The sequence below is a fragment of the Streptomyces sp. NPDC015139 genome, assembly GCF_043079785.1.
GTDB classification, from domain to species: domain Bacteria; phylum Actinomycetota; class Actinomycetes; order Streptomycetales; family Streptomycetaceae; genus Streptomyces; species Streptomyces albidocamelliae.
Genome location: NZ_JBIBUW010000010.1, coordinates 280,232 through 366,954 on the forward strand (window position 1 = coordinate 280,232; position 86,723 = coordinate 366,954).

Here is an 86,723-nt window from a genome sequence, read left to right on the forward strand (position 1 = left end):
CCTCATGGTCGCGCTGATGACCTTCACCCGGTGGATCACCGGCACCACCATCGGCCGCGAGGCCGCGATCGTGCCGCTCGCCATCGGCGCCATCCCGTTCTTCGCCCGCCTGGTGGAGATGTCCGTCCGGGAAGTGGACGGCGGACTCGTCGAGGCCGTGCAGTCCATGGGCGGCAGCACCTGGAAGGTCGTCCGCAGCGTCCTCGTGCCCGAGGCGCTCCCCTCGCTCATCTCGGGTGCCACGACCACGATCATCGCCCTCATCGGCTACTCGGCCATGGCGGGCACGGTCGGTGCCGGCGGCCTAGGCGACGTCGCCGTCCGCTACGGCTACCAGCGCTTCGAGACCGGCATGATGTGGATCACCGTGGCCATCCTCGCGGTCGTCATCTCCCTGCTCCAGGTCGTCGGCGACTTCGCGGCCCGCTCCCTGCACCGCCGCAGCGGCGGTTCCGGCGGCCTGCTCCTCTTCAGGCCCCTGCGCGGCGTCCTCGCCGGCCCGGCCGCCGCCGACGCGGTCGGCAAGAGCTGAGCACCGCTTTCTCCCCAGACTCCCCGTCCACCCGACACGGGGTCGCACCACCCATCAGGAAAGGCACTTTTCGTGCGTAACACCGCCAAGATCACCGCCGCCGTCCTCGCCACCGGAGCCCTCACCCTCGGGCTGACCGCCTGCGGCTCCGGCAAGGACTCCGCCTCCTCCGCCGACTACAGCGGCCCGCTGGTCGTCGCCGCGAGCCCGACCCCGCACGCCCAGATCCTCGACTTCGTCAAGAAGAACCTGGCGTCGAAGGCCGGCCTCGACCTCGAGGTCAAGGAGTTCACCGACTACATCACGCCGAACACGGCGACCGAGGACGGCTCCGTCGGTGCCAACTACTTCCAGAACCAGCCGTACCTCGACGACTTCAACAAGAAGCGCGGCACCCACATCGTGCCCGTCGTCACGGTGCACCTGGAGCCGCTCGGCCTCTACTCCCACAAGGTGAAGAAGACCGACGCCCTGAAGAGCGGTGCGACCGTCGCCGTCCCGAACGACGCCGTCAACGAGGCCCGCGCCCTGAAGCTGCTCGCCGCCAACGGCCTCATCACCCTCAAGGACGGCGTCGGCACCGAGGCCACCCCGGCGGACATCACCAAGAACCCGCGGAACCTGAAGTTCAAGGAGGTCGAGGCGGCCCAGACCGCGCGCTCCCTGGACGACGTGGACGCGGCCGTGATCAACGGCAACTACGCCATCTCCTCCGGCATCAAGCCCGCCGAGGACGCGCTGATCCTGGAGTCCGCGAAGAACAGCCCGTACGGCAACTTCCTCGCCGTGAAGAAGGGCGACGAGAAGGACCCGCGGGTGAAGAAGCTCGCGAAGCTCCTCACCTCGCCCGAGGTCAAGAAGTTCATCGAGGACAAGTACCAGGGCTCGGTCATCCCGTCCTTCTGATCCCTCCGGCCGTTCCGGCCCCCTGGAGCCGACACCAGGCGTGAACGGCGTTTCGCGACGCACGGGGTCCACTCCCTCACAAGGAGTGGACCCCGTCGTGCGGTTCAGGGGTTTCATGCTGCATGCTGGGCAGTTCAGCGGGGTCGCCCCCGACGGTCCTGATGGCCCATCAACGTTTTCCCGAAGGTTACGGAGCGGCGCATGACTAGCACCTTCCCCAACATCTCCATCAGCACGGAGCGGTTGGTGCTGCGTCCCCTCGACGAGGACGACGTGCCCGCACTGGCCGAGATGATGAACGACGAGCAGATCGCCGCCTGGACCGACGTCCCCCAGCCGTTCACCGAGGCCGGTGCCCGGCACTGGATCACCCAGTACGCCCCCGCCGAACGCACCTCCGGCCACGGCCTCGACCTCGCCGTCACCGAGTTCCTCACCCAGCGCCTGGTCGGCATCGTCCAGCTCACCAAGACCGACTGGCGGATCCGTGCCACCGAGCTGTCCTACATCGTCGCCCCCTGGGCCCGCGGCGAGGGGTACGCCTCCGAGGCCGCCCTCGCCACCGCGCAATGGCTCTTCGGCGACCAGAAGTTCGAGCGCATCGAGCTGCGCACCGCCGCGGACAACACCGCCTCCCAGCAGGTCGCCCAGAAGATCGGCTGCATCAGTGAGGGTGTCCTGCGCAACGCCTGCATAGTCCACGTGCGCACCGAGGACGGCACCTGGACCGACATGCGCACCGACTTCATCGTGTGGAGCCTCCTCCCGGAGGACCTCGAAGGCACCGACGAGCAGCTCGCCGACACCAGCGGCTTCACCTCCTACTCCGACTGGAACTGACGCCCGCTTCGCCCGCGGGCCCGGCCCGGCCGCGCGTCCGGCCGCCCCACCGGGTAGTCTCACGAAGCCCGACCGAGGGCCCCTGGCCCTGACGACCTGCGCACATCTGGAGACACACGACGATGGCCGACCGGGTCACGGTGATCGGCTGGGACGGCTCGCCGCTGACCGCCGCGGCACGCTTCGCCCTCGGCGCCGCCACGCTCGTGGCCGGCGCGGCCCACCACCTGGCGCTGCCCGAGGTCCCGCCCGCCGCCGAACGCATCCGCCTCGGCAGCCTCGCCCTCGGCGCCCGCCGCATCGCCGCGCACCGCGGCACCGCCGTCGTCCTCGCCGACGGCGACCCCGGTTTCTTCGGTGTCGTACGCACCCTGCGCGCCCCGGAGTTCGGCCTGGAGGTCGAGGTCGTCCCCGCCGTCTCCTCCGTCGCCACCGCCTTCGCCCGCGCCGGCATGCCCTGGGACGACGCCCAGGTGGTCGTCGCCCACCCGCGCACCCTGCGCCGGGCCGTGAACGTCTGCCGCGCCCACACCAAGGTCGCCGTCCTCACCGCGCCGGGCGCCGGCCCCGCCGAACTGGGCCTGCTGCTGGAGGGCGTCCACCGCACCTTCGTCATCTGCGAGGAGCTGGGCACCGAACGCGAACAGGTCAGCGTCGTCACCTCCGACAAGGCGGCCGACCACAGCTGGCGCGACCCCAACGTGGTCATCGTCATCGGCGGAACCGCCCCACCGGCCGGCCCGGCCGAGGGCGGCGGCTGGATCGCCGGCCGCGACCCCGCCACCGGCCCGCGCGGCTGGGTCCAGCCCGACGAGACGTACGGCGGCGGCCTCGGGGAGGGCGAGACGGAACTGCTGCGGGCCGCCCAACTCGCCCGTCTCGGACCCCGCGTCGGCGACCTTGTCTGGGACATCGGCTGCGGCTCCGGCGCGTTCGCCGTCGAGGCCGCCCGCGCCGGTGCCGCCGTCATCGCCGTCGACCGGCTGCCGCGGGCCTGCGAGCGGACCGACGCGGCCGCGCGTCACTTCGGCGTCCAGCTCCAGGTGATCCACGGCACCGCCCCGCACGTGCTCGAAAACCTGCCCGAGCCCGACGTCGTACGGGTCGGTGGCGGGGGAGCGGCCGTCGTCTCCGCGGTCGCCGACCGGCGCCCGCAGCGCATCGTCACGCACGCCGCGACCCGCGACGCGGCCGAACTCGTCGGCCGCGATCTGACCGAGCACGGATACCGCGTCGAGTGCGCCCTGCTGCAGTCCGTCGAACTCGACACCCGGGCCTGGACGGAGACCGAGCGGAACGTTGCGTTCCTGCTCAGCGGGGTACTGCCCGATCGCGCCCCGTGATCCTGTTGTCGTACCGGCGCGGTAGGCTGGCCGATCGTTGTACCGCACCGGGTGGCCCGGACTTCGTTCGCCAATGTCCGGATCGCGCGCCCGTTTTGGGGTGGGTGCGGTACTGCGCAACCGGAGGACGCGCAACGTGGCGCAGTCCACAGCGGGCTGTCGCGGATCATGCTGTCGCGACGGCCGAACGGCCGGGACAATGCCACTGAATGGCTTTGTCGCCTTTTTTGGGCGGGTCGTTCGTGCCGCTGGGCACGGACGCTCGTTCTTCACTACGGGGCGGTCGGTGCGCCGTTCCGGGTGAGCTGGTCGTAGGAGCACTAACCGATGGGCGAGGGGTACGCATGACGGACACCGGCCAGGTCCCGGGCGAGGGGCAGCCGGAGAGCGCAGGCATGGTGGAACAGCCGGGCGTTCCCGCGCACGGTGCGTACACCTACCTGTCCGAGGCGCCGGCCGAGGACGAAGACCTGCTGCTGCCGGGTGCCCAGGGCGCGTGGGGCAACGAAGTGCCGCCACCCGCTCCGGAACCGGTGGTCGAGGCCGTCCACCAGCCGGGCCCGCACGAGACGGCGGGCCGGGACAGCGGCTCGGTCGACCTCAGCGGTGTCCGCCTGCCCAGCCCGGCCCCGGCGTCCACGACGTCGTCGCCCATCCTCTCGACGCCGCACGACCCGGCGGCCGCCCAGCAGCAGGCCCGCCGCCCGCTGCACCTCGGCCCGCCGATCCCCGACGCCTCCGCGAGTCCGGTCCGCTCCCTCGCCGACCGCGGGCCCGCCGGAGCACCGGTACGGCAGCCCGGGCAGACCGCCGGTCCCGAGTACTTCGACGCGCAGCCCCTGCGCGACATGGCCCCGCAGAGCGCCGCCCCGTGGGGTGCCGCGCCCGCCGCCCACGCCCCGGCCGACGCGGGCCCGACGCCCGTGGCCGCGGTACAGGTCGGCGCGCAGGCACCGGCTGCCGAAACGGTTGACCCGGCCGCCGTCCCCGTGGCCGACGCCGCCGCCGAGCAGGCCGAGCAGACCGGCGCCGCGCAGGCCACCATCGCCCGTCTCGCCACCCAGGCCGCCGCCCAGGCACCGGCCCAGGTCGTGCACGGTCACGACGGCGTGCAGCCCGCCCACGGTCACGACGGTGTGTACACGGCTCCCCCGGAGCAGGGCCCCGAGGTCCCCGCCGCCGAGGCCGTGCCGGCAGCCGGCGCTCCCGGCGAAGTCGAGGTCGCCGCGGCGCCCGAGGCCGCGCAGGGCGGGCAGCCGGTCGAGGGTGCCGCAGCCGCACCGGAAGAAGACGTCACGCCCGTCGTCGCCGAGGCCGGGCAGACCGCCGACGCGACCGGTGCCGCCGAGGCGGCCGCGCCGGTCCAGGAGGCGGGTGCGGCCGAGCCGGGTCCCGTCGTCCAGGCGGTGGACGCCCGGGAGGCGGACGCCGAGGACGTGCCGGCCGAGGCGATCGTGCCCGCTCAGCAGCTGGATCTCGCTCAGCAGCCGGATCTCGCTCAGCAGCTGGATCTCGCTCAGCAGCCGGATCTCGCTCAGCAGGCGGATCCCGCTCAGCAGCCGGACGCCGCTCCGCAGACGGTCCAGCAGGTCGAGGCCCCCGAGCAGGGCGTGGGCGAGCAGGCCGCCGACGCGGCGCAGGCTCCGGTGCACGCCGAGGCCGTCGTCGTGGCCGAACCCGAGGCGGCCGGTTCCGGCCAGATTGCCGCCGAGGCCACCACCGAGGTCGCCGACGCCCGGCAGCCCGAGCCGCCCGCGGTCGCCGCCGAGGATGCCGCGCAGGCCGGGGAGCTGGAGGCCGACCCCGCCGCCGGGGTGGGAGAGTTCCCCGAGGCGCAGCCCGCGGCCGAGCAGCCGGTGCCCGAAGCCGTCGCCCTCCAGGTGACCGAGCCGGCGCCGGTACAGCCGACCGAGCCCGCCGAGCCGTCCGAGTACGTCACCCCCGTCGCCGTACCGGAGCAGACCGGAGCCGAGGAGACCGCGGCCGGGGCTCCCGTGCCGGCGGTTCCCGTGGCCGCCCCCGCCGAGGACGCCGTACCGGTCCCGGCCGTCGTCGAGGCGGAGGGCGCGCCGGAGCCGCACCCCCACGTCGCCCAGGATCCGCAGCCGGCCGGCCCCGCCGAGGCGCCGCCCACCGCGCCGCAGCCCCAGCCGCCGGTCGCCCCGGAGCCGCAGGCCCACCCCGACACCGTGGTCCAGGCCGCCCCCGAGCAGGCCGTCGAGCCCGTCGCCCCGGCCGGCCCCCAGACGTTGCCCGCCGAGCAGCAGCAGCCCGTGCCCGCCCCCGCCGAGGAGACGACCGCGCACCTCGGAACGGCCGCCGCCATCGCGGGCGCGCACCCGGAAGCCCCCGACCAGCCGGCCTCCGCCGACGCGCCGGCCGCGGAGGTTCCGCCGGCGCCGCAGCCGGAGCAGCCGCTCGGCCGGTTCGTGCCGGTGGAGGGCCAGGTGCCGACCACACCGCACCTCGCGCCGACCCCGCCGCAGCCCCTCGTCCTCCCCGCGGACAGGCTCCAGGACCTCCAGGGTCCGCAGGAGCAGCCGGAGCCGGTCGCCGCCACGGTGCCCGCGCCGCGCGAGGGCGAGCCGGCCGTCGTGCCGGCCGCGCCGGACGCCGAGCACCCCGATGTCGTACAGCACGCGGACGACCTGCGGACCAGGGCGGCCGACCAGGAAGAGAGCACGGCCGACGTGGCAGAGGCAGAGCGGTCCACCGGCCCGGCGGCGCCCGGCTACGACGACGCCGAACGCGAAGCCGTGCTCAAGGTCATGCGCGAGCGCCGCGACATCCGCAACGGCTTCCGCGGCGACCCGATCCCGCACGAGGTGCTGCTGCGCGTCCTGGAGGCGGCCCACACGGCGCCCTCCGTGGGCCACTCGCAGCCCTGGGACTTCGTCGTCATCCGGTCCGCCGAGACCCGGCGCACCATGCACGAACTGGCGATGCGGCAGCGCGAGGCGTACGCCAAGTCGCTGCCCAAGGGCCGGGCGAAGCAGTTCAAGGAACTGAAGATCGAGGCCATCCTCGACACCCCGGTCAACATCGTCGTCACCGCCGACCCCACCCGCGGCGGCCGGCACACCCTCGGCCGGCACACCCAGCCGCAGATGGCGCCCTACTCCTCGGCGCTCGCGGTGGAGAACCTCTGGCTCGCCGCCCGCGCCGAAGGCCTCGGCGTCGGCTGGGTCAGCTTCTTCGACGAGCGGGAGATGGTCCGCTCGCTCGGCCTGCCCGAGCACCTGGAGGTCGTCGCCTACCTGTGCGTCGGGTACGTCGACGAGTTCCCGGACGAGCCCGAGCTGATGCAGGCCGGCTGGTCCAAGCGGCGCCCCCTGTCCTGGGTGGTGCACGAGGAGACGTACGGCCGCCGCGCCCTGCCCGGAGAGGAACCCCACGACCTGCTCGCCGAGACCGTCGCACAGATCCGCCCGCTCGACGCCAAGGCGCTCGGCGAGGCGTGGGAGCGCCAGAAGCGCATGACCAAGCCGGCCGGCGCGCTCGGCATGCTGGAGATCATCTCCGCGCAGCTGTCCGGGCTGTCCCGGCAGTGCCCGCCGCCGATCCCGGAGCCCGCCGCCGTCGCGATCTTCGCGGGCGACCACGGCGTGCACGCCCAGGGCGTCACCCCGTGGCCGCAGGAGGTCACCGCCCAGATGGTGGCCAACTTCCTGGGCGGGGGAGCGGTCTGCAACGCCTTCGCCAACCAGGTCGGCGCCGAGGTGTGCGTCGTGGACGTCGGTGTCGTCGCCGACCTCCCCGCCACCCCGGGTCTGCTGCCCCGCAAGATTCGCGGCGGCACGTCCGACATGACCACCGGTCCCGCGATGACCCGTGAAGAGGCCAAGGCGGCCATCGAGGTGGGCATCGAGACCGCCCGCGACCTGGTGGCGGCCGGCAACAAGGCGCTGCTCACCGGAGAGATGGGCATCGCCAACACCACCGCGTCCGCGGCGCTGATCTCCGTCTTCACCGGCGCCGACCCGGCGGAGGTGACCGGACGCGGCACGGGCATCAACGACGAGACGCTCGCCCGCAAGACCGACGTCGTCCGCCGCGCCCTGGAGTTCCACCAGCCGGACCCGGCGGACCCCATCGGCGTCCTCGCGGCCATCGGCGGCTTCGAGCACGCGGCCATGGTCGGACTGCTCCTCGGTGGCGCCTCGCTGCGTACGCCGGTGATCCTGGACGGCGTCAGCGCCGGTGCCGCGGCCCTGGTCGCCCGTGCCATCGCCCCCGAGGTCCTCGCGGCCTGCATCGCGGGTCACCGCAGCGCGGAGCCCGGGCACGTGGCCGCGCTCAACAGGCTCGGCCTGCGCCCCCTGGTCGACCTCGACCTCCGTCTCGGCGAGGGCACGGGCGCCCTGCTCGCCCTGCCGTTGGTGCAGAGCACGGCACGGGCGATGCACGAGGTGGCCACCTTCGACTCGGCGGGCGTCACGGAGAAGTAGCCGTCGCGCGACGGGGCGGTCCGGTGTTCAGCTGCCGGACCGCCTTGGCCGTCCGCCGTGCCCACGGCATAAAATCCGCACGTCAGGGCCGCTCCGGAGTTGCAGCGCGCCCATCTCACCAGCGCGCCCGTCCCACAGCTGCACGAGGAGCCGTACCTCATGGCCGAACACCCCGCCTACCCCGTAGGCCTCCGCCTCTCCGGCCGTCGCGTGGTCGTCCTCGGCGGCGGTCAGGTGGCGCAGCGACGCCTGCCGGCGCTCATCGCCGCGGGCGCGGACATCGTGCTCGTCTCTCCCGAGGCGACTCCCTCCGTCGAGGCCATGGCGGACACCGGCGAGATCACCTGGGTGCGGCGGGGGTACGCGGACGGCGACCTCGCCGACGCCTGGTACGCCCTCATTGCCACCAGCGACCCGGACGCCAACACCGCGGCCTCCGCCGAGGCGGAACGGCACCGCGTCTGGTGCGTCCGCTCCGACGACGCCGACCGGGCGACCGCCTGGACCCCGGCGACCGGGCACAGCGAGGGCGTCACCGTCGCGGTGCTCACCACCGACGCGCGCGGCCGCGACCCCCGCCACACCGCCGCCATCCGGGACGCGGTCGTGGAGGGCCTGCGCGACGGCACGCTCGTCGCCCCGCACCACCGCACCCGCACGTCCGGCGTCGCCCTGGTCGGCGGCGGCCCCGGCGACCCCGATCTGATCACCGTCCGCGGCCGCCGGCTGCTCGCCGAGGCGGACGTCGTCATCGCCGACCGGCTCGGCCCGCGCGACCTGCTCGCCGAACTCCCCCCGCACGTCGAGGTGATCGACGCGGCGAAGATCCCGTACGGCCGCTACATGGCCCAGGAGGCCATCAACGACGCGCTGATCGAGCACGCCAAGCAGGGCAAGTCGGTCGTCCGTCTCAAGGGCGGCGACCCGTTCGTCTTCGGCCGGGGCATGGAGGAGGTCCAGGCGCTCGCCGAGGCCGGCATCCCCTGCACGGTGGTCCCCGGCATCTCCAGCTCGATCTCGGTACCGGGCGCCGCGGGCATCCCGGTCACCCACCGGGGCGTCGCCCACGAGTTCACCGTGGTCAGCGGGCACGTGGCCCCCGACGACGAGCGTTCGCTGGTCGACTGGCCGTCCCTGGCCAAGCTCACCGGCACGCTGGTGGTCCTGATGGGCGTGGACAAGATCGGGAAGATCGCCGAGACGCTCGTCGCGCACGGCAGGTCCCCCGGCACGCCGGTCGCCCTGGTCCAGGAGGGCACCACGGCCGCCCAGCGCCGGGTGGACGCCACCCTCGCCACCGTCGCCGAGACCGTTCGCACCGAGGACGTGAAGCCCCCGGCGGTCATCGTCATCGGCGAGGTCGTGCAGGTCGGCCCCGGCACTCCCGCCTGACACCCGGGCCGCGCGTGGCTCGATCACGCGTAACCCCGGGTAACCCACCCGCTCCCAGCCGTTGGCACCACACCCAGGACAAGGCAGTATCACCCTGTGGCCGATCTCATCACCGTCGACGACCCCGACGACCCCCGCCTCTCCGACTACACGGGCCTGACCGACGTCGAGCTGCGCCGCAAGCGCGAACCGGCCGAGGGCCTGTTCATCGCCGAGGGCGAGAAGGTCATCCGCAGGGCCAAGGAAGCGGGCTACGAGATGCGCTCCATGCTGCTCTCGGCCAAGTGGGTCGACGTCATGCGCGACGTCATCGACGAACTCCCGGCCCCGGTGTACGCCGTCAGCCCCGACCTGGCCGAACGCGTCACCGGCTACCACGTCCACCGCGGGGCCCTCGCGTCCATGCAGCGCAAGCCCCTGCCGACGGCCGCCGAGCTGCTCCGCTCCGCCCGCCGGGTGGTGATCATGGAGTCGGTCAACGACCACACCAACATCGGCGCGATCTTCCGTTCGGCCGCCGCCCTCGGCATGGACGCGGTCCTGCTCTCACCGGACTGCGCCGACCCGCTGTACCGCCGCAGCGTCAAGGTCTCCATGGGCGCGGTGTTCTCCGTGCCGTACGCGCGGCTGGAGACCTGGCCGAAGGGGCTGGAGTCGGTCCGCGAGGCGGGGTTCACCCTGCTCGCGCTCACCCCGGACGAGAAGGCCCGCAGCCTCGACGAGGCCGCCCCGCACCGGATGGACCGGGTGGCGCTCATGCTCGGCGCCGAGGGCGACGGGCTGTCCACCCAGGCCCTGGTCGCCGCCGACGAATGGGTCCGTATCCCCATGTCCCACGGCGTCGACTCCCTCAACGTGGGCGCCGCGGCAGCCGTGGCCTTCTACGCGGTGGCGACCGGCCGGCCGGAGGCCTGAGCCGCCCCTGCGGCGCTCACCTGCCGAGGTCCCGGCCCGGCGCCGACCCGGCACCGCCGGCCGTCGGCACACCGCCGTCGAGCGGCCCGGAGCTTTCGAGCGGCGTGGCGCCGTCGAGCGGCGCGTGGCTCGGCTGCGCCTGCCGTCGGCCGCCGTCACCGCCGAGCCCGCGCGCCGGACCCTGGCAGCCCTGCGCCACCGCGATGCCGAGCGCCACGAGCAGCGTCACCACCACGAACACGAACAACCGCTGCCGCAGCAGCCGCGGATTGGCCGGCCGCCGCCCGGTGCCCGTCGCGCGCTGCTGCCCCGGACGCCGCGCACCACCGCGCTGAGCGGGACGGCTACCGGTGTGGGAGCGCGCGCCGGCGCCGCGCGGCGCCGGGGTCGTACGGGCGCCACCCGGGCGGGAGGCCGGGCCTCCGCCCCGCGTGCCGCCGCCCCGGGAGGGCACCCCGCCGCGTGACGGAGCGCCGCCGCGGGACGGGACACCGCCACGCGGCACCGGAGTAGGGGGAGAGGCGCGCCGCTGCTGGTCCGGATAGGTGTCGACGAGCCGCCCGGTGGGCCGGTCCGCCTCCTCCGCGCGGGGCCCCGGCGGCCTCGCGTCGGCCAGTCCCTGCGCCTCCCGGGCGGCGATCTCCTTCAGCCGCAGCGACAGCTGCAGGGTGCTCGGCCGGTCCTCGGGGTTCTTCGCCAGGCAGGCCCGCACCAGCGGGGCGAGAGCGTCCGGCACGCCGTACAGCTGGGGCTCCTCGTGCACCACGCGGTACAGCATCACCTCGGAACTGCCGTGCCCGAAGGGGGAGTCACCGGTCGAGGCGTACGCCAGCGTCGCGCCCAGCGAGAAGACGTCCGTCGCCGGGGTCACCGCCGCGCCGCGCACCTGCTCCGGGGCGAGGAAGCCGGGGGAGCCGACCGCGGTGCCCACGTGGGTGAGCGTGGAGGCGCCGGTGGCCCAGGCGATGCCGAAGTCGATGATCCGCGGCCCCTTGGGGGACAGCAGGATGTTGGAGGGCTTGAGGTCGCGGTGGACGACACCGGCCTCGTGCACGGCGACCAGCCCCTCGGACAGGGCGGCGCCGATCGCCGCCGTGTCCGCGGCGCCGAGCGCCCCCGCGTCGGCGACCTTGTCGTGCAGGGAGGGGCCGGGCACGTACTGGGTGGCGAACCAGGGCCGCTCGGCGTCCAGGTCGGCGGCGACCAGCCGGGCCGTGCAGCCGCCCCGGATCCGCCGGGCCGCCGAGACCTCGCGCGCGAACCGGGACCGGAACTCCTGGTCCTCCGCGAGATCGGGCCGGATCACCTTGAGCGCGACCCGCTGGCCCTTCTTGTCGGACCCGAGGTAGACCACGCCCATTCCGCCCGCGCCGAGCCGTCGGTGAAGCCTGAACGAGCCGACGACGCGCGGGTCCTCGCGCCTCAGGCGCATCATCGCCATGTTCATCCCCGCTGCCCGGTCCCTGTGACGTGGCACAGCTTACGTTTCCGTGGCCGCCTGCGCGCAGAGGCCGCGCCCTCGGGGCCGAACGGATTGTGGCCGCCGCATGTGCCACGTGAAAGGCGGTCAGGAACCCGTCGTACACGCCGGTCTTGAGCAGGCCGAGTGAGCAACCGGGCGGCAGGAAGGGGAGGTTGGGATCACGGCGGCGGCGAGCCGGCGGGGCGGGGCGCCCGCCGCCGGACCGACGCGAAGGGTTCGGCGAACCGCGCCCGAAGTGGATCACCCACCTCCCGCGGACCCCCTACCGCCCCCGCTGCGAGTGATCGAAGTCACTCCGTCCGGCCCGCCGGACGGATCCGACATGACGGGACACCAAGGGCGCCCCCTCGGGGAAGACCCCGAGACGCGGGACCGCGTCTCCACCCTGGGGAGTACCTCGCGGGTCGTGGCTCATCCTCCGGGAGGCCCGCCAATCGGTACGAAGGCATGACGCCCCGGATCGGCCCCACGCCTAGATTTGAGGTCAAGCGGCGGGTGCAGCACTCGTCCCCCGAGGTCGGTCACCCGCCGCTTGCCGAGAACCACACAGACGGTCAGGAGAGGGACCATGGCCCACACGGCACCGCGACGCACGATGTTCGCCCCCCGCCGGACGGGCCGTCGCCACCCCTTGGTGGCGACACTCATGGCCCTTCCCCTGGCGGCCCTGCTCCTCCTCGTCTTCGACGGCTGGGAGACGGTGGCCACACAGGCGTCGTCCGTGGGTGCGATGCTGGGGCGCTGAGCGGCGACCCCAGGCCCGGAAGAGCGGTCCGGGCAGGGACATCCATCCATGAAACCCCGTGGGGACGGGGGTGCGACGGACGGCACGAATGCCGGCGCAGCTGGGGAGCTGCGCCGGCATTGCGCCGTTTCCGGCCCCGGCCGCGGGCAGCCGCGCGGCTGGGGCGGCACGGGAGGGCGCAGCGGCACCCCGCGAGCACGGGCGGCCCGAGCTCCGCCCGAGAGCGACGCCGGTCGCCGCGCGGCCTGCGTCGGATGTCGGGCCAGCGGCACCGGTCACCCTGCAGTCCACGTCAGCTGTCGGCACAGCGGCACCGGTCACCGCACAACCCGCGCCAGGTGTCCGCCCAGCGGTTCCGGTCACCGCGCAACCCGCGTCAGCGTTCGCGCAGCGGCACCGGTCGCCACGCGGCCGCGCGAGGTGTCCGCCCAGCCGCTCGGGGCACCGCGCAACCCGCCGCACCGGAGCCCGTGCGCCCCGCGCCCCCGCCCGCGTACGCTCACCCCGCACTCCCGCCCGACCCCGAGGGACCCGTGAGCCTCCTTCCCGCACTCACCGCGCAGGCCGAAGCCGCCGCCCACCGCCGCACCGGCGCGGCCGCCTGCGCGTGCGGCGCACCCGTCACCCTCGCCGACCGCCCCGACGCCACGGTCGTCCGGCACGCCGGCACCGTCGCCAAGGCGCATGCCCCCGACACCGAGCCCGCCGAGCTGGACCTCCGCCTGGCCGTGGCGGCGCGCCTCCCCGACGTCCTCCTCGCCCCGCTCACCCCGGCCCCGGTTCCCCTGCGCGACCGCCTGGTGACCTTCTGGCCGTACGGCGCCCCCGTCGACCCGGACGACCCCGACGCGGCCCCCTGGGAGGCCGCCGCCACGCTGCTGGCCCGCCTGCACGGCACCGATCCGCTCGCCCCGGGGGCCGGCGGTCCGAGCCCCGGCCGCCCGGTGGGCCCGGTCACCGCCCTGCCCCCCATGCGGGGCCCCGTGAAGGCCGCCCGTGCCGTCCGCCGGCTCCGCACCGCCCTGCGGGGCAGCCCCCACGAGGCCGCCGCCCGCGCGGCCGCCGCACCCGTGCTCCGGGCCTGGACCGGACTCCCCGCCTGGGCCAGGGCGGAGGTGCCCATGCCAGGACCGGCCGCCCTCTGCCACGGCGATCTCCATCTCGGCCAGCTCGTCCGGCATCCGGCCCCCGACGGGCCCTGGCGGCTCATCGACGTGGACGACCTGGGCGTCGGCGTCCCGGCCTGGGACCTCGCGCGCCCCGCCGCCTGGTACGCCTGCGGACTCCTCCCGCCCGACGAGTGGACCCGCTTCCTGACCGCCTACCGGCGGGCGGGCGGCCCGGCCGTGCCCCCGGACGGCGACCCGTGGGCCGCCCTGGACGTCCCGGCCCGCGCGCTCACCGTGCAGACGGCCGCCCTGACGATCACCAAGGCGCTCGCCGCGGACCGCCCGCTGGACGAGGTGGAGCAGGCCCTGGTCGACGCCTGCGAGCGAATGACGCCCGTCCCCCGCCAGTTGACCACCGGATTGTCGGACTAGGCTGCAACCGCCCGGGGCCGGACGGAGTCTGTCCTGGGGAAACACGAAGCACGACCGACCGGCGAGGAGTTGAGCCGACCATGCAGTGTCCGAAGTGCCATGCGCCGATGCACACCTACAACCGCAATGGCGTCCAGATCGAGCAGTGCAGCGGCTGCCGCGGCATCTTCCTCGACTACGGCGAGCTGGAGTCGCTGACCCGCCTGGAGTCCCAGTGGACCCAGCCCGCGCCGCCGCCCCCGCCGGCCCCGCAGGCGTACCCGGCCGCTCCCTCCGCGCCCGCCTGGGGAGCCCCGCACGGCGGCGGCCACCACGGCGGCGGCCACGGCACCTACGGGCACCACCGTCACAAGAGCTTCGGCCACATGCTCTTCTCCAGCTGAGCGCGCACGACGAAGCCCCCGGCCGTACGAGACGGCCGGGGGCTCCGGAGTGTGGACGATACTGGGATTGAACCAGTGACCTCTTCCGTGTCAGGGAAGCGCTCTCCCGCTGAGCTAATCGTCCGCGGGCTGTGACCCTGGAGTCACAGTCGGTGCGCGATACTGGGATTGAACCAGTGACCTCTTCCGTGTCAGGGAAGCGCTCTCCCGCTGAGCTAATCGCGCGGGGTGCGGATCTTCGAGAAGACCCTCGGACCTTCGAAGAAGATCCAGTGGACGATACTGGGATTGAACCAGTGACCTCTTCCGTGTCAGGGAAGCGCTCTCCCGCTGAGCTAATCGTCCTTGGAGGTGGAGACGGGATTTGAACCCGTGTAGACGGCTTTGCAGGCCGTTGCCTCGCCTCTCGGCCACTCCACCAGGAGTGTAGGGGATCGGGATGACCCCTTCTTCCTTCGAGCGGACGACGAGGCTCGAACTCGCGACCTCAACCTTGGCAAGGTTGCGCTCTACCAACTGAGCTACGTCCGCCTGTCGTTTCGGTCCGCTTCCGCGTCCCGGCGACGTGTTGAACTCTAGCGGATTCCCGGGCCAGTACAAAAACGCGTTTGCGCAGCGTGCTGCGGTGCATCCGGCGGACCCCGTGGTCAGGGCCCCCGCCGGGACATCCCCGGGCCACCTGTCCGACACCCGACCTAGACTCGACCATGTGCTCCACCACCTTTCCGGCCCCGCCTCCCGGCTCTCTGCGCTGGCCCGCTTCGGTGACCGCGTCGCCACCGGCCTCCTCGACGTCACCAGCGATCCGGCCGCGCTGGACTCCACCGGTTTCTGGGCCGTCTGCGCGGACTTCGAGGGCCGCCTCACCTGCGCCCGCTTCGCCGACGTACGGGAGGAGCCGGTGCCCGCGCCGGTGCCGGGCGGCTGGCGGGGACCGGCCGTGGGGGAGTGGACCACCTCCCTGGACCGCCCCGCGTACACGGCGGCCGTCCGCCGGATACGCGAGCACATCGCGGCCGGCGAGGTCTACCAGGCCAACCTCTGCCGGGTGCTCAGCGCGCCCGTCGCCCCCGACGCCGACGTGGACGCCCTGACCTCGCTGCTCGCCCGCGGCAACCCGGCGCCGTACGGGGGGACGATCCGTCTGCCGGAGCACGGCGTGGAGATCGCCACCGCCTCGCCCGAGCTGTTCCTGCGCCGGGACGGCAGGGTCGTGGAGTCCGGCCCCATCAAGGGCACCGGGCGCACCGAGGCGGATCTGCTGGAGAAGGACTACGCCGAGAACGTGATGATCGTGGACCTCGTCCGCAACGACATCGGACGCGTCTGCGCGACCGGCAGCGTCTCGGTGCCCGACCTGTGCGCGGTGGAGAAGCACCCCGGCCTGGTCCACCTGGTGTCCACGGTCCGGGGCGAGCTGGGGGAGGGCGCCGGATGGCCCGAGCTGCTCGCGGCGGCCTTCCCGCCCGGTTCGGTGACCGGTGCGCCGAAGTCGAGCGCGCTGCGGATCATCGAGGCCCTGGAGACGGCCCCGCGCGGTCCGTACTGCGGCGGCATCGGCTGGGTGGACGCCGACCGGGGCACCGGCGAGCTCGCGGTCGGCATCCGGACCTTCTGGATCGACCGCGCCGAGGGCGTCCTGCGCTTCGGCACCGGCGCCGGCATCACCTGGGGGTCGGACCCCGACGGCGAGTGGCGGGAGACCGAGCTGAAGGCGTCCCGGCTGCTGGCGGTAGCGTCGGGGACGTACGAGGAGAGCGGAAGGGCGTTCGCATGAAGATCTGGCTGGACGGCGAGCTGCGGGACCTGGAGTCCGCGCGTGTCTCCGTCTTCGACCACGGACTGACGGTCGGCGACGGCATCTTCGAGACGGTGAAGGCGGTCCACGGCAAACCCTTCGCCCTCACCCGGCACCTGGACCGGCTGACCCGGTCCGCCCGTGGCCTCGGGCTGCCCGACCCCGACCACGGCGAGGTGCGCGAGGCCTGCGCGGCCGTGCTGGAGGCCAACCCGATGCCGCTCGGCCGGCTGCGGATCACCTACACCGGAGGCCACGGCCCGCTCGGCTCCGACCGCGGCGAGCACGGCCCGACCCTGTTCGCCGCCGTCGGCGAGACCACCCGCCGGCCGGACGTCACGGCCGTGATCACGGTCCCGTGGACGCGCAACGAGCGGGGCGCGCTGACCGGCCTGAAGACCACCTCGTACGCCGAGAACGTGGTCGCCCTGGCCCGCGCCCACCAACACGGCGCCTCCGAGGCGCTGTTCGGCAACACGGTCGGGCAGCTCTGCGAGGGCACCGGCTCGAACGTCTTCGTCGTCCTGGACGGCGAGATCCACACCCCGCCGGTCGCCTCGGGCTGTCTGCCCGGCATCACCCGCGCCCTGGCGATCGAGTGGACGGGCGCCAGGGAGACCGACCTGCCGCTGGACGTGCTCGACCGGGCCGACGAGGTCTTCCTGACCTCCACCCTGCGGGACGTGCAGGCGGTGCACCGCGTGGACGACCAGGAGCTGGACGGCGCCCCGGGCCCGGTGACCGCCAAGGCCATGCGGATCTTCGACGAGCGGGCCGGGCAGGACCTCGACCCCTGATCCAGGCGGCCGCGGGAGGGGCGTCACCGGGCTCGTGAACCGGCAGTGGCGCGCGAACGCCCTTTCCCGAGGCGGAAAACGAGCTGACGGGACCGGCCGGTGCGGGTAGAACACCAGTGATGACCACGACCCTGCGGCCGAGCGAGCCGCTCCGGCACCACACCGACGGGACCCGTTCACGCCGTTTCCAGGTGTGTGTGAACAGCCGTCCCGTCGGCGAGATCCATCTCGGCACCTCACTCTCCCTCGGCGCCTCCGTGGCGCGCGTCCTGGAGCTGCGGGTCGAGGAACCTGACCGGCGGCGCGGCCGGGGCACGGTGGCCGCGCTGGCCGCGGAGGAGGTGGCGCGCGGCTGGGGCTGCCGGCAGATCGAGACGGTCGTCCCCGCCGCCGCGGAGGCCGCCCTGCGGCTGTTCGACACCCTGGGGTACACCGTGCGCAACCGGGGCATGGAGAAGCGCCTCGGCACCACCCCGCCCGAACTGCCGCCCGGCAGCCGGGCGCGGCCCATGACGGAGGCCGAGTTCGAGGCGTGGCGGGAGCACGAGGGCGAGAACTACGCCCGCCAGTGGATCGAGCGGGGCGTCCCCGAGGCCGTGGCCCGCGCCAAGGCGGCCGACGACCACGCGCGGCTGCTGCCGCGGGGCCTCGCCACCGACGGGGTGGTCTTCAGCGCTCTGGAGCACGACGGGACCCCTGTCGGCACGCTCTGGCTGGCCCTCCAGGAGGCCGCGGCCTTCGTGTACGACGTCCGGATCGACGCGGTGCACCGCGGCCGGGGCCACGGCCGTACGCTCATGCTGCTGGCCGAGCGCCAGGCGATCGAGGCAGGCCGCCCGGTCCTCGGCCTCAACGTCTTCGCGGGCAACACCCCGGCCGAGCGGCTGTACGCCTCACTCGGCTATGAAACGGTGACCCACTCCCTCGCCAAGCCTCTGCTGTAGGCCTTCGCCGCCGACGTCCCACGGCGCTGCGCGCGCCACGATGCCCGGAGCTCCGCCGGCTCAGGCCTCCCGCTCGCCCAGCAGTCGGTCGGCGATCTCCTCGATCCGTTCGCGCAGCCCCTCCTGGCTCTTGCCGCCGTCGAGGCGTTCGCCGCCGATGACGTACGTCGGGGTGCCGGTCACACCGATGGCCTTGCCCTCGGCCTGGTCGGCGTCGACGATCAGGATGTGCCGGCCGTCGATCAGCGCGGTGTCGAACTCCTCGGCGTCCAGACCGAGTTCACGGGCCACCTCGACCAGCAGCGACTCGCCCTGCCGGTCCAGCTCCGCCACCCGCTCCAGCACGGCCTCCACGTACGGCCAGCCCTTGCCCTGCTCCAGCGCCTCCTCGGCGGCCTGCGCGGCGGCGAAGGCGTGCTTGTGCTTCTCCAGCGGGAAGTGCCGCAGACGCAGCTCCAGCCGGTCGCCGTAGCGGGCGCGCAGGGCGCGGACGTCGTCCAGGGCGGTGCGGCAGTCGGGGCACTGCAGTTCGCACCAGACGTCGAGGACGAGGGCATCGGTGCGGGCCGGGGAGGAGTCGCTCATGCGCACCAGTGTTCCAGGCCGGGCGCGGCCGACCCAATCGGGACGCCGCAGGGCCCCGGGCCGGAGCGGGGGCCGGAGCGCGGGAGGGGGGGCGACCGGCACTCCAGTAGGAGTCGACCCGGAGATGTCCCTGATGTCCGCCGGGACCATGGCCTCACGGCGACCGGGCGGTGCAGGATGGAAGGGACGAAGCGCATCCGCGGACGCCGGTGTGCGCTTGGCCGCACCGCCACCGAACCGAGCCCGCCAGGAGGACCGGATGATTGCCGAGACCGTCTGTTCCGCCGTGTCCGCGGCGGGCCTGGGCATCGCGGTGGTCACGGCCTACCGCAGGCGCTTCCTGTCGGCGGCCCGCATCGCGGCCTACTCCCTCGTACCGGTCGGCCTGGTGATGACCGGAGTCGTCGGCTGGCTCGCCGACACCGCGTTCAGTCCCACGGCCTGGGCGGGCTTCGGGCTGCTGGGCGCCGCCTGGCTGCTGCTCGCCGGCACCCGCGCGGTGGAGCGCCGGCGCGGCGGCGCCGGCGCGGAGCGCAAGGCGGCCAAGAACGACCGGCGGGACGCGGTGGCACCCGCGGCCTCGGCGCCCTCCCTGGGGCAGGGCTCACGCCCCGCGTCACGACCGGCCGCCGCCCCCCGCGCCGCCGCCTCGGCCGACGACTTCAGCGACATCGAGGCCATCCTCAAGAAGCACGGCATATGACAGTCACACCATTCACGGAAACGACACAGTGAGTCCCGGGACGTCCGGAATCGTTCATGAGGCGAACGAGAGATCACGGTTTCGGTGAAGTCCCGCAAGATCCCCGAGTGCTGATCGCGTCCGGGGCGCCGAGTGGGTCATCATCGGCCGCGAGATGCTGGACACCACACAGAGCGAGGCCGCGCCGCCCAAGGACGAGCCGCGCGGATGCCTCTTCGCCCTTTCCCAGCCACCGCTGATGATCTTCCTTGCGGTGATCGGGTGTCTGCTGCTCATGGCTGCGCTGCACGACCTGCTGCTGCTGTGAGCCGTACGCGTCCGTCCCGGCGCCACCCGCCGGGACCGACGTCGCCACGGACCGGAAGGGGGCCGCCCCCGGCCCGGCCGGGTCAGCCCGCCGCTTCCTTGCGCCGGGCCCGGTAGGCGGCGACGTGCAGCCGGTTCCCGCAGGTCCGGCTGTCGCAGTAGCGGCGCGAGCGGTTGCGGGAGAGATCGACGAAGGCGCGCCGGCAGTCCGGTGCCTCGCAGCGCCGCAGCCGCTCCTGCTCCCCGGCGACCACGAAGAACGCGAGCGCCATTCCGCAGTCCGCGGCGAGGTGATCGGCCACGGACGCCCCGGGGGCGAAGTAGTGCACATGCCAGTCGTAGCCGTCGTGGTCCGTGAGGCGCGGAGTGGTGCCGGCCGCGGCCACCAGCTCGTTGATCATCCCCGCGGCGGCCCGGGCGTCCGGGGCCGCGAAGATCCCCGCGAACCGGCCGCGGATCTTGCGCACCGCCGAGAGGTCGAACTCGGACAGCACGCCGACATCGCTGATTTCGTGGTTTCGCACGAAGTCGGCGAGAGCCGCGACATCCTGCAGTCCGTCCGAGGCGGTGTCGTCCTCCGGCACGGAGTTCACCAGATCGACCACGGTGTCGAGTGCGCACCGGGTGTCGTGGGTGATCAGCACGTTTCGCTCCCTGGCCTGGTGGTCGGGCGGGCGCCCGCCGATGGTGGCCGATGGTAGCGACAACGCGCCCACCGCACCGGTCCCGGCCGACCTCGACTGCCGGTAGAACGCCTCCGTGCCGCAGGCGGTTCCCGGATGCAGGGCCGAGGGGCCGAGGAGCCGTCCAGGCGCGGCGGAGACGCACGGGCACAGGCCGACACCGTCCCGCGAACTCACGGTGACGGCGCCGGCCTGTGCCGTATGCGGTTGTCTTGGCCCGAGCCGTCTCCCCGAGTGGACGGCGCCGGGCTGCTTCGGAGGGCGGCGACCTAACTCTCCGCCAGGATGTGCGAGAGCTCCTGATCCAGATCGAAGTGCCGGTGCTCCGTGCCGGGCGGCACGGCGGCGTCGGTTCGCTTCAGGAAGGACTCCAGGGCCCGCGCCGGGGCCTCCAGCAGAGCCTCTCCCTCAGGCGAGCTGAGGGCGATGCAGACGACGCCCTGACCATGGCTGCGCGATGGCCAGACGCGGACGTCGCCGGTGCCGGTGGGCCGGTGCAGCCCCTCGGCGAGGAGGTCGCGGGCGAACACCCACTCGACGGTCTCCTCGGCTCCGGTGTGGAAGGTGGCGTGCACGGCGTAGGGGTCGGCCGTGTCGTACCGCAGGCCTGCGGGGACAGGCAGGGAGGACTCGCTCGACACAACGAGGCGCAGGTGCAGCTCGCAGCTGACCGTGGTGTTCATAAGCGCCAGGGCCTTTCGCTCAGTGTGCGCTCGGGGATTCGCACGTCGGCGAAATCGACATGCCACCTACGGTGCCGTTGTAAACCCCTCTGGGAGTTTTGCCTGGCTTTACGTAACTCTTCCGGCCGAGAACTCGTACCAGATCTACGACCATTCCGGTGACTGGATTCACTCCGGTAGGGTTTGTCTGTATGAATACGGGGAGTGACGAGCCGGGCGAGGTCGCAGTGGCCGGGGACGAGAGGAAGGCGGACGATCGAGTGAGCGACGCCGACGCCGAGCGGGGCCTCGGCTCCCGTGCGCCGGAATTCATCAAGGCCCGCCGGGCCCTGCACGTGAGCTGGCAGGTCGGTGTCTTCGTGATCGGCCTGGCGGTCGTTGCCCTGGGCATCGTGATGCTGCCGCTGCCGGGACCCGGCTGGGTGGTGATCTTCGGCGGCATGGCGATCTGGGCGACCGAGTTCGTCTGGGCCCAGCTGGTGCTCCGCTGGACGAAACGCAAAGTCACCGAGGCCGCCCAGCGGGCCCTCGATCCCAAGGTGCGCCGGCGCAACATCGCCCTCACCGTGATCGGTCTGGTGATCGTGGGCGTGCTGGTGGGGATCTACCTGTGGAAGTTCGGCGTCGTCATGCCGTGGAAGATCAAGGACCAGTGATCCGCCGCCCGGGGCCCGGCCGCCCACCGGTCCGGCCCCTGGTCGGGACCACCCCCTGACATCGGGTAATGTTCTTCCTGCGCCCGGGCGATTAGCTCAGTGGGAGAGCGCTTCGTTCACACCGAAGAGGTCACTGGTTCGAACCCAGTATCGCCCACCCGGACCGACGGCCCATCTGCTTCGAGCAGGTGGGCCGTCGTCGTGCCCGCCTCCCGCCTCCCGGCTCACGCGGTGGGCTGCTTCGGGCGTGGCAAAGCCTCCGGGAGAAGTTCCGGACGCGGGCGGCCGGCGGAAATACCGCAGACGTCTTCCGGAATGCTGTCGCATTTCTTCGCAAGTACGACAAGCGCGGAATTCCCGCGCGCCTCAAGTCCCGAGTGCCGACACAAATCTGAGCGGCAGTCACTTCGGTCGGCTCGCACGCCGTGTCGCTCCTCGGCGTATTCCGCTTCGGCGCGTCGAACCCGAACCCGGCGCTGCCCGGCGGAGAGACGCCCGCCCGGCGGCCCTCCCCCCGAAGGGTGGCCCGTGTCGCGGCGGGGCGCACGAGTACCCGTACGCGGATCGCCGAGCCCGGCCGGGCAGACTCGGACCATGGACTGGAACCACTACCGCTTCCGGACCCTGTGGTCCCTGCCCGCCCCGTCCGCCGCGGTGTACGCGGCGCTGGAGCGTCCCGAGGACTACCCCCGATGGTGGCCACAGGTGCGGACGGTGACCCGCCTCGACGACGAGACCGGCGTGATCACCATCCGCTCCCTGCTGCCGTACGCCATGACCTTCACCGCCCGAACCGCCGGCCGTGACCCGGCCGCGGGCATCCTGGCGGTGCACATGACCGGGGACATCGAGGGCTGGGCGCGCTGGACGGTCACCACCGCCGGTCCCGGCACGCTCGTCCGGTACGACCAGGAGGTCGACGTGTGCAAGCCGCTGCTCAGACGGCTGGCCGTACCAGGACGGCCCGTCTTCCGCGCCAATCACCGGCTGATGATGCGGGCCGGACGGCGCGGACTGCTGCGGCACCTGCGAGCGGTTTGAACGAACGGCGCCCGGACCTGTATTGTTCAGTGCGTTCCCGGGCGATTAGCTCAGTGGGAGAGCGCTTCGTTCACACCGAAGAGGTCACTGGTTCGAACCCAGTATCGCCCACCGGGAAAGAGCCGGTCCGCAGCAGCGGACCGGCTCTTTTGACGTGAGCAACCGCTGCCGGCGCTACGCCGCCGCCGGCAGCTCCGGCCGCAGCGGCCACTCCGTGTTGACGATCTCCTCCGAACCGCTGCGCGCGAACCAGGCCTGGAGCCCACGGGCCTGCGCCGCGTGCCAGTTGGCCTGGAGAGTGTGCAGGTCCGCCGGGGACAGTCGCTCCAGCCGGGTCGCGAACCGCCGGCCCAGTGCCCGTACGACGTCCAGCGCGGCCAGTGCGTCCGCCGCCGCGTCGTGTGCGTCCTGCAGTGTCACGCCGTAGTGCCCGCACAGGTCGGTCAGCGTGCGGCGGCCCTTGCGGTAGCGGTCCAGATGCTTGTCCAGCACCCTCGGGTCCAGCACCCGCAACGGCACCGACTCCAGCCAGCGGTCCAGCCCGGCCGCCCGGTGCCGGCGCAACTCCCGGTCCAGCAGCGTCAGATCGAACGGCGCGTTCATCACCACCACCGGCCGCCGCATCGCCGCCTGCTCCGCCAGCTGCTCGGCTATCTCGTACATCACCGGCGCCGGCCAGCGGCCGTTGCGCTGAAGGTGCTCCTGCGTCAGCCCGTGCACCGCCGTCGCCGCCTCGGGCACCGCGACCCCCGGATTCACCAGCCAGCGAGTGATCCGGGGCCGGGTGCCCGGCGCATCCTGGACGACGACGGCGGCCGACACGATCCGGTCGGTCTCGACGTCCACGCCCGTCGTCTCCGTGTCGAAGGCCGCCAGCGGCCCCTCGTACCAGGTCGTCATCCGCACACAACTCCTTGTTCACCCATGGCAGGTGACGTTCCGTCTTCTGCCTGTTTGGTGATACCCGGGCCGTTTGCGACGTACGCCGGAAGGAGACAACAGGAATACGGGTCTTTGCAGTTCAGCGGCCCGCAGCGGGAAGACTCATTGCTGGGAAGGCTGTTGGTCATGGCCATTGCGCAGCCCGAGCGGGGCGGGCTGCTGCCCGACCGCCCGGGCACCCTCCGCGGCACGCTCGCCACCACCGCCTGCATGGAGACGCTGCAGGTCGGCTATCTGCACGCGGTCGCCGCCGCGGCCGGCTGCTCGCTGTCCCAGCCCTTCCCGGACAACGGCATCGACTGGCACGTCAGCCACAGCGCACCCGGACACACCGTCGACGACGAGGTCACCATCAAGGTGCAGCTGAAGTGCACCTACCAGGTCCCGCCCAACCCGCCGGGCCGCTTCTTCTCCTTCACCCTCGACAACGACCACCTGCGCAAGCTGGCCCGCACACCCGTCTCGGTGCACAAGATCCTGGTCGTCATGCTGGTGCCGCGCGCGCAGGACGACTGGCTGCGCGCCGGCCACGACCGGCTCGACCTACGGCACTGCTGCTACTGGGTCAACCTGGCCGGCCGGCCGGTCACCGGCCGGCACCGGACCACCGTGCGGATACCGACCGCGCGCATCTTCGACGACCGGGCGCTGTGCGAGATCATGACGCGGGTCGGGACGGGAGGCAGGCCATGAGGAGCCGTCCGTACGAGGAGCCGGCCCGGCAGGTCCGGCAGCACCCCGACGACCTCCCCTGGAACCGCCCCCCGGAGCCCGCCGAGGTCGACCCGGCCGTGCTCGGCGCCCTGCTGCGCCGGCACGGCTGGCAGCGGCGCGGGGGAGCCGCCGGCCGGTACGGCCGCTGGACCCCGCCCGGCCCGGGCGCCGGCGGCACCAGCCTGCTCGTGCCGGAGAGCCGCGGCTTCCCGGACAGCGACGACCTGCTCGGCGAGGCCCTCGACGCCCTGGCCCGCAGCGACACCCCCTCCGCCCGCGAGGTCCTCATATCCCTGGCCGTACCGAGCGACGAGATCCGCTGGTGGCGGGACACCCCCAGGGGCCCGGTGGGCGCCGCGCACTGGACGGCCGACATGCAACTACGCGGCGCCGCACGGCAGATGCTGCTCGCCGCCGCGCTCGCCACCCGGGCGCGTGCCGGGTACCACGGCGCCCGCCACCGCAGACCGGCCGCCGCCCTCATGGAGGACGTCCTCGTCGGACCCGCCGGCGAGGGCCGCACCCTCACCGCCTTCGTGCCCGCGGCCACCGGCCGGCACCTCGCCGTACGGCTGCACCAGGCCCTGTACGCCACCCGGGAGGCCATCGACTACCGGCGGGCCACCGGCGGGATGGACGCCTTCGACGGCGCCGTCGAGGCCGGCGTCAGCCGCGAGCTCACCGAGGCGCTCGGCGCGCTCGTGCGGGGCACCGAGGGCGCCCGCGTCGCCGTCGCCTGGGCCCCCGGGGCCGGTGTGCCCGAGGGCTGTGCCGCCTCCGCCGAACCCGTCGAGTTCTCACCGGGCGACCTGCCCGTGCTCCGCGAGGCCGCGGCCCGCTACCTGCGCGAGGAACCCTCCGTGCCGGTCCGCGTCACGGGTGCCGTCGTCCGCATGCGCCGCTCCGGCCCCACCGGCGAGGGCACCGTCCGGCTGCGCGTCCTCGCCGGCGTCGAGGTCCCGCACCTCCGCGTCACCCTCGACGAGGAGGACTACCGCATCGCCGGCCACGCCCACCTCGTCGGACTGCCCGTCCGGGTGCACGGCCGGCTGGAGCGGCGGGGCGGCTTCCGCCGGCTCACCGGCGCCTCCGGCGTCGTACCCGTACAGGTGGACGACGCCGAGCGGGACCGGCTGATGAAGGCCCTCCAGGAGAACCTCGACTTCTTCGAGGAGGCGTGCGGAGAGGGGGAGGCGGGAGCGTACGGGGACGAGGACTGACGGTGACCGTTTCGCGGTCGGTGCCGTCGGGTCGGTACGATCGCCTGTGCGCGCGCTCCTGGTATGGCGCCGCATCCCACCTTCAGTCAGGAGAGACCGGTGTCAGACGTCCGTGTGATCATCCAACGCGATTCCGAGCGGGAAGAACGCGTGGTGACGACGGGCACTACGGCCGCCGACCTCTTCGCGGGCGAGCGCTCGATCATCGCCGCGCGCGTGGCCGGCGAGCTGCGGGACCTCAGCCACGAGCTGTCCGACGGTGACGAGGTCGAGGGCGTCGAGATCTCCTCCGAGGACGGCCTGAACATCCTGCGCCACTCCACCGCGCACGTCATGGCGCAGGCCGTGCAGGAGCTGTTCCCCGAGGCCAAGCTGGGCATCGGCCCGCCCGTCAAGGACGGCTTCTACTACGACTTCGACGTCGAGAAGCCCTTCCACCCCGATGACCTCAAGGCCATCGAGAAGAAGATGCAGGAGATCCAGAAGCGCGGGCAGCGCTTCTCCCGTCGTGTCGTCACCGACGAGGCCGCCCGCGAGGAGCTGGCCGACGAGCCGTACAAGCTGGAGCTGATCGGCCTCAAGGGCTCCGCGTCCCACGACGACGGCGCGGACGTCGAGGTCGGCGCCGGCGAGCTGACGATCTACGACAATCTGGACGCCAAGACCGGCGAGCTGTGCTGGAAGGACCTCTGCCGCGGTCCCCACCTGCCGACGACCCGGCTGATCCCGGCGTTCAAGCTGATGCGCAACGCGGCCGCCTACTGGCGCGGCAGCGAGAAGAACCCGATGCTCCAGCGCATCTACGGCACCGCCTGGCCGTCCAAGGACGAGCTGAAGGCGCACCTGGACTTCCTCGCCGAGGCCGAGAAGCGCGACCACCGCAAGCTCGGCAGCGAGCTGGACCTGTTCTCCATCCCGGAGCAGATCGGCTCCGGCCTCGCCGTCTTCCATCCCAAGGGCGGCATCGTCCGCCGCGTGATGGAGGACTACTCGCGCCGCCGCCACGAGGAAGAGGGCTACGAGTTCGTCTACACCCCGCACGCCACGAAGGGGAAGCTCTTCGAGACGTCCGGGCACCTGGACTGGTACGCCGACGGCATGTACCCGCCCATGCAGCTCGACGAGGGCGTGGACTACTACCTCAAGCCCATGAACTGCCCGATGCACAACCTGATCTTCGACGCGCGCGGCCGCTCCTACCGCGAACTGCCGCTGCGCCTGTTCGAGTTCGGCACCGTGTACCGGTACGAGAAGTCCGGCGTCGTGCACGGCCTGACCCGCGCCCGCGGCTTCACGCAGGACGACGCGCACATCTACTGCACCCGTGAGCAGATGTCGGAGGAGCTCGACAAGACGCTCACCTTCGTCCTCGGCCTGCTGCGCGACTACGGCCTGACCGACTTCTACCTGGAACTGTCCACCAAGGACCCGGAGAAGTTCGTCGGCTCCGACGAGGTCTGGGAGGAGGCCACCGAGACGCTCCGCCAGGTCGCCGAGAAGCAGGGCCTGCCCCTCGTGCCCGACCCGGGCGGCGCCGCCTTCTACGGCCCGAAGATCTCCGTGCAGACCAAGGACGCCATCGGCCGCACCTGGCAGATGTCGACCATCCAGCTCGACTTCAACCTGCCCGAGCGGTTCGACCTGGAGTACACCGGCCCCGACGGTGCCAAGCAGCGCCCGGTCATGATCCACCGTGCCCTGTTCGGTTCCATCGAGCGGTTCTTCGCCGTGCTGCTGGAGCACTACGCGGGCGCCTTCCCGGCGTGGCTGGCCCCCGTGCAGGCGCTCGGCATCCCGATCGGCGACGCGCACGTGGAGTACCTGGAGAAGTTCGCGGCCGCAGCCAAGAAGCAGGGGCTGCGCGTCGAGGTGGACTCCTCCTCGGACCGCATGCAGAAGAAGATCCGCAACGCCCAGAAGCAGAAGGTGCCCTTCATGGTCATCGCGGGCGACGAGGACATGTCGAACGGCTCGGTGTCCTTCCGCTACCGCGACGGCTCCCAGGAGAACGGCATCCCCTTCGACGAGGCGATCGCCAAGATCGCGAAGATCGTGGAGGAGCGGACCCAGGTCTGACCCAGGTCCGAACCGCCTGAGCCGCGAGGGCCCCCGGGATCACCGTCCCGGGGGCCCCTTTCTGTCGCTCTCCCGCGTGAACGTCTGCATCAGCCAGGACGAGAACGAACCCGTCACCGCGCCGAGCAGGCCGATCCCGCAGGCCATCATCCCGATCGCGATCGTCCGCCCGAGCCTGGTCACCGGGGTGATGTCGCCGTACCCGACCGTGCTGAGCGTCGACGCGGCCCACCACACCGCGTCCCCGAAGGTCGTCATGTTGGCGCCGGGCGCCCCGCGCTCCTGCTGGAACACCGCGAGCGCCCCGGCGAAGCCCAGCAGCAGCGTGGACAGGCTCGCGTAGGAGATCACGCGGGCGTACAGGGAGAGCCGGGGTTCGCCCTGCCGGCGCTGGATGACGTCGTAGAGCGGGACGATCCGCAGCGGGCGCAGCAGCGGGAGGATGACCACGACGGTGTGCAGGAAGTGCGTGGTGACGAAACGCAGGAAGCGCTGCCCGCCCAGCCGCCACCGCACCAGGTAGTCCGCAGCGAACACGGCCCAGAGGACGAGCATCGTCGCCAGACACAGGTCCCGCCAGCCCATCGACAGGCTCACCGCCAGGACCCGGGTCGCGTACGCGGCCATGAAGACCAGCGACGCCACGAAGAGCGGAATCTCGGTGCGCTGCTCCCAGCGGGCCGCGCGGCTGTCGACGTCCACCGGCCAAGCTTGGCCGGTGACCGTCATCGGGGCGCCCCGGCGACACGCCGCGAACGGGCGAAGCCATATGCTGCCTAGCATGACGAGTGAGCCGGAGCAGCAGATCGGAGTGGGGACGCAGGACGCGTTCCAGCGCCTGTGGACGCCCCACCGGATGGCCTACATCCAGGGCGAGAACAAGCCCACCGGTCCCGGGGCCGACGACGGCTGCCCCTTCTGCTCGATACCGGCCAAGTCCGACGAGGACGGGCTGATCGTGCGCCGCGGCGAGCACGTCTACGCGGTCCTCAACCTGTACCCGTACAACGGCGGCCACCTCATGACCGTGCCCTACCGGCACGTGGCCGACTACACCGAGCTGACCGGCCCGGAGACCGCCGAACTCGCCGAGCTGACCAAGCAGGCGATGCAGGCCCTGCGCACGGCCTCCGGTGCGCACGGCTTCAACATCGGCATGAACCAGGGCACGGTCGCGGGCGCCGGTATCGCCGCCCACCTGCACCAGCACGTCGTCCCGCGCTGGGGCGGCGACACGAACTTCATGCCGGTGGTCGGCCACACCAAGATCCTGCCGCAGCTCCTGGCGGACACCCGCAAGATGCTGGCGGAGGCCTGGCCGGCCTAGGGACCGGGGGAGCCCGGGGGCGGCGGCGCGGCTCCCGGGCCACCGCCGAGGACACCCCGGCCGGGCGGCCGGGCCCGACTGCCGGGCCGCCGGACGCCTACGCGTCGTACACGTCGGCCTTCCGCGGCGTCGGGTCCTGGACGTTGCCGCTGAGGAACGCCGAGCGGGCACCGAACTTCTCCGTGTCCACGCCGTTCTCCTTCAGCACCCTGATCGCCGCCGAGTGGACCACCCGCAGCACCGGTGTGGCCGCGCGCAGCGCGTCGTCGGCCATGAAGCGGTGCCGCCACGGCTGATCGGCCCAGGCGTGCCGCAGACCGAACGGCTCGGGCAGTCCGAGCGAGCCGCCCAGCCAGTTCAGCAGCGGCGGGTACCAGGTCAGCGGGGCGCGCGCGGCGAGCCGTACCACCTCGTCGGTGGTGACCAGCGGCAGCTTGATCGTGCGGTTCTCCCACGGCTTGAAGGACTTGGCGACCTCCTTGACCGGCGCCTCCGGCTTCGTGGTGAACAGCGGGTTCACCGGCCCCAGGGCGTGCCCGGTGACCTCGATGCGCAGCGTCTCGTGCAGCACGGTCACCGTGATCAGCATGGTGATGACCAGCTGGCCGTCCCACAGCGTCCACTGCACGCCCAGATAGTGCCGGTCACCGCTGCCGAACTGCTGCTTGTTGCAGATCTCCTGTATGGCGTGCGGCTTGATCCGGAAGGCCTCGACGTCGGTGCCCTCGGGCCGGGACACCGCGGCGGCCTTCTCGCCGATCGGCGTGACGATCCAGTGCTTCACGGACGGCTTGGGGAAGCCGCCCGTGTTCAGCGGGCCGCGCTCCAGCATGGCCAGCTGGTCGTGGATCGCGCGTATCACGTCCCAGCTGCGGAAGGGGTGGATCTCCCGGGTGCCGTCGGCGGGCACCAGTTCCTCGGCGAGCTGCCAGGCGCCCCACCGGGTGCCCATGCCGAGTATGCCCTTGGGCCCGGCGTAGAAGACCGAGTTGGACTGCTGCTCGGCGCTCAGCCGGGCCAGCGACTGGCGCAGCTCCTCCGCGGCCGTCTGGCCGGGCCCGCGCGGCACGGCCTCCGGGACCTTGGCGCCGACGCTGGTGCCGGACAGCAGGCCGTCCCAGCGGGCCCGCAGATCCTGGGCGGCGCTCTCGCAGACCCGCTTGGCCCAGAACCAGCCCAGCACGGGCAGGACGACGCACGCACGGGCGTACCACGCCCAGAACCCGCCGAACGGCATCTTGAGGAAGAACAGCGCGGCGAGCACGCCGACACCGAGGAGCAGGGCCGTGGCCAGTGGCCCGGCCCGCTTGTCGTCGCGCCGGGCGACGAACATGCGCAGCTGGAAGACGAGCAGCCAGACGATCAGGCCGGGCAGGAAGACCAGACCGCACAGCACCGTCACGGCCGTCAGGCGGTTGTCGCGCTCGCGGCGGATGTTGTTCGCCGCCAGACAGTGCTCCACCACGAACTGCGGCTCGGAGCCGAAGGACTGGATGAGCGGCTTGCGGCCGGGGGCGAGCATCCGGTCGATCACGGCACGCGAGAACGACTCACCGAGATTGGGCCGCAACAGCTTCATCCGGCCGGCCTTGACGGTCGACTGGTGCCATTCGTTGTCGGCCTTCTTGATCTCCCCGACCGGGCTGTCCCGGTACGCGGCGGAAGCCAGCGCGGAGGTCGCCGCCTGTCCCTCGTCGCCCGAGACGGGCACCTGGGGCCCGTCCCACTCGGTTCCAAACGACATTCCCGCCCCCATCACCGCCGGCGTCGCTCCTGCGGCCTTCCCGACTTCCCTGCCCCGCACACCTGTTGACCCGGCCCTCGTGCCGAAACCACCCCCACGACCGGACGGCTGCGGCACCACGTGATCAGGTGATCAGCGTATCCGCCGCCACCGACAACCGGCGGGCGGACGGCCGAAGCCGCCCGCCCGCACCGGCCGGGCGCGGCCGGACTACCCGCCGTCACCCGCCTGTTCGCGGATCCGCTCGGCGATCTGCGGCGGCATCGGCTCGTGCCGGGCGTACGCCCGGTCGAACCGGGCCGTGCCGTGCGACAGCGAGCGCAGGTCCACGGCGTACCGGCCGATCTCGAACTCCGGCACCTCGGCCCTGATCAGCGTCCGCCCGGTACCCACCTGTTCGGTGCCGAGCAGCCGGCCGCGCCGGCTCGACAGGTCGCTCATCACCGGGCCCACGTAGTCGTCGCCGACGAGGACGGTCACCTCGGCGACCGGTTCCAGCAGATGGATCCGCGCGCCCGCGGCGGCCTCGCGCAGCGCCAGCGCGCCCGCCGTCTGGAAGGCGGCGTCGGAGGAGTCCACCGAGTGCGCCTTGCCGTCCAGCAGCGTGATCCGGACGTCGATGAGCGGATACCCGGCGGCCACGCCCTTGGCCGCCTGCGCCCGGACGCCCTTCTCGACGGACGGGATGAACTGCCGGGGCACCGCCCCGCCGACCACCTTGTCCACGAACTCGATGCCCGAGCCGCCCGGCAGCGGCTCCACCTCGATCTCGCAGATCGCGTACTGCCCGTGCCCGCCGGACTGCTTCACATGCCGTCCGCGCCCGCCGGCCTTGGCCGCGAACGTCTCCCGCAGGGAGACCCGGTGCGGGACGACGTCGACCTGGACGCCGTAGCGGCTGCGCAGCCGTTCCAGGGCGACGTCCGCGTGGGCCTCGCCCAGACACCACAGGACCACCTGATGGGTGTCCTGGTTCTGCTCCAGGCGCATCGTCGGGTCCTCGGCGACCAGCCGGGACAGGCCCTGGGACAGCTTGTCCTCGTCGGCCTTGCTGTGCGCCTGGATGGCGAGCGGGAGCAGCGGGTCCGGCATCTGCCAGGGCTCCATCAGGAGCGCGTCGTCCTTCGCGGACAGCGTGTCACCGGTCTCCGCGCGGCCCAGCTTGGCCACGCACACCAGGTCACCGGCGACGGCGTGCGTCACCGGCCGCTGCTGCTTGCCGAAGGGCATGGACAGGGCGCCGATCTTCTCGTCGACGTCGTGGTCCTCGTGCCCGCGGTCGGCCAGACCGTGCCCGGAGACGTGCACCGTCTGGTCCGGGCGCAGCGTCCCGGAGAACACGCGGACGAGGGAGATGCGGCCGACGTACGGGTCGGAGGAGGTCTTGACGACCTCGGCGACCAGCGGACCGCCGGTGTCGCACGGCTTCAGCTCGCGCTGCTTGCCGTCGATGGTCGTGACGCCGGGCAGGGGATGCTCGAACGGGGTCGGGAACCCGCCGGTGATCAGCTCCAGCAGTTCGACCGTGCCGAGCCCCTGCCGGGCGCCCTCGGCGGCGGGCGCGGCGGCGAGGACGGGGAAGAAGCTGCCGCGGGCGACGGCCCGCTCCAGGTCCTCGATCAGCGTCTTGACGTCGACCTGCTCACCGCCGAGATAGCGGTCCATGAGGGTCTCGTCCTCGCTCTCGGCGATGATCCCCTCGATGAGCCGGTTGCGGGCCTCCTCGATGTCCGGCAGCTGGTCCTCGCCGGGCTCGGAGTCCTTGCGCTCACCGGCCGAGTAGTCGAAGAGCTTCCGTGACAGCAGCCCGATCAGTCCGGTCACCGGCGCGTGCCCGTCCGGGCCCTCGGAGCCGCGCAGCGGCAGGTACAGGGGCAGTACGGCGTCGGGGTCGTCGCCGCCGAAGGCCTCCGCGCAGATCCGCGTGGTCTCCTCGAAGTCCGCGCGCGCGGACTCCAGGTGCGTGATCACGATCGCGCGGGGCATGCCGACCGCCGCGCACTCCTCCCACAGCATCCGGGTCGAGCCGTCCACCCCGTCGGAGGCCGAGACGACGAAGAGGGCCGCGTCCGCGGCGCGCAGACCGGCCCTGAGCTCACCGACGAAGTCGGCGTATCCGGGGGTGTCGAGCAGGTTGACCTTGATGCCGTCCCATTCGACCGGCGCGAGGGAGAGCTGTACGGAGCGTTGCTGCCGGTGCTCGATGTCGTCGTAGTCGGACACGGTGCCGCCGTCCTCGACGCGGCCCGCCCGGTTCACCGCCCCCGCGGTCAGCGCGAGGGCTTCCACCAGAGTGGTCTTGCCCGATCCGCTGTGGCCGACCAGCACCACGTTCCGGACGGACGTGGGTTGGTCGGCCGCCAGAGCCCTGCCGGCGGCTCCGGGGTGTGTCTGTGTCTTGTCGCCCATGATCCTGCCTCCCGTGCACGGTGAGGTCACTGTGGGCGCGGACACGCGGGACCCGCGTGCACTGGCGGCTCCGGCGACGCCCGCGGTTATTCGAGCTTTCCACTCCCGTCATGCCGCGTCCATACGAACGACCACGAAGGCCGCGGACCGGTACCGATCGCGCCACGCACGCCCCGAGTGCGGCCGTGGGCACCGGCTCGCGGCACGAGCCGCGGGTGCCCGCCCGTCGAGCGCGCGCGTGCGTGACTACGATGGGCCAGCCGGCGGCCACCAGGGCCGCGGCGACACCGACCGTCGGGAAGGCCATGCTGAACAAGTACGCGCGTGCATTCTTCACGCGTGTTCTCACGCCGTTCGCCGCGTTTCTCATCCGCCGGGGCGTCAGCCCCGACACGGTCACGCTCCTCGGCACGGCGGGTGTGGTCGCGGGAGCGCTGGTCTTCTACCCCAGGGGCGAGTTCTTCTGGGGCACGATCGTCATCACCCTGTTCGTCTTCTCCGACCTCGTCGACGGCAACATGGCCCGCCAGCTGGGCCGCTCCAGCCGCTGGGGCGCCTTCCTCGACTCCACCCTGGACCGGGTCGCCGACGGCGCCATCTTCGGAGGCTTCGCGCTCTGGTACGCGGGCAACGGCGCCGACAACGTCCTGTGCGCCGTCTCGATCTTCTGCCTGGCCAGCGGCCAGGTGGTGTCGTACACGAAGGCGCGTGGCGAGTCCATCGGGCTGCCGGTGGCGGTCAACGGGCTCGTGGAGCGCGCCGAGCGGCTGGTGATCTCGCTGGTCGCGGCCGGTTTCGCGGGACTGCACAAGTTCGGGGTGCCGGGCATCCAGTGGCTGCTGCCGGTCGCCCTGTGGATCGTCGCCGTGGGCAGCCTCGTCACGCTGATCCAGCGGGTCGTCACCGTCCGCCGCGAGTCCGCCGAGGCCGAGGCGGCCGCCGGGCAGAACACCTCCCAAGGGAGCGAGGCCGCGAAGTGAGCACCGCCGACCGGCTCACCGACTCCCTGTACGGGCTCGGCTGGAGCACCGTCAAGAAGCTCCCCGAACCGGCCGCCGTCCGGCTCGGCCGCACCATCGCCGACCTCGCCTGGAAGAAGCGCGGCAAGGGCGTCCAGCGCCTGGAGTCCAACTACGCGCGCGTGGTGCCCGACGCCACGCCCGAGCGCCTGGCCGAGCTGTCCCGCGCGGGCATGCGCTCCTACCTGCGCTACTGGATGGAGTCCTTCCGGCTCCCCGCCTGGAGCGCCGAGCGGGTGCGGACGGGCTTCGACCCCAAGGACATCCACTTCCTCACCGACGGCCTCGCCTCCGGCCGGGGCGTCGTCCTCGCCCTGCCGCACCTGGCCAACTGGGACCTGGCCGGCGCCTGGGTCACCACCAAGCTCGGGACGCCCTTCACGACGGTCGCCGAGCGCCTGAAGCCCGAGACGCTGTACGACCGCTTCGTCGCCTACCGCGAGGGCCTCGGCATGGAGGTCCTGCCGCACAGCGGGGGCTCCGCCTTCGGCACCCTCGCCCGCCGGCTGCGCGACGGCGGCCTGGTCTGCCTGGTCGCCGACCGCGACCTGTCCGCCTCCGGCGTGGAGGTCGACTTCTTCGGCGAGACGGCACGGATGCCCGCCGGCCCGGCCCTGCTCGCCCAGCAGACCGGCGCCCTGCTGGTGCCGGTCACGCTCTGGTACGACGAGTCGCCCGTCATGAAGGGCCGGCTCCATCCCCCGATCGAGGTGCCGGAGTCAGGCACGCGGGCCGAGAAGACGTCTGTGATGACACAGGCGCTGGCGAACGCCTTCGCCACCGGCATCGCCGACCATCCGGAGGACTGGCACATGCTCCAGCGCCTGTGGCTCGCCGACCTCGACCCCGCGAAGGGACCCTCGTGAGAATCGGGATCGTCTGCCCGTACTCCTGGGACGTGCCCGGTGGCGTCCAGTTCCACATCCGCGATCTCGCCGAGTACTTCATCCGGCTCGGCCACGAGGTCTCCGTGCTGGCCCCGGCCGACGACGACACGCCCCTGCCGCCGTACGTCGTCTCGGCCGGCCGCGCGGTCCCGGTGCCGTACAACGGCTCGGTGGCCCGCCTCAACTTCGGTTTCCTGTCGGCCGCGCGGGTGCGGCGCTGGCTGCACGACGGGGCCTTCGACGTGGTCCACATCCACGAGCCGACCTCGCCCTCGCTGGGCCTGCTGACCTGCTGGGCGGCCCAGGGGCCCATCGTCGCGACCTTCCACACCTCCAACCCGCGCTCGCGCGCCATGATCGCCGCGTACGCGATCCTGCAGGCCGCGCTGGAGAAGATCAGCGCGCGGATCGCCGTGAGCGAGTACGCCCGGCGCACGCTGGTCGAGCACCTCGGCGGGGACGCGGTGGTCATCCCCAACGGCGTCGACGTGGACTTCTTCGCCAAGGCCGAGCCGAGGCCCGAGTGGCAGGGCGACACGATCGGCTTCATCGGGCGCATCGACGAACCCCGCAAGGGCCTGCCCGTGCTGATGCGGGCCCTGCCGAAGATCCTCGCGGCCCGCCCGGGGGCGAGGCTGCTGGTCGCGGGACGGGGCGACGAGGAGGCGGCCGTCGAGGAACTGCCGAAGGAGCTGCGCCCGCGCGTGGAGTTCCTCGGCATGGTCAGCGACGAGGACAAGGCGCGCTTCCTGCGCAGCGTCGACCTGTACGTCGCGCCCAACACCGGCGGCGAGAGCTTCGGCATCATCCTCGTCGAGGCGATGTCGGCGGGCGCGCCCGTCCTCGCCTCCGACCTGGACGCGTTCGTCCAGGTCCTGGACAAGGGCGCGGCGGGCGAGGTCTTCGCCAACGAGGACGCGGACGCCCTGGCCGAGGCGGCCGTACGGCTGCTCGGCGACCCCGAGCGGCTGGCCGAGCTGGGCGAGCTCGGAAGCGCCCACGTGCGGCGCTTCGACTGGTCGACGGTCGGCGCGGACATCCTGTCCGTCTACGAGACGGTGACGGCCGGCGCGGCGGCGGTGGCGGCGGACGAACGCACGACGGGCCTGCGAGCACGGTTCGGCCTGGCCCGGGACTGAGGCAGGTCGGATCGGGCACGCCGTGGGAATTGTCGGTGCGGTGGCCGGGAGCCGCTGCCGGTCGGCACCGCGTCGATCCGAGCCGGTACGGCTCACGCGCGGTCGGCGCGGCTCGGCGGGGCGACGCGGCAGTCGTTCCGTCGGCACCGCGTCGAGCCGGGGGCGGTCCGGATCGGACTGGCACGAGGAGTCATGGTGGCGGCCGGTCGCCCGGGCTCGACGTCCACTCCGGCCGGCAGGGCCCTGTGGTGGCTCCCGCCCGACGGTGAGCAGCCGGTGTGCGCGGCGCCCCGCCCGGGGCCCGTGCGAGCCTCCGGTCACCGGCCCGGACGCGCGCCCGGCCCGCCCCGATAGCCTTCGCCCGTGACCGCAACCCTCATCTGGATCCTTGTCGCGCTGCTCGTCGTCGGCGTCTACCTGAGCTGGACGGCCGGGCGGCTGGACCGGCTGCACGTGCGGATGGACGCCGCCCGCGCCGCGCTCGACGCGCAGCTGCTGCGGCGGGCCTCCGTGGCACAGGAACTCGCGACCTCGGGCGTGCTCGACCCGGCCGCCTCGATCGTGCTGTACGAGGCCGCGCACGGGGCCCGGCAGTCCGAGGAGGAGCAGCGGGAGGTGGCCGAGAGCGAGCTGAGCCAGGCACTGCGCGCCGTCTTCGAGGACGCGCAGCAGGTCGAGGCCGTACGGGAGGCCCCCGGAGGCGAGGAGGCGGCCCACGAGCTCGCCGAGGCCGTACGCCGGGTCCCCATGGCCCGCCGCTTCCACAACGACGCCGTCGGAGCCGCCCGGCGGCTGCGCGAACACCGCAAGGTCCGCTGGTTCCGGCTCGCCGGCCACGCCCCGTTCCCGCTGGCCTTCGAGATGGACGACGAGCCGCCCGCCGCCCTGGTGGAACGGGTCTCGTGAACCCCCGCCGACGGGTCCATGACCGAAAAGGATCCACCGGCTCACCATTGGCCCTTGCTGTGGCCTGGTCCACTCACGTTTCCTCGATGCTGCAGAGAAACCCTCTTTCCCTTCAGTGAGGTCACCCGTGTCCACCACCGAGAACCAGGCTCCCGAGACCGGCACCGCCCGTGTGAAGCGCGGCATGGCCGAGCAGCTCAAGGGCGGCGTGATCATGGACGTCGTCACGCCGGAGCAGGCGAAGATCGCCGAGGACGCGGGCGCCGTCGCCGTCATGGCCCTGGAGCGGGTCCCGGCCGACATCCGCAAGGACGGCGGCGTGGCCCGTATGTCCGACCCGGACATGATCGAGGGCATCATCGACGCCGTCTCCATCCCGGTGATGGCCAAGTCCCGCATCGGCCACTTCGTCGAGGCCCAGGTCCTGCAGTCCCTCGGCGTCGACTACATCGACGAGTCCGAGGTCCTCACCCCGGCCGACGAGGTCAACCACTCCGACAAGTGGTCCTTCACCACGCCGTTCGTGTGCGGTGCCACCAACCTGGGCGAGGCCCTGCGCCGTATCGCCGAGGGCGCCGCGATGATCCGCTCCAAGGGTGAGGCCGGTACCGGCAACGTCGTCGAGGCCGTCCGCCACCTGCGCCAGATCAAGAACGAGATCGCCAAGCTGCGCGGCTTCGACAACCACGAGCTGTACGCCGCCGCCAAGGAGCTGCGCGCCCCCTACGAGCTGGTCAAGGAGGTCGCCGAGCTGGGCAAGCTCCCGGTCGTCCTCTTCTCCGCCGGTGGCGTGGCCACCCCGGCCGACGCGGCCCTGATGCGTCAGCTCGGCGCCGAGGGCGTGTTCGTCGGCTCCGGCATCTTCAAGTCCGGCGACCCGGCCAAGCGCGCCGCCGCCATCGTCAAGGCCACCACCTTCTACGACGACCCGAAGATCATCGCGGAGGCGTCCCGCAACCTCGGCGAGGCCATGGTCGGCATCAACTGCGACACCCTCCCCGAGACCGAGCGCTACGCGAACCGCGGCTGGTAAGCGAAGGCCCACAGGTACACCACCCCATGAACACTCCTGTCATTGGCGTCCTGGCCCTCCAGGGCGACGTACGGGAGCACCTCATCGCCCTGGCCGCGGCCGACGCCGTGGCCAGGCCGGTGCGGCGCCCCGAGGAACTCGCCGAGGTCGACGGTCTCGTGCTGCCCGGCGGCGAGTCCACCACCATCTCCAAGCTCGCCGTGCTGTTCGGCGTGATGGACCCCCTCCGCGCGCGCGTGCGGGACGGCATGCCCGTCTACGGCACCTGCGCGGGCATGATCATGCTCGCCGACAAGATCCTCGACCCCCGCTCGGGCCAGGAGACCATCGGCGGCATCGACATGATCGTGCGCCGCAACGCCTTCGGCCGGCAGAACGAGTCGTTCGAGGCAGCGGTCGACGTGCGGGGCGTGGCGGGCGATCCTGTGGAGGGCGTCTTCATCCGCGCCCCCTGGGTCGAGTCCGTGGGCGCCGGAGCCGAGGTGCTCGCCGAGCACGAGGGCCACATCGTCGCCGTCCGCCAGGGCAACGCGCTCGCCACGTCGTTCCACCCGGAACTGACCGGCGACCACCGCGTGCACTCCCTGTTCGTCGACATGGTGCGCGCCGACCGGACCCCCGACTCCTTGTAGGATCGCTGGGGTTCGTTACAGAGTTGGGTTACGCGAAGGAGACAGGCAGATGTCCGGCCACTCTAAATGGGCTACGACGAAGCACAAGAAGGCCGTGATCGACGCCAAGCGCGGCAAGCTCTTCGCGAAGCTGATCAAGAACATCGAGGTCGCGGCGCGTATGGGCGGCGTCGACCTCGAGGGCAACCCGACCCTCTACGACGCCGTTCAGAAGGCCAAGAAGCAGTCGGTTCCGAACAAGAACATCGACTCGGCCATCAAGCGCGGCGGCGGCCTCGAGGCCGGCGGCGCCGACTACGAGACGATCATGTACGAGGGCTACGGTCCGAACGGTGTCGCGGTGCTCATCGAGTGCCTCACCGACAACCGCAACCGCGCCGCCTCCGACGTCCGCGTCGCCATGACCCGCAACGGCGGCAACATGGCGGACCCGGGCTCGGTGTCCTACATGTTCAGCCGCAAGGGCGTCGTCATCGTCCCCAAGGGCGAGCTGAGCGAGGACGACGTCCTCGGGGCCGTCCTGGACGCGGGCGCCGAGGAGGTCAACGACCTCGGTGAGACCTTCGAGGTCATCAGCGAGGCCACCGACCTGGTCGCGGTCCGCACCGCCCTCCAGGAGGCCGGAATCGACTACGACTCCGCCGACTCCAGCTTCGTGCCGTCCGTCCAGGTCGAACTGGACGAGGACGGCGCCAAGAAGATCTTCAAGCTCATCGACGCGCTCGAGGACAGCGACGACGTGCAGAACGTCTTCGCGAACTTCGACGTGAGCGACGAGATCATGGAGAAGGTCGACGCGTAACGCCTCGCGGCTCCGACACGCGTTTTCCGGCGGGCCGGTGGGACACGTCCCACCGGCCCGCCGTGCTGTACGGCGTTGTCAGTGACACCCGATAGCCTGCACGAACAGGTTGTCGACGGGAGGGGCGCTCGTGCGTGTACTGGGGGTGGACCCCGGCCTGACGCGGTGCGGTGTCGGCGTGGTCGAGGGAGTCGCCGGGCGGCCGCTCACCATGATCGGGGTCGGCGTGGTCCGGACCCCCGCGGACGCCGAGCTGAGCCGGCGGCTGCTCGCCGTCGAGCAGGGCATCGAGGAGTGGCTGGACGAGCACCGGCCCGAGTTCGTCGCCGTCGAGCGCGTCTTCAGCCAGCACAACGTGCGCACGGTCATGGGCACCGCCCAGGCCAGCGCGGTCGCCATGCTGTGCGCCGCCCGGCGCGGCATCCCCGTCGCCCTGCACACCCCCAGCGAGGTCAAGGCCGCCGTCACCGGCAGCGGCCGGGCCGACAAGGCACAGGTCGGAGCCATGGTCACCCGGCTGCTGCGGCTCTCCGCACCGCCCAAGCCGGCCGACGCCGCCGACGCCCTCGCGCTCGCCATCTGCCACATCTGGCGCGCCCCCGCGCAGAACCGGCTCCAGCAGGCCGTCGCCCTGCACACCGCCCACGCAACGAAAGGCCGGACGGCATGATCGCCTTCGTCAGCGGCACGGTCGCCGCGCTCGCCCCCGACGCCGCGGTCGTCGAGGTCGGCGGGGTCGGCATGGCCGTCCAGTGCACGCCGAACACCCTGTCGACGCTGCGCACCGGACAGCCCGCCAAGCTGCACACGTCCCTCGTCGTCCGCGAGGACTCGCTCACCCTGTACGGCTTCGTCGACGACGACGAACGCCAGGTCTTCGAGCTCCTGCAGACCGCGAGCGGCGTCGGCCCGCGCCTCGCCCAGGCCATGCTCGCCGTGCACACCCCGGACGCGCTGCGCCGCGCGGTCGCCACCGCCGACGAGAAGGCTCTCACCGCCGTGCCCGGCATCGGCAAGAAGGGCGCCCAGAAACTGCTGCTGGAACTGAAGGACCGCCTCGGCGAGCCCGTCGGCGCCCCCGCGATCGGCGCCCCGGTCACCCAGGGCTGGCGCGACCAGCTGCACGCGGCCCTGATCGGCCTCGGCTACGCCACCCGCGAGGCCGACGAGGCCGTGACCGCCGTGGCACCGCAGGCCGAGGCCGCGGGCGGCGCGCCCCAGGTCGGCCAACTGCTGAAGGCCGCCCTGCAGACCCTGAACCGCGCCCGCTGACCCGCGCCACCCGCTAGGAGATCTCCGTGAACCGGCACGACCCGACCGACACCCCCGCCGAGGAGCGGCTGGTGGGCTCCGTCGCCGACCGGGAGGACCAGGCCGTCGAGGCCGCCCTGCGCCCCAAGGACCTCGGCGAGTTCATCGGCCAGGAGAAGGTCCGCGAGCAGCTCGACCTCGTCCTGCGCGCCGCACGCGCGCGTGGCGCCACCGCCGACCACGTGCTGCTCTCCGGCGCGCCGGGCCTCGGCAAGACCACCCTGTCGATGATCATCGCGGCCGAGATGGGCGCCCCCATCCGCATCACCTCGGGCCCCGCCATCCAGCACGCCGGCGACCTCGCCGCCATCCTCTCCTCCCTCCAGGAGGGCGAGGTCCTCTTCCTCGACGAGATCCACCGCATGTCCCGGCCCGCCGAGGAGATGCTGTACATGGCGATGGAGGACTTCCGCGTCGACGTGATCGTCGGCAAGGGCCCCGGTGCCACCGCCATCCCGCTGGAGCTGCCGCCGTTCACCCTGGTCGGCGCCACGACCCGGGCGGGTCTGCTGCCGCCCCCGCTGCGCGACCGCTTCGGCTTCACCGCGCACATGGAGTTCTACGAACCGCACGAGCTGGAGCGCGTCGTGCACCGCTCGGCGCACCTGCTCGACGTCGAGATCGAGCCGGACGGCGCCGCCGAGATCGCCGGCCGCTCCCGCGGCACGCCCCGTATCGCCAACCGTCTGCTGCGCCGCGTCCGCGACTACGCGCAGGTCAAGGCGGACGGCGTGATCACCCGCGAGATCGCGGCGGCCGCCCTCGCCGTGTACGAGGTCGACGCGCGCGGACTCGACCGGCTCGACCGCGCCGTGCTGGAGGCTCTGCTCAAGCTGTTCGGCGGCGGCCCCGTCGGCCTGTCCACCCTCGCCGTCGCGGTGGGGGAGGAGCGGGAGACCGTCGAGGAGGTCGCCGAACCGTTCCTGGTCCGGGAGGGACTGCTGGCCCGCACCCCGCGCGGCCGTGTGGGCACGCCCGCCGCCTGGGCGCACCTCGGGCTGACCCCGCCCAGGTCCGCGACGACGGGAAACGGACAAGGGGACCTGTTCGGGGCGTGAGGGCGATGTGATCGCTTCGTGACGGCGAGGGCATTGGCCTGAGCAGGAACCCAGGTGCCATGCTGAGCGTTGTTCCATGCGCGCGGACTCGCTTAGACTCCGCCGATGCCGCCCTTGCGGGTGGCGCCGACCCACACCCCCGTCAACAGGCCGCTCTCCGTCGCGGTCGCGCGAAGGAAACCCCGTCCCGTGAATGCCTTTACCCTTCTCCCCTTCATCGTGCTCATCGCGGCCATGTTCCTGATGACGCGCTCGGCCAAGAAGAAGCAGCAGCAGGCCGCCTCCATGCGGAACGAGATGCAGCCCGGATCCGGTGTCCGCACCATCGGGGGGATGTACGCGACGGTCAAGGAGGTCAACGAGGACACCGTCCTCCTCGACGCCGGACCGGGCGTCGACCTCCTCTTCGCCAAGAACGCCATCGGTGCCGTGCTCACCGACGACGAGTACAACCGCATCGTGCACGGCATCGAGCACGACCTGAAGTCCGACGCCTCCGTCGTCCCCGACGACGCCTCCTCCCTCACCGAGAGCGACGAGACCGACGGGCCCGCCGCCGCTGCCGCCGCCGACGAGAAGATCGAGCTCGGTAAGAAGGACGCCGCCGAGCGCGGGGACGACGCCATCCAGGCCGCCGAGGACAAGGCCGAAGCGGCCCAGGCCGCCGACGCCAAGGCGGAGGACGAGCCGAAGAAGACCGACGGCGACTCCGACGCGAAGTAGTCACGCCCCGGGACGCGCGGCGGCGGCACCCCGCCCCGCGCACCCCGGGCGCGTCTGTTTCGCACGGGAGCCCGACACCATGTCATGGCCGACCGCGCCGACCGGGCGCGGGGCGGCCCGAGAGGGAGTACGAGAAGGTGGCAGCACCTAAGAGGGGCCGGAGCGCGAGCGCCCAGAGCAAGCCAGGGCGCTCGCTGGCCCTCATCCTGATCGCCATCGTGGCGCTGACCGGAGGCATGTTCCTCTCCGGGCACAAGACTCCGCGTCTCGGCATCGACCTCGCCGGTGGTACGAGCATCACGCTCAAGGCGAAGGCCGACCAGGGGTCCGCGATCAACAAGGCCAACATGGACACCGCGGTCGACATCATGAACCGCCGTGTCAACGGCCTGGGCGTCTCCGAGGCGGAGGTGCAGACCCAGGGGACCGACAACATCATCGTCAACATCCCCAAGGGCACCAACTCCAAGGAAGCCCAGCAGCAGGTCGGCACCACCGCCAAGCTGTACTTCCGGCCCGTCCTGGCCAGCGAGCCCAGCGCGGGCGCCGCGAAGAGCCCCTCGCCGAGCGCCACCTCCAGCGGCAGCTCCTCGCCGAAGCCGAACGCGAGCCCGTCGGCGAGCGGCTCCTCCGGCCAGAAGGCCTCCTCGTCCGGCTCCGGGTCCCCGACGGCCACGGCGACCTCTCAGGGCCGCGCCGTCAGCGACGCGCTGAAGGCCGACTCGACCCCCTCGCCGAGCGGTTCCGCGTCGGGCGGCGCCAAGCCGTCCGGCACCCCCTCGGCCTCCGCCAGTGCCAGCGCCGAGGCCGCCAAGCTCCAGGCCCAGTACGCGGCCCTGGACTGCTCCAAGCCCGCCACCCGCGCGGCCGCCGGCAAGAACGCCAAGCCGAGCGAGCCCACCGTGGCCTGCGGCGAGATCAACGGCACCTGGTACAAGTACGTGCTCGGCCCCGCCGCCGTGGACGGCACCGAGGTGAAGAAGGCGCAGGCCGTCTTCGACACCCAGGGCGCCGCCGGCTGGCAGGTCCAGATGACCTTCACCAAGAGCGGCGCCGACAAGTTCGCCGACATCACCGGTCAACTGGCCAAGAACCAGCAGCCGCAGAACGAGTTCGGCATCGTCCTCGACGGCGAGGTCGTCTCCAGCCCGTTCGTGCAGCAGGCCATCACCGGCGGCCAGGCGGAGATCTCCGGCAGCTTCAAGCAGGAGGAGGCGCAGAGCCTCGCCAACATGCTGTCGTACGGCGCGCTGCCGCTGTCCTTCAAGGAGGACACCGTCACCACGGTGACCGCCGCGCTCGGCGGCGAGCAGCTGCACGCCGGTCTGCTCGCGGGCGCGATCGGCCTCGCGCTGGTCGTGCTCTACCTGGTGATCTACTACCGCGGCCTGTCGCTCGTCGCCATGGCCTCCCTCCTGGTCTCCGCGATCCTCACCTACGTGATCATGGCGCTGCTCGGCCCGGCCATCGGCTTCGCGCTGAACCTCCCGGCCGTCTGCGGTGCCATCGTCGCCATCGGTATCACCGCGGACTCGTTCATCGTGTACTTCGAGCGCATCCGGGACGAGATCCGCGAAGGCCGTACGCTGCGCCCCGCCGTCGAGCGGGCCTGGCCGCGCGCCCGGCGCACCATCCTGGTCTCCGACTTCGTGTCGTTCCTCGCCGCCGCGGTGCTGTTCATCGTCACCGTCGGCAAGGTCCAGGGCTTCGCGTTCACCCTGGGTCTGACCACCCTGCTCGACGTCGTCGTGGTCTTCCTGTTCACCAAGCCGCTGATGACACTCCTGGCCCGCCGCAAGTTCTTCGCGAACGGCCACAAGTGGTCCGGACTCGACCCCAAGGGCCTGGGCGCCAAGCCGCCGCTGCGCCGCACCCGCCGTCCCGGTGGTCCCGCCGCCGGCCCCGTCGACCCGAAGGAGGCCTGAGCCATGTCGAAACTCGGCAGCCTCGGCGCTCGACTGCACCGCGGTGAGATCTCGTACGACTTCGTCGGCAAGCGCAAGATCTGGTACGGCGTCTCCATCCTGATCACCATCACGGCCATCCTGGGCCTCGCGGTGCGCGGCCTGAACATGGGCATCGAGTTCCAGGGCGGCGCGGTCTTCACGACGCCCACCAAGATGAGCGCCTCGGTGGCCCAGGCCGAGCAGTACGCCACGGACGCCTCCGGCCACGAGGCGATCGTGCAGAAGCTGGGCAACGGCAGCCTGCGCATCCAGATCGCCGGCATCGACACCGACCAGTCCGACAAGGTCAAGCAGGAGCTGGCCAAGGACCTGAACCTCGACCCCGAGAAGCTCGCCGCCGACCTGGTCGGCCCGAGCTGGGGCGAGCAGGTCGCCAACAAGGCCTGGGAGGGCCTGGCGATCTTCATGGTCCTTGTCGTGATCTACCTGGCGATCGCCTTCGAGTGGCGCATGGCGGTCGCGGCCCTGGTCGCGCTGATCCACGACATCACGATCACGACCGGTATCTACGCGCTCGTCGGCTTCGAGGTCACGCCCGGCACGGTCATCGGTCTGCTGACCATCCTCGGTTACTCGCTCTACGACACGGTCGTCGTCTTCGACAGCCTCAAGGAGCAGACGAAGGACATCACCAAGCAGACCCGCTTCACCTACAGCGAGATCGCCAACCGGTCGATCAACGGCACCCTGGTCCGCTCCATCAACACCACGGTCGTCGCGCTGCTGCCGGTGGCCGGCCTGCTCTTCATCGGCGGCGGCTTCCTCGGCGCCGGCACGCTGAACGACATCTCGCTGTCGCTGTTCGTGGGTCTCGCGGCCGGTGCGTACTCGTCGATCTTCATCGCCACCCCGCTCGTCGCCGACCTCAAGGAGCGCGAGCCGGCGATGAGGGCGCTCAAGAAGCGGGTCCTGGCCAAGCGCGCCCAGGCGACCACGGAGGACGACCTCACCGAGGAGCGTTCCACCGGTGACGACGCCGAGGACGCCACTCCCGCCGTCGTCGGCCCGCGCAACCAGCCCGCGTCCCGCAACCGGGGCCGTGGCCGGACGCCGGGGAAGCGCCGGTGACCGACATCAAGGAGCTGCTGCTCAGCCGCATCCGTGACGTCGCCGACTACCCGGAGCCGGGCGTGATGTTCAAGGACATCACCCCGCTGCTGGCCGACCCGGCCGCGTTCACGGCCCTCACCGACACCCTGGCCGAGATCGCCGCCGGCACCGGCGCGACCAAGGTCGTCGGACTGGAGGCCCGCGGCTTCATCCTCGGCGCGCCGGTCGCCGTCCGCGCGGGCCTGGGCTTCATCCCGGTCCGCAAGGCCGGCAAGCTGCCCGGGGCCACCCTCCGGCAGGCGTACGACCTCGAGTACGGCTCCGCCGAGATCGAGGTGCACGCCGAGGACCTGGCCCCCGGCGACCGCGTGCTGATCGTGGACGACGTCCTGGCCACCGGCGGTACCGCCGAGGCCGCGGTCCAGCTCATCCACCGTGCCGGCGCCGAGGTCTGTGGCGTCGCCGTCCTGATGGAACTGGGCTTCCTGAGCGGGCGCGCCCGCCTGGAGCCGGTCCTGGACGGGGCACCGGTCGAGGCACTGCTCCAGGTCTGAAGCGAGCGACAGCGCAGCGGCGGCCGCCCCGGTACCACCGGGGCGGCCGCTCGCGTCACCGGACCCGGCCCGGCACAGCGCCGTACCGGCATCCGCCGCACCCTCGCGGGACGCCCCGGGACACCTCCCCGGAATCCCACGGGAGCCTCCCGTGTTGCAGGGGTAGTCGGTCCTCAGAGCCGCCTGCGGGCGATGACCACGCGCAGGATCGCTACCATGGGATCTCCGGAGCCTGACCGGGGGACCCGGATCGCGCACGAGGAGTCCTCTTGCCAGACGAGGCCCAGCACCTGACCGCCGCCAAGCCCGAGTCCGCCTCGGCAGCCGCGGCCAAGCCCGCGCCCAACGCGCCCCACGCGAAGAACGACACCCGCGGGCCGGTCGAGCACGCCCAGTCCGCGCCCGTCGAGAAGAGCGCCGAGGCCTCGCGTCCCAAGCCCGCCCCCGCTCCCGAGAGCACCCGGTCCGGGGCAGCCGCGGCGGAGCGCCCGGCACAGCCGCCCGTGGTGCGCCAGCCCGCCACCCCGCCGGCCCGCAGCGGCTCGTCGAACCGCGTCCGCGCCCGCCTCGCCCGCCTGGGCGTCCAGCGCGCGAACCCCTACAACCCGGTCCTGGAACCGCTCCTGCGGATAGTCCGCAGCAACGACCCCAAGATCGAGAACGCGACGCTCCGCCAGATCGAGCGCGCCTACCAGGTCGCCGAGCGCTGGCACCGCGGCCAGAAGCGCAAGAGCGGCGACCCGTACATCACGCATCCCCTCGCCGTCACCACCATCCTCGCCGAGCTGGGCATGGACCCGGCCACCCTCATGGCGGGGCTGCTGCACGACACCGTCGAGGACACCGAGTACGGCCTGGAGGACCTGCGCCGCGACTTCGGCGACGTCGTCGCCCTGCTCGTCGACGGCGTGACCAAGCTGGACAAGGTCAAGTTCGGCGAGGCGGCCCAGGCCGAGACCGTGCGCAAGATGGTCGTGGCGATGGCCAAGGACCCGCGCGTCCTGGTCATCAAGCTCGCCGACCGCCTCCACAACATGCGCACCATGCGCTACCTGAAGCGCGAGAAGCAGGAGAAGAAGGCGCGCGAGACCCTGGAGATCTACGCGCCGCTCGCCCATCGCCTGGGCATGAACACCATCAAGTGGGAGCTGGAGGACCTCGCGTTCGCGATCCTCTACCCCAAGATGTACGACGAAATCGTCCGGCTGGTGGCCGAAAGGGCACCGAAGCGTGACGAGTACCTGGCCATAGTGACCGACGAGGTGCAGGCCGACCTGCGCGCCGCCCGGATCAAGGCGACCGTCACCGGCCGCCCGAAGCACTACTACAGCGTCTACCAGAAGATGATCGTGCGGGGCCGCGACTTCGCCGAGATCTACGACCTGGTGGGCATCCGCGTCCTCGTCGACACGGTCCGCGACTGCTACGCCGCCCTCGGCACGGTGCACGCGCGATGGAACCCGGTCCCCGGCCGGTTCAAGGACTACATCGCGATGCCCAAGTTCAACATGTACCAGTCGCTGCACACGACGGTCATCGGGCCCAACGGCAAGCCGGTCGAGCTGCAGATCCGCACCTTCGACATGCACCGCCGCGCCGAGTACGGCATCGCCGCGCACTGGAAGTACAAGCAGGAGGCCGTCGCCGGCGCCTCGAAGGTCCGCACCGACGTGCCGAAGGCCGGCAAGGACAAGGACGCCATCAACGACATGGCGTGGCTGCGGCAGCTGCTGGACTGGCAGAAGGAGACCGAGGACCCCGGGGAGTTCCTGGAGTCCCTGCGCTTCGACCTGTCGCGCAACGAGGTCTTCGTCTTCACCCCCAAGGGCGACGTCATCGCGCTGCCCGCCGGGGCGACCCCGGTCGACTTCGCGTACGCCGTCCACACCGAGGTCGGCCACCGCACCATAGGAGCACGGGTCAACGGCCGCCTCGTCCCGCTGGAGTCCACCCTGGACAACGGCGACCTGGTCGAGGTCTTCACCTCCAAGGCGCCCGGCGCCGGCCCGTCCCGCGACTGGCTCGGCTTCGTCAAGTCGCCCCGCGCGCGCAACAAGATCCGCGCCTGGTTCTCCAAGGAGCGCCGCGACGAGGCGATCGAGCAGGGCAAGGACGCCATCGTCCGCGCCATGCGCAAGCAGAACCTGCCGATCCAGCGCATCCTCACCGGCGACTCGCTCGTCACGCTCGCGCACGAGATGCGCTACTCGGACATCTCCGCGCTGTACGCGGCGATCGGCGAGGGCCATGTCTCCGCGCCGAACATCGTGCAGAAGCTGGTCCAGGCGCTCGGCGGCGAGGAGGCGGCCACCGAGGAGATCGACGAGGCGGTCCCGCCGTCCCGCAGCCGCGGCCGCAAGCGCCGCTCCAGCGCCGACCCCGGCGTCGTGGTCAAGGGCGTCGACGACGTGTGGGTCAAGCTGGCCCGCTGCTGCACGCCCGTGCCCGGAGACCCGATCATCGGCTTCGTCACGCGCGGCAGCGGTGTGTCGGTCCACCGCAGCGACTGCGTCAACGTCGACTCGCTGTCCCGCGAGCCCGAGCGCATCCTCGACGTCGAGTGGGCGCCCACCCAGTCCTCGGTCTTCCTGGTCGCCATCCAGGTCGAGGCCCTGGACCGCTCCCGGCTGCTGTCGGACGTCACGCGCGTCCTGTCCGACCAGCACGTCAACATCCTGTCGGCGGCCGTCCAGACCTCCCGCGACCGGGTGGCCACCTCCCGGTTCACCTTCGAGATGGGCGACCCCAAGCACCTCGGCCACGTCCTGAAGGCCGTACGCGGTGTCGAGGGCGTCTACGACGTCTACCGCGTGACCTCCGGACGCAGCCGGTCGTAGTCGCCGACGGACGTGCGAAAGGGCCCCGTACGGTCGTACGGGGCCCTTTCACACAGCCGGCGAACGGTTCAGCCGCCGAACTCCTGCAGGCCCTTCAGGGCCTGGTCCAGCAGCGCCTGGCGGCCTTCCAGCTCCCGCTCCAGCTTGTCGGCCCGGGAGTTGTTGCCCTGGGCGCGCGCCTGCTCGATCTGTCCCCGCAGCTTGTCCACGGCGGCCTGGAGCTGCCCGGTCAGACCCTCGGCACGCGCACGCGCCTCCGGGTTCGTCCGGCGCCACTCGGCCTCCTCGGCCTCCTGGATCGCCCGCTCGACCGCGTGCATCCGGCCCTCGACCTTCGGGCGCGCGTCCCGCGGGACGTGGCCGATGGCCTCCCAGCGCTCGTTGATCGAGCGGAAGGCGGCCCGGGAGCCCTTGAGGTCCGAGATCGGGAGGAGCTTCTCGGCCTCCTCGGCCAGCTCCTCCTTCAGCTTCAGGTTCTCCGCCTGCTCCGCGTCCCGCTCGGCGAACACCGAGCTGCGGGCGGCGAAGAAGACGTCCTGGGCGCCGCGGAAGCGGTTCCACAGGTCGTCCTCGTGCTCGCGCTGGGCGCGGCCGGCGGCCTTCCAGTCCGCCATCAGCTCGCGGTACCGGGCCGCCGTCGGACCCCAGTCCGTGGAGCCGGACAGCGCCTCGGCCTCGGCGACCAGCCGCTCCTTGATCCGGCGGGCGTCCTCGCGCTGCGCGTCGAGCTGCGCGAAGTGTCCCTTGCGGCGCTTGGAGAACGCCGACCGGGCGTGCGAGAAGCGGTGCCACAGCTCGTCGTCGGACTTGCGGTCCAGACGCGGCAGGCCCTTCCACGTGTCCACCAGGGCCCGCAGCCGCTCACCGGCCACCCGCCACTGGTCGGACTGCGCAAGCTCCTCCGCCTCGGCGACCAGCTCCTCCTTGGCCCTCCTGGCCTCGTCGGACTGCTTGGCCCGCTGCTGCTTGCGCTCCTCACGGCGCGCCTCGACGGTCTGGACGAGCTTGTCCAGCCGCTTGCGCAGCGAGTCCAGGTCGCCGACCGCGTGGTGCGCCTCCACCTGCTCACGCAGGTGGTCGATCGCCGTCTGGGCGTCCTTCGCCGACAGGTCGGTGGTCTGGACTCGCTTCTCGAGGAGGCCGATCTCGACAACCAGGCCCTCGTACTTGCGCTCGAAGTAGGCAAGCGCCTCCTCAGGGGAGCCGGCCGCCCAGGATCCGACGACCTGCTCGCCGTCGGCCGTACGCACGTACACGGTCCCCGTCTCGTCGACGCGGCCCCACGGGTCGCTGCTCACAGCGCCTCCTCCACATGATGCCTGCGGGGGCCTCAGCACCCCCGGGCATCGTCCACAGTTTCGTCACGGCCAACATAGGCGACCAGCGGGTTGCCTGTCCGCATCCAGCACGACCGAAAATTGCGCAGCCCGCCGTTCCCGGGCCACGGTGACGTCAGGACTTGGTGACGGTCGCCTTGTTGATCACCACGGTCGCGTTCGGCGCGGTGTTCCCCGTGGTCGGGTCGGCCGCCTGCGCGCCCGCGTCGGCGATCTTCTTCAGCACCTTCATGCCCGCCGCGTCGATCGTGCCGAACGGGGTGTACTGGGGCGGCAGCGGGCTGTCCTTGTAGACGAGGAAGAACTGGCTGCCGCCGGTGTGCTTCTGGCCGGTGTTGGCCATCGCCACCGTGCCCGCCGGGTACGTGTTGCTCTTCAGGCTCTTGTCCTTGAGGTTCTCGTCCGGGAGCGTGTAGCCGGGACCGCCCATGCCGCTGCCCTGCGGGTCGCCGCACTGGAGCACGAAGATGTCCTGCGGGGTGAGCCGGTGGCACTTGGTGTGGTCGAAGTAGCCCTGCCCGGCGAGGAAGGCGAACGAGTTCACCGTGTGCGGGGCCGCCGACGTCTTCAGGTCGACGCCGATGTCACCGCACGTCGTCGCGAGCTTCATCGTGTACTTCGCCGACGTGTCGATCGACATCGCCGGCTCCTTCTTCCAGCTGAGCTTCTTCACCGAGCCCGCCGCCGGCTTGGCGCACGGGTCCGGGGCCTTGCTCGTCGGCGCGGCGCTGGGGGTGACCTCGGCACTGGCGTTGGCCTTGCCGCCGTCGTCGTCCTTCATCACCCCGGTCGTGTACAGGGCGACGCTGCCGATCACGACCACGCCCAGCACCGACGCGATCACGGAGTTGCGCAGGTTGGCCTTGCGCCGCGCCTGGGTGCGCCGCTGCTGCTGCCGCAAGAACTTCTCCCGGGCGAGCTGACGCCGCCGCTGCTCCTGGGTGACCACCGGGTTCTCTCCTCATGCGTCGTGTGTCGGGCGGCACGCGTGCGTCCTGCTGAGCCGATCGCTGCGTGTAGCCCCGTACCGTATATGGGTTCGCTGAGTAAACGGCAGCGCCGGTAGGCTCTGACGCAGCTGAAGCCGCCTGTAATCGACACAACGAAGGACGATCGTGCTCATTGCCGGGTTCCCCGCCGGGGCCTGGGGGACGAACTGCTATCTCGTCGCCCCCGCCGCCGGTGAGGAGTGCGTGATCATCGACCCCGGCCACCAGGCCGCCGAAGGCGTCGAGGAAGCGCTGAAGAAGCATCGGCTCAAGCCCGTCGCCGTCGTCCTCACCCACGGACACATCGACCACGTCGCCTCGGTCGTCCCCGTGTGCGGTGCCCACGACGTACCGGCCTGGATCCACCTCGAGGACCGGTTCATGATGACCGACCCCGAGAAGGCGCTCGGCCGGTCCATCGGCATGCCGCTCATGGGCGAGCTGACCGTGGGGGAGCCGGACGACGTCAAGGAGCTGACCGACGGCGCGCGGCTGTCGCTCGCGGGCCTGGAGTTCTCCGTCGCGCACGCGCCGGGCCATACCAAGGGGTCGGTGACGTTCCGGATGCCCGAGTCGAGCGACATCCCGTCGGTCTTCTTCTCCGGGGATCTGCTCTTCGCCGGCTCCATCGGACGCACCGACCTGCCCGGCGGTGACATGGCCGAGATGCTCGACTCGCTGGCCCGCGTGTGCCTGCCGCTCGACGACTCGACCGTGGTGCTGTCCGGCCACGGCCCCCAGACGACCATCGGCCAGGAGCGCGCCACCAACCCGTATCTGCGGCAGGTGGCCGCGGGCCCGGGAGCGGATGTCGACGCTCCCCGACGAGGAATGTGACGAGAGCTTCCGTGAGCACCTTCAAGGCCCCCAAGGGCACCTACGACCTGATCCCGCCGGATTCGGCCAAGTACCTCGCGGTGCGTGAGGCGATCGCCGCGCCGCTGCGCAACTCCGGCTACGGCTACATCGAGACGCCCGGATTCGAGAACGTCGAGCTCTTCGCGCGCGGTGTCGGCGAGTCCACCGACATCGTGACCAAGGAGATGTACGCCTTCGAGACCAAGGGCGGCGACCGGCTGGCCCTGCGCCCCGAGGGCACCGCGTCCGTACTGCGCGCGGCCCTGGAGGCCAACCTGCACAAGGCGGGCAACCTCCCGGTCAAGCTCTGGTACTCCGGCTCCTACTACCGCTACGAGCGCCCCCAGAAGGGCCGTTACAGGCACTTCTCCCAGGTGGGCGCCGAGGCGATCGGCGCGGAGGACCCGGCGCTCGACGCCGAGCTGATCATCCTGGCCGACCAGGCGTACCGCACGCTGGGCCTGCGCGACTTCCGCATCCTGCTGAACTCGCTGGGCGACCAGGAGTGCCGGCCGGTGTACCGCGCCGCGCTCCAGGAGTTCCTGCGGGGGCTCGACCTGGACGAGGACACCCTCCGCCGCTCGGAGATCAACCCGCTGCGCGTCCTCGACGACAAGCGCGAGTCGGTGCAGAAGCAGCTCACCGGCGCCCCGCTGCTGCGGGACTACCTGTGCGACGCCTGCAAGGCGTACCACGAGGAGGTCCGTGATCTGATCACGGCGGCGGGCGTGGCCTTCGAGGACGACCCGAAGCTGGTGCGCGGCCTGGACTACTACACCCGCACCACCTTCGAGTTCGTGCACGACGGCCTGGGCTCCCAGTCCGCCGTGGGCGGCGGCGGCCGCTACGACGGCCTGGCCGAGATGATCGGCGGCCCCGCGCTGCCGTCCGTCGGCTGGGCCCTCGGGGTGGACCGCACGGTGCTGGCCCTGGAGGCCGAGGGCGTCGAGCTGGACATCCCCGCCGCCACCAGCGTCTTCGCCGTGCCGCTCGGCGAGGAGGCCCGCCGGGTCCTGTTCGCGAAGGTCACCGAGCTGCGCAAGGTCGGCATCGCGGCGGACTTCTCCTACGGCGCCAAGGGCCTGAAGGGCGCCATGAAGAACGCCAACCGCAGCGGCGCCCGCTACACGATCGTCGCGGGCGAGCGCGACCTCGCCGACGGCGTCGTCCAGCTCAAGGACATGGAGTCCGGCGAGCAGGCGGCGATCGGCGTCAACGAGATCGTCGCGGAACTGGAGTCACGGCTCGGCTGAGCGACGGGTCACCGAGGGGCGCCGGGTCTTCCCGGCGCCCCTTTCCCGTACCCGTCGTCAACTCGGCGGCCCCGTGTTCGCCCTGCCGGACGATCCCCGAAAGAGACGTCCGCGCAAGGGGCGCCGTCGCGGGGGCCCGGCCGGGATTCCGGCCGCCCACCCGCGGTCACGGCCTCTCGGGGGCGGCCGGAACCGAACGGTCCGTGACCGCCGTGCGTACCTCCTTATGTTCACCGAACGGTGGACACACCAGGCTGTGCGGCACAATGGCCCTGCCCGAAGATGGTCCAACTCTCAAGTGACGGAATCGGCGTGATGAGCAAGACGACAGTGAAAGACGTCTCCACCGAGCCCGGTCCCGAGCGTGCCGCCGACGCCCCGCGCACGGCGGGCGGCAGTCGCGCCTTCGCCCTGCTGCTGGTGATCACCGGCGCGGCCGGACTGCTGGCCGCGTGGGTCATCACGATCGACAAGTTCAAGCTCCTCGAGGCCAAGGTCGCGGGCAAGACCTTCACCCCCGGGTGCAGCCTCAACCCGGTCGTCTCCTGCGGCAACGTCATGGAGAGCAAGCAGGCCGCGGCGTTCGGCTTCCCGAACCCGATGCTCGGCCTCGTCGCCTACGGCATCGTCGTCTGCGTCGGCATGAGTCTGCTGGCCCGCGCCCGGTTCCCGCGCTGGTACTGGCTGACCTTCAACGTCGGCTGCCTCTTCGGCGTCGCCTTCTGCACCTGGCTGCAGTTCCAGTCCCTGTACCGGATCAACGCCCTGTGCCTGTGGTGCTCGCTGGCATGGGTCGCGACGATCACCATGTTCTGGTACGTGACCTCGTTCAACATCCGCAACGACTTCCTGCCGGCCCCGCGCTGGCTGAAGAGCTTCTTCGGCGAGTTCACCTGGGTCGTGCCCGTGCTGCACGTCGGCATCATCGGCATGCTGGTCCTCACGCGCTGGTGGGACTTCTGGACCAGCTGAGGCGCCCGCTCCCGGGCCCCGGAGGGATTGTCGGTGGGGTGATTTAGGGTTTCAGCGTGGAACCCGACCTCTTCACCGCCGCAGCAGAAGAACGCCAGGAGAAGGACCCGGCAGCGAGTCCCCTGGCGGTCCGCATGCGCCCGCGCACGCTCGACGAGGTCGTGGGCCAGCAGCATCTCCTCAAGCCCGGCTCGCCGCTGCGCCGGCTGGTCGGCGAGAGCGACGGCGGCCCGGCCGGACCGTCCTCCGTGATCCTCTGGGGCCCGCCCGGCACCGGCAAGACGACCCTCGCGTACGTCGTCTCCAAGGCCACCAACAAGCGGTTCGTGGAGCTGTCCGCGATCACCGCGGGCGTCAAGGAGGTCCGCGCGGTCATCGACGGCGCACGCCGCGCCACCGGCGGTTTCGGCAGGGAGACCGTCCTCTTCCTCGACGAGATCCACCGCTTCAGCAAGGCCCAGCAGGACTCCCTCCTGCCCGCCGTCGAGAACCGCTGGGTGACGCTGATCGCGGCCACCACGGAGAACCCGTACTTCTCGGTGATCTCCCCGCTGCTCTCCCGCTCCCTGCTCCTCACCCTCGAACCGCTCACCGACGACGACGTCCGCGGCCTGCTGAGACGCGCGCTGAGCGACGAGCGCGGCCTCAAGGACGCGGTCGCCCTCCCCGAGGACACCGAGGCCCACCTGCTCCGGATCGCCGGCGGCGACGCCCGCCGTGCCCTGACGGCCCTGGAGGCCGCCGCGGGGGCCGCCCTGGACCAGGGCGAGTCCGAGATCGGCCTCGCGACGCTGGAGCAGACGGTCGACCGCGCCGCCGTGAAGTACGACCGCGACGGCGACCAGCACTACGACGTCGCCAGCGCCCTCATCAAGTCCATCCGCGGCTCCGACGTCGACGCGGCCCTGCACTACCTGGCCCGCATGATCGAGGCCGGCGAGGACCCCCGGTTCATCGCCCGCCGCCTGATGATCTCCGCCAGCGAGGACATCGGCCTGGCCGACCCGAACGCCCTGCCCATCGCCGTGGCCGCGGCCCAGGCCGTCGCCATGATCGGCTTCCCCGAGGCCGCGCTCACCCTCAGCCACGCGACCATCGCCCTGGCGCTCGCCCCCAAGTCCAACTCGGCGACCACCGCGATCGGTGCCGCGCTGGAGGACGTGCGCAAGGGACTGGCCGGCCCGGTCCCGCCCCACCTGCGCGACGGCCACTACAAGGGGGCCGCCAAGCTCGGCCACGCGCAGGGGTACGTGTACCCGCACGACCTGCCCGAGGGCATCGCCGAGCAGCAGTACGCCCCCGACGCCCTCAAGGACCGCGCGTACTACGCCCCGACCCGGCACGGTGCCGAGGCCCGCTACGCGGACGCGGTGGAGTGGACGAGGAACCACCTCGGTCGCAAGCGGTCATGAGCACCCTGTAGAATCCGTCGGAGTGCTGCGTCCCGTGTCCGGCTTCGGTCGGCGCCTCAGGCGGGACATCCAGCCGGATCTTTCGATCCAGGAGCGTCGCGCACCGTCGTAGGTGTCGCGGGCAGCCCACCACCACCCGGAGTTCCGGGACCGGTCGGTGGGCCGTTCGTGTGCTGCACGTATGTGCCCAGATCAGGGGAGCGGCTGCCTGACACGTCCCGCGTGGACCTGTCGGGAATTCCCCGGCTGCGGATGCGACCTCCCGTAACCCTGAGGCAGCCGAAAAGGAAAAGGAAAACAAGTGGCGAACCAGTCCCGCCCCAAGGTCAAGAAGTCGCGTGCCCTCGGCATCGCGCTGACCCCGAAGGCCGTCAAGTACTTCGAGGCCCGTCCCTACCCGCCGGGCGAGCACGGCCGTGGCCGCAAGCAGAACTCGGACTACAAGGTCCGTCTGCTGGAGAAGCAGCGTCTGCGCGCGCAGTACGACGTGTCCGAGCGCCAGCTCGTCCGCGCCTACGAGCGTGCCTCCAAGGTCCAGGGCAAGACCGGTGAGGCCCTGATCATCGAGCTCGAGCGCCGTCTCGACGCGCTGGTCCTGCGTTCGGGCATCGCCCGCACGATCTACCAGGCCCGTCAGATGGTCGTGCACGGCCACATCCAGGTCAACGGCCAGAAGGTCGACAAGCCGTCCTTCCGTGTCCGTCCGGACGACGTCGTGCAGGTCCGCGACCGCTCCAAGGAGAAGACGCTCTTCACGATCGCTCGTGAGGGTGGCTTCGCCCCCGAGGGTGAGACCCCGCGCTACCTCCAGGTGAACCTCAAGGCCCTGGCGTTCCGCCTGGACCGCGAGCCGAACCGCAAGGAGATCCCGGTGATCTGCGACGAGCAGCTCGTCGTCGAGTACTACGCCCGCTGACCCCGGTCACGGCGTAGGCCTCAGCCCGCCGTCTCCCCGCCCTTCCGGGTGGGGGAGGCGGCGGGTTCGCGTTTTCCGGACTCCGCGCACCCCTGGTCCACGGGCCCCCGCGGAGCCGGCAGGGCGCCCAGCGGCCGTACCCCGTCGTGCCGCAGCGCCCGGGCCACGGCCGCCTCACGGCCCAGCCGCGCCCCCACCTTCACGCACTCCTCGTACCGCGCGTCCCCCAGAGCCTGCCGGGCGGCCGCCTCGCACTGCTCGTGCGGGGCGTTGAAGTACGCCGAGCCGAACAGCGGCAGCCCCACGGACGGCCACATCCCGGCTGCCGCGCCCTGCAGCACCGCCGCCTCCGCCGGGTCGCCCTGGGAGGCCGTCACCAGCGCCAGCAACTCGATCGCCAGCACCGAGCCCAGCAGGTCGTGGAAGGCGTGCACATGGCGCAGGCAGTCCGCCAGCTGCTCCCGCGCCCGCCCGGCGTCGCCGTCCAGCCAGGCCGCGTACGCCAGTACGTAGAGCGCGTACGACCGCGCCCAGCGCTCCCCGTGGTCCTCGCACACCCGGCGCACGTCCTCGCACAGCCGCACCGCGTCCGCCAGGTCCCCCTGGAAGGCCCGGGTCATCGCCAGCTCCACCTGGCCCATCAGCACATTGCTGTTGAGCTCCCCGATCTCCTGGTAGCGGTCCAGCGCCGACCGCAGCAGCGTCTCCGCGCGGGCCATGTCGTCCGTGACCAGGGCCAGGCAGCCGGAGCGGTGCTCCGCGTAGGCCGCCGCCGTCGCGTCGGCCGACCGCTCCGCCTGCTCGCGGCACTCCCGCAGCGCCTGGAACGCGGGCACGGTGTCGCCCTGGAGGATCGCCACGTAGCCCAGCACCCACAGCGCCTTGAGCCGCGACTGCTCGTACTCCGAGTCCAGCTCCACGCTGCGCTCCAGCCAGCGGCGCCCCTCCGCCAGCCGCCCGCAGCCCACCCAGCAGAACCACAGCGAACCCGCCAGGTACTGTCCGAGATGCGCCTCCTCCGGCTCGGTCAGGCAGAACTCCAGCGCGGCCCGCAGATTGGGCAGCTCCGCGTCGACCCGAGCGGCCACCTCCCGCTGACGGGGCGAGAACCACTCCAGCTCGCACCAGGTCGCCAGGCCCACGTACCAGTCGCGATGCCGTCGGCGCAGCCGGACCGCGTCCCCCATCGCCTCCAGCCAGTCGGCGCCGTAGGCACGCACGGTGTCCAGCATCCGGTAGCGGGGGCCCGTCGAGGTCTCCTCGCGGGCGACCACGGACTGGGCGAGCAGCTCCGACAGGACGTCCAGCACGTCCTCGGCGGCCAGTCCGTCCCCGCTGCACACGTACTCGGCCGCCTCCAGGTCGAAGGTCTGCGCGAACACCGACAGCCGGGCCCACAGCAGCCGTTCGGCGGGCGTGCACAGCTCGTGGCTCCAGCCGATCGCGGTGCGCAGCGTCTGGTGCCGGGGCAGCGCGTCCCGGCCGCCGCCGGTCAGCAGCCGGAACCGGTCGTCGAGCCGCTGGAGCAGCTGGGCCGGGGACAGGGCCCGCAACCGCCCCGCCGCCAGCTCCAGCGCCAGCGGGATCCCCTCGAGGCGCCGGCACAGCTCCCGCACCTCGGGGCCGTCGGTCACCCGAAGCCCCTGTTCCCGGGCCCGGCCGGTGAACAGCTCCGCCGCCTCGTCCGTGCCCAGCGGGGCCAGCGGGAACAACCGCTCGCCGGCCAGCGCGAGCGGACGCCGGCCCGCGGCCAGCACCCGCAGCTCCGGCAGGCGGCGCAGCAGCTCCGCCGTCAGCCCGGCGCAGGCCTCCACCAGGTGCTCGTACCCGTCCAGCACCAGCAGGACCCGGCGGCCGGCGAGATGCTCCAGCAGCACCTGGCGGGGGGTCCGGGCGGTGTGGTCGGTCAGCCCCAGCGCCTCCAGGACCGCGTACTCCACGAACTGCGGATCCCGCACCGGCGCCAGTTCGACCCGTCCCCAGACCGCGCCGTCCGCCGGGGCGGCGGCCGCCCACCGCGCCGCCGCCCGCACGGCCAGCCGGGACTTGCCGACGCCGCCGACCCCGGTCACCGTCACCAGCCGGGCCCCGTCGAGCGCCGCCGCCAGCGCGGCGAGCTCGGTCGAACGCCCGACGAACGCGGTCAGTTCGAGGGGCGGATCGGCGTCCGTCCAGGGGCCGGGGCTCTGAGGACCTCGCATGGGACACGGAGCGTACTGAAGTGTGTTCATTCCGTACAATCGCTTCCCGCGACCGCGTGCGCGGCACCGGGGAATCCGGTACGGAGCCCCGGCCCCGGCGCGATAGGCTCGGGGCCACGACTTTTTCGATGCTCAGGCACGTTTGAGGGAGTGGGTGCGCACAGTGTCCGGTGGAGAGGTGGCCGGGATCCTGGTGGCCGTCTTCTGGGCGATCCTGGTCTCCTTCCTCGCCGTCGCACTGGCGAGGCTGGCCCAGACGCTCAAGGCGACCACCAAGCTCGTGGCGGATGTGACCGACCAGGCCGTCCCGTTGCTCGCCGACGCCTCCGCGACCGTGCGCTCCGCGCAGACCCAGATCGACCGGGTCGACGCGATCGCCTCCGACGTCCAGGAGGTCACGTCGAACGCCTCCGCGCTGGCCGGCACCGTCGCCTCCACGTTCGGCGGTCCGCTGGTCAAGGTCGCGGCCTTCGGGTACGGCGTGCGCCGTGCGCTGGGCGGCCGCAAGGAGGACGTGCCGGCCAAGTCGCCCCGGCGTACCGTGATCGTGGGCCGCACGGTTCCCGCCGCACGACGCAAGCGGAAGTAAGGACTGAGACCGAGCGATGTTCCGTCGTACGTTCTGGTTCAGCACGGGCGTCGCCGCCGGTGTGTGGGCCACCACCAAGGTCAACCGCAAGCTCAGGCAGCTCACCCCGGAGAGCCTCGCCGCGACCGCGGCGAACAAGGCACTGGAGACGGGGCAGCGCCTGAAGGACCGCGCGGTCGGCTTCGCGCTCGACGTCCGCGACAACATGGCGCAGCGGGAGGCCGAGCTGGAGGAGGCCCTCGGCATCCAGGACGACCCCGAACTCCCCGCGCCCCGGCGGTACACCGCCATCGAGAACGACCGCAGCAACCCGAAGTACATCGAGAACACGACGTACTCGTACAACCGGAATGAGGACCACTGATGGAGTCGGCCGAGATTCGCCGCCGCTGGCTGAGCTTCTACGAGGAGCGCGGGCACACCGTCGTGCCTTCGGCGTCGCTCATCGCGGACGATCCGACCCTGCTCCTCGTCCCCGCCGGCATGGTCCCCTTCAAGCCCTACTTCCTGGGTGAGGTCAAGCCGCCCTTCGCGCGCGCCACCAGCGTGCAGAAGTGCGTGCGCACGCCCGACATCGAAGAGGTCGGCAAGACCACGCGCCACGGCACGTTCTTCCAGATGTGCGGCAACTTCTCCTTCGGCGACTACTTCAAGGAAGGCGCCATCAAGTACGCCTGGGAGCTGCTCACCACGCCCCAGGACAAGGGCGGTTACGGCCTGGAGCCGGAGAAGCTCTGGATCACCGTCTACCAGGACGACGACGAGGCCGAGCGCATCTGGCACGAGGTCGTCGGGGTGCCGAAGGAGCGCATCCAGCGCCTCGGCATGAAGGACAACTACTGGTCCATGGGCGTCCCCGGCCCGTGCGGCCCCTGCTCCGAGATCAACTACGACCGCGGCCCCGAGTTCGGCGTCGAGGGCGGCCCGGCCGTCAACGACGAGCGGTACGTGGAGATCTGGAACCTCGTCTTCATGCAGTACGAGCGGGGCGAGGGCATCGGCAAGGACAACTTCGAGATCCTCGGGGAACTGCCGAGCAAGAACATCGACACGGGCCTCGGCCTGGAGCGGCTCGCCATGATTCTGCAGGGCGTGCAGAACATGTACGAGATCGACACCTCCATGGCCGTCATCGAGAAGGCCACCGCGCTGACCGGCGTCCGCTACGGCGACGCCCACGACTCCGACGTGTCGCTGCGCGTCGTCACCGACCACATGCGCACCGCCACCATGCTCATCGGCGACGGTGTCACCCCGGGCAACGAGGGCCGCGGCTACGTCCTGCGCCGCATCATGCGCCGCGCCATCCGCAACATGCGCCTGCTCGGCGCCACCGGTCCGGTCGTCCACGACCTGATCGACACCGTGATCGGCATGATGGGCCAGCAGTACCCCGAGCTGATCACCGACCGCGAGCGCATCGAGAAGGTCGCCCTCGCCGAGGAGAACGCCTTCCTCAAGACGCTGAAGGCCGGCACCAACATCCTCGACACCGCCGTCACCGAGACCAAGCAGTCCGGCGGCACCGTCCTCTCCGGCGACAAGGCCTTCCTGCTCCACGACACCTGGGGCTTCCCGATCGACCTCACCCTGGAGATGGCCGCCGAGCAGGGGCTGGCCGTGGACGAGGACGGCTTCCGCCGCCTGATGAAGGAGCAGCGGGAGCGCGCCAAGGCCGACGCCCAGGCCAAGAAGACCGGGCACGCCGACATGGGCGCCTACCGTGAGATCGCCGACGCCGCCGGTGCCACCGACTTCATCGGCTACGGCGACACCGAGGGCGAGACCACGATCGTCGGTCTGCTCGTCGACGGCGTCTCCTCGCCGGCCGCCTCCGAGGGCGACGAGGTCGAGGTCGTCCTCGACCGCACTCCGTTCTACGCCGAGGGCGGCGGCCAGATCGGCGACACCGGCCGGATCCGCGTCGACACCGGTGCCGTCATCGAGGTCCGCGACTGCCAGAAGCCGGTCCCGGGCGTGTACGTCCACAAGGGCGTCGTCCAGGTCGGCGAGGTCACCGTCGGCGCCAAGGCCCACGCCTCCATCGACGCCCGCCGCCGTACGGCCATCGCCCGCGCCCACTCGGCCACCCACCTGACCCACCAGGCGCTGCGCGACGCCCTCGGCCCGACGGCCGCTCAGGCCGGTTCCGAGAACCAGCCCGGCCGCTTCCGCTTCGACTTCGGCTCCCCGTCCGCGGTCCCGACGGCCGTGATGACCGACGTCGAGCAGAAGATCAACGAGGTGCTCGCCCGCGACCTCGACGTGCACGCCGAGGTCATGGGCATCGACGAGGCCAAGAAGCAGGGCGCGATCGCCGAGTTCGGCGAGAAGTACGGCGAGCGCGTCCGCGTGGTCACCATCGGCGACTTCTCCAAGGAGCTGTGCGGCGGCACCCACGTGCACAACACCGCCCAGCTGGGTCTGGTGAAGCTGCTCGGCGAGTCCTCCATCGGCTCGGGTGTCCGCCGTATCGAGGCCCTCGTCGGCGTGGACGCGTACAACTTCCTCGCCCGTGAGCACACGGTCGTGGCCCAGCTCCAGGAACTGATCAAGGGCCGCCCCGAGGAGCTGCCGGAGAAGGTCTCCGCCATGCTCGGCAAGCTGAAGGACGCCGAGAAGGAGATCGAGAAGTTCCGCGCCGAGAAGGTGCTGCAGGCCGCCGGCGGTCTCGCCGAGTCCGCCAAGGACGTGCGCGGTGTGGCGTTGGTCACCGGACAGGTCCCGGACGGCACCACCCCGGACGACCTGCGCAAGCTGGTCCTCGACGTGCGCGGCCGCATCCAGGGTGGCCGGGCCGCCGTGGTCGCCCTGTTCACGGTCAACAACGGCAAGCCGCTGACCGTCATCGCCACCAACGAGGCCGCCCGCGAGCGCGGCCTCAAGGCCGGTGACCTGGTGCGCACGGCCGCCAAGACCCTCGGCGGCGGCGGTGGCGGCAAGCCGGACGTCGCCCAGGGCGGCGGCCAGAACCCGGCCGCCGTCGGTGACGCCGTGGACGCCGTGGAGCGGCTCGTCACCGAGACCGCCAAGTAGGACACGTACGAACAAGTAGGACACGTAAGAAACGGTCGAGAAGATGCGCAGAGGACGTCGGCTCGCCATCGACGTCGGGGACGCCCGGATCGGGGTCGCCTCGTGCGACCCCGACGGGATCCTCGCCACCCCGGTCGAGACCGTCCCCGGCCGGGACGTCCCGGCCGCCCACCGCCGGTTGCGGCAGCTGGTGGAGGAGTACGAACCGATCGAGGTCGTCGTCGGCCTCCCTCGCTCCCTCAAGGGGGGCGAGGGCCCGGCCGCCGTCAAGGTCCGTGCCTTCGCACAGGAGTTGGCCAAGGGCATCGGGCCGGTGCCGGTGCGCCTGGTCGACGAGCGGATGACGACCGTGACGGCCAGTCAGGGGCTGCGGGCCTCGGGGGTGAAGTCCAAGAAGGGACGGTCGGTCATCGACCAGGCCGCCGCTGTGATCATCCTGCAGCAGGCCCTGGAATCCGAACGGGTGTCAGGCCAGGCACCCGGCGAGGGCGTCGAAGTGGTCATCTGATCGCGATACGGTAACGTTCCGCGCGATGCGCCGGTGTTCGAACAGCCGGGGCACAACAAGAGGCGGAACGGAAGCCGGCCCACCGGCCGCGAGTCCGTCGGCCTCGCGGCTCTAGGGGATCGATGACTGAGTATGGCCGGGGCCCAGGCTCCGAACCGTGGCATCCGGAGGACCCGTTGTACGGGGACGGCGGATGGGAAGGGCAGCAGGCGCACGTCGGCCGGCAGCCTGCCTACGGCGGCCAGCCGCAGCAGCCCTACCCGCAGCAGCCGCAGTACGGCGACTGGAACCAGGAACAGCAGGCCGGGTACGGCGGCCAGCAGCAGCATCAGCACTACGACGGCCAGGGCCACCCGCAGTACGACCAGAACTACGCAGGTCACGCTCAGCAGCAGCACTTCCACCAGGGCACCTGGGACGCCAGCGGCAGCCACGGCCAGGTGCCCTATGCCGCCGATCCCGGTGATCCGTACGGCCAGCAGCCCGCGGCGTACGGCGCGCAGCAGCCCGACCTCTACGGCACCGAGGACGCCTACCCGCCGCCGGTGCCGCCCGGCCGCCGCCGCCCCGAACCGGAACCGCAACCGGAACCCGCGGCCGACGAGGAGGAGCACGCCTTCTTCGCGGGAGACGGCGGCGAGGACGACGAGGAGCACGAGCTCCAGAGCCGGCGCGAGAAGCGGGGCAAGGGCAAGGGCCGCAAACCCGTCAAGAAGAAGAAAGGGCGCACCGGGTGCGCCTGCATGGTGGTCGTCCTCGTCTTCGGCGGTGGCCTCGGCGGGGTCGGCTACTTCGGCTACAAGTTCTACCAAAATCGTTTCGGCGCGGCCCCGGACTACGCGGGCAGCGGCAACGGCGAGCAGGTCTCGGTCACCATCCCCAAGGGCGCCGGCGGCTGGGCCATCGGCGAGAAGCTGAAGGAGGCGGGGGTCGTCGAGAGCGCGGCCGCGTTCGTCTCCGCGCTCCAGGCCAACCCGCGGGGCAAGGGGCTCCAGGACGGTGTCTACACCCTCCAGAAGGAGATGTCCGCCGCGAGCGCGGTGGAGCTGATGCTCAGTCCGAAGAGCCGCAGCAACCTGATCCTCGCCGAGGGGCTGCGCAACGCCGCGATCTACAGCATGATCGACAAACGGCTCGGCGTGAAGGCGGGCACCACCGCGCGCGTCGCGAAGAAGGACTACAAGCACCTCGGCCTGCCGGCCTGGGCGCTGAACCACCCGAACCTCAAGGACCCGCTCGAAGGTTTCCTCTACCCCTCCAGCTACCCGGTCACCAAGGGCCAGGAGCCCGAGGCCGTGCTGAAGAACATGGTGTCCCAGGCCGCCTCGACGTACCAGGAACTGGGTCTGGAGAAGAAGGCCAAGGTCCTCGGCCTCGACAGCCCCTGGGAACTGCTCACCGTGGCGAGTCTGGTGCAGGCCGAGGGCACGAGCCACGACGACTTCCGCAAGATGGCCGAGGTCGTCTACAACCGCCTCGAACCGGACAACCCGCAGACCTACGGGCGGCTGGAGTTCGACTCCACGTACAACTACGTGAAGAACCAGAGCAAGATCGACCTGAGCATCGCCGAGCTGCGCAAGTACAACAACCCGTACAACACGTACTTCTCCAAGGGCCTGCCGCCGGGTCCCATCAGCAACCCCGGCGAGGAGGCGCTCAAGGGCGCGCTCGACCCGACCGACGACGGCTGGTACTACTTCATCTCGATGGACGGCAAGACCAGCAAGTTCACCAGGACGCTCGAGGAGCACGAGAAGCTCGTGAACGAGTGGAACGCGTCGCGGAAGAAGAACTGATGACTGTGACACGCCGGGCCGCCGTGCTCGGCTCGCCCATCGCCCACTCCCTCTCCCCGGTGCTGCACCGGGCCGCGTACGACGAACTCGGACTCACCGACTGGTCCTACGACCGCTTCGAGGTCGACGAGGCGGCCCTGCCCGGATTCTTCGAGGAGCTCGGACCGGAGTGGGCGGGGCTGTCGCTCACGATGCCCCTCAAGCGGGCCGTCATCCCGCTGCTGGACGGGATCAGCGACACGGCCGCCTCCGTCGACGCGGTCAACACGGTGGTCCTCACCGACGACGGGCGCCGCCTCGGCGACAACACCGACATCCCGGGCATGGTCGCCGCCCTGCGCGAGCACGGGATCGAGGAGGTCGGCTCCGCCGCGATCCTCGGCGCCGGCGCCACCGCCTCCTCCGCGCTGGCCGCGCTGGCCCGGATCTGCACCGGCGAGGTCGTCGCCTACGTCCGCAGCGAGGCCCGCGCCGCGGAGATGCGCGAGTGGGGCGAGCGGCTGGATGTCGACGTACGCACCGCGGACTGGGCGGACGCGGCCGAGGCCCTGCGGGCCCCGCTGGTGATCGCCACGACACCGGCCGGTACGACCGACGCCCTCGCCACCGCCGTGCCCGAGCGCCCCACCACCCTCTTCGACGTGCTCTACGACCCCTGGCCCACCGAGCTGGCGGCCCGCTGGTCCATGTTCGGGGGAGCCGTGGTCAGCGGTCTCGACCTGCTCGTCCACCAGGCCGTCCTCCAGGTCGAGCAGATGACCGGCCGCTCCCCGGCCCCGCTGGAGGCCATGCGGCACGCCGGCGAGAAGGCGCTCGCCGCCCGCTGACCGCCGCCGTACCGTCCGCCTGCTGGACCGGCGGCCGGACACCGGCCCCGGACGTGGGAGGATCGTAGGTGGCGTGCCGGGGTCGCGCACCCGGCCGCGCCGTCGCCGTACGCGCGGACACGCGTACTGAGGGCAGTACCGGGCGCGAACACTGAGGAGCACCGTTGAGCAGGCTGCGTTGGCTGACCGCGGGGGAGTCCCACGGTCCGGCACTGGTCGCAACGCTGGAGGGTCTTCCCGCCGGCGTGCCGATCACCACGGAGATGGTGGCGGACCACCTGGCACGGCGACGGCTCGGTTATGGCCGCGGTGCGCGGATGAAGTTCGAGCGGGACGAGATCACCTTCCTGGGTGGCGTCCGGCACGGGCTGAGCCTCGGTTCCCCGGTGGCGATCATGGTGGGCAACACCGAGTGGCCCAAGTGGGATCAGGTCATGGCGGCCGACCCGGTCGATCCCGAGGTGCTGGCCGGGCTCGCCCGCAACGCGCCGCTGACCCGGCCCCGGCCCGGCCACGCCGACCTGGCGGGCATGCAGAAGTACGGCTTCGACGAGGCCCGCCCGATCCTGGAGCGCGCCTCGGCCCGTGAGACCGCGGCACGGGTGGCGCTGGGCGCCGTGGCCCGTTCCTACCTGAAGGAGACCGCGGGCATCGAGATCGTCTCGCACGTGGTCGAGCTCTGCTCCGTGAAGGCCCCGCAGGGCGTGTACCCCACGCCGGCCGACGTGGAGAAGCTGGACGCCGACCCGCTGCGCTGCCTGGACGCGGACACCTCGAAGGCGATGGTCGCGGAGGTCGACCAGGCCCACAAGGACGGCGACACCCTCGGCGGTGTGGTCGAGGTGCTGGCCTACGGCGTTCCGGTCGGTCTCGGCTCGCACGTGCACTGGGACCGCAAGCTGGACGCCCGTCTCGCCGGCGCCCTGATGGGCATCCAGGCGATCAAGGGTGTCGAGATCGGTGACGGCTTCGAGCTCGCCCGGGTGCCGGGTTCCCAGGCGCACGACGAGATCGTGCGGACCGACGAGGGCATCCGGCGGACCTCCGGGCGCGCGGGCGGCACCGAGGGCGGCCTGTCCACCGGTGAGCTGCTGCGGGTGCGTGCCGCGATGAAGCCGATCGCGACCGTGCCGCGGGCGCTGCGGACGGTCGACGTGACCACCGGCGAGGCGGCCCAGGCGCACCACCAGCGCTCGGACGTGTCCGCCGTGCCGGCCGCCGGCATCGTCGCCGAGGCCATGGTCGCGCTGGTCCTGGCCGACGCGGTCGCGGAGAAGTTCGGCGGCGACAGCGTGGCCGAGACCCGCCGCAACGTGCGGTCGTACCTCGACCACCTGCAGATCCGGTGAGCGCCGTGCCTGCTCTCGTACTCGTCGGTCCGATGGGCGTGGGCAAGTCCACCGTGGGCCGGCTGCTGGCCGAGCGGCTCGGCACCGGGTTCCGGGACACCGACGAGGACATCGTGGCCGCCGAGGGCCGCAGCATCGCCGACATCTTCGTGGGGGAGGGCGAGTCCGCCTTCCGCGCCATCGAGAAGCGGGCGGTGCGGGACGCGCTCACCGGGCACGAGGGCGTCCTCGCGCTCGGCGGCGGTGCCGTCCTCGACGCGGAGACGCGGGCGCTGCTCGCCGGGCACCGGGTGGTCTACCTCTCCATGGACGTGGAGGAGGCCGTCAGGCGCACCGGCCTCAACGTGGCCCGCCCGCTGCTGTCGGTCAACCCGCGCAAGCAGTGGCGCGAGCTGATGGAGGCGCGGCGGCACCTGTACGAGGAGGTCGCCACCGCCGTCGTGGCGACGGACGGCCGCACCCCCGAAGAGGTCACCCGAGCAGCGCTGGACGCACTGGAGTTGAAGGAAGCATGAGCGAGTCAGTCACCCGGATCCAGGTCGCCGGCAGCGCCGGGACCGACTCCTACGAGGTGCTGGTCGGCCGGCAACTCCTGGGCGAGCTGGCCGGGCTGATCGGACCGAGGGCCAAGCGGGTGGCGGTGATCCACCCGGAGGCGCTGGCCGAGACCGGCGACGCGCTCCGCGCCGACCTGGCCGGGCAGGGCTACGAGGCCGTCGCGATCCAGGTGCCCAACGCGGAGGAGGCCAAGACCGCCGAGGTCGCCGCCTACTGCTGGAAGGCGCTGGGCCAGTCCGGCTTCACGCGCACCGACGTCGTCGTCGGCGTGGGCGGCGGCGCGACCACGGACCTGGCCGGTTTCGTGGCCGCGACCTGGCTGCGCGGGGTGCGCTGGATCGCCGTCCCGACCACCGTGCTGGCGATGGTCGACGCGGCGGTCGGCGGCAAGACCGGCATCAACACCGCCGAGGGCAAGAACCTGGTGGGCGCCTTCCACCCGCCGGCCGGTGTGCTGTGCGACCTGGCCGCGCTGGACTCCCTGCCGGTGCACGACTACGTCTCCGGTCTCGCGGAGGTCATCAAGGCGGGCTTCATCGCCGACCCGGTGATCCTGGAGCTGATCGAGTCCGACCCCGAGGCCGCCCGGACCCCGGCGGGTCCGCACACGGCCGAGCTGATCGAGCGGTCGATCCGGGTGAAGGCGGAGGTCGTCTCCTCGGACCTGAAGGAGTCGGGTCTGCGGGAGATCCTCAACTACGGTCACACGCTCGGCCACGCCATCGAGAAGAACGAGCGCTACAAGTGGCGGCACGGCGCCGCGGTCGCGGTCGGCATGCACTTCGCCGCCGAACTGGGCCGTCTCGCGGGCCGTTTGGACGACGCGACCGCGGACCGGCACCGCACGGTCCTGGAGTCCGTCGGCCTGCCGCTGCACTACCGCTACGACCAGTGGCCCAAGCTGCTGGAGGCGATGAAGGTCGACAAGAAGTCGCGCGGCGACCTGCTGCGCTTCATCGTCCTCGACTCGCTCGGCAAGCCGACCGTCCTGGAGGGCCCCGACCCGGCCGTCCTGCTCGCCGCCTACGGAGAAGTGGGCCAGTAGGTCCCGCACTGTTCCGTACGCCCGTTTTCCCTCGGTCCGATTTCCCTTGCGGAACGGGCACTTCGGGCCGCCCCCGGCCGTTTCACCAAACGACGGCCGGGGACGGTACCGTTCGGTACGGCGCGGGGTGTACCCCCGCTGCCAGCACCAACTGCCCGCAGCGGGTGTGCCGGAGGGGCGCGACCGCGCCTCGGGCGCCCCGGCGGCGGACGAGCCGAGCGACGAGACGGAGTGGCAACGGATGCAGCACGCAGTGGGGTCTGAGCTGCCTCCGCCCCACCGGCCGGGGCAGGTGCCGCACGCCGGCTGGGCGCCGGCCGGACACCACCCGGGCCCGCATCAGGGCAGCTCCCAGGGGCCCGCACCCGTCCCCCCGCCACCCCCGGCGCCGAGCTTCCCGGCCGCGTCCGCTCCCGTGCCGCCGCCCCCGCCGCACACCCCCGCTCACGCGGCCCCGGATACCACCGGTCACCTGTCCCTGCCACCCGGCGGTCCGGTCGGAGTGCCCATGGCGCCGCCCGCCGCGGTGGTCCCGGACCCGACGGCCACGACCCTGGCCGTCCTGCTGATCGGACCGGCGGGCGCGGGCAAGACGAGCGTGGCCAAGTACTGGGCGGACCACCGGCGCGTCCCCACCGCCCACATCAGCCTGGACGACGTCCGCGAATGGGTCCGCTCGGGCTTCGCCGACCCCCAGACCGGCTGGAACGACAACTCCGAGGCCCAGTACCGCCTGGCCCGCCGCACCTGCGGCTTCGCCGCCCGCAACTTCCTGGCCAACGGCATCTCCTGCATCCTGGACGACGCCGTCTTCCCGGACCGTCCGGTCGTCGGGCTCGGCGGCTGGAAGCGCCACGTGGGTCCCGGGCTGCTGCCGGTCGTCCTGCTGCCGGGCCTGGACATCGTCCTGGAGCGCAACGCGGAGCGCTCCGGCAACCGCCGTCTCACCGACGAGGAGGTGGCCCGCATCCACGGCCGCATGGCCGGCTGGTACGGCTCGGGCCTCCCGATCATCGACAACTCCCAGCTCGACGTCCCGGGCACCGCGCGGGTGCTGGACGAGGTCCTGGCCAGGGCGATCGCGAGCCCGCCGAGCTGGTGAGCCGGGGGCGCGGATCTCCGCACGAACCCCACTCGGCCCCACCCAACCGGCACAAATCGGTCAAAACTCCTACGCTCATCTCATGTCAGAGGTGTACGCGAACCGCCGATCCCGCCTGAGGGAACACTTCAACGCGGCCGGTACCGCGGCAGCGCTCGTCACCCGCCCCGCCAACGTGCGCTATCTCGCGGCCGCAGCCCCTCGGGGCGCCGTCCTGCTCCTCGGCAGGCGCGAGGACCTGCTCGTCTGCGCCGGCCCACCCGAGGACCGCCCCTACGAAGGCCGGCCCGACGAGAACCTGCGGCTGCACGTCCTGCCCACGCCGGCCGGTGACGCCGCGGTCGCCGCGGCCGGTCTCGCCGCGGCCCAGGGCGCCGATTCCCTGGCGGTGGAGGAACACCACCTCACCGTGGCCCGGCACAGAACGCTGACGGCGGTCGCCCCCGCCGTGCGTCTCGCCGACATCGGCGGGGCCGTGGAACAGCTCAGGGTCGTCAAGGACGAGGAGGAGATCTCCTGCCTGCGCATCGGCGCGGAGATCGCCGACCAGGCGCTCGGCGAGCTGCTGGAGTCCATCCTGGTCGGCCGCACCGAGCGGCACCTGGCGCTGGAGCTGGAGCGGCGCCTGGTCGACCACGGCGCCGACGGCCCGGCCTTCCCCACCTCCGTGGCCACCGGACCGCACTCCGGCCGGCGCGGTCACCGCCCCACCGACCGGCGGGTGGAGGAGGGCGACTTCCTCTCCGTCTGCCTGGGCGCCACCTACCGCGGCTACCGCTGCGAGATCGGCCGCACCTTCGTCATCGGGACCTCGCCCGCCGACTGGCAGATCGAGCTCTACGACCTGGTCTTCGCCGCTCAGCGCTCCGGACGCGAGTCCCTGGCGCCGGGTGCCGCCTACCGGGACGTCGACCGCGCGGCACGGCAGGTCCTGGACTCCGCCGGCTATGCGGAAGCACTGCCACCGCTGACCGGACACGGTGTCGGACTCGAAATCGACGAGGACCCGCAGCTGGCCCCCGCGGCCATGGGTAAACTGGACGCTTGCGTGCCGGTCACCGTCGAACCGGGGGTCCACCTCCCGGGCCGGGGCGGTGTCCGGATCGATGACACGCTCGTCGTACGCCCCGAGGCGGACGGCGGACCCGAGCTACTCACCATCACGACCAAGGAGCTGCTCGCGCTCTAGCCTCTCGCTGGGCGCGAGACCCGGGGTCGTACGTCAGTCCAGGAGATTCCGCAACCGTGGCTTCCACGAACGACCTCAAGAACGGCATGGTGCTCAAGCTCGAAGGCGGCCAGCTCTGGTCCGTCGTCGAGTTCCAGCACGTCAAGCCCGGCAAGGGCCCGGCCTTCGTGCGCACCAAGCTCAAGAACGTGCTCTCCGGCAAGGTCGTCGACAAGACCTTCAACGCCGGCGTCAAGGTCGAGACGGCCACTGTCGACAAGCGCGACATGCAGTTCTCGTACATGGACGGCGAGTACTTCGTCTTCATGGACATGGAGACGTACGACCAGCTGATGGTCGACCGCAAGGCCGTCGGCGACGCCGCCAACTTCCTTATCGAGGGCTTCACGGCCACCGTCGCCCGGCACGAGGGCGAGGTGCTCTTCGTCGAGCTGCCGGCCGCCGTCGAGCTGGTGGTCCAGGAGACCGAGCCGGGCGTCCAGGGCGACCGCTCCACCGGTGGCACCAAGCCCGCCACCCTGGAGACCGGCCACCAGATCCAGGTCCCGCTCTTCATCACCACCGGTGAGAAGATCAAGGTCGACACCCGCAGCAGCGACTACCTCGGCCGGGTGAACAGCTAACCGTGGCTGCCCGCAACACGGCCCGCAAGCGCGCCTTCCAGATCCTCTTCGAGGGCGACCAGCGCGGCGCCGACGTCCTGACGGTCCTCGCGGACTGGATCCGGCTCTCCCGGTCCGACACGCGGCAGCCGCCGGTCAGCGAGTACACGATGCAGCTGGTCGAGGGCTACGCGGAGCACGCGCGGCGCATCGACGAGCTGATCGCCCAGTACGCCGTGGGCTGGACGCTCGACCGGATGCCGGTCGTCGACCGCAACATCCTGCGGCTGGGCGCGTACGAGCTGATCTGGGTCGACGAGACCCCGGACGCCGTCGTCCTGGACGAGATGGTGCAGCTGGCGAAGGAGTTCTCGACGGACGACTCGCCCGCGTTCGTCAACGGCCTGCTGGGGCGCCTGAAGGAACTGAAGCCCACGCTCCGCCGGGCCTGACCCCACCGCCCCGCCGGGGCGGCCGACGTCGTACGAGGGGCGCCGGGAGACTGCAGTACGCCGGCCGCGGGTCGTCCGCGGCCTGTCGCGCAGTCCTCCGCGCCCCTCAGGCGTGTCCGCGGCCTGCCGGTGCCGGGAGCGGCCCCGTGGCCGCCGCGGGGTGCCCTCCCGGCGTTCCGGTACCAGGGGCGCGCCTCCGCTGTCGTGAAACGCCGCCGGGGCGGCCGGAACCACATGGTTCCGGCCGCCCCGGCGGCACGTTTCTGCTGAGGTGTTCGGCGGGGTCAGGCGTCTTCGTGCGTGGCCACCGCGCGGCGCGCGTCCGCGTCCAGGACGCCCCAGCTGATCAGCTGCTCGGTGAGGACCGAGGGGGACTGGTCGTAGATGACGGCGAGGGTGCGCAGGTCGTCCTGGCGGATCGACAGCACCTTGCCGTTGTAGTCGCCCCGCTGGGACTGGATCGTCGCCGCGTAGCGCTGCAGCGGGCCTGCCTTCTCGGCCGGCACCGTGGCGAGCCGCTCAAGGTCCAGGACGAGCTTCGGCGGCGGCTCGGCGGCACCGCCAGGCGTGGTGCCCGGCAGCAGTTCCTGCACCGGGACACCATAGAAATCGGCCAGCTCGGCGAGACGCTGGACGGTCACGGCACGGTCACCGCGCTCGTAGGAACCGACCACCACGGCCTTCCAGCGACCCTGGGACTTCTCCTCGACACCGTGGAGGGAAAGGCCCTGCTGGGTGCGGATGGCCCGGAGCTTGGCCCCGAGCTGTTTGGCGTATTCGCTGGACATATAGCTCCCCGGACACTGTGTCGACGCGGCCGGCTGTCTTCCCGCCGCGCGGCTGGTAACTCACTGTGAGGTTACGCAGCGTGACTCTCATGCGTCAAGCCGAATGGTCCACCCCGACTCTTCCGTGGTGGTGCCGACTGATTAGGCCAAGCGGGTGATCGAGACCTCCCGGGGACCTGGTACGGTGGATGGCGCAAATCCGACGTCCTTTAAGGTCCGTCCCGTGAGGCGGAGAAGGAGGTCCGTTTCGTATGGACACGCACGCCAGCGCACAGGCAGCCGATGCGCGACCCGTTCTCGAGGGTCCCGACATCGCGCGGGTGCTGACCCGCATCGCCCACGAGATCGTCGAGCGCGCCAGGGGCGCGGACGACGTGGTGCTCCTCGGCATCCCGACCCGCGGCGTCTTCCTCGCCCAGCGGCTCGCCGCCAAGCTGGAGCAGATCACCGACCGCAAGGTCCCCGTCGGCTCGCTCGACATCACCATGTACCGCGACGACCTGCGCATGCACCCGCCGCGTGCGCTGGCCCGCACCGAGATCCCCGGTGACGGCCTCGACGGCAAGCTCGTCGTCCTCGTCGACGACGTGCTCTTCTCCGGCCGTACCATCCGCGCCGCCCTCGACGCCCTGAACGACATCGGGCGCCCGCGCGCGGTCCAGCTCGCGGTCCTGGTCGACCGCGGCCACCGTGAACTGCCCATCCGCGCCGACTACGTCGGCAAGAACCTCCCCACGTCGCTGCGGGAGACGGTCAAGGTCCAGCTCGCCGAGGAGGACGGTCGCGACACCGTGCTGCTCGGTGTGAAGGCCGACCAGTAGCAACTCAGGCGCCGGGCCGCTTCGGCGTGCCCGCACCCGCGCCCGTTTGCCCCATATCTCCCGAATGAACTGCCTTACGGAGCCTGACAGATGCAGCGTCATCTCATCTCGGCCGCCGACCTCACCCGCGACGACGCCGTCCTGATCCTCGACACCGCCGAGGAGATGGCCCGGGTGGCCGACCGGCCCATCAAGAAGCTGCCGACCCTGCGCGGCCGCACGATCGTCAACCTCTTCTTCGAGGACTCCACCCGCACCCGGATCTCCTTCGAGGCCGCCGAGAAGCGCCTCTCCGCGGACGTGATCAACTTCTCCGCCAAGGGGTCCTCGGTGTCCAAGGGCGAGTCCCTGAAGGACACCGCCCAGACCCTGGAGGCGATGGGCGTGGACGCCGTCGTCATCCGGCACGGCGCCTCCGGTGCCCCCTACCGCCTGGCCAACTCCGGCTGGGTCGACGCCGCGGTCATCAACGCCGGCGACGGCACCCACCAGCACCCGACCCAGGCCCTGCTGGACGCCTTCACCATGCGCCGCCGGCTGGTCGGCCGGGACGCCGGACTCGGCCAGGACCTGTCCGGCAGGCGGATCACCGTCGTCGGGGACGTCCTGCACAGCCGGGTGGCCCGCTCCAACGTCGACCTGCTGCACACCCTCGGCGCCGAGGTCACCCTGGTCGCCCCGCCCACCCTGGTGCCGGTCGGCGTCGAGAACTGGCCCTGCGAGGTGTCGTACGACCTCGACAGCACCCTGCCCAAGTGCGACGCGGTGATGATGCTCCGGGTCCAGCGCGAGCGCATGAACGCGGCCTTCTTCCCGACCGAGCGCGAGTACGCCCGGCGCTACGGCCTCAACGGCGACCGCATGGCCAAGCTGCCCGAGCACGCCATCGTGATGCACCCCGGCCCCATGGTCCGCGGCATGGAGATCACCGCCGAGGTCGCCGACTCCGACCGCTGCACCGCCATCGAGCAGGTCGCCAACGGCGTCTCCATCCGGATGGCCGTCCTGTACCTGCTGCTCGGCGGCAACGAACCCGCCGTCACCCGCCCCACCGGTTCCGAGGAGAAGTAACCAGCATGAGCAAGATCCTGATCCGTGGTGCGAAGGTGCTCGGCGGCGAGCCGCAGGACGTCCTGATCGACGGCGAGACCATCGCCGAGGTGGGCACCGGGCTGTCCGCCGAGGGCGCCGAGGTCGTCGAGGCGGCCGGCCAGGTGCTGCTGCCGGGCCTGGTCGACCTGCACACCCATCTGCGCGAGCCGGGCCGCGAGGACTCCGAGACCGTCCTCACCGGCACCCGTGCCGCGGCGAGCGGCGGCTACACCGCCGTCTTCGCCATGGCCAACACCTTCCCGGTCGCCGACACCGCCGGCGTGGTCGAGCAGGTCTACCGGCTCGGCCGCGACCACGGCTACTGCGACGTGCAGCCCATCGGCGCCGTCACCGTCGGCCTGGAGGGCAAGAAGCTCGCCGAGCTGGGCGCCATGCACGAGTCCGCGGCCGGCGTCACCGTCTTCTCCGACGACGGCAAGTGCGTGGACGACGCCGTGATCATGCGCCGCGCCCTGGAGTACGTGAAGGCCTTCGGCGGCGTCGTCGCCCAGCACGCGCAGGAGCCGCGGCTGACCGAGGGCGCCCAGATGAACGAGGGCGTCGTCTCCGCCGAGCTGGGCCTCGGCGGCTGGCCGGCCGTCGCCGAGGAGTCGATCATCGCGCGGGACGTCCTGCTCGCCGAGCACGTCGGCTCCCGCGTCCACATCTGCCACCTCTCGACCGCCGGCTCGGTGGAGATCGTCCGCTGGGCCAAGTCCCGCGGCATCCAGGTCACCGCCGAGGTCACCCCGCACCACCTGCTCCTCACCGACGAGCTGGTGCGCTCCTACAACCCCGTCTACAAGGTCAACCCGCCGCTGCGCACCGAGCGGGACGTGCACGCCCTGCGCGAGGCGCTCGCCGACGGCACGATCGACATCGTCGCCACCGACCACGCCCCGCACCCGCACGAGGACAAGGACTGCGAGTGGGCCGCGGCCGCCATGGGCATGGTGGGCCTGGAGACCGCGCTGTCGGTGGTCCAGGAGACGATGGTCGCCACGGGCCTGCTGGACTGGGCCGGCGTGGCCGACCGCATGTCCGCCAGGCCCGCGCAGATCGGACAGGCCGCCGGCCATGGACGTCCCGTCTCGGCAGGTGAGCCCGCCAACCTCACCCTCGTCGACACGGAATACCGTGGCCCGGTGGACCCCGCGGGCTTCGCCTCGCGCAGCCGCAACACCCCGTACCAGGGGCGTGAGCTGCCGGGCCGTGTGACGCACACGTGGCTGCGGGGCAAGGCCACGCTCGTCGACGGGAAGCTCACGTGACACCTGTAATCCTGCTGGCCGAGGCCGAGAAGTCGGCCGACGTCACCAACTCGCCCGGCCGTATCGGCTGGTTGGTCGGACTCGCCCTCTTCGTCGCGCTCGTCTACTGGCTGATGCGCGAGGGCTGGAAGTGGCGCGGCACCCTCCAGGGCGACCTCCCGGCCCTGCCCGCCGCGCCGGACGAGACCGGCCCGGTGAGACTGAGCATGAGCGGCCGCTACCACGGCTCCACCACCGCCGGGCAGTGGCTGGACCGCATCGTGGCCCACGGCCTCGGCACCCGCAGCCGGGCCGAGCTCACCCTGACCGACGAGGGCCTGGAGGTCGAGCGTCCCGGAGCGACCGACTTCTTCGTCCCCACCGCCGCGCTGCGCGGCGCCCGGCTCGACAAGGGCATCGCCGGCAAGGTCCTCACCGAGGGCGGACTGCTGGTGGTGACCTGGGCGCACGGCGACAAGCTGATCGACTCCGGCTTCCGCTCCGACCGCTCGGCCGAGCACACCGCATGGGTCGACACCCTGAACCAGATGACCAACGACACGGAAGGCGCACGATGACGACCTCCACCAGGGGAGCCGCGAAGACTCCCGCCGTACTCGTCCTGGAGGACGGCCGCACCTTCCGCGGCCGTGCCTACGGGGCCGTGGGGGAGACCTTCGGCGAGGCCGTGTTCTCCACCGGCATGACCGGCTACCAGGAGACCCTCACCGACCCGTCGTACGACCGGCAGATCGTCGTCGCGACCGCCCCCCAGATCGGCAACACCGGCTGGAACGACGAGGACGACGAGTCCGCGCGCATCTGGGTTTCCGGCTACGTCGTGCGCGACCCCGCGCGCGTGCCGTCCAACTGGCGCGCCAAGCGCTCCCTGGACGACGCGCTGGTCGCCCAGGGCGTCGTCGGCATCAGCGGGATCGACACCCGCGCCCTCACCCGCCACCTGCGCGAGCGCGGCTCCATGCGCGCCGGCATCTTCTCCGGCGAGGCGATCGCCCCCGAGTCCGAGCTCCTCGCGCGCGTGCAGTCCCAGCCGCACATGAAGGGCGCGAGCCTCTACGAGGAGGTCGCGACGAAGGAGGCGTACGTCGTCCCCGCGGTCGGCGAGAAGCGCTTCACCGTCGCCGCCATCGACCTCGGCATCAAGGGCATGACCCCGCACCGCATGGCCGAGCGCGGCATCGAGGTGCACGTACTCCCGGCCACGGCCTCGGCCGAGGACGTCTACGCCGTCGGCCCGGACGGTGTGTTCTTCTCCAACGGACCCGGCGACCCGGCGACCGCCGACGGCCCGGTCGCGCTGATGAGCGCCGTCCTGGAGCGGAAGACGCCGCTGTTCGGCATCTGCTTCGGCAACCAGATCCTCGGCCGCGCCCTCGGCTTCGGCACCTACAAGCTGAAGTACGGCCACCGGGGCATCAACCAGCCGGTCCAGGACCGGACGACCGGCAAGGTCGAGGTCACCGCGCACAACCACGGCTTCGCCGTCGACGCGCCGCTCGACAAGGTCAGCGACACCGAGTTCGGCCGCGCCGAGGTCTCGCACGTCTGCCTGAACGACAACGTCGTGGAGGGGCTCCAGCTGCTCGACCAGCCGGCCTTCTCCGTCCAGTACCACCCCGAAGCGGCAGCCGGTCCGCACGACGCCGCCTACCTGTTCGACCGCTTCGTATCCCTGATGGAGGGCCAGCGTGCCTAAGCGCACCGATATCCAGTCCGTCCTGGTCATCGGCTCCGGCCCGATCGTCATCGGCCAGGCCGCCGAGTTCGACTACTCCGGCACCCAGGCGTGCCGCGTGCTCAAGGCCGAGGGCCTGCGCGTGGTCCTCGTCAACTCCAACCCGGCGACGATCATGACCGACCCGGAGATCGCCGACGCCACCTACGTCGAGCCGATCACCCCGGAGTTCGTCGAGAAGATCATCGCCAAGGAGCGCCCCGACGCCCTGCTGCCCACCCTGGGCGGCCAGACGGCCCTGAACACCGCCATCGCGCTGCACGACAACGGCGTCCTGGAGAAGTACGGCGTCGAGCTGATCGGCGCCAAGCCCGAGGCCATCCACAAGGGCGAGGACCGCGACCTGTTCAAGGGCGTCGTGGAGGAGGTCCGCCGCAAGACCGGGCACGGCGAGTCCGCCCGCTCGGTCATCTGCCACACGATGGACGACGTCCTCGAGGGCGTCGAGACCCTCGGCGGCTACCCGGTCGTGGTCCGCCCGTCCTTCACCATGGGCGGCGCCGGCTCCGGCTTCGCGCACGACGAGGAGGAGCTGCGCCGCATCGCCGGCCAGGGCCTCACGCTCTCCCCGACCACCGAGGTGCTCCTGGAGGAGTCCATCCTCGGCTGGAAGGAGTACGAGCTGGAGCTGATGCGCGACAAGCACGACAACGTCGTGGTCGTCTGCTCCATCGAGAACTTCGACCCCATGGGCGTGCACACCGGCGACTCGATCACCGTCGCCCCGGCGATGACGCTGACCGACCGCGAGTACCAGGTGCTGCGTGACGTCGGCATCGCCATCATCCGCGAGGTCGGCGTCGACACCGGCGGCTGCAACATCCAGTTCGCGGTGAACCCCGACGACGGTCGTGTGATCGTCATCGAGATGAACCCGCGCGTGTCGCGCTCCTCGGCCCTCGCCTCCAAGGCGACCGGCTTCCCGATCGCCAAGATCGCCGCCAAGCTGGCCGTCGGCTACACGCTGGACGAGATCCCGAACGACATCACGCGGGAGACCCCGGCCTCCTTCGAGCCCACGCTCGACTACGTGGTGGTCAAGGCCCCCCGCTTCGCCTTCGAGAAGTTCCCGCAGGCCGACTCCACGCTGACCACCACCATGAAGTCCGTCGGCGAGGCCATGGCCATCGGCCGCAACTTCCCCGAGGCCTTCCAGAAGGCGCTGCGCTCGCTGGAGAAGAAGGGGAGCCAGTTCACCTTCGTCGGCGACCCCGGCGACAAGGACACCCTGCTGCGGGAGGCCGTGCGACCCACCGACGGCCGGATCAACACCGTCATGCAGGCCATCCGGGCGGGCGCCACCCCCGAGGAGATCTTCGAGTACACGAAGATCGACCCGTGGTTCGTGGACCAGCTCTTCCTGATCAAGGAGATCGCGGACGAGCTGGCCGGCGCGCCCGAGCTGACCGGCGAGCTGCTCGCCGAAGCCAAGCGGAACGGCTTCTCCGACCAGCAGATCGGCGAGATCCGCGGTCTGCGCGAGGACGTCGTCCGCGAGGTCCGGCACGCCCTCGGCGTCCGCCCGGTCTACAAGACGGTCGACACCTGCGCCGCCGAGTTCGCCGCGAGCACGCCGTACTTCTACTCCTCCTACGACGAGGAGTCCGAGGTCGCGACCCGCGAGAAGCCCGCGGTGATCATCCTGGGCTCCGGCCCGAACCGCATCGGCCAGGGCATCGAGTTCGACTACTCCTGCGTCCACGCCTCCTTCGCGCTGTCCGACGCCGGGTACGAGACCGTGATGGTCAACTGCAACCCGGAGACCGTCTCGACGGACTACGACACCTCCGACCGCCTGTACTTCGAGCCCCTGACGCTGGAAGACGTGCTGGAGATCGTCCACGCGGAGTCCCTCGCCGGCCCGCTCGCCGGTGTGATCGTGCAGCTCGGCGGCCAGACCCCGCTCGGCCTCTCGCAGGCCCTCAAGGACAACGGCGTGCCGATCGTCGGCACGTCCCCCGAGGCCATCCACGCGGCCGAGGACCGGGGCGCCTTCGGCCGCGTCCTGGAGGAGGCGGGCCTGCCGGCCCCGAAGCACGGCACGGCCACCACCTTCGAGGGGGCCAAGGCCATCGCCGACGAGATCGGCTACCCGGTCCTGGTCCGGCCCTCGTACGTCCTCGGCGGCCGTGGCATGGAGATCGTCTACGACGAGACCCGCCTCGCCGCCTACATCGCCGAGTCGACCGAGATCAGCCCCTCCCGGCCGGTCCTCGTCGACCGCTTCCTCGACGACGCCATCGAGATCGACGTCGACGCCCTGTACGACGGCGAGGAGCTCTACCTCGGCGGCGTCATGGAGCACATCGAGGAGGCCGGCATCCACTCCGGCGACTCGGCGTGCGCCCTGCCCCCGATCACCCTCGGCGGCTTCGACATCAAGCGCCTGCGCGCCTCCACCGAGGCCATCGCCAAGGGCGTCGGCGTGCGCGGCCTGATCAACATCCAGTTCGCGATGGCCGGCGACATCCTCTACGTGCTGGAGGCCAACCCGCGCGCCTCCCGTACGGTCCCCTTCACCTCGAAAGCGACCGCGGTGCCGCTGGCCAAGGCCGCCGCCCGCATCTCGCTCGGCGCGACCGTCGCGGAGCTGCGCGCCGAGGGCCTGCTGCCGAAGAACGGCGACGGCGGCGAGCTGCCGCTGGACGCGCCGATCTCCGTCAAGGAGGCCGTCATGCCCTGGTCGCGCTTCCGCGACATCCAGGGCCGCGGCGTCGACACCGTCCTCGGCCCGGAGATGCGCTCCACCGGCGAGGTCATGGGCATCGACTCGGTCTTCGGCACGGCGTACGCCAAGTCGCAGGCGGGTGCCTACGGCCCGCTGCCCACCAAGGGCCGCGCCTTCATCTCGGTCGCCAACCGCGACAAGCGCTCGATGATCTTCCCGGCGCGCGAGCTGGTCGCCCACGGCTTCGAGCTGCTCGCCACCTCCGGCACCGCGGAGGTCCTCAAGCGCAACGGCATCCACGCCACCGTGGTGCGCAAGCAGTCCGAGGGCACCGGCCCGAACGGCGAGCGGACCATCGTCCAGCTCATCCACGACGGCGAGGTCGACCTCATCGTCAACACCCCGTACGGCACCGGCGGCCGCCTCGACGGCTACGACATCCGTACGGCCGCCGTGGCGCGCTCGGTCCCGTGCCTGACGACCGTCCAGGCGCTCGCCGCGGCCGTCCAGGGCATCGACGCCCTCAACCACGGCGACGTGGGCGTCCGCTCGCTCCAGGAACACGCGGAACACCTGACCGCGGCCCGCGACTAGCAGCCCCGAGGGGGACACCGGAAACGGTGTCCCCCTCTTCACGAGGACATCCATGTACAAGATCTTCTTCAATCTCGTCTTCAAGCGCATGGATCCCGAGAAGGCCCACTACCTGGCCTTCCGCTGGATCCGGCTGGCGGTCCGCGTCCCGGTGCTGCGCACCTTCGTCGCGGCCGCCCTCGCGCCCCGCCACAAGGAGCTGCGCACGGAGGCCCTCGGGCTGCGCATGCACGGCCCCTTCGGGCTCGCGGCGGGCTTCGACAAGAACGCCGTCGCGATCGACGGCATGTCCATGCTGGGCTTCGACCACGTCGAGATCGGCACCGTCACCGGCGAGCCGCAGCCCGGCAACCCCAAAAAGCGGCTGTTCCGCCTCGTCGCCGACCGGGCGCTGATCAACCGCATGGGCTTCAACAACGACGGCTCGCTGGCCGTGGCGGCCCGCCTGGCCACGCGCACGCCGGTCTTCCGGACCGTCGTGGGCGTCAACATCGGCAAGACCAAGGTCGTCCCGGAGGAGGAGGCCGTCGGCGACTACGTGAAGTCGGCCGAGCGCCTCGCCCCCTACGCGGACTACCTGGTCGTCAACGTCTCCTCACCGAACACGCCCGGTCTGCGCAACCTCCAGGCGACGGAGGCGCTGCGGCCGCTGCTGACGGCCGTGCGCGAGGCCGCCGACCGCACGGTCGCGAACCGGCGCGTCCCGCTGCTGGTGAAGATCGCCCCCGACCTCGCCGACGAGGACGTCGACGCCGTCGCCGACCTGGCCGTGGAACTGGGCCTGGACGGCATCATCGCCACCAACACCACCATCGCGCGTGAGGGTCTCGGCCTGAAGTCGGCGGCCTCGCTGGTGAAGGAGGCCGGCGGATTGTCCGGCGCCCCCCTCAAGGAGCGCTCCCTGGAGGTCCTGCGCCGCCTGTACGCGCGCGTGGGCGACCGGATCACCCTGGTGGGCGTCGGCGGCATCGAGACCGCCGAGGACGCCTGGCAGCGCATCCTGGCCGGTGCCACGCTGGTCCAGGGGTACAGCGCCTTCGTCTACGAGGGCCCCTTCTGGTGCCGGACCGTCCACAAGGGCCTGGCCGCCCGCCTGCGCACCAGCCCGTACGCCACCCTCGCCGACGCGGTCGGCGCCGACGTGAGGAAGTCCGCATGACCGTTCTGGAGCCCTTCGGCGCCCGGCTGCGCCGTGCCATGGACGAGCGGGGCCCGCTCTGCGTCGGCATCGACCCGCACGCCTCCCTGCTCGCGGAGTGGGGCCTGAACGACGACGTGGCCGGTCTGGAGCGGTTCAGCCGCACGGTCGTGGAGGCGGTGGCCGACCGGGTCGCCGTCATGAAGCCGCAGAGCGCCTTCTTCGAGCGGTTCGGCTCCCGCGGTGTCGCCGTCCTGGAGAAGTGCGTCCAGGAGGCGCGCGCGGCCGGCACGCTGGTCGTGATGGACGCCAAGCGCGGCGACATCGGCTCGACCATGGCGGGCTACGCCGAGGCCTTCCTGCACAAGGACGCCCCGCTGTTCTCCGACGCCCTCACCGTCTCGCCGTACCTCGGCTACGGGTCGCTCAGCCCCGCCGTCGCGCTGGCCCGGGAGAGCGGCGCCGGTCTGTTCGTGCTCGCCCTGACCTCCAACCCGGAGGGCCCCGAGGTCCAGCACGCGGTGCGCGCCGACGGGCGCAGCGTCGGCGCGACCATGCTCGCCCACCTGGCGGCGGAGAACGCGGGGGAGGAGCCGCTGGGTTCCTTCGGCGCGGTCGTCGGCGCCACGGTCGGCGACCTGTCGTCGTACGACCTCGACATCAACGGACCGCTCCTCGCCCCCGGCATCGGCGCCCAGGGAGCGACCCCGGCGGACCTCCCCGGGGTCTTCCGGTCGGCCGTGCGCAACGTGGTGCCCAACGTCAGCCGGGGTGTGCTGCGGCACGGTCCCGACGCCGGCGCGCTGCGCGGGGCCGCCGAGCGCTTCGCCGAGGAGATCCAGGCCGCCGTCGCGGGTGCCTGAGACCCGCGCCGGGCGTCCGCCCGGCCGTCGACGAGCCGACTTGAGTGTGAATACATCCTCAAATCAGGGGCAGTATGTCTGAAATGTCCGGCCTGGCGGAGGCTGACCAGGACTTTTCCGCTGTTCTCGCTGACTCTGGCGAACTTGCCCGCTAGTCTCCGAGCAGTGGGGCCACCTCCCACGCCCTTCCAGGCAGTGGGGGAGAACGGGCAGCGTGTTGCTCGTGGCTCCCCAGGTGTGGGGCGACTAGGTTCCTCACCGGTCCGTATCCGACAGTTCGACATCCGAGGTGACGTAGGCGTGGCTCTTCCGCCCCTTACCCCTGAACAGCGCGCAGCCGCGCTCGAAAAGGCCGCCGCGGCTCGCCGGGAGCGGGCCGAGGTCAAGAATCGACTCAAGCACTCCGGCGCCTCCCTGCACGAGGTCATCAAGCAGGGCCAGGAGAACGACGTCATCGGCAAGATGAAGGTCTCCGCCCTGCTCGAGTCCCTGCCGGGCGTGGGCAAGGTCCGCGCCAAGCAGATCATGGAGCGTCTGGGCATCTCCGAGAGCCGCCGTGTGCGGGGTCTCGGTTCCAACCAGATCGCCTCCCTGGAGCGTGAGTTCGGCAGCACCGGCTCCTGAGTCCGGGTCTTGCCGGACCAGGAGTCCCGGGCACTCCGGGATTGCTGGAATAATCGCTGCATGAGTGAACGTCCGCGGCTGACCGTGCTCTCCGGCCCTTCGGGGGTCGGCAAGAGCACGGTCGTCGCCCATATGCGCAAGGAACACCCCGAGGTCTGGCTCTCGGTGTCGGCGACCACCCGCAAGCCGCGCCCCGGCGAGCAGCACGGAGTCCACTACTTCTTCGTCACCGACGAGGAGATGGACAAGCTGATCGCCAACGGTGAGCTGCTGGAGTGGGCCGAGTTCGCCGGCAACCGCTACGGCACGCCCCGCGCGGCCGTGCTGGAGCGGCTGGAGAACGGCGAGCCCGTCCTGCTGGAGATCGACCTCCAGGGCGCCCGGCAGGTCCGGGAGTCCATGTCCGACGCCCAGCTGGTGTTCCTGGCTCCCCCCTCCTGGGAGGAGCTGGTGCGCAGGCTCACCGGGCGGGGCACCGAGCCGCCGGAGGTCATCGAGCGCCGCCTGGAGGCGGCCAGGACCGAGCTGGCGGCCGAGCCGGAGTTCGATACGACCTTGGTCAACACCTCCGTCGAGGACGTGGCTCGCGAGCTGCTAGCCTTGATGGACGTTGTGTGATCACGAGTGTGTGATCATGAATGATTCTTTCCCACCCATCGGAAGGTAGAGCGTGTCCTCTTCCATCACCGCGCCCGAGGGCATCATCAACCCCCCGATCGACGAGCTCCTCGAGGCCACCGACTCGAAGTACAGCCTCGTGATCTACGCGGCCAAGCGTGCCCGCCAGATCAACGCGTACTACTCGCAGCTCGGCGAGGGCCTCCTCGAGTACGTCGGTCCGCTGGTCGACACCCACGTGCACGAGAAGCCGCTCTCGATCGCCCTGCGCGAGATCAACGCCGGTCTGCTGACCTCCGAGGCCATCGAGGGCCCCGTCCAGTAGGACCGCGCGGTATTACTTTCAGATTGCGTATGACTTATCCACAGGCCCGGCAGTCACTCTGCCGGGCCTGTGGTGTGTGATGGAGCCGTGCGTTCGTGTCCGGCGCACATGACACGAGTCCGGGAGAGACGGTGGACAAGCCGAGGGTCGTTCTGGGGGTCAGCGGTGGCATCGCCGCGTACAAGGCCTGTGAGCTGCTGAGAAGGTTCACGGAGTCGGGCCACGACGTCCGCGTGGTGCCGACCGCCGCAGCGCTGCACTTCGTCGGTGCGGCCACCTGGTCCGCCCTGTCCGGCAACCCGGTCTCCACCGAGGTCTGGGACGACGTCCACGAGGTCCCGCACGTCCGGATCGGCCAGCACGCCGACCTGGTCGTGGTGGCCCCGGCGACGACCGACATGCTCGCCAAGGCCGCCCACGGCCTCGCCGACGACCTGCTGACCAACACGCTGCTCACGGCCCGCTGCCCGGTGGTCTTCGCCCCGGCTATGCACACGGAGATGTGGGAGCACCCCGCCACCCAGGAGAACGTGGCCACGCTCCGCCGCCGCGGCGCCGTCGTGATCGAGCCCGCCGTGGGTCGCCTCACCGGCGTGGACACCGGCAAGGGCCGGCTGCCCGACCCCGCGGAGATCTTCGAGGTCTGCCGCCGGGTGCTGGCCCGCGGTGCCGCCGAGCCCGACCTGCGGGGCAGGCACGTCGTCGTCTCGGCCGGCGGCACCCGCGAGCCCCTCGATCCGGTCCGCTTCCTCGGCAACCGCTCCTCCGGAAAGCAGGGCTACGCCCTCGCCCGTACGGCCGCGGCGCGCGGCGCCCGGGTGACGCTGATCGCGGCCAACACCGGCCTGCCCGACCCGGCCGGCGTGGACGTCGTCCAGGTCGGCACGGCGGTCCAGCTGCGCGAGGCCGTCCTGAAGGCGGCGGCGGACGCCGACGCGGTGGTCATGGCCGCCGCCGTCGCGGACTTCCGCCCCTCGGCCTACGCCACCGGGAAGATCAAGAAGAAGGACGGGCAGGAGCCCGCCCCGATCGTCCTGGTGCGCAATCCGGACATCCTCGCGGAGATCTCCGCGGAGCGCGCCCGCCCCGGCCAGGTGATCGTCGGCTTCGCCGCCGAGACCGACGACGTCCTCGCCAACGGCCGCGCCAAGCTCGCCCGCAAGGGCTGCGACCTGCTCGTCGTCAACGAGGTCGGGGAGCGCAAGACCTTCGGTGCGGAGGAGAACGAGGCGGTCGTGCTCGGCGCCGACGGCAGCGAGACCCACGTGCCGCACGGGCCGAAGGAAGCCCTCGCGGACACCGTCTGGGACCTCGTCGCCCCCCGTCTGGCGTGAGCGCGCCGTCGTCCCGGGCCGTTCCGCTTCAGCCCTTCGGGACCGTTCCGGTTCGGCCGTCCGAGACCGTCACGGTTGGGCCGTCCGGGCAGATTTGTGCCGGTCGCACGACGGCTCCGCACCAGGGGCACAATGTCGTGCGGCGGCCCTGGCCAAGGCCGTCCGGCATTGTGCAGAATGCCCGTGCCGCAGGTCACAGCGCTCCCGTCAGGCGAGACGGTGGCCCATCGGCCGAGCGCGACCGATAAACTGTTCACGGACGGCGCCGGGCTGCAGCCCTCGCGTCGTCCGCAAATGATCAGCCAGCAGCCGCTGCAACCCCAGGGAGCGTTGTGTCCCGTCGCCTGTTCACCTCGGAGTCCGTGACCGAGGGTCACCCCGACAAGATCGCTGACCAGATCAGCGACACCATTCTCGACGCGCTCCTGCGCGAGGACCCGACCTCCCGGGTCGCCGTCGAGACGCTGATCACCACCGGCCTGGTGCACGTGGCCGGCGAGGTGACGACGAAGGCCTACGCGGACATCGCGACCCTCGTCCGCAGCAAGATCCTCGAGATCGGCTACGACTCCTCCAAGAAGGGCTTCGACGGCGCCTCCTGCGGCGTGTCGGTGTCCATCGGCGCGCAGTCCCCGGACATCGCGCAGGGCGTCGACACCGCCTACGAGACCCGCGTCGAGGGCGACGAGGACGAGCTGGACCGGCAGGGCGCGGGCGACCAGGGTCTGATGTTCGGCTACGCCTCGGACGAGACGCCGACGCTGATGCCGCTGCCGATCTTCCT

Annotated in this window: 79 protein-coding genes and 7 tRNA genes (1 of these 86 cut by a window edge); 69 read left to right on the plus strand and 17 right to left on the minus strand. The window is 71.8% G+C overall.

All coding sequences use genetic code 11. From position 1 onward, the window contains the following. The 7 genes from ACF08B_RS26755 to ACF08B_RS26785 all read left to right on the plus strand — a co-directional run. Positions 1-532, plus strand: the 3' portion of a protein-coding gene (locus tag ACF08B_RS26755) for a methionine ABC transporter permease (protein ID WP_392319739.1). It extends 212 nt beyond the left edge of the window; 532 of the gene's 744 nt are visible here — the last part of the coding sequence; the start codon falls outside the window, past its left edge; its stop codon occupies positions 530-532. Positions 533-604: 72 nt separating this feature from the next. Then, positions 605-1,438, plus strand: a complete 834-nt coding sequence (locus tag ACF08B_RS26760) for a MetQ/NlpA family ABC transporter substrate-binding protein (protein WP_392319740.1) — start codon at positions 605-607, stop codon at positions 1,436-1,438. Between the two features lie 201 nt (positions 1,439-1,639). Next, positions 1,640-2,278 (plus strand): GNAT family N-acetyltransferase, encoded by a 639-nt coding sequence (locus ACF08B_RS26765; RefSeq protein WP_392319741.1) that lies wholly within the window; start codon positions 1,640-1,642, stop codon positions 2,276-2,278. A 122-nt stretch (positions 2,279-2,400) separates the two neighbouring features. Further along, positions 2,401-3,621 (plus strand): precorrin-6y C5,15-methyltransferase (decarboxylating) subunit CbiE, encoded by a 1,221-nt coding sequence (gene cbiE, locus ACF08B_RS26770; protein WP_392319742.1) that lies wholly within the window; start codon positions 2,401-2,403, stop codon positions 3,619-3,621. Between the two features lie 344 nt (positions 3,622-3,965). Then, positions 3,966-8,069, plus strand: coding sequence for a nicotinate-nucleotide--dimethylbenzimidazole phosphoribosyltransferase (gene cobT / locus ACF08B_RS26775; RefSeq protein WP_392319743.1), 4,104 nt, complete (start codon positions 3,966-3,968; stop codon positions 8,067-8,069). Positions 8,070-8,228: 159 nt separating this feature from the next. After that, positions 8,229-9,461, plus strand: a complete 1,233-nt coding sequence (gene cobA, locus ACF08B_RS26780) for a uroporphyrinogen-III C-methyltransferase (protein ID WP_392319744.1) — start codon at positions 8,229-8,231, stop codon at positions 9,459-9,461. Positions 9,462-9,557: 96 nt separating this feature from the next. Then, positions 9,558-10,376, plus strand: a complete 819-nt coding sequence (locus ACF08B_RS26785; protein ID WP_392319745.1) for a TrmH family RNA methyltransferase — start codon at positions 9,558-9,560, stop codon at positions 10,374-10,376. A gap of 16 nt (positions 10,377-10,392) precedes the next feature. Here ACF08B_RS26785 and ACF08B_RS26790 read toward each other — a convergent pair whose 3' ends face one another. After that, positions 10,393-11,823, minus strand: coding sequence for a protein kinase (locus ACF08B_RS26790; protein ID WP_392319746.1), 1,431 nt, complete (start codon positions 11,821-11,823; stop codon positions 10,393-10,395). A 604-nt stretch (positions 11,824-12,427) separates the two neighbouring features. On the opposite strand from ACF08B_RS26790, the gene ACF08B_RS26795 reads away from it, so the two are divergent. The 3 genes from ACF08B_RS26795 (at position 12,428) to ACF08B_RS26805 (ending at position 14,528) form a co-directional block, all read left to right on the plus strand. After that, the gene (locus ACF08B_RS26795; RefSeq protein WP_392319747.1) at positions 12,428-12,604 is read left to right on the plus strand and encodes a hypothetical protein; all 177 of its coding nucleotides are present in this window, start codon (positions 12,428-12,430) and stop codon (positions 12,602-12,604) included. Between the two features lie 533 nt (positions 12,605-13,137). Then, positions 13,138-14,145, plus strand: coding sequence for a phosphotransferase family protein (locus ACF08B_RS26800; RefSeq protein ID WP_392319748.1), 1,008 nt, complete (start codon positions 13,138-13,140; stop codon positions 14,143-14,145). 80 nt (positions 14,146-14,225) lie between these two features. Further along, complete coding sequence (locus tag ACF08B_RS26805) at positions 14,226-14,528, plus strand: zf-TFIIB domain-containing protein (protein ID WP_392319749.1); 303 nt, start codon at positions 14,226-14,228, stop codon at positions 14,526-14,528. A 52-nt stretch (positions 14,529-14,580) separates the two neighbouring features. Here ACF08B_RS26805 and ACF08B_RS26810 read toward each other — a convergent pair. The 5 genes from ACF08B_RS26810 to ACF08B_RS26830 form a co-directional block, all read right to left on the minus strand. Continuing rightward, positions 14,581-14,652: transfer RNA gene (locus ACF08B_RS26810), tRNA-Val, on the minus strand. A gap of 29 nt (positions 14,653-14,681) precedes the next feature. Next, positions 14,682-14,753, minus strand: a tRNA-Val gene (locus ACF08B_RS26815). A 48-nt stretch (positions 14,754-14,801) separates the two neighbouring features. Then, a tRNA-Val gene (locus ACF08B_RS26820) sits at positions 14,802-14,873 on the minus strand. A gap of 1 nt (position 14,874) precedes the next feature. After that, positions 14,875-14,948 (minus strand) — tRNA-Cys (locus ACF08B_RS26825). Between the two features lie 38 nt (positions 14,949-14,986). Next, positions 14,987-15,059, minus strand: a tRNA-Gly gene (locus ACF08B_RS26830). A 178-nt stretch (positions 15,060-15,237) separates the two neighbouring features. On the opposite strand from ACF08B_RS26830, the gene ACF08B_RS26835 reads away from it, so the two are divergent. The 3 genes from ACF08B_RS26835 to ACF08B_RS26845 all read left to right on the plus strand — a co-directional run bounded on the left by ACF08B_RS26835 (position 15,238) and on the right by ACF08B_RS26845 (position 18,067). Then, entirely contained in the window at positions 15,238-16,305 is a 1,068-nt protein-coding gene (locus ACF08B_RS26835) for a chorismate-binding protein (RefSeq protein ID WP_392319750.1), read from the plus strand. Then, entirely contained in the window at positions 16,302-17,123 is an 822-nt protein-coding gene (locus ACF08B_RS26840; RefSeq protein WP_392319751.1) for an aminotransferase class IV, read from the plus strand. Before ACF08B_RS26835 ends, ACF08B_RS26840 begins: the two co-directional genes overlap by 4 nt. Before the next feature lie 119 nt (positions 17,124-17,242). After that, entirely contained in the window at positions 17,243-18,067 is an 825-nt protein-coding gene (locus ACF08B_RS26845) for a GNAT family N-acetyltransferase (protein WP_392319752.1), read from the plus strand. Positions 18,068-18,127: 60 nt separating this feature from the next. Here the strand turns inward: ACF08B_RS26845 and ACF08B_RS26850 are convergent, their stop codons facing one another. Further along, positions 18,128-18,652 carry a DsbA family protein gene (locus ACF08B_RS26850; protein ID WP_392319753.1) on the minus strand — a complete coding sequence of 175 codons (525 nt, stop codon included), beginning with the start codon at positions 18,650-18,652 and terminating at the stop codon, positions 18,128-18,130. A 259-nt stretch (positions 18,653-18,911) separates the two neighbouring features. Between ACF08B_RS26850 and ACF08B_RS26855 the strand changes: the two genes are divergently transcribed. Then, the gene (locus ACF08B_RS26855) at positions 18,912-19,355 is read left to right on the plus strand and encodes a hypothetical protein (RefSeq protein ID WP_392319754.1); all 444 of its coding nucleotides are present in this window, start codon (positions 18,912-18,914) and stop codon (positions 19,353-19,355) included. A gap of 154 nt (positions 19,356-19,509) precedes the next feature. Further along, positions 19,510-19,662 carry a hypothetical protein gene (locus tag ACF08B_RS26860; RefSeq protein WP_167345734.1) on the plus strand — a complete coding sequence of 51 codons (153 nt, stop codon included), beginning with the start codon at positions 19,510-19,512 and terminating at the stop codon, positions 19,660-19,662. A gap of 82 nt (positions 19,663-19,744) precedes the next feature. On the opposite strand, the gene ACF08B_RS26865 is transcribed toward ACF08B_RS26860, so the two are convergent. Together ACF08B_RS26865 and ACF08B_RS26870 are read right to left on the minus strand one after the other, a co-directional pair. Then, on the minus strand, positions 19,745-20,305 hold the full coding sequence (locus tag ACF08B_RS26865) for a CGNR zinc finger domain-containing protein (protein ID WP_392319755.1): 561 nt from the start codon (positions 20,303-20,305) through the stop codon (positions 19,745-19,747). A gap of 308 nt (positions 20,306-20,613) precedes the next feature. After that, positions 20,614-21,027 carry an SsgA family sporulation/cell division regulator gene (locus ACF08B_RS26870; protein ID WP_004002642.1) on the minus strand — a complete coding sequence of 138 codons (414 nt, stop codon included), beginning with the start codon at positions 21,025-21,027 and terminating at the stop codon, positions 20,614-20,616. Positions 21,028-21,218: 191 nt separating this feature from the next. On the opposite strand from ACF08B_RS26870, the gene ACF08B_RS26875 reads away from it, so the two are divergent. From ACF08B_RS26875 to ACF08B_RS26890, 4 genes are all read left to right on the plus strand, one after another. Beyond that, positions 21,219-21,683 carry a TIGR02611 family protein gene (locus ACF08B_RS26875; RefSeq protein ID WP_392319756.1) on the plus strand — a complete coding sequence of 155 codons (465 nt, stop codon included), beginning with the start codon at positions 21,219-21,221 and terminating at the stop codon, positions 21,681-21,683. Between the two features lie 85 nt (positions 21,684-21,768). After that, a tRNA-Val gene (locus ACF08B_RS26880) sits at positions 21,769-21,840 on the plus strand. Between the two features lie 437 nt (positions 21,841-22,277). After that, complete coding sequence (locus ACF08B_RS26885; protein WP_392319757.1) at positions 22,278-22,724, plus strand: SRPBCC family protein; 447 nt, start codon at positions 22,278-22,280, stop codon at positions 22,722-22,724. Positions 22,725-22,763: 39 nt separating this feature from the next. Continuing rightward, positions 22,764-22,835, plus strand: a tRNA-Val gene (locus tag ACF08B_RS26890). 63 nt (positions 22,836-22,898) lie between these two features. On the opposite strand, the gene ACF08B_RS26895 is transcribed toward ACF08B_RS26890, so the two are convergent. Further along, a complete protein-coding gene (locus ACF08B_RS26895; RefSeq protein WP_392319758.1) occupies positions 22,899-23,624 on the minus strand; it encodes a 3'-5' exonuclease in 726 nt (241 codons plus the stop codon). Between the two features lie 168 nt (positions 23,625-23,792). Between ACF08B_RS26895 and ACF08B_RS26900 the strand changes: the two genes are divergently transcribed. From ACF08B_RS26900 to thrS, 3 genes are all read left to right on the plus strand, one after another. Further along, positions 23,793-24,359 carry a DUF4365 domain-containing protein gene (locus tag ACF08B_RS26900; protein WP_093479155.1) on the plus strand — a complete coding sequence of 189 codons (567 nt, stop codon included), beginning with the start codon at positions 23,793-23,795 and terminating at the stop codon, positions 24,357-24,359. Further along, positions 24,356-25,600 (plus strand): hypothetical protein, encoded by a 1,245-nt coding sequence (locus ACF08B_RS26905; protein ID WP_392319759.1) that lies wholly within the window; start codon positions 24,356-24,358, stop codon positions 25,598-25,600. The genes ACF08B_RS26900 and ACF08B_RS26905 overlap by 4 nt, the downstream gene beginning before the upstream one ends. A 99-nt stretch (positions 25,601-25,699) precedes the next feature. After that, positions 25,700-27,676, plus strand: a complete 1,977-nt coding sequence (thrS, locus tag ACF08B_RS26910; protein ID WP_123438499.1) for a threonine--tRNA ligase — start codon at positions 25,700-25,702, stop codon at positions 27,674-27,676. Positions 27,677-27,715: 39 nt separating this feature from the next. Here thrS and ACF08B_RS26915 read toward each other — a convergent pair whose 3' ends face one another. Further along, on the minus strand, positions 27,716-28,378 hold the full coding sequence (locus ACF08B_RS26915) for a potassium channel family protein (protein ID WP_392319760.1): 663 nt from the start codon (positions 28,376-28,378) through the stop codon (positions 27,716-27,718). A gap of 67 nt (positions 28,379-28,445) precedes the next feature. On the opposite strand from ACF08B_RS26915, the gene ACF08B_RS26920 reads away from it, so the two are divergent. Continuing rightward, complete coding sequence (locus tag ACF08B_RS26920; protein WP_392319761.1) at positions 28,446-29,003, plus strand: HIT family protein; 558 nt, start codon at positions 28,446-28,448, stop codon at positions 29,001-29,003. A 97-nt stretch (positions 29,004-29,100) separates the two neighbouring features. On the opposite strand, the gene ACF08B_RS26925 is transcribed toward ACF08B_RS26920, so the two are convergent. Both ACF08B_RS26925 and ACF08B_RS26930 read right to left on the minus strand, forming a co-directional pair. After that, complete coding sequence (locus ACF08B_RS26925) at positions 29,101-30,747, minus strand: hypothetical protein (RefSeq protein WP_392319762.1); 1,647 nt, start codon at positions 30,745-30,747, stop codon at positions 29,101-29,103. A gap of 210 nt (positions 30,748-30,957) precedes the next feature. Next, positions 30,958-33,156 carry an elongation factor G-like protein EF-G2 gene (locus ACF08B_RS26930; RefSeq protein ID WP_392319763.1) on the minus strand — a complete coding sequence of 733 codons (2,199 nt, stop codon included), beginning with the start codon at positions 33,154-33,156 and terminating at the stop codon, positions 30,958-30,960. A 251-nt stretch (positions 33,157-33,407) separates the two neighbouring features. On the opposite strand from ACF08B_RS26930, the gene pgsA reads away from it, so the two are divergent. The 15 genes from pgsA (at position 33,408) to ACF08B_RS27005 (ending at position 49,074) form a co-directional block, all read left to right on the plus strand. Beyond that, positions 33,408-34,136 carry a phosphatidylinositol phosphate synthase gene (pgsA, locus tag ACF08B_RS26935; RefSeq protein ID WP_392319812.1) on the plus strand — a complete coding sequence of 243 codons (729 nt, stop codon included), beginning with the start codon at positions 33,408-33,410 and terminating at the stop codon, positions 34,134-34,136. Further along, positions 34,133-35,041: a phosphatidylinositol mannoside acyltransferase gene (locus ACF08B_RS26940; RefSeq protein WP_392319764.1), complete on the plus strand. Its 909-nt coding sequence runs from the start codon at positions 34,133-34,135 to the stop codon at positions 35,039-35,041. Before pgsA ends, ACF08B_RS26940 begins: the two co-directional genes overlap by 4 nt. Continuing rightward, the gene (locus ACF08B_RS26945; RefSeq protein ID WP_392319765.1) at positions 35,038-36,201 is read left to right on the plus strand and encodes a glycosyltransferase family 4 protein; all 1,164 of its coding nucleotides are present in this window, start codon (positions 35,038-35,040) and stop codon (positions 36,199-36,201) included. Before ACF08B_RS26940 ends, ACF08B_RS26945 begins: the two co-directional genes overlap by 4 nt. Before the next feature lie 363 nt (positions 36,202-36,564). Next, complete coding sequence (locus ACF08B_RS26950; RefSeq protein WP_392319766.1) at positions 36,565-37,107, plus strand: hypothetical protein; 543 nt, start codon at positions 36,565-36,567, stop codon at positions 37,105-37,107. A gap of 127 nt (positions 37,108-37,234) precedes the next feature. Continuing rightward, a complete protein-coding gene (gene pdxS, locus ACF08B_RS26955) occupies positions 37,235-38,140 on the plus strand; it encodes a pyridoxal 5'-phosphate synthase lyase subunit PdxS (RefSeq protein ID WP_093695747.1) in 906 nt (301 codons plus the stop codon). Positions 38,141-38,166: 26 nt separating this feature from the next. Further along, on the plus strand, positions 38,167-38,772 hold the full coding sequence (pdxT, locus tag ACF08B_RS26960) for a pyridoxal 5'-phosphate synthase glutaminase subunit PdxT (RefSeq protein ID WP_093479167.1): 606 nt from the start codon (positions 38,167-38,169) through the stop codon (positions 38,770-38,772). A 49-nt stretch (positions 38,773-38,821) separates the two neighbouring features. Continuing rightward, complete coding sequence (locus ACF08B_RS26965; protein ID WP_392319767.1) at positions 38,822-39,574, plus strand: YebC/PmpR family DNA-binding transcriptional regulator; 753 nt, start codon at positions 38,822-38,824, stop codon at positions 39,572-39,574. Between the two features lie 130 nt (positions 39,575-39,704). Further along, positions 39,705-40,244, plus strand: a complete 540-nt coding sequence (gene ruvC, locus ACF08B_RS26970) for a crossover junction endodeoxyribonuclease RuvC (protein ID WP_093479168.1) — start codon at positions 39,705-39,707, stop codon at positions 40,242-40,244. After that, the gene (gene ruvA / locus ACF08B_RS26975) at positions 40,241-40,846 is read left to right on the plus strand and encodes a Holliday junction branch migration protein RuvA (RefSeq protein ID WP_392319768.1); all 606 of its coding nucleotides are present in this window, start codon (positions 40,241-40,243) and stop codon (positions 40,844-40,846) included. The genes ruvC and ruvA overlap by 4 nt, the downstream gene beginning before the upstream one ends. A gap of 26 nt (positions 40,847-40,872) precedes the next feature. Then, a complete protein-coding gene (ruvB, locus tag ACF08B_RS26980; RefSeq protein WP_073899458.1) occupies positions 40,873-41,943 on the plus strand; it encodes a Holliday junction branch migration DNA helicase RuvB in 1,071 nt (356 codons plus the stop codon). Between the two features lie 189 nt (positions 41,944-42,132). Beyond that, entirely contained in the window at positions 42,133-42,666 is a 534-nt protein-coding gene (gene yajC, locus ACF08B_RS26985) for a preprotein translocase subunit YajC (protein WP_093479169.1), read from the plus strand. Positions 42,667-42,803: 137 nt separating this feature from the next. Next, on the plus strand, positions 42,804-44,591 hold the full coding sequence (secD, locus tag ACF08B_RS26990; RefSeq protein WP_392319769.1) for a protein translocase subunit SecD: 1,788 nt from the start codon (positions 42,804-42,806) through the stop codon (positions 44,589-44,591). 3 nt (positions 44,592-44,594) lie between these two features. Continuing rightward, the gene (gene secF, locus ACF08B_RS26995) at positions 44,595-45,701 is read left to right on the plus strand and encodes a protein translocase subunit SecF (protein WP_392319770.1); all 1,107 of its coding nucleotides are present in this window, start codon (positions 44,595-44,597) and stop codon (positions 45,699-45,701) included. Next, entirely contained in the window at positions 45,698-46,237 is a 540-nt protein-coding gene (locus ACF08B_RS27000) for an adenine phosphoribosyltransferase (protein ID WP_073899448.1), read from the plus strand. Before secF ends, ACF08B_RS27000 begins: the two co-directional genes overlap by 4 nt. A 269-nt stretch (positions 46,238-46,506) precedes the next feature. After that, positions 46,507-49,074: a RelA/SpoT family protein gene (locus ACF08B_RS27005; RefSeq protein ID WP_392319771.1), complete on the plus strand. Its 2,568-nt coding sequence runs from the start codon at positions 46,507-46,509 to the stop codon at positions 49,072-49,074. Positions 49,075-49,142: 68 nt separating this feature from the next. On the opposite strand, the gene ACF08B_RS27010 is transcribed toward ACF08B_RS27005, so the two are convergent. Further along, positions 49,143-50,372 carry a DUF349 domain-containing protein gene (locus ACF08B_RS27010; RefSeq protein WP_392319772.1) on the minus strand — a complete coding sequence of 410 codons (1,230 nt, stop codon included), beginning with the start codon at positions 50,370-50,372 and terminating at the stop codon, positions 49,143-49,145. A 154-nt stretch (positions 50,373-50,526) separates the two neighbouring features. Continuing rightward, positions 50,527-51,360: a peptidylprolyl isomerase gene (locus ACF08B_RS27015; protein ID WP_093479175.1), complete on the minus strand. Its 834-nt coding sequence runs from the start codon at positions 51,358-51,360 to the stop codon at positions 50,527-50,529. A 166-nt stretch (positions 51,361-51,526) separates the two neighbouring features. Here ACF08B_RS27015 and ACF08B_RS27020 point away from each other — a divergent pair, with 166 nt between their 5' ends. From ACF08B_RS27020 to rpsD, 5 genes are all read left to right on the plus strand, one after another. Further along, positions 51,527-52,237: an MBL fold metallo-hydrolase gene (locus ACF08B_RS27020; RefSeq protein WP_392319773.1), complete on the plus strand. Its 711-nt coding sequence runs from the start codon at positions 51,527-51,529 to the stop codon at positions 52,235-52,237. An 11-nt stretch (positions 52,238-52,248) separates the two neighbouring features. Beyond that, the gene (gene hisS / locus ACF08B_RS27025; protein WP_392319774.1) at positions 52,249-53,511 is read left to right on the plus strand and encodes a histidine--tRNA ligase; all 1,263 of its coding nucleotides are present in this window, start codon (positions 52,249-52,251) and stop codon (positions 53,509-53,511) included. Between the two features lie 315 nt (positions 53,512-53,826). Next, entirely contained in the window at positions 53,827-54,483 is a 657-nt protein-coding gene (locus tag ACF08B_RS27030; RefSeq protein ID WP_392319775.1) for a vitamin K epoxide reductase family protein, read from the plus strand. Positions 54,484-54,539: 56 nt separating this feature from the next. Then, on the plus strand, positions 54,540-55,895 hold the full coding sequence (locus tag ACF08B_RS27035; protein ID WP_392319776.1) for a replication-associated recombination protein A: 1,356 nt from the start codon (positions 54,540-54,542) through the stop codon (positions 55,893-55,895). Between the two features lie 301 nt (positions 55,896-56,196). Next, a complete protein-coding gene (gene rpsD, locus ACF08B_RS27040; RefSeq protein WP_018570215.1) occupies positions 56,197-56,811 on the plus strand; it encodes a 30S ribosomal protein S4 in 615 nt (204 codons plus the stop codon). Positions 56,812-56,831: 20 nt separating this feature from the next. Here rpsD and ACF08B_RS27045 read toward each other — a convergent pair whose 3' ends face one another. Further along, positions 56,832-59,012, minus strand: a complete 2,181-nt coding sequence (locus tag ACF08B_RS27045) for an ATP-binding protein (protein ID WP_392319777.1) — start codon at positions 59,010-59,012, stop codon at positions 56,832-56,834. A gap of 154 nt (positions 59,013-59,166) precedes the next feature. On the opposite strand from ACF08B_RS27045, the gene ACF08B_RS27050 reads away from it, so the two are divergent. The 13 genes from ACF08B_RS27050 (at position 59,167) to nusB (ending at position 72,068) form a co-directional block, all read left to right on the plus strand. Continuing rightward, entirely contained in the window at positions 59,167-59,601 is a 435-nt protein-coding gene (locus ACF08B_RS27050) for a DUF948 domain-containing protein (protein ID WP_093479181.1), read from the plus strand. Positions 59,602-59,617: 16 nt separating this feature from the next. Next, positions 59,618-59,965: a hypothetical protein gene (locus ACF08B_RS27055; protein ID WP_093479182.1), complete on the plus strand. Its 348-nt coding sequence runs from the start codon at positions 59,618-59,620 to the stop codon at positions 59,963-59,965. Continuing rightward, on the plus strand, positions 59,965-62,637 hold the full coding sequence (alaS, locus tag ACF08B_RS27060; protein WP_392319778.1) for an alanine--tRNA ligase: 2,673 nt from the start codon (positions 59,965-59,967) through the stop codon (positions 62,635-62,637). The genes ACF08B_RS27055 and alaS overlap by 1 nt, the downstream gene beginning before the upstream one ends. 43 nt (positions 62,638-62,680) lie before the next feature. Beyond that, positions 62,681-63,145, plus strand: a complete 465-nt coding sequence (gene ruvX / locus ACF08B_RS27065) for a Holliday junction resolvase RuvX (protein ID WP_093695739.1) — start codon at positions 62,681-62,683, stop codon at positions 63,143-63,145. A gap of 122 nt (positions 63,146-63,267) precedes the next feature. Beyond that, positions 63,268-64,944 (plus strand): endolytic transglycosylase MltG, encoded by a 1,677-nt coding sequence (gene mltG / locus ACF08B_RS27070; protein ID WP_392319779.1) that lies wholly within the window; start codon positions 63,268-63,270, stop codon positions 64,942-64,944. Further along, a complete protein-coding gene (locus ACF08B_RS27075; protein ID WP_392319780.1) occupies positions 64,944-65,771 on the plus strand; it encodes a shikimate dehydrogenase in 828 nt (275 codons plus the stop codon). Before mltG ends, ACF08B_RS27075 begins: the two co-directional genes overlap by 1 nt. 164 nt (positions 65,772-65,935) lie before the next feature. Beyond that, positions 65,936-67,120: a chorismate synthase gene (gene aroC, locus ACF08B_RS27080; protein ID WP_392319781.1), complete on the plus strand. Its 1,185-nt coding sequence runs from the start codon at positions 65,936-65,938 to the stop codon at positions 67,118-67,120. A 32-nt stretch (positions 67,121-67,152) separates the two neighbouring features. Then, entirely contained in the window at positions 67,153-67,635 is a 483-nt protein-coding gene (locus ACF08B_RS27085; protein ID WP_093479188.1) for a shikimate kinase, read from the plus strand. Then, positions 67,632-68,723 carry a 3-dehydroquinate synthase gene (gene aroB / locus ACF08B_RS27090; protein WP_392319782.1) on the plus strand — a complete coding sequence of 364 codons (1,092 nt, stop codon included), beginning with the start codon at positions 67,632-67,634 and terminating at the stop codon, positions 68,721-68,723. Before ACF08B_RS27085 ends, aroB begins: the two co-directional genes overlap by 4 nt. A 241-nt stretch (positions 68,724-68,964) precedes the next feature. After that, on the plus strand, positions 68,965-69,825 hold the full coding sequence (locus tag ACF08B_RS27095; RefSeq protein WP_392319783.1) for a Pro-rich N-terminal domain-containing protein: 861 nt from the start codon (positions 68,965-68,967) through the stop codon (positions 69,823-69,825). 82 nt (positions 69,826-69,907) lie between these two features. Continuing rightward, a complete protein-coding gene (locus tag ACF08B_RS27100) occupies positions 69,908-71,014 on the plus strand; it encodes an aminopeptidase P family protein (RefSeq protein ID WP_392319784.1) in 1,107 nt (368 codons plus the stop codon). A gap of 56 nt (positions 71,015-71,070) precedes the next feature. After that, positions 71,071-71,637: an elongation factor P gene (gene efp / locus ACF08B_RS27105; RefSeq protein WP_392319785.1), complete on the plus strand. Its 567-nt coding sequence runs from the start codon at positions 71,071-71,073 to the stop codon at positions 71,635-71,637. A 2-nt stretch (positions 71,638-71,639) separates the two neighbouring features. Further along, positions 71,640-72,068, plus strand: coding sequence for a transcription antitermination factor NusB (gene nusB / locus ACF08B_RS27110; RefSeq protein WP_392319786.1), 429 nt, complete (start codon positions 71,640-71,642; stop codon positions 72,066-72,068). Between the two features lie 284 nt (positions 72,069-72,352). Here nusB and bldD read toward each other — a convergent pair whose 3' ends face one another. Continuing rightward, positions 72,353-72,856: a transcriptional regulator BldD gene (gene bldD, locus ACF08B_RS27115; RefSeq protein ID WP_020938842.1), complete on the minus strand. Its 504-nt coding sequence runs from the start codon at positions 72,854-72,856 to the stop codon at positions 72,353-72,355. Between the two features lie 251 nt (positions 72,857-73,107). Here bldD and pyrR point away from each other — a divergent pair, with 251 nt between their 5' ends. The 13 genes from pyrR to ACF08B_RS27180 form a co-directional block, all read left to right on the plus strand. Then, positions 73,108-73,677, plus strand: a complete 570-nt coding sequence (pyrR, locus tag ACF08B_RS27120) for a bifunctional pyr operon transcriptional regulator/uracil phosphoribosyltransferase PyrR (protein WP_392319787.1) — start codon at positions 73,108-73,110, stop codon at positions 73,675-73,677. Positions 73,678-73,767: 90 nt separating this feature from the next. Next, positions 73,768-74,748: an aspartate carbamoyltransferase catalytic subunit gene (locus ACF08B_RS27125; RefSeq protein ID WP_392319788.1), complete on the plus strand. Its 981-nt coding sequence runs from the start codon at positions 73,768-73,770 to the stop codon at positions 74,746-74,748. A 5-nt stretch (positions 74,749-74,753) separates the two neighbouring features. Beyond that, the gene (locus tag ACF08B_RS27130; RefSeq protein ID WP_392319789.1) at positions 74,754-76,040 is read left to right on the plus strand and encodes a dihydroorotase; all 1,287 of its coding nucleotides are present in this window, start codon (positions 74,754-74,756) and stop codon (positions 76,038-76,040) included. Further along, positions 76,037-76,597, plus strand: a complete 561-nt coding sequence (locus ACF08B_RS27135; protein ID WP_392319790.1) for a hypothetical protein — start codon at positions 76,037-76,039, stop codon at positions 76,595-76,597. Before ACF08B_RS27130 ends, ACF08B_RS27135 begins: the two co-directional genes overlap by 4 nt. Then, positions 76,594-77,736, plus strand: a complete 1,143-nt coding sequence (carA, locus tag ACF08B_RS27140) for a glutamine-hydrolyzing carbamoyl-phosphate synthase small subunit (protein ID WP_392319791.1) — start codon at positions 76,594-76,596, stop codon at positions 77,734-77,736. The genes ACF08B_RS27135 and carA overlap by 4 nt, the downstream gene beginning before the upstream one ends. Continuing rightward, on the plus strand, positions 77,729-81,037 hold the full coding sequence (carB, locus tag ACF08B_RS27145) for a carbamoyl-phosphate synthase large subunit (protein WP_392319792.1): 3,309 nt from the start codon (positions 77,729-77,731) through the stop codon (positions 81,035-81,037). The genes carA and carB overlap by 8 nt, the downstream gene beginning before the upstream one ends. Before the next feature lie 52 nt (positions 81,038-81,089). Beyond that, positions 81,090-82,196 (plus strand): quinone-dependent dihydroorotate dehydrogenase, encoded by a 1,107-nt coding sequence (locus tag ACF08B_RS27150; protein ID WP_392319793.1) that lies wholly within the window; start codon positions 81,090-81,092, stop codon positions 82,194-82,196. Then, the gene (gene pyrF / locus ACF08B_RS27155; protein ID WP_073899391.1) at positions 82,193-83,038 is read left to right on the plus strand and encodes an orotidine-5'-phosphate decarboxylase; all 846 of its coding nucleotides are present in this window, start codon (positions 82,193-82,195) and stop codon (positions 83,036-83,038) included. Before ACF08B_RS27150 ends, pyrF begins: the two co-directional genes overlap by 4 nt. A gap of 300 nt (positions 83,039-83,338) precedes the next feature. Next, positions 83,339-83,662, plus strand: coding sequence for an integration host factor (locus tag ACF08B_RS27160; RefSeq protein ID WP_003977346.1), 324 nt, complete (start codon positions 83,339-83,341; stop codon positions 83,660-83,662). A 60-nt stretch (positions 83,663-83,722) separates the two neighbouring features. Continuing rightward, positions 83,723-84,280 (plus strand): guanylate kinase, encoded by a 558-nt coding sequence (gene gmk, locus ACF08B_RS27165; RefSeq protein ID WP_031174486.1) that lies wholly within the window; start codon positions 83,723-83,725, stop codon positions 84,278-84,280. A 52-nt stretch (positions 84,281-84,332) separates the two neighbouring features. Further along, on the plus strand, positions 84,333-84,605 hold the full coding sequence (rpoZ, locus tag ACF08B_RS27170) for a DNA-directed RNA polymerase subunit omega (protein WP_030810584.1): 273 nt from the start codon (positions 84,333-84,335) through the stop codon (positions 84,603-84,605). 131 nt (positions 84,606-84,736) lie between these two features. Next, the gene (gene coaBC / locus ACF08B_RS27175; RefSeq protein WP_392319794.1) at positions 84,737-85,939 is read left to right on the plus strand and encodes a bifunctional phosphopantothenoylcysteine decarboxylase/phosphopantothenate--cysteine ligase CoaBC; all 1,203 of its coding nucleotides are present in this window, start codon (positions 84,737-84,739) and stop codon (positions 85,937-85,939) included. Between the two features lie 332 nt (positions 85,940-86,271). Continuing rightward, a partial coding sequence (locus ACF08B_RS27180; RefSeq protein ID WP_392319795.1) for an S-adenosylmethionine synthetase N-terminal domain-containing protein occupies positions 86,272-86,723 on the plus strand: 452 nt, incomplete at its 3' end.

Bases quoted from the DNA above. Each gene is read 5' to 3' on its own strand.
- ACF08B_RS26765 (WP_392319741.1), top strand. From the start codon at position 1,640: ATGACTAGCACCTTCCCCAACATCTCCATCAGCACGGAGCGGTTGGTG.
- cbiE (WP_392319742.1), top strand. From the start codon at position 2,401: ATGGCCGACCGGGTCACGGTGATCGGCTGGGACGGCTCGCCGCTGACC.
- cobT (WP_392319743.1), top strand. From the start codon at position 3,966: ATGACGGACACCGGCCAGGTCCCGGGCGAGGGGCAGCCGGAGAGCGCA.
- cobA (WP_392319744.1), top strand. From the start codon at position 8,229: ATGGCCGAACACCCCGCCTACCCCGTAGGCCTCCGCCTCTCCGGCCGT.
- ACF08B_RS26790 (WP_392319746.1), bottom strand. From the start codon at position 11,823: ATGAACATGGCGATGATGCGCCTGAGGCGCGAGGACCCGCGCGTCGTC.
- ACF08B_RS26795 (WP_392319747.1), top strand. From the start codon at position 12,428: ATGGCCCACACGGCACCGCGACGCACGATGTTCGCCCCCCGCCGGACG.
- ACF08B_RS26805 (WP_392319749.1), top strand. From the start codon at position 14,226: ATGCAGTGTCCGAAGTGCCATGCGCCGATGCACACCTACAACCGCAAT.
- ACF08B_RS26840 (WP_392319751.1), top strand. From the start codon at position 16,302: ATGAAGATCTGGCTGGACGGCGAGCTGCGGGACCTGGAGTCCGCGCGT.
- ACF08B_RS26845 (WP_392319752.1), top strand. From the start codon at position 17,243: ATGACCACGACCCTGCGGCCGAGCGAGCCGCTCCGGCACCACACCGAC.
- ACF08B_RS26850 (WP_392319753.1), bottom strand. From the start codon at position 18,652: ATGAGCGACTCCTCCCCGGCCCGCACCGATGCCCTCGTCCTCGACGTC.
- ACF08B_RS26855 (WP_392319754.1), top strand. From the start codon at position 18,912: ATGATTGCCGAGACCGTCTGTTCCGCCGTGTCCGCGGCGGGCCTGGGC.
- ACF08B_RS26860 (WP_167345734.1), top strand. From the start codon at position 19,510: ATGCTGGACACCACACAGAGCGAGGCCGCGCCGCCCAAGGACGAGCCG.
- ACF08B_RS26870 (WP_004002642.1), bottom strand. From the start codon at position 21,027: ATGAACACCACGGTCAGCTGCGAGCTGCACCTGCGCCTCGTTGTGTCG.
- ACF08B_RS26875 (WP_392319756.1), top strand. From the start codon at position 21,219: ATGAATACGGGGAGTGACGAGCCGGGCGAGGTCGCAGTGGCCGGGGAC.
- ACF08B_RS26885 (WP_392319757.1), top strand. From the start codon at position 22,278: ATGGACTGGAACCACTACCGCTTCCGGACCCTGTGGTCCCTGCCCGCC.
- ACF08B_RS26895 (WP_392319758.1), bottom strand. From the start codon at position 23,624: ATGACGACCTGGTACGAGGGGCCGCTGGCGGCCTTCGACACGGAGACG.
- ACF08B_RS26900 (WP_093479155.1), top strand. From the start codon at position 23,793: ATGGCCATTGCGCAGCCCGAGCGGGGCGGGCTGCTGCCCGACCGCCCG.
- ACF08B_RS26905 (WP_392319759.1), top strand. From the start codon at position 24,356: ATGAGGAGCCGTCCGTACGAGGAGCCGGCCCGGCAGGTCCGGCAGCAC.
- ACF08B_RS26920 (WP_392319761.1), top strand. From the start codon at position 28,446: ATGCTGCCTAGCATGACGAGTGAGCCGGAGCAGCAGATCGGAGTGGGG.
- ACF08B_RS26925 (WP_392319762.1), bottom strand. From the start codon at position 30,747: ATGTCGTTTGGAACCGAGTGGGACGGGCCCCAGGTGCCCGTCTCGGGC.
- ACF08B_RS26930 (WP_392319763.1), bottom strand. From the start codon at position 33,156: ATGGGCGACAAGACACAGACACACCCCGGAGCCGCCGGCAGGGCTCTG.
- pgsA (WP_392319812.1), top strand. From the start codon at position 33,408: ATGGGCCAGCCGGCGGCCACCAGGGCCGCGGCGACACCGACCGTCGGG.
- pdxT (WP_093479167.1), top strand. From the start codon at position 38,167: ATGAACACTCCTGTCATTGGCGTCCTGGCCCTCCAGGGCGACGTACGG.
- ACF08B_RS26965 (WP_392319767.1), top strand. From the start codon at position 38,822: ATGTCCGGCCACTCTAAATGGGCTACGACGAAGCACAAGAAGGCCGTG.
- ruvA (WP_392319768.1), top strand. From the start codon at position 40,241: ATGATCGCCTTCGTCAGCGGCACGGTCGCCGCGCTCGCCCCCGACGCC.
- secF (WP_392319770.1), top strand. From the start codon at position 44,595: ATGTCGAAACTCGGCAGCCTCGGCGCTCGACTGCACCGCGGTGAGATC.
- ACF08B_RS27030 (WP_392319775.1), top strand. From the start codon at position 53,827: ATGAGCAAGACGACAGTGAAAGACGTCTCCACCGAGCCCGGTCCCGAG.
- ACF08B_RS27045 (WP_392319777.1), bottom strand. From the start codon at position 59,012: ATGCGAGGTCCTCAGAGCCCCGGCCCCTGGACGGACGCCGATCCGCCC.
- ACF08B_RS27055 (WP_093479182.1), top strand. From the start codon at position 59,618: ATGTTCCGTCGTACGTTCTGGTTCAGCACGGGCGTCGCCGCCGGTGTG.
- alaS (WP_392319778.1), top strand. From the start codon at position 59,965: ATGGAGTCGGCCGAGATTCGCCGCCGCTGGCTGAGCTTCTACGAGGAG.
- ruvX (WP_093695739.1), top strand. From the start codon at position 62,681: ATGCGCAGAGGACGTCGGCTCGCCATCGACGTCGGGGACGCCCGGATC.
- mltG (WP_392319779.1), top strand. From the start codon at position 63,268: ATGACTGAGTATGGCCGGGGCCCAGGCTCCGAACCGTGGCATCCGGAG.
- ACF08B_RS27075 (WP_392319780.1), top strand. From the start codon at position 64,944: ATGACTGTGACACGCCGGGCCGCCGTGCTCGGCTCGCCCATCGCCCAC.
- ACF08B_RS27085 (WP_093479188.1), top strand. From the start codon at position 67,153: ATGGGCGTGGGCAAGTCCACCGTGGGCCGGCTGCTGGCCGAGCGGCTC.
- aroB (WP_392319782.1), top strand. From the start codon at position 67,632: ATGAGCGAGTCAGTCACCCGGATCCAGGTCGCCGGCAGCGCCGGGACC.
- ACF08B_RS27095 (WP_392319783.1), top strand. From the start codon at position 68,965: ATGCAGCACGCAGTGGGGTCTGAGCTGCCTCCGCCCCACCGGCCGGGG.
- ACF08B_RS27100 (WP_392319784.1), top strand. From the start codon at position 69,908: ATGTCAGAGGTGTACGCGAACCGCCGATCCCGCCTGAGGGAACACTTC.
- bldD (WP_020938842.1), bottom strand. From the start codon at position 72,856: ATGTCCAGCGAATACGCCAAACAGCTCGGGGCCAAGCTCCGGGCCATC.
- pyrR (WP_392319787.1), top strand. From the start codon at position 73,108: ATGGACACGCACGCCAGCGCACAGGCAGCCGATGCGCGACCCGTTCTC.
- ACF08B_RS27125 (WP_392319788.1), top strand. From the start codon at position 73,768: ATGCAGCGTCATCTCATCTCGGCCGCCGACCTCACCCGCGACGACGCC.
- ACF08B_RS27130 (WP_392319789.1), top strand. From the start codon at position 74,754: ATGAGCAAGATCCTGATCCGTGGTGCGAAGGTGCTCGGCGGCGAGCCG.
- carA (WP_392319791.1), top strand. From the start codon at position 76,594: ATGACGACCTCCACCAGGGGAGCCGCGAAGACTCCCGCCGTACTCGTC.
- ACF08B_RS27150 (WP_392319793.1), top strand. From the start codon at position 81,090: ATGTACAAGATCTTCTTCAATCTCGTCTTCAAGCGCATGGATCCCGAG.
- pyrF (WP_073899391.1), top strand. From the start codon at position 82,193: ATGACCGTTCTGGAGCCCTTCGGCGCCCGGCTGCGCCGTGCCATGGAC.
- gmk (WP_031174486.1), top strand. From the start codon at position 83,723: ATGAGTGAACGTCCGCGGCTGACCGTGCTCTCCGGCCCTTCGGGGGTC.